Genomic DNA, 114,777 nt, shown 5'->3' on the forward strand with positions numbered 1-114,777 from the left:
GATGCCACCAGCACGGCAGGAAGAAACAGCAGATGCATGGGCCACCACCATGCAGGCTGGCTTAATGCACGAGACGCCAGCGCGGCGGCGATGCCCTGCGCGATAGCCAGCAACCAGACATCGCGGGAAAGTTGCGGCACGACCCATGCGAGCAACCCCGCCGAGACCACGCCGAGCAATTGCGCGAGCAATGCCGGCACGCCCTGTCGCTGCATAATGCCTTGCTCCATCACGGTTGTTTTTTCAATGTCCGGATGCGTTCTTCCGTGGCCGGGTGCGTGGAGAGGTAATCCATCCAGCCGGCTTGCCCATCCTCTTTTTCAGTGTGCGTTTTAACAGCGTAAGCTTCTTCCAATTTAGCCAGCATCTCGCCGAGGCGTGAAGCCGGGATACCGTTCAGCGCCAGCGTGCGTGCTGCAAAATCATCGGCGCGCCGCTCGAAATCGCGCGAATAGCGGGTTTCCAGCAGCGCGCTGGGGGCCGCCGCGAGTACCGTGCTGATATCGCCGACGTACCAAGCCATCGCCAGGCCGACCACTGAGGCTTGCAGCATCTGGCGCAGTGCGTGGCGCTCGGTGACGTGCCCCATCTCGTGCGCCAGCACGGCGAGAATTTCCTCGTCGTTTTGCGACAGCGCCACCAGTTCATCCAGCACCACCACCGTCCCGCCCGGCAATGCAAACGCGTTCGGGCCGATGTGCGGCGCGCTGCGGAACAGAATGCGCTCCGGCTTCGCCGCCCCGTCCGGCCAGCGCATGGTACGCAAGCGGCTAACCAGCGCCTGCTGACGCGCGGAGCTTAACTGGGTGGGCTGCAACAGACGGCCATCGAAGGTTTTCAGGAACTGCCCGTCCATCACCACCAGCACGCTCTCCGGTATCCGCTCCGCTGCCTTGCTGGCGGCATACGGCAATCCCCAGACATAAGCGGCGGCGATCAGGGCCAGCGTCACCAGCAGGGAGGCGACGGCGTACGTCCAGCGTGCCTCCATCCGTGCGACCAGCGAGGGCGCGCGACCGGAGGTTTGCAGCAGCGCATCGAACCCATTACGATCCGCCACCTCGCAACGCGCACCGTCGGCAAACAGGATCAGGCGCGGCGTATCGCCGAGCGGCGCGGGAATCTTGATATCCGCCAGCGCTTCACTGCGCTCGACCGCATCGCCGGCGACATGCAGCGCATCGCCCTGCAATTCCAGCGTAACCGTGTGCCGGCGCGCGCTGCGCCCATCGAAATAGAATCCGGAAACGCTCATCAGATCGCGATATCGATATCGAACATTTCAGCCATTTCCTCGCCGGTAGCGGTCGCGTTGACCTGCACGCCGGTGACGAACTCGTCCAGATCGGCGTTGACCTGCAAGGCCATGTTCTCCAGGCGATAGCGCGCCAGGCGGATATCGGCGAATGGCTTGAACAGCCCTAGCGTAAGTATGATCAACACGAAGTTGCTGGCCATGATGCCAAACATGCCGCGCGCACGGACATGGCTTTCAAAACCCAGCGGGCCGAGCGTGGTGTTGTTCCAGATAATGTTTTGCAGACGCGCGGCGAGATAGGGGGAAATCAGCAACAGCGCAGCGAGATACGCCAGCAGCACCAGTCCCATCGCTACAGCCACGGCCGATTCGCCGGGAAGACTCATTCCCCGAATCAGCAAGGCGGCGATGACGCCCGCCGCCGCCATCACGCCAATCAGGCTGCCGAATACGATCAGGTAAGGCTTGTAAAACGCCCCCGGCCCGGCATGAAAACCGAAGCGCTCGTTGCCGTACTGGCTGCTGTTGCCCAGGTAGCGGCGAATCTGCTGGTGCGCCAGCGGCCACAGCAAACCGATACTCATGTAGGACACCAGCGGCAGCAGCAGGAAATTGACATAGCCTTCGCCCGTTTTTCCGTGAAAGGAAAAACGCAAACCGCGATAGCTGGTGTTATGCAAACGGAAGCGGAAGGAGCGCACCAGCAGCCAGGGCATCACAGCCAGGATCAGCGCAAAAGCGACCAGCCCCGCGATAATGCTGAACTGCCCCGCCACGGAGTAAATCGCGAACAGCCCGACCGCGATGATGCGGCCTTTGAGGATGGCGACCGGGTCGCCGTGGTAGTCGAAATTCGCGCCGACAACCGATGTGTGGCGATAAAAATACTGCATGCGCCGCACCTTGGCCCAGGCGGAATAGATGCCCAACGTCAGCAGACTCAGGCAGAGATTGACGATCCAGATACGAAAATACTCGCCGCCACGTCCGGTGAAAACAAACGGCTCGCGCCGTAGCTCCTGATCCATGATGCCCCCTTATTGTTGTTGAATATTTTCTTGATGTTGTTTTGCAGGACTGCGCCGCCGTATATTGATTAATCGCGCACGTAATCCTCGACCAGGCGGCTCGGAATGTGCGGCGACTCAGTCAGCGGCCGCACTGGTTTTCCGGCGATATGGCGCGCACTCACACGCAGCATGTCGAATACGATCACCCACAGCACGACGATGAAAAACATCGTCAGCCAGGCGTCCAGATGCTGATTGAAGATCAATTGCGGCGCGACGGCGGCTTTTTCCGGCGGCAACACGCCGGCTGCCAGTTTGGCTGCCATGTTGTTGGCGGCCGCGAGGAAGCCGACGCGAATATCGCTGCTGAATATCTTTTCCCATGCCGCCGCAGTCGTCACCAGCACCAGCCAGGCCAACGGCACGCCGGTAATCCATGCATGTTTCAGCTTGCCGGATTTAATCAGGATGCCGGTGCCGACGCACAACGCAATCGCAGCCAACATCTGGTTGGCAATGCCGAACAACGGCCACAGCAGATTGACGCCGCCATTGGGGTCGATCACGCCGATATACAGGAAATACCCCCAGGCGCCGACCACGATACCGCTGGTCAGGATCACCGAAGGCATCCACGAGGTTTGCCCCAGCTTCGGCCAGAAATTACCCAGCATATCCTGCAGCATGAAGCGACCGACGCGCGTACCGGCATCCAGCGTGGTCAGAATGAACACCGCCTCGAACATGATCGCAAAGTGATACCACAAAGCCAGCATGCCGTTGCCGAACGCATTGCCAAAAATACTCGCCATGCCCACCGCCAGCGACGGCGCACCGCCGGTGCGTGCGAACAGCGTGGTTTCGCCCATCTGACGCGCCAGCGCGTTCATCTGCTCTACCGACACCGGAAAACCCCACGAAGATATCGTCGCCACCGCCGCGGCGGCCTCCTTGCCGACAATGCCAGCGGGGCTGTTGATGGCGAAGTAAACGCCGGGCTCCAGCACCGTGGCCGCAATCAGCGCCATGATGGCGACAAAGGATTCCAGCGCCATGCCGCCGTAGCCGATCATGCGAATGTCGCGCTCGTTGGCGAGCAGTTTGGGCGTCGTGCCGGAAGCGATCAACGCATGGAAGCCGGAAATTGCACCGCAGGCGATGGTGATGAACACAAACGGGAATAGCGTGCCGCCGAAAATCGGCCCGGTGCCGTCGATAAACTGCGTCAGCGCCGGCATTTTGATCTCGGGCTGGAGAATGGCGATGGCGATGGCGAGCAAAATCACCGTACCCAATTTCATGAACGTGGAAAGGTAATCGCGCGGCGCCAGCAGCAGCCATACCGGTAAAATCGCCGCCGCGAAGCCGTAGGCAATCACGCCCCAGGCAAGCGGGAGGCCTTCATGATCGAACAACGCGCGCAGCGTGGCGTTGTGATCCACCCAACCGCCGCTGACCACCGCCAACAGCAACAGGATAACCCCAAGCAGCGAGCCTTCCAGCACTCGCCCGGGGCGAATATTGCGCATGTACAGGCCGACAATCATTGCAATGGGAATCGTCGCCGCCACCGTGGAAGTCGCCCACGGGCTGTGTTTCATCGCATTCACCACCACCAGGCCCAGCACCGCGATCAGGATGATCATGATGGCAAATGTGCCGATCAGCGCCGCAAATCCGCCCACCGGCCCCAGCTCGTCCCGCGCCATCTGCCCCAGACTGCGCCCGTCTCGTCGCATGGAAAAAAACAGCGTCACCATGTCCTGAACACAACCGCCTAGCACTGCACCGACCAGTATCCACAAGGTGCCGGGCAGATAACCGAACTGCGCCGCCAGCGTCGGCCCGATCAGCGGCCCCGGCCCGGCAATCGCCGCAAAATGATGTCCGAAAACGATCCATTTATTGGTCGGCACGAAATCGCGCCCGTTATCGAAGCGCTCCGCAGGCGTCGCACGCGTTTCATCCAGTACCAGCACTTTCGCCGCAATCCACGCCGCATAAAAACGGTAGGCAATTGCAAAAACGCACGCCGCCGCCGTAATGAACCAGATGGCATTGATGCTCTCGCCGCGGTTAAGGGCAATCCCTCCCACCGCCGACGCCCCGAGCAACGCCACGGTCAACCAGCCAATCTTCCCCATGAGACTCTTCATTTTTTCAGGCTATCCTGTTGGTTTTATACGCAATGGTTTGCAGTATAATTCAGGCGTCACCTCTATGGGCCGGTAGCTCAGCTGGGAGAGCGTCGCGTTCGCAATGCGAAGGTCGTGAGTTCGATCCTCATCCGGTCCACCATTCATGCGGGTTCTAGCGATGCCATCCATCTGGTGGCATCTAGAGCTGATGTCATTTCTGATGTCATGCAAAATCGCCTGACACCTCACCCCTAATAATGCATAACCCGCCGAAGCGGGTTTTGTTTTATTCGATTGCCTTCAACTACAAATTCCCCCACAAAGAAAAGTTGATTGCAAAAATCGTACGTACTAGTTAGTATGATTTTTCATGCGTACTAACTAGTACGTTTTTTAGGAGAAGAAAATGAAAGCTTTACTTGTTCCCTTTGCTTTTGCAGTCGCTATGGTGCCGTATGCAGTTCATGCAGAAGGAAAATTGAAGGTTGATGAAGCTATTGAGATTAATGCTCCCGCAGATGCGGTATGGTCGAAAATAAACAATTTTGGTGATCTGGGTGCTTGGCATCCAGCAGTCAAAACAACTGAGATAGTTGCAGGTAAGAATAATGAGAAGGGGGCAGTTCGTTTACTGACTCTTCAAGATAATGGAACAATTAAAGAGGAGCTGGAAGCTTACAGCTCTAAACAGCAATCCTATAGCTATAGGATAATTGAAGGTGTGTTGCCAGTTACTGACTATCATTCAACGATTATCGTTAAACCTCTGAATGCCACTTCATCCAAGGTTACTTGGAGCGGTAAATTTGATGGCAAAGATTCAACCCAAAAAGCCAGTGATGATGCTCTAACCGCAATAACAAATGTCTATAAAGGTGGGTTGAGCAACCTTAAGAAGATTACTGAAATAAAGTAATACCTTTGTTGACCAAAGGGCCTTGCCCTGCAAGGCCCTTCATCTGTAATGAGCGCATTTAGTTTAAGAAATCATCAAACCTCGGTGACAAGCCATGAAGGTGTGACGGTAACTTTGACCGTAACCCGAAATACTGAGTAAGCTAAGGTAGCGTAAGAATTGCAATGCGAAGGTCGGGAGTTCGATCCTCCTTGCCTCCACACTCCAAAGCAGTCTAACAACAACAAAGTCCACATAACTCGCATAAAACCTAGTATTAGCTTGAATTTGTGTTATTTGCTGAATGGGCAGGCACAGGAAAAACCACAATCGTCATGAGCATAGCCTCTACGATTACTAGAGGTATATTGATGAGCAAGTTATCGGTAGTGGATGGAGCAGTTCGCAGCTTTTTCACGCTCAAGACTTTATTAGACACTTCATGTGTCTACCTTGAATCCAGCTTCAATCCAAGCATCGATTCCACCGTGCAAAGGTCTAACGTTCGTGTAACCACGCTTGATCAATGCCTGAGCGACTTGTGCGGCGGTAACTTCATTCGGGCAAGAGCAATAGAGTATTACCGGTGTTTCCGGGCTTATCTCCTCGAGTTCGTCCACCTTGTCTAAGGAAACGAAGCGCGCTCCAGGAATCCAACCGCTTTCAATCAGATGGGGCGCTCGCGTATCGATGATTACAGGCGATTGGCCACTCTCCTGCAATTGTTTAAGCTCCTCTACACTGATACGAGACATGCGCAGCTCCCGCAGGAATCTATGACGCTCCCACCACTTGCTTGCGATAAACGCCACGAGTCCCGTCAGGATCAGCAAACCGCCCCACTTGCCCATAGCGGCAAGCGTTTCGAGCAATTGATCTATGGCATTGCTGAATAGCATGCCCAAAGCAACGGCAGACCCGGCCCATAGCGCGGCCCCTAGTCCGTCCAAGATGAGAAATTGGAGAAGAGGTGTGCCGGTTGAGCCGGCGAGGGCACTCGAAATCGAGGCGAAACCAGGCACGAACTTACAGAACAGCAGTGAAGAAGGCCCGATGCGTAAGTAGAGCGCTTCTGTCTGCTTAATACACGAGTCAGGTGATAGTGAAATGCGGCATAGTTTTCCCATGATACGTCGACCATAATGTCGGCCCGCGAAGTACCAGCAGGTGTCAGCTATTAGCGCCGCTAGAGTTGCAATGACTACTAGGCTAACTGCTGAGAAATGGCCTTGACTGACGAGTGCTCCGGTCACAAGCAGCATAGGATATGCCGGGAATGGCAAGCCGCCTTGCTCGAATAGCACGTTGGCAAAAATGACAAGCAAGCCGTATTGTGTAATGAGCTCTAAGAAGGTTCGCATAATGCAAAGAAATTTGTTAGCAACGTTAGGTCTTAGGCTTGACTGCAAATGCAGGAACATAACAGCACATCCGCTGCTAAACGTGCACGTCAAGCCACTATCAGCATTATCCCCGCTCTAACGTAGGACAGAAATTTTTCTGCCATGAGCTCAGACACTGCACAGATATCCGTCTTCATTGATACCGAATTCATGCATTTGTATGATGTCCTGAATTCCCGAAGCTGCGGTCCTGACCTCGATTGAGTGGTTAGCCCAAGACTAAACGGTTATACGTTCGACGATTCGCCGCACCCAAGGCGCCACTAGAGCCACCGTCGGAAAAGCAATCGGCCAGGTCGTTAAACAGCTTTTCAACCATTGCTCGAGTATCCCGGGGTGTACTCCTTGCGACGTAACAAGCACGAAAGCTGAAACAATGCAGACCATAATGGCCGAGAGTAAGGCGCTGAAAATGATAGGTGCGAAACGAGCAGGAATATGCATGGATTCTCCTAGTATGTTTGCAATTGAAATGAACTCATCTGATGTAGATCGCGTTCATGCCCAGTACATGAGTTTTGTCAGCCAGCCGGCTATATAAAGGCCAAGGCCGAACATCCCGTGCGTGATGAGGCTCTGAATTCGGGCAGCGTTGGGGCGTGGGGTGCGAGAGGCAGCAATGCCCGCTCCCATGCCTGGCTGCATTAGCAAGAAGGGAGCAGCAACGGTGCCAATACCTACGGCGAATGCGGGACCAAGCGTTGGTTGTTTAGCCCATGCGAGCCCCCACGTTCCTATCAGCACGGCAGCAAATCCAATTCCGATCAGATAATGTGCAATCCATCCGATCTGCCCTTCTCGCGTGACAGGGGGCGAAGCCGTGATGGACTCGTGACGAAAACGCCCGTGCGCCATATACCCAATCCAGCGGCCCACTAGCCTGTAGTCTGGGGCTGCAATGCCCAGCACCTGTTTGCGGATGAATCCCCACAAATCCATTACTGCTGTAGCTCCCAGCCCGATAATTAATATGCTTGCAAGGTAATCCATAGTCCCTTCCCGTTTGTCTTCATTTGATCTTGGTGGTAGCGTACAACTTGAAGTCAACTTTAAGTCAAGAGGTAGTATGGACATTGTCGAAGTAGCAAGGCTGTCGGGCGTCCCAGCTTCGACGCTACGTTTTTACGAGAGCAAGGGCTTAATACAATCTGTTGGCAGACGGGGTCTGCGTCGTCTGTTCGCGCCCCAAGTGTTGGAACAGCTTGCCCTTATTGCACTGGGACGTGCTGCAGGCTTTTCGCTGGATGAGATCGCGGGCATGTTGGTGTCCGAGGGGCGGCCGCAAATCGACCGAAAGCTGCTTACCAGCAAGGCGGATGAACTGGATAGTACAATCCGTAAGTTGAGTGCCGTTCGTGATGGATTAAGGCATGCCGCTGATTGCCCGGCGCCACATCACATGGAGTGCCCTAAGTTTCGCCGCCTGATGGCAGTGGCAGCATCTGGATCGCTTGGGGATCATAGCAAGAAGGCGCCTTCTGGAAAGCGGCGATCGTACAATTTGCTCTAACGGAGATACAGGTCTGTAAGTGGCTCACAAACTACCCAGAGATGTTCATATTACAAATGCAATCGTCATGGGCTCGCTTCCTCGGGCATCATGAATCAGATAAATTTCAACGCTTCCTTCTGCCTCAACATTAAGCCTGCCTTTCATTTTGAATGAAGACAGCGCACCATCCTGCCAGGTTGCGATTGTGGAGTGCAGTTTCTGGTTTGTTGCCTCATCGAATAGCCTTTCAATCGGCTGCCCTACCAGCAAATCCGGCATGCGCTCCACCAGCGACCCAAGACGCTGATTGACACGCACTATTTTATTTTCCGCATCAAAATAGACCACTCCGAAGAGAGGTTGCTCAAACAACAATTCCAATTGTTCGAGGCTTTGCTGGAGCGATCTCTCGGTTTGCTTGAGGGAGGTGATGTCCTGATTCACTTCGATCGCTCCGATAATACGATTCTGAGCATCCATCAGCGGAGTGGCATACATGATGATGGTGCGCCGTTCGCCATCAAACGCTTCAATATTGACTACTTCCGCCTGGCTCGTCTCGCCTTCCTGAACCGCGCGGGCCAACGTCCAACCATCGTGCCCGACCTCTTTGCCGGATTCTTCCCACCATCCTTTATATTCATCGTAATGCTCAAGCCCGACGAATTTCGCTCCGCCCCAGATACGCTCGACCTCGGGGTTGGCAAGGCAAATGCGCCCTTGCTCATCGGAAGCCCACAGCCCTACCGGTATGGTCTCGATTATTTTGCGCAGCATGTATTCGCTGCGTTCCAGCGCCTGCTCCGCTTGTTTGCGCGCGGTGATATCCGTGCTGACTGCAACCACCTTGAGTGGTCGCTGCAAGGAATCGAACACCAATTTTCCTCGTGAGGCAAACCAGCGCTCAGCCCCGCCTCCTGGAGTTTGTAGACTGAAATCCCAGTTATATGGCTGATCTCCACCGAACTGCTTGATCAAGTCTTCCAACTTCAGCGTTTCGAAGGGAACCAACTGTCTTCGCAATTCCTCTGGAGGCTGCCCGAACACATCCTCTGCATTCGGCGTGAAGTTAAGCCCTCCAGTCAGAACATTCCATTCCCAGTTAACGATTCGCGCCATTTCCAGCGCGGCCTTCATGCGAGCCTCGCTTTCCATGATCTGACCGAGATATTCGCGCCGCAAATCAGACATCGCGCCGTTATCAGGCAATGCCTCCTGCGCGCTGGCAAGGGCATCATCGCCATAACGCAACCAGATCCAGTTCACCTCAAGAAAATCGGCCAGCGCACGCAGATTTTCGTATTCGATCTCCCCACCGTTGGACCAGCGATGGACGGAAGGGACCGAAGTGCCCACACCTTTGGCCACTTGCGCCAGCGTCAGCTGCTTCTGCTTCAACAGCGCCTTGAGGCGATCGGCAAAACCATTCTTCTTCATAAATTTTGACCCAGATGATTGCGCCTCACCCCATCAAGCAGGGCCATGGGGGCATTCCCCCAATCTCTCGTTTGCGCCCGAGGATATTACACCCGCCTCCTATAACATAAAAATATTACTCTATGAGTAACATTTTACTTGACACGGAATTTACGCAGGAATATAAATCCAACTGTGTTCAATATATTCAAATGAGTTGCATACAGGGAATCATTGACAGGCTATAAATTTCATTTATGCCATTGAATACAAATATATTTATCAATATTTAAGGAGTTTCGTAATGAAAACATCTCGTTTGATTGGAGTTTTATTGGCCACGGCGATTGCCGTTCCCGCCTCGGTCATGGCGCATGGAGTGCAGGTTCCAGCAGGCAGCAAGAAACTACAGATATTCAAGAACGTTCAGCGCATGCCTATTGCCTCGATGAATGAACCCGGAGTGAACGCTTATTTTGAAGATGTCGTCGCCTCTTCCGACTCCAAGGCGCCGATTGCCTGCGGCATGTTCAGGATAGAAAAGGGCAAACCGCTCGTTTACACCTACGACTATGACGACACCAAGATGATCCTCGACGGCCACATCTTTTTCTCCGATGGTACCCAGAAGGTCAAGGGTGTACCAGGCGATGTCATGTTCTTTCCCAAGGGATCGACGATCACTTTCTCCACCGATCAATCGGGCCTGGCCTGGGCTTGCGGTCAGCGCAAGCTGTTCTGAAAACAGAAGCGGGAACTTGAAGGCATCAATTCAAGGACCTGCTTGAATGCATAGATTCTTGAGGGAGAAGGGGAATGAAGAAATTCTCATTGGCTCATGTTTTTCCGTTTTGTGTTGCGCTGGCACTTCCAGCTGCGGAAGCCCACGCGGGTGATCGCATGGATCTAACTGATCTGACCCAAGGCGATCCGTTTTTTTATACCAGCGACCAGAACATCAAGGCCGACGACAAACAGAAGGAACTGCTGGGGATCGGCCGCCCCAACAAGACGCACTCGCAGATTCCGCATCTGCCGTTCTACATCGGCTACATGAACACCAACTCGACCTACCGCTTCGTCACGGTGGCCGAGCAGGTGTTCACCATGATAGGCGAAGGAAAACATGGCTTATGGCGTGTGCAGGAAAATGGCACGGTGCGCGAGTACCTGAAAAAAGGTGCTACCGGCCTGTCGGAAAATGCCGATCTGCTGGCCAAGGAAAACCAGGACCTCATTACGCAGAACTACAGCTCCTTCCTTCCGCAGGAAAGCTGGTCCGGCTATAAATATCCGGACGAAAAACTATCCAAGGACGGCAAGCTCAACTATATCGATCTGCCAATCAACCACCCCAAATACCAGCAGAAATATGCCGGCCACGCACCCATCGACCTGGCCAACTGGTACTGCACGATGTCCGAGAATGATTACCCCTATGCCCAGCAGGCGATGAATTTCGCTTTCAACCAGCCCGGGGCGAATCAGATCGGGCCGCTGGGCAAGCGCGCAGGCCTGGATGTTAAGGAAAACTACACCAAGGTACTCCGGCTGAATCCTCTGCCGGACGCTCGCTCGTGGGTCAATGTCGGCCAGAAAGGCAAAGACAACCTCCATGTCAAATGGGAAGCCGTGGATGCCAGCAAAACCAACGTCGAGTACTACCTTGTCGAGCGGCCATTCTTCAATAAACCCTATCTTTTCGTCACCGCGGTTTACGACAACAAGGACAACACAGACCACCGCTACGTCCGTCCGGAAGGCGCCTATTACGATTCCATAAAGAACAAAAAGCTGAAGACCAAGGTCACCAGCCAACCGCGCTTCCATCTGGAGAATGGAAAACTGGGTAAAGCGGTCGGCTTGCCTATCTATGGCGTCCATCATCCCAACCGCGCGGTATTTGGCGGCGGTGGCGCATGCCCGCTGAAGGGCGGGGACTGGGGGCGCTATCCACAGACTACCGGCGGCTCCGGATGGCCCACTCAATATGAAGAAGTCACTCCCTTGTGCGATTCGGTGCTTGTGGATATCAAGTTCTTCAGCAATCTGGACGGCCGCGACTGGAATGACGCCACCAAGTATCTTGCGAACGCAGGCGTCGGCACCAAGACCGTGACTTACAAAATGCAACCCGGCAATTACGGGGTATTTACCGACCCCTACAACACCAAGCGCGGCGTCAAAAACGCCGACAGCCAGGAGGTTCCGGGCGAGCTAACGGTGACATATCCATCCGTGAACCCGCCGGCTTCCTATGTAAAACCGCCCAAGCTGGAGCTGACCGACAGGATGGTCCCTTCGGAAGCGACCACCTGCCGCCCTGTACATCAAGCCTCATTTGAGAAGGAGTTAGTAAAATGATCCGGCATTCGCAAATTATTAAAATGCTGCCAGCATTGTCTCTAGCCGTACTGGCAGCCCCAAACAGCTGGGCGAATGAGGCTCAACCGGACACTGCCGAATCCGGCTACGCCGAAGTTGGTCCTGCAAAAGCAGCCAAGGAATCCAATAGTTTCATCGAATATCTGGACCGGGAAACCGTACTAGGCGGCAAATTCAGCACCTGGGTCGAACTGGCTTCGGATTATGTATTCCGTGGCGAATCCGAAACCAATGACGGCAAAATCCCATCCATCAAGGTAGCCATCACCTGGACACATCCCAATGGCGTCTATCTTGGCTATTACGGCGCCAACAACCTTTTCCCGGGGGATGATGCGGATGGAAACAACCCCCAGATCAATGCGCTGTGGGGCCCGTATGCAGGCTATTCCGTCAAGGACATCGGGGGCACCGGCATCAACTACAACGGAATGCTGTTCCAATACATTTATCCGGGGAGCCGCGATTCCAATTATTTGGAGATGTTCAATTACATAGACAAACAGTTCGGTCCGCTCAACCTCAAGCTGGAGTACTCACCCACCATCACCGACTGGTTCGGCGTGAAAGACCTGCAATCTCACAACATTGCCGTCCACCCCAGTTGGTCACTGCCGCATGGTTTCACTGTCTCCGGCGGCGTGGGTTATCAATTTTTTGACAACAACGGGCCGCGGCTCGACCTGGATGGTAATGGCAAGGAAGAATTGAACTGGTGGCACTGGAACGCCGGTGTCAGTCGCAAGATATTCGGCTTCAATGTAGACCTGCGGTACCACGACACCGACATCAAAAAGGGAGAGCATGACTTTTATGGCTTCAGCTCCAACCATCAGATCGTCGACAGCCGCGTAGTCATTGGCGTCTCCAAATCCTTTTAGTTTCCGGTAGCAGTCAGAGCTTGATCCAAGCTCTGACTCGCTCACTGACATCTCCATGAGAATCTCTCCATCAGGAGGTTCTTCCTTTAGCCCTCCAACTTGGAGGGCTTTTTTTTTGCTTTCAGCGAACGGTGTCGCATTCTCCGAACAGTCATTCCGGAAATAGCGATGACCAGGTAGTTTTGCGCATAGCAATATGAATAACAAAGCGGAAAATGCATTCGCTACAAACGCTTTTGAACCTTTTGAACATTAATCAGCTATCCAAGACCGGAGGGAATGAATGATGGACGTAGTTTGGGATGAGAAAGCATGCTGCCATAGTGGTAACTGCGTTAAGTCGCTACCCGATGTATTCAAAGTGCAGGATGGGAAATTTGTAATCCAACCTCAAAATGCTAGCGAGGAAAAAGTGCTTCAAGTTGTTGCCGCCTGTCCTGGCCGGGCATTGACAGTTTTATGATCCAATAAAACCGAAGGCCGAATATATTTCAGCCTCATTTAAATAGCGGGCCTCATTTGAGGTCCGCTATTTTTCAAGACACAACCATATCTCTCATTAAGCGTGCAATGCATCAAAAAGTATCTTGTCAATCTGCTCCTTTTCACTAGGAGACATACAAAACATTCCAAAATGTGCCCATAAGCTATTGACGATTCGCAACTCACTATCAGGAATCATTTTCTGTTCTGCTTCACAATCCGCCATGGGGAAAAACATGTCGTGAGTGAATGCAACAACATATGTTTTTGCCTTGATGCCTCCCAGAGCGGCACGCAAATCACCACAGGTATGACGACTTACATCGCCGTGCTTCCATTTCCACCCCATGCAGATGAGATTGTTGGGGTCCATGGGTAGAAAGTACGCATCCCAAAAGCCATGCTGAAAATCCTCCAGGGAGGAAAAGCCCACATCACGCCAGGTTTCTTTTTTATAAAATTCCTGACATAGCCCCATTACACCCCATAGTTGCGAATGTCGGCGCAAGCCAACATGACATAAGCGAGCATCCTCAAAGAAACCATCATTGAAATTTGGATCAGACTTCAAGGCGTCCTCAAAAGCCGTGACCCAAAGATAGTTATGTGGCGTCGTTCTAGCCGTACCTGCAAATGGAACTGCGCATTTCACCATATCTGGAAAACGGACTGCCCATTCATATGTTTGTTGAGCCCCCATTGACCAACCCAGGATGAGTTGCAATTCCTCAATACCGAATTGCTCGGTAATCAGGCGATGTTGAGCAACAACATCATCGCCTATCGTTACCTTTGGAAAGGCTCCGCGGTCATGGGGTGTTGGAGTATTCGAAGGCGAAGAGGAGAACCCATTCCCAAATTGCCCGGGAAGAATGATGAAATACTTCTCTGGATCGAGCGGCCTACCTTTCCCAATAAAACCTTCCATGGCCTTCGGGGTGCCTGACCACATATGAGGAAAGAGGATTGCATTGTCTTTCTTTTGATTTAGTTTTCCATGTGTTTTGTAAAGTAACTTGCAGCCGCGGATGATTTCTCCCATTTCGAGCTTGAAGTCGCCAAGCTCAAATGTCTGGTGAGGCCCGTGCAAATCTTCTGAGTAATACGGATTAACAACCATAATGCACACTCCTTGGTGAGTTTGGTTCTTATAGTCAACTGATCGCAGAATTCCTAAGCCCGCGCCCCTTGCATATTCGAAGCGTCAAAGAATTTGTCGAAGAATATGTTTTCCTGGGACATGCCTCCACGAGCGAGTGCATCAATTGCGCTGTCGATCATGCCGGGAGGGCCACACAAGTAAGCATGGCTGTTGGGTATATCGAAGCCATCGTAAGAAAGGATGTCAGTACAATTGCCGCGCAAACCATTCCAGTCACTGCTTTCTGGTTCACGAGACAAGACTGGTATGAAGTCGAATTGCCCTTTTCCCCGCTCCTTGATCCGCCTCATATCATCCAGGCAATAAAGGTCATCGCGAGTACGCGCTCCAAACACAAAGACAACCCGACGTTGAAAACCACGTTCCGATACCTGCTCAAGAAGAGCCTTGATCGGTGCGAGGCCACTACCGCCTGCAATACATAACATTGGAGCGTTGGAATCCCGCAGCCAGAAAGAGCCATACGGGCCTGTCACACTTACTCGATGCCCCGCTCTATTCTCAGCATGCAGCCATGTTGTCATCTCACCATTCGGAACATGCCGGATGTAAAAGCTGACGTGCCCAGGCAATTCTTTTTCAGGAGCACTCGCAAAGGAATAGGAACGCGGCTTATCGATAACCCCCGGGACGGACAACTCAGCATATTGACCGGCCAGATAAGGTGGGATTGATTCATCGAGCTTGATATGCACTGCAAGAATATCGTGAGTCAATTGACGGGCATTGGCGATCACGCCACCAATACTTTTGGGTGGTGATAATTTCGCTGCTGTCTGATCTAGTGCAACCTCAATTTCGACTTCGCTACGCAGCCTGGTCTGACAGGCCAAAATCATGCCGGCCTCCAGCTCTTCGCCAGACAGAACATAGCTAAAATCATTAAGCGGTTTAATCTTACCGCTGACTAGTCTGCACTTGCATTGCCCACAGCTACCCACCCGACAGTTATGCGGCCAAGCCAAACCCTTATCAAGGGCGGCTTTTAATAGATTGTCCTCAGGCCCCACTTCGATGGAAGTTCCGCTTGGAGAAATATGCGCAACCTGCGGTCCCTTGCGAGAGAAAAAACCAAACACGGCAAAACTCCTTGTGTTAAGCAACGAAGGGCGCCTAATGGCGCCCTTCGTGCATTTACAGGTGAACGACTTCGTTTTTCAGGGAATACAGAATGCAGAGAATCTCGTCTTTTTCACGCTTCCCTACATTGTGCATATCGAGTGCGGCCAGAACATCGTCGCAAACGGCAACAAACTCGACCGCGTTGATGTTCATTCCCTTGTGTGCCGAAATCATATCCTTGCCGGAATAGGTTTCCGGGCCACCAAAACCCGCGCAGCACATCTCAGTAACCAGGCGAATGACATTAGCGGGGTCACTATTGGCATAGCGAGTATTGATGAGCGGATTCTTCATGTGATTGTTGAAGATGTCGGTGGCAATTGCCTCGATGCCTGGCCGCTTCCCCAAGCGTTCATATAATGTGGCGTTTGGGCAGATAGCTTCTGTGTTCATGATGGGTCTCTCCTAAAAGTGGTAATGGATCTATGGCCTGAAGGTGCGAACCACGCCGACTGGGATCGGCGTGAGTAATCACATTGCGTAACTCACCTGAAGCTTGTGCCCCTGGATTGCTTCGGGAGCAACCTCATAGCCAACTTTGCGATTGATTTCTTTCGCAATCTTTCGCTCCTCAGGGCTCGCAAAATCTCGATCCCAGATTGCAAGCTTCTTTTTGTAGACCGCATGCCACAGCGGAGGAATCAGAGCCAATGTGAACTCCGTGTAATAACCGATCATTGCATTCGGAGCGCCTGCGGATGAAGAAGGCTGACCAACACTGGTCAACTCCCAGAAGTGAGTCTCTCCGCGATCGTGGTGATCTGCCTGGCGGCCAATTTCGATGAATGCCCAGCTCGTGAAGGCATTATCGTTGTCCCAGGAATGGCGATACTCGATCGGCTGACCTTTTACGCGGATCAAACCGTAGTGCTCCATGTAATTCAGGGCCTCCAGCTCGAAAGACGAAATCGCCCAAATAGCTGCAATACAGCCCAAGCCAAGCAGGGCACCATTCTGACCGCCCCCCAGATAACCGACCCCGATAAAAAGAGCCAATGTGGGAATACTCATCAGATAACCGCGAATCCAACGATTGGAAAAAGAGAGGAAGGATTTCCCCATCCGCTTCAAACGACGCTGCTCAGTTCTATAGCCGAAGTAGGATTGGCCAATAGTGGAAATGACCCAGTGCTTGTAGAGGCTGCGGCCACGCGGGGCAGTAGCGGGGTCTGTGTCATCCATCATCTTGTTGTTTTCCGGGCCCAGCCATGCACGCCCCAGTTCCAGGTGATGGTTGTAGACATGGGCATAGCAAAATGCAGCGACACCGGACAGACTCATCATCATGCGAGAAATCATGAATCCGAATCCCTTGGTGTGCGAGAGCTCATGACCAAACATGATCCCCAGCCCTTGGTGCATACCTGCACCTACGACGACGGCATAAAGCTCCCATCCCGTGATACCGTTTTGGTAGGCATAACCATTCCACATCATTGTTTCGATGGGAACGCCTGCAACATACTGATAAACCCGCCATGCCACAGCCAGTTGCAGCACGATAAAACTTACCAGCTGGAAGTACATCATTAGATTAAGAATGGTGGCCGAACCAGCTGGCTGCCCATCCTTGTTTACAGCAGCACCCTTGGTATGCAACCCCGAGGTGAGTGTATCCATGGCAATATTGAAGCCGAAAATACCAATACCTATCCATACCCAGGGCCCACCGAACAATACCCCGGCAATAGTGGCAAGTATGCCTAGTGGCGTATACAGATATACAAGATGTCCGAAGACGAGACTGCGCATGATATGGCTCCTTAAATTCCTCAAATATGTTTTATCAGGGAGACGGCAAATCTTGCGAAGCGGCCCGCGAAGGAGGGAGAGGCCATTACAAAACTCACCGTCTACGACCGATACTACAAATGAGGAAGCGTAAGGAAAATCCGGAAAACTACGGGGCGGCAGGTGAAATTACGTGTCGGGAATACTTGTATGAAGCTTTTGGCAGTTAAATCAATATCCTGGAATGAAATCTATTTTCAAGTCATTCAATTATCCAGGTTTTCGGGGTCTGACTTGAGCATCATTTCGATGAGTTGCCCCAACGATTTGACACCCATCTTTTCGGTAATATTGGCACGATGACCCTCTACAGTACGAACGGACAAGCCCAACTCGGAAGCAATGACTTTGTTGGGCTTTCCTTTGCGTAGCAAATCCAGCACCTCACGCTCGCGCGGAGTCAGCGCTGCCAAGCTCTTGCAAGCTTGATTTCTTCGCTCTTCCTGTTGCCAGAGAGCGGAATATTTATCCAGAGCCGCATGTATTGCATCAAGCAGCGTTTGATCATTGAACGGTTTTTGCAAAAACTCAAATGCGCCAGCTTTCATCGCTCGGACAGTAATTGGCACATCACCGTGTCCGGTTACGATGATGACCGGCAACTGGATGTTGCCATGGAACAGCTTCTCCTGAAGCTCAATTCCACTCATGCCTGGCATGCGGATATCCAATACTATGCAGCCTCGCATATCAGGATGAAAAGACGAGAGAAACTCTTGTGCTGAAGCATAAGTTTTAGCTTTCAGGCCAACTTGCTCCACTAGCCAGCGGATGGCGTCTCGAACTGCAGAGTTATCGTCAATAATAAAAACCGTTGACAGGCTCTTTGGATCGCTTTTCATGACGCATGCTCCCTTGTGCTAGGCAATGTGAAACAGAACATTGCACCCGAGTCGGAATTCGACTCCAACCAAAGCCTTCCTCCGTGCGCATCAATAATGCCCTGGCTGATACCTAGTCCAATGCCCAGTCCGTTTTGCTTTGTAGTGAAGAATGGCTCAAAGAGGCGATCGACTATTTCCAGGGAACAGCCTCGACCATTGTCAATGATGCACACGCGAACCCAGTTTCGCTTGTAACGGCCGGCTTTGATAGCGATCCGCCGCTGTCCGGCCTCAATATTGGACAGCGCATCCATGCTATTGCGTACAAGATTCAGCATCACCTGCTCGATCTGGATCGGATCTGCAATCACCATGGGCAATTGTCGCGCAATTTCCGTCTTCAGTTGCACCTGGCTTTGCACTGCTTCAGCGCGTATGAACCCTGCCACCTCATGGATTACATCCTGCAAGTTCACACGTTGTTGGCGGATTTCACCCTTTCTGGCGAAATTTCGAAGACGACGAAATATTGCACCGCCAAGCTCGGCTTGACGTACGACCTGCTCCAGGCCGTAACGGATTTCATCCGGGCTGTACTCATTGTTTTGAATGATGCGCAAACATGTTTGAGCGTAGGTGGTAATCGCACATAGCGGCTGATTCAACTCGTGCGCCAAGCCAGAGGTCATTTCTCCCAGTACGCTCAAGCGCCCGACATGGGCCAGTTCCGCTTTATGAAGCCGATCTTGCTCTTCGGCCCTTACCAGATCAGTGATGTCATGTCCCGTGGAGATGAAATGAGTGATCGCGCCCCAATCATCCTTGAGTGGCGCAATAGTCTTCTGCTCGTGGAAGATGCTGCCGTCTTTCTTGCGGTTTACCAGAACGCCCCGGTAAACACCGCCATTATCAATAACCTGCAACAGCGTTTGATAAAACTCTTCGTCGTGCACCCCCGATCGAAGGAAGTACGTTTTCTGCCCGATGACTTCATCGCGGTCATACCCAGTCAATTGCTCGAATGCTGGATTGACATATTCAATGCGACGCTCGCGATCGGTAATCATGACGGAGTCAGCGGCCTGCTCCAAGGCACCCGATAATTTCCGCATGTGAGCCTCGGTTCGCTCCCGTTGAAGCTCATTGCCTACCCACTGGGACATCAGCTTAAGAATTTCAAAATCGGCGGAACTGAAAGGCGACTGACGGGGCACTGGGCTGGCGAAACACAGGGTGCCGTAGAGGCCGCTTGCAACTGAGACGCGCACGCCAATATAGGCTTCCAGCTTATGCTCCCTGTAACTTGGATGCCTGCACCAATCGCTATCCCCTGCATGCTCGAAAGCTACCGGATCATTTGAATCGACTGTAGCGCTACAGTATGTTTGATCAATATCCTTCGTGACTCCAACCATAAACGCCGGATGATCACTGATGGAATCTTGTATACAAAAAAGATGGTCATCTATACGGGAGAGTATGGCGATAGGCATCCGGAATTGTTCACAGCCCAGCTTCAAGAGGCGATGCAACTTATCCCCAAGGCTGAGCTCATGGTTTGAACTTATTTCATGGAAGGTACGCAGGACCGTTGCATAAAAGCGCAACTCATCTTCAGCCCTCTGTCGTTGCTGATCTGCTGCCACCCGATCCGTGACATCCTGCAGAATCAGCATTGCACCGCGTTGCCCGGTACGATATGCAAGTGGTGCTGGAGTAATTTCCAAAAAACGGATGGACCCGGAAATGCTCTCGATAAGTTCAAAAATCTCCGGCCTTTGCCGATTCATTTCATCCAACGCTTGTTGGAGAAGCGATCTCATGTGCAATCGCTCGTGATCCGGGAACTGCTCCTCAAGTGGGCGCCCGAGAGCACTTCGTTCGCTGACCCTCAAAAGACTCATGGCTTGACGATTCAGGGTCAGAATAGAACCGTTCAGATCGACAGTGAGAACGCCGATCGGTGCATGGTCTAATAGCTGATCAAGATAATGCGTAGCCTCCGGCTGCAGTAAAGGCAAAGTCTCCAACCGGATCTGGGCGCTCGAGATGGTATTTAAATAACGGGTACGCTGCTGACGGCGGCTGACTGAATGTCGAATCGCACTAGAAAGCTCGTCTATTTCAGAGGTTGCCCAAGGTATTACGTCATTGCCCAGGAATGGGCTGAACATGAGGGTGCGTTTGAGTTGTGCGCAACGTGCGGGAAGACTCAATATTAGAATCGGGATATATTTATCGTAGGTATGGATGCGCTGAGCAATCCGCACCGGCTCCTCGATTTCCATACCAAGCAGTACCGTATCTGCCGGGCGTCGACCTTCCTGAAATCGAGAATACAGCGTATCGAGACTTTCCATCGTTTCAATACGCAGCACCACATCCAACTCTTCATGCAATCTTGCTGTGACATCGGGCGCCACACCCACGAGATGCAGTATTCCGTTGTCTGGTTGAGATTCCATAGCTGAGTTGGCCACGTTAGATGACCATTAATCCGAAAGAAGCGGCTGACCCAGCAAAGCCCGACCAATCCAGACGCGCAGAATATCAGTAGTAGGCGACATCAAGTGGGCAGCCCGTGCATCGCGCAGAAGACGATGGAGCTTTGATCCATTGCGATAACCTATGCCGCCGCATAAGGTCATGGCCTCGTTAACTATGCTGACAACGCAGTCAGCCACTTCAACTTTGGCTGCCATGACGGCAGTAAGAGCATCGGGCTCGCCGGCATCAAAACTACTGCCGGCATGATAAGTCAATCGACGCGTTCGTTCCAATACAGCCCAAAGTGAACCCAGGCGATGTTGCAACACGGAGGTTTGGGCCAGACTTGAACCAGTGTGAGTATGATAACGCCGGATCAAATGCCTCCTCGCTTCATCCAGAGCACTGGTTGCCACTCCTAAAAAGGTTCCGGCCATGGCCATCAAAAAGTACGGGGTGACAACGTTGAAGATGTACCAGATTTGATCCCCCTCCTTGCCTAGCAAGTTACTTCGCGGCACACGCACACCTCTCAACTCCATCGTACGTGAAGAGTTGCCACGCATGCCTAATCCATCCCAGTTCGCTCCCCAGTGAATACCCTCGGCTCCAGCCGGTAGCACGACGCATGAAAACTGGCCTATTGGCGCCTCAGGAGAGGCATCCACGGCAGAAATAACGTAAGAGTCGGCATGCCCTCCATTGGTAACAAAGGTTTTGCTGCCAGTAATACTGAATTCTTCTGCAGAAATGGCTTCCAACGCGGTTTGGGGCAAATAAAAGTGCGCACCGGTACCTGCCTCGCTCAGGGAAAGAGTGGTTATATGGCGTCCTTCAGATATTGGTGTCAAAAAGCGCTCCTGCTGATCTGAAGTAGCATTTACAGCGATTACTGACGATCCAACGCAGTGCATGCCAAAGCATATTGCTGTGGAGGCGCACTCTTGCCCCAATGTTTCGCAAACCTTGGCCAGCGTCAGTAATCCATGCCCCTGACCACCATAGGCAGTTGGTATCACTAACCCACCAAAGCCCTCCTGCTGCAGTGCCCGCATTCCCGGCTCAGGCCATAAGGCACCTTTATCCGTTTGTTCTACATTCGGTGCCACAACGTCCTTCGCAATTTCTTGAGCCTTCAGTAACAACCAGGACATTTCTTGGCGGTGCATAGCAATTCACCTCATCGATGACGATAAAATATTTCCGCTCTCATCTTAGCCCTCTTTGTTTTCGAAGATCAGAGAACTACCGGCAACCTATCCATTTATGGAGTTGAAAAAGATTGCCGGTAATTTACTCAGTGGTGATCAATCAATGAGAACGCAAGAACCTTCTCCACACTTTCAATTCTATTGGCGTTGGTACCGACCAAACACTCGCCATGCCTATCGCAACCCCAAAGATGATAAGCCTTGAAATTAAGCAGATCGGCATGCAGCTGCTCGCGATGAGGGATGGATCGGGAATCTAATGAGTCCGAAGCATTTTCTTGAGCAAGCATTTGCTTGATGCGTGCTATTTCGGCCATTAAGTCGCGAGCATGCTCACCGTTCCAACTTCCCACAACGCGACCGCTGGTTGTTTTGATTTCATCCATTTTCACTCTCCACCGTCAGAAACGTTCACGAACCATATTGGTCACGACTTTTGGAATAATCCAATTGCTGCCATTTTTTTGCTCCTGTACAACAATCCGCAACTCGTCAGGAGTGAAATGAATACCCATTGCTGCTGCTAGGTGACAATAGGTTGAAATAAAACTTTCGGCATCACTGGTTGCCTCAAGCTTCTCTAAAAGTTTTGGGTCATGCATGACGATCTCACCAAACTGTCTCATGCTTTTCTCAAAAGGGCGGTTAAGCGCGTCCCTTTCTAATGCCGCTTTTAACATGTATTTCCTCCTCGGTTAAACGTAGTCCAGGCATGGTAGGCCCGCTTATATACCCGGACGCCGCAGCGCCCCTTCGCTAAAAGTTATCCTCCGGATATTTAATAACTATACGAAATATGGATACGATAATTAACCCGTAACCTCACTGATTAATATACGTAGAAATACCTGACAAACAGGTGCAAGACTGGATTGAGAGAGAAGTTAAAGGACTGCGGATGAATTCATGGATACGAGGGGAAAGAAATGAATTCATTAAACAATCACCCTCTCTAATTGCCTGGTTAATTCAGTGGATATTGAATATCCCTTAAACCTTGCGCATTGCGCGCATTGATTAAAAATACTGGCCAGTTTATTAATCGGATTTCGATGGATTATCCAGGCTGCACTTTCAGGAGCTCAGACACATCCTTGTCTATTGCTGCCGGATTGATTCTTCCGAAATATGTTCTGACGATCCGCCCATTTCTATCAAAAATAACGGTGTAGGGAACAACACCTTTATTATTGCCCAACACCCCGGAAAGATTCATGGCCTCCATTTCCCCTGCGAGTAATGGATAACTGACTGGCTTCTTCTTGGCATACGCATCGATTTGTTCGGCGTCGTCAGTGGCGATCCCCAACACCATCACTCCCTTATTGAGATATTTGCTATGTATTTGGGACAGCTCTGGCATTTCTTCGCGGCAAGGCGCGCACCATGTTGCCCAAAAATTGGCAATAATGATTTTGCCTTGCCACTGCTCCAGTGCCTGTATTTTTCCCTGAGCATTGGGAAAGTTTGCCGCAAAGAAATATCGGGCCTCGGGCGACTCACCAGCCCCACTCTTGGCAGTGGAGAGCTTATTTTGCAATAGCGATGCGCCCACCAACAAAATAACGATAACTGGCAATATCCAATGAGATTTTTTCTTCATGTCACTTAGCCGCAGATGTTTCTAAATGCCATTCAAAGGAATTTTCAAATAGCTCAGCCCATTGGATTCTGGCGTCGGCAATTCTCCCGCCCGAATATTGATTTGTATGGACGGTAAAATTAATGTCGGCATCGCGAGGCTGTCGTCCCGCTGTTTACGCATCACGATGAATTCTTCCTCTGTAATACCCTCGTGAATATGGATATTTTTCTCGCGCTCTTCTTTCACCGTAGTTTCCCATTTCGGCTCTCGACTCTCTGGCGGATAGTCGTGACACATATATAAGCGGGTTTCTTGCGGCAAGTTCAGTAATCTTTGCACGGACTGATACAGCGTATGGGCATCGCCACCGGGGAAATCGCAGCGGGCCGTGCCGATATCCGGCATAAAAAGCGTGTCGCCAACAAATGCGATTTGATCCTCTACCAGATACGCCATATCTGCAGGAGTATGACCAGGAACGTGAAGCGCTTTAACCTTAAGCTTGCCGATATTGAATTCTTCGCTGTCTGAAAACAGGTGATCGAACTGGTCGCCATTCATGCTGAAATCCGGCTCCAGGTTAAACACTTTCTTGAAGACACCCTGGACCTCTTGAATATGCTCACCGATTCCGATCAAGCCACCCAGTTTTTTCCGCAAATAGGGAGCCGCGGTTATATGATCCGCATGAGCGTGAGTCTCGAGTAGCCATTGCACTTTCAAGGCATTTTCGTTGACAAATGCTATGACAGCGTCGGCAGAACTCGTCGAAGTCCGGCCGGAGCGCGGATCGTAGTCGAGAACCGAGTCTATGACTGCACAATGACCACCCACATCGTCGTAAGCGATATAGGTAACAGTAAAGGTAGCCTCATCGAAAAACGCTTTGACTTTGGGTATCATCATGACTTTATGGTATTAATGTTGTGGAAATTTCATAATACTAATAAATATATTGTCTGTAAATATTTTATATAGAAAAATAGTGAGAGAGTTTATGAACGGACAATTGACGGATGCCGAGATCGCGATACTCCGGAATTCCGCATCTTCGGCGTGCAATCTTCTGAAGGTTCTGGCTAATGAAGATCGGTTACTGATTCTTTGCCAACTTATCCTGGGAGAGAGAAATGTAGGCGAACTGGAAGAATTACTGGGCATACATCAGCCTACACTTTCACAGCAGCTCACCGTCCTGCGCGAAGAAGGCCTGGTGGAAACCAGAAGAGAAGGTAAATATATTTACTACAAAGCCACCAGCACCGAAGCCATTCAAGTGATGCAAACCCTGTCCAGTCTTTATTGCGGAAAGCTCTTGGCGACCATCCAATAAGAACTAGCACCCTGCTTTCATCTCACGAGCTTCAAGCGCCTGATAGGCTTCATGCGTACTCAGGAAACACTTGCCGGTTAGCTTTTTGAGAAAATCGGTATCCCTGAGCCTATCCATCACCGGCCCCTTTACTTCGGTCAGATGAAGCCTTTTCCCGGAGTTCATCAGGTTGAGATTGATATCGTTCAGGATCTTCAAGGCGGTCGCATCGATTCTGTTGACGGCAGAGAACATCAGAATAATGTCCGTAAGCTCTTCATGATTGTCGGTTCTGGCATAGATCATATCCTCGATCATCTGGACGTTACCGAAAAACAGGTTTTCGTCGATGCGGATCACCAGGATGCCTGGAGCGCCCTCCACCTTGTGCCTGTCGACATTCCGAAAATGCTCAGTACCGGGAATTCTGCCGACAATCGCAATATGCGGATGACCCGAGCGCCAGAAATAGGCCAATAGAGAAAACAGCACTCCTATCATGACCCCCTCCTCGACACCGAGCACCAGAACCCCCACCGCAGTGCTTAACAAGGCAATCGCATCGGACTTGTCATATTTCCACGCTTCTTTCAGCGTAGAGAAATCAACCAGCCCCAAAACAGCCACGATAATTGTTGCTGAAAGCGTGGCCTGAGGAAGATTCGCGAAATAATCGGTGAATCCGATCAGCACGACCGTCATCATGCCCGCTGCGATAACACCAGCCAATGGTGTATGAGCGCCGGCACTGAAATTGACGACGGACCGAGAAAACCCTCCTGTGACCGCATACCCGCCAGACAAGGCACTGGCGACATTTGCAGCGCCCAAACCCAACAGCTCCTTGTCGGGATTGATTCTTTGGTTGCGTTTCATCGCCAGCGATTGGGCCATCGAAACGCTCTCGACAAAACCGATGATCGTGATCAACAGTGCCGGCAGCCATAACTGTTTCAGCACTCCATAATCCGGCAGCGCAAAATTGAAACTCGGGATACCTTTTGGCACGCTTCCGACCACATTAACCCCGTGATGCGTGTACAACCCCATCTTGGCGACCGCCACCGTAGACACAATCACAACAAACATGGGAGCCAACTTGCCCATCAAATCTGCAGTACGTTCCTGAAAGCCTGCACGACGCAGCAACGCCGGAATCTGTTCGCGCGACAAGAACAACACTGCCAGCCCGGATAATCCGATGATCAACGTGGTGGTGTTGGTACTGGGCAACATCCTCCATAACTCGACGACGGTATCGAAGACATCCTGCGCCTCCACCCTCACTCCGAGCAGATGCTTTACCTGGCCAACAGCTATTAAAATTGCCGAGCCAATGATGAATCCGTTAATAATGGGATGGCTCAGCAAATGGGAAATAAAGCCGAAGCGCATGACGCCAAACAGGATTAGAAAAATTCCGGACAACATTGCCAACTGTGTCGCCAGGGCAACATATAAGGGAGAACCTGCCGGCGCGAGCGGCGCCAATGCGCTGGCCGTCATGAGTGAAGCAACAGCAACGGGACCAACCGCAAGTGTCATGCTGGTACCAAACAGGGCATAAGCAACCATCGGCAAAATACTTGCATACAAACCGATCTCTGGCGGAAGCCCGGCAATAAGTGCATACGCCAGACTTTGCGGGATAAGCATGATGGTAACGATCACGCCCGCGGTGAAATCCCCTTGCAACCATCCGCGCCGATATCCACGAAGCCATTCCGGTGCCAGCGTTTGCAAATAATTTTTAGTTTCCATTGGCACTATTCCGTTGGTGCAGGCAATCTGACCCTATTTAAAAGAAATCGAAGCAGACGATGACTTAGTGTTTATGGGTAGCTTTTCTTGCTTTTGCGCAATACAGGCTTGATAACGTTTTCATGACCTCGATTACTTCAAAACTCGCCAGACTGTAGTAGATATACTTGCCTTCCCGTCGGGTTTTAACGAAGCCTTCGTCACGCAATACTCCAAGCTGTTGGGACAGGGTGGGCTGCAAAATTCCCAGCATCTCCTCGATCTCGCCAACGTTCAATTCGCCTTCGGTCAATTGGCATAAAATCAGAAAGCGATCCTCGTTTGCCAGCACCTTCAACAAGAGGCACGCTTTGCTTGCAGAAGCTCGCAGCAAAGAGAAGTTGCTTAACTCCAGGCCTTGCTCCATAAACTTGATCCCTTATCAAAACTTCCGATCATTATATTTTTTTACATCTTATATGTAAATATTTATTACTTTTATATATTGTATGGCAATCATCTTCATTCCCGCATCAAACGACTTGTGCCACCTTTGGCACAAACGCCATGGACGTTTAAAAATAAGTGCCATTCTCAACCGCCCGCAACCTTGTCATTAATGGTAAAAATATGGGCCAATACTCATTACTCCATAAATATCAATAAGATGCCCCTTGTGGCATCACACTTGCTATCAATCTATATGTAAGTTCAGCGCTATATCCTTCGATTATTCCGATATATGTGACGCAGGATCATCAATCGGCTTGAATTAATGGAAAAGCAATGGCGTTTTGTTTCTCCGAAAAGTGGAAAAATTATGAGAGTGAGGGGAATAAATAATGGGTCAAACAAAGACAAACCAGAATGCTTCATCAAATCAGAAGATCAGTGTTTATGACATCGCCATTATTGGAGGCGGCACAGCAGGGATCAGCGTAGCTGCCAGCATTTTGAAACGAAGGCCCGACCTGTCGGTGGCCATTATCGAACCTGGCAGCAAGCACTTTTACCAGCCCGCCTGGACCTTGGTCGGCCGCGGGGTATTTGACGTTAATAAAACCTGCCGGCCTATGGAATCGGTCATCCCTCCCGGCGCGACCTGGATACAGAGCACGGCTGATTTCCTTAATCCGGACATGAATCAGGTCATCATCAGCGGCGGCAGGGTGATTCAGTATGACCAGCTGATCGTTTGCCCCGGCCTGCGTTTAGCTTGGGAAAAAATAGAAGGATTGCCCGAGGCCCTGGGGAAAAATGGTGTCACATCCAACTATCGCTTTGATCTTGCCCCCTATACCTGGGCTCTGGTATCTCAACTGAAGAACGGCAATGCCATCTACTCGCAACCTCCGATGCCAATCAAATGCGCGGGCGCACCTCAAAAGGCAATGTATCTGTCATGCGACCACTGGCTAAAGAAAGATGTATTGAAGAACATCAACGTGGAATTCCACAATGCAGGAGGCGTACTATTCGGAGTGGCGGCCTTCGTGCCTCCATTAATGAAGTATGTCGAAAAATATAATGCCAAGCTGGTGTTCAATTCCAACCTGGTCAAAGTCGATGGCGACAAAAAACTGGCGTGGTTCGATTACAAGGACTTTGACGGCAATATCATTCGCAAGGAAAAGTCCTTCGATCTTCTCCATGTCGTCCCTCCGCAGGTTCCACCGGATCTTGTCAAAAACAGCCCCTTGGCAGATGCCGCCGGATGGTGCGAAGTCGACCATGCCACACTGCGACACCCTCGCTATCTCAATGTCTTTTCCTTGGGAGATGTGTGCTCGGCCCCGAATGCCAAAACAGCCGCGGCCGCCAGAAAACAAGTGGTTATCGTTGCTGAAAACCTGATCGCTGCCAGACAGGGCCAACCACTCACACATGCTTACGACGGTTACGGCTCTTGCCCATTGACGGTGGAAAAAGGAAAAATCATCCTGGCCGAATTTGGATACGGTGGAAAACTGCTGCCCACATTCCCACTTAATCCCATCGTTCCCAGATACATGGCATGGTTTCTCAAGGCAACCCTACTGCCCTGGTTTTACTGGAACTGCATGCTCAAGGGGCATGAATGGCTGACAAAGTGCACAGGATCTTCTCCTAGCCAGAAAAACCAAACACCGTAGCAAAAGCATCCCCACTGGGTAAGGCATGATGCCTTACCCTTTTTCATTCTTCCGAACATTTGCTAGCCCTCAAGTCCTGACAATGGATTGCAGAGCGTTGTGTACTACTTAGCCAAAGAGCCATAATTGCGCGCGATCTGCAGAACAGTCCTGTCGCCGGATTGCCCAGGTGAGCGTGCAGTCAGCCACGCCGGTACACCATACGTCTGTTCCCGCAATAGCCACCAGCCATAGAGCGTTCTTCATGCAATGCGGTATTTCATAGTCCGGGATCAACATGATTGTAGACAGAGACCTGTCTGGGTTACTCGATGCGCAAACACACAGGGCAGTTCAAAACTGCCCTGTGTGTTCTTTCTCCGCAATGTCAGCCGAGCATGCTCGCTGGCTTGAATAGATGGGCCTAACCAAAGGCGATCAGGGCACCGGAGCCTCGAAATAGGCCTCGCGCGCTTCTTTCTCAAGCCGCTTTACATTGGAACCGGTCAGCGCGTTCATGAACGCGACCAAATCGGCTTTTTCTTCTTGAGTGAGTCCAAGAGGCACCATGCGCTGATCTTTGTAGGGGTTATCCTCGCCCCCCACATTATAGAAATCCACAACGCTTTCCAATGTACGCAGAGAGCCGTCGTGCATATAGGGAGCAGTCAGCTCTATATTTCTTAAACTTGGTGTTTTGTATAACCAGCTATCGTCCGGATTACTGGTGACTTCAAAGCGCCCGACATCATTTTTTGGAGTCTCGCTTGCTTTGTCGAAGTGATCATTGGCCACTTCCACGGTAATACCCGGAGCCAGTGAAACAGGGAAGGTGTGCTTTGAGGCTTCTTTTTTAACCAGGTTGCTCAATACCTTGTTATTGCGGCTCCAGCCAGCACCGGTATTGTGGAATGACTGATCGGTAAAAAGTGCCGAATCCTTATTTATCGTATGGCAGCTTATACAGTTCGCCTTCCCGGAAAACAGCCGGAACCCATTGATTTCCCTTTCATTGAGCGCCTTCTCGTTTTTGCCGAAATACCACTGATCAAATCTGGAATTCCCGGACACCATTGTTCGTTCATACGATGCAATAGCCAGATTCACTCGTTCCAAATTGGCCTTCTGGCCATCGAATGCTTGTTCGAACAAACCCTGATAGTCAGGAAATGAATTAATTTTTTCAATGACAAATCCGATAGAAGGATTTCCCATTTCATTTTCTGCGAGTAATGGACCAATAATCTGGTTTTCCAGCGAGAACTCGCGGCCATCATGAAACAGGTGCTTGTAATAGCCCACGTTAAAGATCGTGGGAGCGTTCCGCTTATGCGTCCGCCCTTCCAGGCCAACTGCAGTGGCGATTTCATTCACGACGAACCCTTGCTCCGGTACATGACACATTGCACAGGAAATTGTGTTGTTCTGCGAAAGTCTACGATCCATGAATAACTTCCTGCCGAGGGCAACCTTCTCGGCAGTCAGAGGGTTATCCTCCGGTATCGTCATTGCGGGCAGACCAAGAGCATCTTCTTTTGAGTAAGGCTCGTAAGTATTCCCGGATTTATTGAGCAACGCGACAGCCATATAAAGAACTGCGACGATCATGAAAAGAATGAAGAGATAAAAGATGACTCGCATTGCAACCCCGCTAATTCAATATATCTTTTTGTTCAAGAAGCAATGTCTTGATGTCGTTCAACAATATCTCGGCATCGAGATAGGATGTTGAGTAGATCTCGCGTACAGAGCCCTTTTCATCGATCAAAAAAACCTTGAGCACATGTTGATAAGTCAATGTCTGATCGCCTGTTTTAGGGTCCAGTTCAATGTCCACATTCTGGCCAAAAGCATCAATCAAAGGCAGCAGATGGTTTACCGAAGGAGTGGTAACAAAATTCCATTCCACCCTGTTTTCCGGCTGACTTGTGCCTTTCATCTGTTTCTCGAGCCCAGCCATCATCACTGGAGTATCCCGCTCGGGGTCGAAGCTGATATTTACCAGCCTGACGGCCTGTGACATTTTGTGTTTTTCCAATTTATCTTTCACTGAGTGAAATACGCCGATGGCATAAGGACATCCATTCACATCAGAGCATCTTTGGTAGAAAAACGTCAGCAAAGTCAATTTGCCTTGCGTGTAGTTGCTTAATGGCTGTACTTCCCCTTTGCTATCCAGGACTTGATAAGCCGGCACCTGGAATATTCTCTCGAGCTTGTAGGTACCTGGCTTGGGCAAGCTTGATCCAGGTTTGGCATTTGTTGTTTCATGAAAGAAAGACTCTGTCTGGCCGTTAGGAGAAAAAATTTCCCCACACCCTGCTAGGAACCAGACAGAGGAGAATGTCGCTAATCCGAGCAGTGATACTGCAAGGATAAAAACAAATCGTGACGGCAACCACATACTTCTTCTTAACCTTCTGCTGAACTCGCGACTGGAGATGATCTATAAACTATGGAGTGTCAATAACTCTAATTGCTTGCAAACTTGGTTTTTGACTCCACAGTCGCTTGCAGCGGTTGTAGCGTTTTCAGGTCGCGGACCTGGAATTTCATATGGTGAGCCCGACCCAGCTTTTCCTTATAGAAGTCGATCTCGAAGCCAGGCTTCAATTCCTTGCCGTCCCAGTGATACATCTTCAGGAACTGCTCGTCCGCCTTGCCTTTCATATCCCAGTTACCCAGCAGGGACGTCGTGTAATAAACACGCGTTCCGTCAAAGCTGGGGGAGACCATGTTCACCTGGGAACCGATCTTCTTGGTGTAGGTTTCTTTCGGATTCAACGGGTCGGTCATGTCCCAGAATCGGGTAGTCCCATCCATGAAAGTATTCACCCACATGCCCTTGCCGTCAGGAATCAGCGCAATATCCACAGGCAACGGAATCTTGGCCGGATCGCCGATAGTTCCAACCTTGTGTTGCTGCCACTCGCCCTTGTCATCCTGCTTGTAAACAAAGATGTTGGAAGTGAGCGCGGTGGTCGTCACGGCCCAGTTATCGCCAGGCTTGAAGGACCAGCGGGCTTCAAGTGCCGCGCCGGGCGTGTTGAATATCTTGAGGGGCTTCATGGACTTGTAGTCCCACATCACCGTGGTGTTACCAAACTGCTTCATGGCCTCCGGATCTTTCACCAACTTGCCGAGATCGGCCATGTAGTTGTTCCACCCGGTAAATGCTGTCGTCAGCATCGCATTCTTGTTCGGGTTGATTGCCACATCGTAGCCGAAACCATCACCACCATTGGTCGTCGGCATCGGATAGGTCGCAACATGTTCGCCAGCGTTGGTATATACCGCCAGACCCGTCTGACCACCGTGATCCTTTGCGTTGGACAGGGCTGCAACTACCATACGGCCCGGAGTCGCATAGAACGTATGCGGACCTACGAGACCGGTCTTGGGTACAAAGTTGTTAATGGTTTTGACAAGCTTGGGCTTGGCAGGATTTGTTGCCACATCAAAGATAAAAATCTTGTTGCTATCCAGCGCACCCGCCCACATGAACTTGCGGTCATCCGTGAAGCCCATATGGTGAGCTTCACCACGGCCGCCTACGGAGGTTTTGGCGATGACTTTACCGTAAGCCTTGGACTTGGGATTAACATCCACGGTTACAAGCTTGTCGGATTCGTCACCAATACCCTTGACGCCCAGCGTCCAAACATAGACAAAGTCTTCCTGCCCTTTGACCAAAGGCGTGAAGGGTGAGCAACTCGATTCGTCTGCATTGGCAAGCGGCAGCGTCATCATGCCCATCCCCAGAAGGGCGACTTGAGAGATCTTACGAATTGCCACTACGCTTTCTTTTAGTTTCACTTTAATTTCTCCTTACCTTGTTTTAGTCAATCAAAATAAGCCCGAGCTTATTGGACCCGACTCCCAAAACTCTTTATTTTGTTCATTGGGACTTCCCCGGCAAACTTATATAAGCAACGCGCATGCCAATAAATTAAGTTATTGTTTTAATTGCATTTAAACTAATATCTGTATCGGTAAAATGCCATTAATGGCACAACCCACCAAGGCTGGCTGTTTTCACATGTAATTAATGGCATTGCTTTCGAATCAAGATCGGCTATGGCCTTTTCCGAATATACAAATCTGTAATCGTCTCTTCCTTGATTTCGGCAGCAAAACATACCGTTTCAGACAGGGTAGGGTGTGCATGAATAGTGATACCCAGGCTTCTCGCATCTGCACCCATTTCGATGGCAAGTGCCGTCTCTGCCAGAATTTCCCCTGCGTTTGTTCCCACAATACCCGCCCCAATCAATCGATCGGTCTCGCTATCAAAAATTAATTTTGTCAGCCCTTCAGTACGGGCAATACTGATTGCCCTGCCACTTGCCGCCCACGGAAAAGTGGCTTTTTCTATAGCGATCCCCTTGGCTCTGGCCTCAGTTTCAGTCACGCCGACCCAAGCCACTTCGGGGTCGGTGTAGGCTACTGCAGGAATGACTGAAGCCTGAAACTCGACCTCTTTGCCGGCAATGACTTCCGCAGCCACTTTGCCTTCATGCGTCGCTTTGTGCGCCAGCATGGGCTGCCCGACAATGTCACCGATTGCAAAAATGTGGGGAACATTGGTACGTAGCTGTTTATCGACGGGAATGAATCCCCGCTCATCCACGAACACCCCCGCATTTTCCGCGCCGATGAATTTACCATTGGGCCTTCTGCCTACGGCGATCAGCACCTTGTCATATAACTGTTTATCGATCACATTGTCTTTTTCGAACGTCACATGTATCCCGTCATACCGCGGTTCGATGGTGCTGACTTTTGTATCTAGGTGGATCTTCTCAAATCTTTTTTCCATCCGCTTTTGAAGAGGGCGCACCAGATCGCGGTCACACCCCTGCATCAGGCCATCGCTCAACTCAACCACACTTACCCTGGATCCAAATGCATCGTAGACCGTCCCCAACTCCAGGCCGATAATTCCCCCACCGACGACGAGCATGCGTTTCGGTATATCTTCCAGTAGCAATGCACCCGTGGAATCCATGATCCTCGAGTCGTCCGGCAGTCCAGGGAAACGGATAGGCTGCGATCCAGCCGCAATAATGGCGCTTTCGAAAGCAACCATGGTGACGTCGCCATTTTGCGCGCACACTTCCAGCTCATGGGGTGAAACGAACTTGCCGACGCCGGATAATGTTGTGATCTGGCGCTGCTTTGCCATATGACTCAACCCATTGGTTAACTGCCCGATAACTCCATGATCCTTCCATTCGCGAAGCTCCTGAAGATTTATTTCGGGCTTAACGTAACGGATGCCATGGGAGAACATCTGTTCAGCTTCAGTGATCACCTTTGCCGCATGCAACAGAGCCTTCGATGGGATGCATCCCATATTCAGGCAAACGCCTCCCAAGGCCGGCCCACGTTCGACAAGAAGTACTTTCTTGCCCAAATCGGCTGCCCGGAAAGCTGCGGTATATCCCCCTGGTCCAGCGCCAAGTACCAGTACTTCAGTATCCAGATAAGTGACTGCAGGAGTACTGCTATCGTAGGAATCCATTTGATTTATCCTTTGATTCTCAAAACTTTTATTAAAAATCTGATTCAGAAAACGATTTGCTGCTCAGTCGCAACGGTCAACCATCAAAACGGTTAAATGAAAAATCACAGCACTTTCCGGGCTTGCTGATCCGCATGATAGGAAGAGCGCACCATCGGGCCGCACGTTGCCTGACTGAAACCGAGCTCATATGCAAGCCCTTCAAATAACCTGAATTGTTCCGGCTCTACGTATCTCGCTACAGGCAGATGATGTTCTGTAGGCTGTAAATACTGGCCTAAAGTCAGCATTTCCACTCCGGCCGTACGCATGTCACGCATGACTTGAATGATTTCCTCATTGGTCTCGCCCACCCCCAACATCAACCCCGATTTCGTAGGAATGCCGGGATTCCTCGATTTGAATTCTTTCAACAAGCTGAGCGAATGAAGGTAATCGGCCCCGGGACGTACTTGTTTATAGAGTCGCGGCACGGTTTCCAGGTTGTGGTTGAATACATCCGGCCGTTCGCACGCCAGGGCTGCAAGCGCTTTTTCAAGGCGGCCACGAAAATCGGGAACCAGGATTTCGATCAATGTGCCGGGGGAAGTCATACGTATTGCCTGGATGCATTTTGCAAAATGCTCCGCGCCGCCATCACGCATATCGTCACGATCAACGCTGGTAATGACGACATAGTTAAGCTGCATGAGGCCAATCGTTCGCGCGAGATTCTCGGGCTCGTCATTGTCAGGAGGCAACGGCCGGCCATGCCCGACATCGCAGAACGGGCAACGACGCGTGCATATATCTCCCAGAATCATGAAGGTTGCCGTCCCGCTGCTGAAACACTCGCCAATATTTGGGCAGGAAGCCTCCTCGCATACGGTATGTAAATTATTTTCTCGAAGAATATTTTTTATTTCCCGAAACCTTGATCCGATCGGGGGCTTCATGCGTATCCACTCAGGCTTATTCAAGGCAATGGCAGGCACGACTTTGATGGGGATACGGGCGGTTTTTGCAGCCCCTTTTTCTTTAATTCCTATAACGGAAGTCATAGAAAACCTTTCAATTGAGCGAAGCTAATCTGTCGCTCACATAAATGGGCTAACTGAGTCGTAACTTCGTCAGTGGCTGCTGATACACCCAGATTGCGAAGCTGGGTCACCTCAAGGCCTTTAAAGCCGCAAGGATCGATGGAGGAAAACGGAGACAGATCCATGTCGACGTTCAGACTGAACCCGTGATAGCTGCATCCCCTTTTGACACGGAGACCTAATGAAGCAATTTTTCGCTTACCGACGTACACCCCGGGGGCATCCTCGATCAACTCAGCTTCCACTTGATAGATTCTCAGGGCTTCAACCACAATATTTTCGATGCATTGAACCAGCGGCTTCACCGCCAGATTCAGCCGGTTCAGATCAAGCAGAAGATAAACAACTACCTGACCTGGCCCGTGATAAGTGATCTTTCCGCCCCGATCCGTCTCAACCAGAGGAATATCGGAGCGTAGCGGCAAACTGACTCCCCGCCTGTTCAACCCCAGGGTATAAACAGGCGGGTGCTCAGTGAGCCATATTTCGTCAGATGTATCTGTATCGCGTGAGGAGGTAAATTCCTGCATCGCTTGCCAGGTACTGAGATAGTCAGTTACCCCAAGATTCCGCAGGACAGGGCGTGATATAGAATTTTTAAGCATTTTGAAAATGCATGGCTATTGCTTGTCACTCGCCGATGTTCTTTCGATACTCTTCAGCGCTCATCAGCATTTCAATTTCACCCAGATTCGAAAGCTTGATACGGACAATCCATCCTTTTCCGTAAGGGTCGTCATTGAGCATAAAAGGCTCGGATCGCAAGTTTTCATTCACTTCCAGCACGACCCCGGTAGCGGGAGAAATAAGGTCGGAAACGGTTTTTCTCGATTCCACGGTCCCGCACGAAACCCCGCAACTGACCATGCTGCCTTTGGGCGGCCCGCCAAGCTCGACGATATCTCCCAGGGTGTCTTGCGCAAAAAACGTGATTCCAATCAGGGCTTCATCATTAGGCTGCAGAATCAGCCATGTATGCTCCTTGTGGTAGTGGCACTCATTTGGATAGCTCATATCATTACCTCGATAGTATTGGTTTGTTTTTACTGTGTTCTTCGGATTGGGTGGGTCTGCATGATTTATTTCCAGCAACATGACAGCCCACCCCAACCATGGCAGATGCCTCAGCCTATGACGACATCCAGGCCCGCCACTTTCCAGGCCTCAAAACCACCTCCCATGGAGATGACGGATTGATACCCGAGCGTCCTCAGCGTCTGTGCAGCCAAAGCGCTGCGTGCACCTGATTTACAGTAAACAACCATTTGCGCCGACTTATCGAACAAGGCAGGGATGCCTGCCGGATAAGTCGGATCCACTCTGAACTCGAGCACGCCGCGCGGGACATTGATTGCACCTGCGAGATGACCTTGTGCAAATTCTTCCGGCTCGCGCACGTCAACCACGATGGGCGATTCTGCTTTGATAAGCTGAGCCACCGTGCTGACATCCTTTTCAACGATTTCAACTTTCGCGATCCCGACCAGTTGCTGTGTTGTTAGAATTTCCATCGTTTTGTCCTCGCCTCTTATTTGAAACTCCAGGTGAGTCCGGCACCGACCTGCCATGTGCTCGCCTCAACCTCGGTATTTCCAATGTCATCCTTATTCTTCAGCGCGAATGCCACGTGTGAATCCAAGGAGATTTTGTCTGTCAGCTGATAACCGAAGCCTGCGGAAATCTGATCTTCCCAGATCGCTTCGGTATTAGTTGCCTGGAAGTATTGGACCAACGATGGTGTAAGCGTCAACGTTCCACCACCTGGCAACCCCATGGAGGGAACGCCGCCGATACTGGATCCGACGCTACGCTTGATGGGGTCTCTTGCGTAGCTGTAGCCGATGCGCCATTTGGCTGCGCCGGTAGTTAGTTGCGCGCCAACGGCAAACACTGTCTGATCGCGATAAAAATCCTTGTAAAGATCTGCACTCGACCAGTCCTTATAAATAATATCCGCAGATATTAAAAGGTTGCCGCCCATTAATGAGTTGTTAGCCACCCCCACGGCAAATTCCTGAGGTTGCTCAACATCAACAGACCAGAAGTTACCTTGGCCGGGGCCGATCGGGCCGCCATTGTCCACGAAATCATCGTATTCAATTTTCAACGGACTCCGGTAATAAGCGCCCACACTGGTAGCGCCCATATCGTATTTTGCCCCGAACGTGCCTCTAATCCCGAAGCCGTGCGTAGAAGCAGTATTAGCTGATAAACCCATCTGCAGGAACCCATTCGCGATCGTTGCCATCGCACCCAAAGACAAGTTGTCAGTGACCTTGTACCCTACCCCTGCATTTGCCATAAATACAAGCAACTCTGAATCAGGATCCAGGCTTCCTGGGGTATCTCGGAAATCTGAACCAATACCCGATTGCGCCGTTAATCCGAGGCCAACCACTAACTGGGGATTAAATGCATGAGTTATAGCTATAGTAGGCACCAGATACTCATCTGCTTTTGACTCTGCAGACCAAGGTACACCGGTATCCCCTCCGTTATGGCTTGCCTCAACATCCACGTTGTAATAAGTTGCACCAAAAGAAAAACTGGTCCCTTGGTTGTATTCCGTTAGCGTTGCCGGATTTCCAAATACTGCGGCTGCGCCTTCTATTGTCCGTGCTACGCTCGCCCCGCCCATACCTCCCGTGGCCGGCAACATCGAATTGTTCAGGTCGGTACCATAGTTCGCCGCATGTGCGACAGGCGCTGCCAGCAACGTGGCAGCCAAGGTGTATACGATTCTTTTCATTTAAGTCCCCTTCTGAGTATTTTCGTTGGCAACGATCAGGCTTCTGCAACTTCCATGGTCGAATATGTGTTCAGCTCTTTTCCGTTAACCAAAGCACGTCCGGAAACTTTTTGTGCACGAACGAGAATGTCCATGACAGGACAATGGCTCTCCACCGTTTCAATCAGCTTCAGCAGTGAAGCATCGTCAGCGGAGCTGGTGATTCTTGTCTCATAGGAAATATGCTGATAACCGGGCGGCACGGTCGGTTCAAGACCAAGCAGGCCTCGCACATCCAGATATCCTTTAACGTCAACCTTGCATTCATCCAGCTTGATACCCATGAAAGCGGCATAAGCAGAGAACATGATTTCCTGACAGGTGCCAAGCGCCACCAGCACAAGTTCAACCGGATTCATGCCTGCATCGCCACCGCCTAGCTCCGGCGGTTCATCGATGATGACGGGTGGAAAATCGCGGACATGTGCGACACATTGCACATCGTTTTGCAAACTGGTCGAAGCTCTGAATACAACCTTTGCAGCACCCGGATTGCTACCAATTGCGCCTATCATTTCTGAGAGCGCTTTCTTTACAGACTCTTGTGACATGATTTCTCCTCATTTATGCCATTATTTATGAATCAATAGCACGCATCGCGTATCAAATGGCTCAGCCAACTAATGCCAAAAATTGCCGGAAATATATCGACTACCCAGCGGTAAATAATGGATTGGCAATAACTCCACAGCCTACAAACAGCAAGGAGCAGGCCATGTTTATCAAGCTATTGTTTTATATAATTTATATTAAATTTTTCAGTGCAATTAATGCTGCCAATGCGTCATTGGCGTCACTGAATGAAATGGCGATTATTTAGCTGCGACATTTTTGTCATACGCCAAATAAACAAGTCCGCTTGAATCGAAGCTAGTCGATGGCAGGAGTACTACAGATGGGTGACAGAGAAGACAGTCAAAGAAAATCAGATAAATAATTAAGTATTGACTTTTCTACATGGAGAAAGCAACGTGTGGGAAACAAGGCTAATTAATGTGATGGTTACAGTTAAAAACCCGAAATCATCACAAAATATTCAAACATTGCTCTAATGGAATATTTTCAGTACCTGCCAATTATTGCCCGCATTTTATTTCCTTGAGTTTTCGATAAAACGTTCTCGATGTAAGCCCGAGCTTGGTTGCCAGAGTCTTTTTGTTTTCACTGCTTTCGCTGATCACCCACTGCAGGTATCGAGACTCCAGGTCATGCAATGGGATCACCTCGCCATTGAACAATGACTGCTTCGATGTCACCTGCGTTTGCGAGGCGGTTAATTGCGCATCGTCCATCAGATGATATCGTTGAATTTTTTCGGTATCCGCTAACAGAATGGCTCGCTCCAGCATGTTGCGAAGTTCCCTGATATTGCCGGGGAAAGAGTATTCCGTGAGAAATTCCCTGGCTTCATCGGTGAGCAAAAAATTCCTGTGCGGCGAGAGCCGATGCAAAAGTGACTCGGCCAGAACGCAAATATCTTCTTTACGCTCGCGCAGCGCTGGCATGTGGATCGGGAATGCATTGATACGAAAATACAAGTCTTGCCGGAAGGTGCCCTCTTCTACCATGCGCTTCAAATCACGGTGCGTGGCGCAAATGAGCCGGAAGTTTGTCCGCAGGACATCCAGGCCACCCACTTTTCTATAGGTGCTGGTCTCGATTAAACGCAATAGTTTGACTTGCTGGCTGAGCGGAATCTCGCCGACTTCATCCAGAAAAAGCGTCCCGCCATGCGCCATTTCAACCAAACCCTTTTTCTCGCTGTAGGCCCCGGTAAAAGACCCTTTTTCATGGCCGAATAACTCGCTTTCAAAGAGAGTTTCGGTGAGGCCCGAGCAATCGACGATTACAAATCCGGAGTTGCTGCGTTTGCTTTTTTTATGCAGAACGTGCGCAATCACCTCTTTCCCTGTTCCGGATTCGCCCAGTAGCAGTGCCGGTGTATCGCTTGGGGCCACGCGCTCGATTAGCCCGAGCATATGAACAAACGCCGGACTTTTACCAACCGCACTTTCCGGGCTGGGCAAGGCAGAAATATGGTTCTGCTTTCTCAGGGTTTCAATATAGAAAGCCGGCTCACCGAAATCATCAAGGATGGGGGTAAGCTCCACATCCACATGCTCTCGCCCCCGTGGAGTGTGGTGCAGGTGAAATACGCGGTGAGTCGATTTGGTTTCCCTGGCTTCTTTTAATGGGCAGGCCTCACCTTGCTGATCACATGGCTTCAGGTAGTGATGGGATACCTCATAGCAATGCTTTCCTTGCATCGGCTTGCCGTCACCAAAAATTTTCTGATATGCGAGGTTGGAATAAATGATTCTGTAATCCGTGCCCAACACCAAGCGCGGCTCAGGCAAGGAATCCAGAAAATCCATCAAATCTTTGCTTACCATGATCGATTCAAGCATGATATTTCCTTCCATAACTCAGTAGTTCATGCCTATTTAATTCCTAAGATCACACCCACCAATGCAAAAACAACTTTCATTATCTGCTTTGATATTCAATTGACTATCCGTAAAACTACTGGGAAGCACGATTTCTTCACAATTGATTTAAGGGAGTAATAAGTAAGAAGTATTTACAACTCGAGATCCTCCACGATTGCATCGATGGCGGCCTTCGAGCATTTGTCATCCGCTTCGCCACTTGGAGCTCCCGATACGCCGACAGCTCCGTACAGGCTTCCACCTGCTTCAATAATCATTCCGCCGCCGATAGCCAGTACCTTCGGTACATGTCGGATGCCGCTCGATTCCTTTCCGCTCTGGGTATTCTCGGCAAACTGGCTGGTGTTGGTTTTAAAGCTAGCCGCTGTCCATGCCTTGTTGATTGCAGAATCGATGGTATGGGCGCCCGCAAACCGATCCCGTAACATCACCTGGCTTTGCCCGGCCCGGTCAACGATGGCTACCGTTACCTGGTAACCCAGATCCCGGCATGTCTTCATCCCTGCCAAAGCGGCTTTCAACGCGGTTTCCGGGGTCATCAACTTGACGGTATAGCTCGCCTCGGCCGAATGAGCCGCAAAGGGCATGGCAAATAAAAATACTGCAAGCGTCCAGGTTGTCTTGTTCAAGTCTTCTCTCCTTTTATCCTTCTATTCAGCGCGAAATGATGGGCTATAGCGCCATACCCGGATTCGTGTCCATGCCGATGATGCGTGGGGTATTCAATGGCAAGGGCGGCACACTCTTCTTGCTGCGCAGCCAGGTAGCCACCACGTCCCACACCGGTTCTCCACTTGCCCCTTCGGCGACCGGCGCCCAACCAGCCACCTTGTATTTTTTGGTGGCTTCAATGGGCACACCGTTTAAGCGCATGTCCTGAACCCTTGACCCCATGGCTGCATTCGGGTCAATCGCATACGTCATTCCGCCGACCCTGACCATGTCGCCGCCTTGCTGATAATAGGGGTCGGGGTTGAAGAGGTTGTCAGCTACATCTTCCATCACGGTCTTGATCATGCTTCCGGTCATTTCGGTCAGCGTGCTGTGGGAATACGTTGTCGCGGTCTGGTCCATCAGGTTTTCCATCAGGATCTCGGTGTTCGGGAGCAGGGAAGTTCCCCAGCGGAACCCCGGGGAGAAGGCAATCTCCGCACCCTTTACCTCCATCAGGGCATTCACGATCAGCTGATCGAAGGTTCCGTTGAAATTGCCACGGCGATAGAGCGTGCCCTGGGTTACTGCCAGCTTTTCGTTAAGCCTGTTTTCGAAAGGTGCGCGTAACTTGCCAATCAGCTGCTCCATTTCCGGATCGGCGGGCAGATAGTTGGAGAAAACCGGCAACAACCGGTATTTGAATCCCTGGACGGCGCCAGCGCGCACATCGAAATCGAGAACCCCAAGGAACTTGCTGTTGCTTCCTGCGTTGGTGACCAAGGTCTTGCCGCCGGCGTTATCCACGATCACCGGAACCGGCATGCCATCATGGGTATGTCCGCCCAGGATGGCATCCATGCCGCGTACGCGGGAAGCCAGTTTGATATCGACGTCCATGCCGTTGTGGGACAGTAGTACAACGACTTTTGCCCCTTTCGCTCTGGCTTCGTCCACCATGGCTTGCAGATTCTCCTCCTGGATGCCGAACGTCCAATCGGGAACAAAATGTCGTGGGTTTGCAATGGGTGTATAGGGGAAAGCCTGTCCGATAATGGCAACCGGCACACCATTCATTTCCTTGATGACATAGGGTGCGAATACCTGGTCGCCGAAGTCGGTTGTCTTGATGTTCTGGGCGATGAAATCAACCCGGTTCTTGAAATCCTTCTCGACGATTTCCTTCACCCGCTTATCACCCAGGGTCATTTCCCAATGGGCCGTCATGACATCGACGCCGAGCTGCAGACAGGCATCGACCATATCCTGGCCATTGGTCCACAGCGCCGTCGCGGACCCTTGCCAGGTATCTCCGCCATCCAGAAGCAAGGCATTCGGGCGACTGTCCTTCATGTGCTTTACCAGGGTGGCGAGGTGAGAAAATCCACCGACCTTTCCAAAGGCATTCGATGCTTGTTCGAAATTCAGGTAGGAGAATGCATAAGCCTCTGAAGAGCCCGGCTTGATATCCATGTGATGAAGCAGCTTCTCACCAACCAGATGTGGTGGCCTTCCAATGGCCTGCCCCACGCCCAGATTCACATTGGGTTCCCGGAAGTAAATCGGACGCAGTTGTGCATGACAATCGGTAAAGTGCAGCAAATGCACATTGCCAAACCGGGGTATGTCATAAAGCTTGTCCATCGATGGGGCAGCCAATACCCCCTTGGCATTAAGCAGCATGCCGCTGGCAGCGGCGGCACCGATGAGTTGTATGAACTGGCGACGACTAATAGACATTTGGTACCTTGATCGCTGTTGGCAGTATCGGAACAAATTGAAGTCGAACCATAATTCCGGTAATGCCTGAATTAATTATCCTATTGATTAACAGGTGAATTTTTATCAAATAGCAGGGCCATGACATCCTTGATCTGCTTCTCGGTTAATATTTCCGAATGCCCGAAGCGAGGCATGTTTGAACAGGCGGTGAAGGCCTGGGAGTTGTAAATCTTGGCCCAGGTATATTTGACGACAGCCTCACCATCCCCTTTCAACTTGCCGTATCGGTACAGCGAGGGGCCGATATTGCCGAAGGAAATCTCCTCTTTCGCCAATTGATGGCATGCATAGCAGTTCCCCCCATTGGTGCCTTTGACTTGATCCGAGGACTGCATGCCACGACCGTTTTGAGCGATCTTCTCGCCCTCTTTCCACACGCCCAGATAATTTCCGTCCGCTGGATATTTAACTGTCTTTAGTTGACTGGCCTGCAGGGCTTCCATCTGCTCATCCGGCATGTCGAGCGGGTAAGCGCTACATGCTTTCTGCACTTCGTCCTGATTGAGCATGCGCTCCATAGTTGCAGGCCCTTTGGAAGAAAAGTCTTCCTCCAGCCTGGCCACCAGCATCTTGCCTGTATCCGTTTGCATCGCGGCTGTCGCACAACCGGTGACAAAGAGGGAAATCGCGATTGCAGATAAAATAATTTTCATTGCTCTTCCTTTACCGCTTAAGCGCCGGGGCATCATAAACACCGCCTTCGGCATTTTTTGCCATGAACATAATCAAGGCGGTGATGGTGTCAGAGGCATAGCGTGGTTCCGGAAAACGCTGCTGACGCATGCAATCGCTCAGCCGATGCTGCATGCTTCTTACCTCACCCTGAGAAACCCTGTATGCAGGCCAGGTACTGTATGTATTCTGAGCATCCGTCCGGTTAAGCAGGTTCGGTAATTCCTGCAAACGGATACGCTGCTTATCCTTCGAGTGGCATGTCGCACAGGCAAAGTCATGCGCGCCCGCCCGGTAAAAGAAAAACCGTTTACCGAGTTCATAGGCGGCCTGCTCTTTTGGATGCGTGGTCGAAACAGCGATCTTCATTCCGCGGGAAGCTGCGGTGATATATGCGACCAGCGCTTCGATATCCGACGGATTGCCCGTCGAGCCAAACGGCACGGCGGCCGCCTGTTCTGGCGTGAGTTTCTGCAGCGTGATACGGCAATGGATCAGACGCTGTTCCAGATCCATGACCTTGTTGACGTCCTTGAAATATCGGGGCAATTCCACGTAGGCGCCCTTGACGACCCCAGGCCCTTTACCGAGATCGCATTGCTCAAGGGAAACGCTTTGTGGTCCAATCTTCTTTTTCCACAGTTCTTCCCCGCGCATCTCCCACAGCTCAGCAGGATTGCCATCTGCCAGCAGTTGCCTGTACTTGGCTATTTCATCTGTTGACGAGTTGCCCGCGAAGCCTTGCAAAGGGATCATCGTGATCAGTGCGGCAAAAATCGAAGCGATAAGTCTCATAATCATCCTTGCGTAAACCATCCAGAAAGTTGATGCATAAACTCTCTACGAAATCGTCGCTTCGTCTGTACGGGTATCGTCGGTGTTATCCACCCAGGCCACGGTCACTTTGTCCCCCAAGGCCCCTCCCTTGAATTTGAACGACAGGAACGGATCCTTGGAAACGGAAATACCCATGACCGTATCCAATACGGTTTTTTCCTTGCACTTGGCTATCAGGGTTTTGATGAAATGCGGAGGGATAACCTTTCCTGAAGGATCCTTGCGCTTTCCTGTTTCCATGTCGTGGCGAATGAGCACCTTCACCTCTACCGTGTCACCGTTCAACTTTGCTCGAATCCGCATTGGCTCAGCCATAATCAATTCCTCTGTTTATTACGTGTCTGTTTTGCTTTTAATCGTTGCTTGGCGTTTATCAGCCGCCGCAACCGCCCAGAGTTACCTTGACTTCCTTGCTCGCTGCAAACCATTTCCCGTTTGCTTTCACCAACGCAAGAATGTTGGAGGTTTCCCCCATCTTGACTCGCGTTGTGAACGCGGCCTCCGTGCCCTCGGGGATATTGAAGGCCACAGACAGCGGATTAGGGTTCTTTTCGATCAAGATGGCCATGTATTCCGTATTCGGAATGGCGCTATTGACCGACACCGGCACTACCGCACCATTCTCGGCAATCTCCGCGCTGATCACGGACACCTCGCCGCTCATCGTGTAGCTGTCGACGCCCAGTTCCTTCAAAGCATTCGCCAATCCCTTGGCCTCGAAACTGTTTGCTTTCCATTCCCCGGCAAATGCCCGCATGGGGCCAAGCAAACTTCCAGCGCACACCAGTCCTAGTGCAGACGCCATACGCAACGCATTTCTTCTTCCCTGATCCATCACCTGAACTCCCTTTTCATCTGAATCGAACATGGTATAAACCTGCATGGCTGAAACCTATTTGGCTCCCGCCAAAATCCATTTAATCAGCGACTTGATTTCCTCTTCCCCGACATGGCGCTGTGCCGGCATTGCACTGCTTCCCCAGCTTCCGCTGCCGCCGTTTTTAACTTTCTCGACGAGCTTCGCCACAGCCGCAGGCTCAGCTTTATATCTGTTGGCAATTTCATTGAATCCCGGCCCTACAATCCGGTTTTGCAGACCATGGCAAGCGAGGCAATTGTTCTGCTTTGCCAAACCGCGCATATCCGGATCCGTCATTGCATTGCTGGGCGTCCCTTGTCCCGATTTATTGCCATGCGTTGAGTTTTCGGCTGTTGTCGAAGTGTCTACGCCACGGACGGGGCCAACCGCACGATTTTGCTGCCGGATGTTCCCGTGAGCATTTCTGGCGGCATCCGGCAACGATGAGCGGATATGGGGCTGGACATTGCATCCCTGCATGCAGGCAACGCTCCGTACGTCGGGCTTGCCCTTCACATCCCACAACCCATGCTCCTGGGTCATGCCATTTCGGTTGGGCATACGCTTTTGTATTTCCGCGATGTTCTGATCCGTCAGCGTAAAGTTTTCGGGAACAATTTCTGCCAGACTCAGCAGGTACGCCACGACTGCAAACACATCGTCATTGGAGAGCGATTTAGGTGCCGTCCAGGGCATGGCGCGATGAATGTAGTCCCACAAGGTCGACAAGGTCGCGACCTTCATGATGGTGGTCTTCTGCGGCTGCTTGTTGCTCGCCAATGCCGCAACATGACCCGACTGTATGTCTTCGCTAGTCGTCCCGCCTATCAGCGGCGTAAAGACCTCGTTGGACTCACCAAAGGTGCCATGACAGGATGCGCACCGCCCCTCCCAGATTTCCTGCCCGCGCGCCACACTGCCGGAACCGGCAGGCAACCCTTTGAAATCAGGGCGCACATCGATATCCCAAGCGGCGATTTCCTGCGCGGTGGCAGCCCGGCCTACATTCGAATAGGCATCTGCGTGGGCCACCGTGCCCGACATGACGATCACGAACCCGGCAAGCGCTGAATTAATACACTTGAACATTGGAGAGCTCTCCGGATTCGGCTACCTTCCATGACTGGATGGCGTTGTTGTGATAGATAGATCTTGTTCCACGGACCTCTCGCAGCTCATTGATTCTGGGTTGCACGTAGTCCGTTTCATCAATCGCGCGTGACTGCAATATTGCTGGCGATCCGTCCCATACCCAATCGATGTTGAACCGCGTCAGGCACTTGCTCAGCACGGGCGTTTCAAGCCGTGCTGTCCGCCAGTTTTTCCCGCCGTCCGCCGAAACATCGACGCGCTTGATTTTTCCGCGGCCCGACCAGGCCAGGCCGGTAATGTTGTAAAACCCCTTGTCCAGCAGCATTTGCCCCGCGGATGGAGAAGTGATGACCGATTTGCATTCCTGAATGGAGGTGTATTGGCGGTACTGACCGTTAGGCATCACATCGATGTAGTGAATGGCCTCGTCCTTTGTTCCATAGGGTTTATCCCCCACCTCGATACGGCGTAGCCACTTGACCCACGACACCCCCTGGACTCCCGGCACGACCAGCCGCAGCGGGTAACCGTTTTCCGGCCTCAGCATTTCGCCATTCATTCCCCATGCAACAATCACGTCATCCAAGGCGCGATCAATGGAGATTGTTCTCGTCATGCTCGAACCATCCCCGCCTTCCGCCAGGAGATATTTCCCGTTTTTCTTGTCATAGCCGCAGTCTTCCAGCAACACGGAGAGCGGCACTCCGGTGAACTCGCTGCAACTCAACATGCCATGCGAGTACTGAACAGTTGGCACGGCGACATTTCCCCACTCCATTGCCGTATTCGCGCCGCACTCGATAAAGTGCATACGCGAGACAGAAGGCAGTCTCATCAGATCGTCCATCGTGTAAACCTTGGGGTTCTTCACGAGACCATTGATCATGAACCGGTGTTGGGCGGGGTCGATGTCGTGCCAACCCTGATGATGTCTTTCGAAGTGCAAACCACTTGGCGTAATGATTCCGAAGAGGCCCTGCAATGGAGCAAACGAAACCGATGCCGCTGAAACCCTGGTCAGCCCCGGCGATTCCCTGCGCTGCAAGTTGGCTTCAAACCTGGATGGCATTCCATACGGATTTGTGACCACAGGTTTTCCCAGGGTGGTCGAATGCTCCGGTAGCGTCAGAATATTTGGATCGCCTCCCAACACCTTCTTTCCGATGGTTTCAGCCGCCGCCGCACTCGATGCCAGCGCTGCACTTGCCGCGGCGAAGCTTTTCAGCAGAAACCCGCGCCGCGACTCATTGAGCCCTTGAGTTGTAATTTCATGGGCCAACTCGCTATCAACGAAATTTTCCGGGGCAGGCAGAATACGCCCCACTGTTTTCACTTCACTCGCCATTGCCTCGTTCCCCTCATACCTTTTGGGTATAACTTTTTTCTTAGCTTTGATTTGTCATTTCTGCCCATCACCCCAGGCGTTGAATTGCTTCATCAATGACTGGATTGAATGTCATCGATCGAAACAACCCCCACCCTCAATAGCAACTCTTAGGCCACACGAGCTATGCCATTGATTTAAAGTAATTTATAAAACATCCATCCAAATCCATGAGCTTCGAAAATGCCACAAATGGCATGCGGCCCTATGGATTTTCCGAAGATATGCCAACTACGTCACGGCCAGAAAATCCAAATGTGGCTGACTTCAAGTCAGGGAACCCGTACTTACCAGCCCGAACATACCAATCGGTATGGATACCAATTGGTATGGTATGCCCTTCAGTGCATTTGTCAAGAAAATGTATGTTGTAGAATTTGGGCGCTTATTTTGCTCGTTAAGGCTTTCTGTCCCTGCGAGCTTTTGCAATTGCGCTAAGAGAAGTTTCGACTGAAGAAAACCCAGGATCATTACTGTCCAGCAGGGGAGCCGAGCCAGTGAAAAGCATGCCAGGAATTGAAGTATTAGCCGGGCTCAGACATTCATTCTAAAAGCCGGAGCTCGAACGGAAACGTACACAAATAGGGGAATGTATTAATGGGGATTGAAGGGACGCTGCTGCACGGCGCCCCTATTGAGGTTACTGCTGATATGGGAATAAGAGCTTCAGTTGATCTCGAAAGAGGTTCAAGACGCGGGCAATCACCTGGGGATTATTTTCAGCTTTCGCAAGGATTAAAACTCCCTCAACGGCTGAAATATAGAGTTCTGCCCAAATCGTTGCATCGAATGGCCCGCGCGGCTGGCGGAACTTTGCAGCATTGCCCAGGAGATCTTCTACTTCGGCTTTCCACTCCACGAAATAGGGCACGGATTTGGCATATAACGCGGGGTGCGTTTCCTTGAGTTCGGAAGTAAAAACCGCCAGAAGGCAGCCTCTGAATTCTGGATCCTGATAGGTTTCGATGGCATGGTCGATATAGCCATACAGCACGTTCAACGGATTGTCCGCTTGCAGGTAACCTGCTTGGGCATGCCTCTCCTGCACATCTTTCCAGAACTTCTCCAGAACTATTTCGCCGAGTTCATCCTTGCTGCTGAAGTGGTGGAAAAAGCTTCCTTTTGTGACATTTGCTGCCGCACAGACGGTAGATACCGACATTGCCGAGAATCCTCGGTCAATAATCAAATCTCGGGCGATCGCTATAAGATTGTCACGTGAGGACAAGGCCGTATTCATGGGAAAGGGAAATTTCTACAGTATGTGGATCAATGCTAAAGACATCGAATATGCAGAGCAAGTTTATTTGATTTCTTTCTAATGAAATTTGGCCTTTAGAAGAGGCTATTCAAACATCACCGAATGCGCCCTGGCTTTAATGGCGCTTTTTCCAATTCGGAAAAGTACCATTTAGTGGTGCATATGTTCGTGTTTCTCACGGGCACCTGCTTGCACGGGAAAAGATACTTCAAACAAATGCTCCTTGTTCGAATTATCAGCAAACAATAATTTAAGAGGGATCTTGTCTCCTTCGACCAACTGCTTTTTCAGGCCGATCAGCATGATGTGATAGCCGCCCGGCTTGAACTCGATAACTTTTCCTGCGGGGATTTCCAGCTGTTCCAGATAACGCATTTTCATCACGCCATTTTCCATGGTCGATGCATGAAGCTCGACAGAGCTTGCCACGGGTGAAGTCAGTTTCAGAAGCGTTGCATTCGTGGTTGACGATATCTGCATATAACCTCCCGCTACTTTCTGCGCGGGAGCCGTTGCACGAACCCAAGGAGCCTTGATGCTCACGTCGGCGTAGCCATACATCGATGCAAGCCCTAACACTACAGCAGCAAAAACTTTTTTCATGAAGTCTCATCCCTGATTAACATCAACAATAAAATACATCTTATTAATATATTTGTTCATATATTATTTATTATCTAAACTTATGTAAACCTTTTGAACTCATCCGCTCGATATTTTGCTGAACATTGTGCGGCAGCCCGAAAGACCATCCATTTTGGCGACTTCTACTCATGACAACATTCCAGGCTTGCGGGAAAACTGGAGACAGTTCTCCCTCCTGGTTCTGGTAAATGCTTTCGTCGGTGCGACGGTAGGAATGGAGCGCTCCATACTGCCGGCCATGGCAGAACACGAATTCCAATTGGCAACCCATACCGCGATTCTCAGTTTCATCGTTGTATTTGGGCTATCCAAGGCGCTCACAAATTATTATGCGGGGCGTTTTTCGGATAGTTATGGCCGCAAGCGAATACTTGTGGCCGGATGGGTGCTTGCTGCTCCCGTTCCATTCTTGCTGATGTGGGCACCATCGTGGAACTGGGTGTTGATGGCTAACCTGTTACTCGGGATCAGCCAGGGCCTTACCTGGTCCATGACTGTCATCATGAAGATCGATCTTGCCGGCCCCAGGCAACGTGGGCTCGCCATGGGGATCAACGAATTCGCGGGTTATGTTGCGGTTGGTCTTGCCGCGCTCGCCACCGGCTGGATCGCCGGTCATTACGGGCTTTCGCCGGCGCCGTTCTATCTGGGCGTGGCGTTTGTACTCGCCGGCCTGTTTCTGTCCATCTTCAGCGTTCGTGAAACGCATCACCATGCAAAACATGAAGCATCACGACAGCATCCAGACCAGAAAAACTCTCGGGCACCCTCACCACGAACCATTTTCTGGAATACAACACTGCATGACCGCAACCTTTTTTCGGTGAGTCAGGTAGGACTCGTTAATAATCTCAATGACGGTATGGCCTGGGGACTCTTTCCATTGGTATTCGCCACCGCCGGATTAGGGCTGGATCAAATCGGCTGGATAGCAGCCATTTACCCTGGCACGTGGGGAATATGCCAGCTCTTTACCGGAGCGCTTTCTGATCGCATAGGCCGCAAGTGGCTAATTGTTTCAGGGATGTGGGTACAAGCGGCCGGGATTGGCCTCATTGCAACAACTTCGGCATTCGATTCATTTATTGCGGGCGCAATTTTCATGGGAATCGGCACCGCGATGGTCTATCCGACCTTGCTGGCAACCATTGGCGATGTCGTCAACCCTGCCTGGAGGGCATCGGCAGTCGGCGTTTATCGACTATGGCGGGATCTTGGTTATGCGGTTGGCGCACTGCTTTCCGGCCTGGTTGCCGACCTCTTCGGGATGGCCAGTGCGCTGTGGGTAGTTGCAGGCCTGACCATGCTGTCCGGAACCCTGGCTGCGTTCAGAATGCAGGAAACCCGGATATGGAAAATCGAGGACTACAATCCCCTTGGACGAAGCTCAAGCGAGTGATCATGCACCAAGTGCCGCATGCGGCATGATGCCCAAGTCCGGGCAAATACATATTGAGGCTTGTATCTAGAGAGCATTTCAATGCTTTTCCGGACTCTCGGACTCAGGCTGTTCTTCCTCTGTAAAAAACTCAAGCCAATCCTCTCCAAACAATTCCATTGGATGCTGGGTACGGTCCGAACCATTCCCGCATCGGAGCGAATTGACGGAGCAATACTTATCGCACCCCCAGCAAATTCTCTCGGGGTGCTTCGGATTAACGGGAAATTTTTTCGCCATTCGGTTCGCCTGCCATCGTCAGGCATTAAAGATATATTATTCTTGCATCTTACTCCAGCACCGAAGGCTGCCTGCCATAACTCTCACTTCGGAATCCGCATGGCGGGTGTCACTCCGACAGATTAATCCGTCGATTTCCAGCACACCGGAGAGGTACAGAATTTTCCATGTTGCGGGATAGGCAGGTGAACCAGAAGCTGCTTGAGTTCCTGCTGGTGAAGCACGATCAAGTGACTTATCAATTTGTAGCCTTTTGCCGAGAGACGCAGGCTCTGCTTTGCCTGGTTTTCTTTCGCAACCCGGCTTTCGATCAGGCTCAAGGATACGCAACGATTCAATACCCTGGCAGCAGTCGCGAGCCTGCATTGAAGTTTTTCGGCGATTGCCGCTAGCGAATACGCATCTTCGCTAAAAATGTGCAGCAACGCCTGGTATTGCAGCGAGGTCAGCCCATTCGCGCGGCAAATTTTCTCACTCATGCCAAGGTAATGCCGGAGCCTGTATCGGAATTCCGAAAGCGCTTGAATTTCAGCGACCGCAGGCGAGGCATCGATCGATGGGCTCATGCAACTCATGGCTATAACTCCCTTCAACGCATAATGGGGGATGTGCTGAATTCACTTAGGCGTAATTACCATTGCCATATCTGATCGACTTGCTCATACAGGTCTATCAGGTCGGTACGGCGAATGACGCTCACCCCCGGATGTATCGCAAGATCAGCCAGGCCACGTTCTTCCAGCTCCTCCCTGATCACATAAATCGGAATTCCCTTTTGCAGCATGCTGTCGAGATCGCGAATCAAATCTGCCGGCTCGCTTTGCTGCCAGTTGCCAAGCGCGAGCGCGGGCTGTCTTTGTTTTTGCACTGCATAATAGGCACAATGGCCCGCGAGCAATACGCGTAATTCAGCCCCCGCGCCATGCATCGATTGAGTCAGCCAGAGTATGGTGTCGTCCTGTTCTTCCACCAGCGTTCGAAAAGCCTGTTCCACGACCTGTAGTACTTTCATGCTTACCTCGTGCCGATAATAAGGGTATTAAACGATTCGCTCGCATAGCGCCAAAGATCGGCGGGCGAGCCTCGCCGGCATCCTTTGATGCTGTCATTGACACCGCGCTCATCCGCACAAAGACCACAGTTCACCCAATCAAACTGCAAGCTTTTTTCATGCGCTTTTTCCTGCAATGCGGCGATCCAATCCTTGGTGAGCGGGTGCGACTCGTGTTTTGCATCACGGCCGTGAACAGAATTCCCGTGAGCTTGCTGTTGAGCAAAGGCCAGGGCCGCAGCGCCTTCGTAAGCGAATACGCGCACATGGGCACCCCGATCCAGGGCAGCATCGAGAATCCGGAAAAAAGTCACCGTCCTTTCATTTTCGAAAGGAGGATCCATGAATGCAAAAGTAAGGGTTTTGATATCTTTCACGATATTCCTTTAATTCCAGATGACCTTGTCGCCATCGAGCAAAGCATCGACGACCATACCGACCTCTGCCGTCCTGACGGCAGGTTTGAGATGGCCGGGAGAAATTTCACGTTGCAACAATGAGAAGGAGTCGGCGCAGACATTGACGCCAGCGGCTGCCAGAGCATCGAATTGCGGGCAATGCGCCCCTTGCCTGGCCGCAGTCACGCCATTTTGTACGAGCAAGAGAGTGACGGACCGGCCCGACTCGGCCAGCCGTCTGGCCAGGTCGAATTGGGCGCCGGTACGGACCTCTGTAAATGGGTCTTGATTCTGAACGAACAAATATCGTGACATGCTGCAGCCTTCACTATTGAGAGAAAGAGATAATGTTTTGCTCTGCCGATGTTTTATCCAGCAAATGGGCATTTACCAGAAAATCGCCAAATTTTTCACCGGGCCTCCGCTCGTTCGCATACTGCTCGAACAACGGATCCAGCAATTCGAGGATGCGTTCTTCATTGACGTTACTGGCATAAGGTCTGTTCAAACGGTCGCCGTGGTAACTTCCACCCAGATAAAGGTTGTATAAACCGGGCGCCCGGCCTGTCAGGGCAATTTCAGCCAGGTAAGGACGCGCGCAGCCATTCGGGCAACCCGTGATGCGCAATGTCATCGGCTGCTCTTGCAAACCATGGATCGCCTTGAGCCGATTGAAAAGGCCAAGGAATCTGGGCAGATAACGCTCCGCCTCTGCCATGGCCAGCCCGCAGGTTGGCAATGCCACGCAGCTCAGCGTGTGCGCGGCTTGACTATCCGGCAGCAGGCGGTCGCCGAGACTGAGGTCGTCCAGCCGCCATTGCACCTGCTCAAGGTGATAGGGTTCGATGTTGGTGAGTTGAAGGTTCTGGTTGGGTGTAAGCCGGATATCTCCGGAATAATGTTGCAAGAACCCCATGAGTTGATCCTGCAAGGCGCCCTGGATGCGTCCGCTCTCGATGTATAGCGTCCCATGCCACAGTCCGTTGTCGCCCCGCTGCCAGCCCGGCATGTCGTTGTTATGCGTGAACCTGGCTGTTGCTCGCGCCGGCTCGAGCGGCTTGCCCCAGCGTTCGGCAAGGGTCTGGAGAAACCATGCATTACCGAGGCGATCCAGTGTGTATTTGAATCGGGCGCGATGCCGGTCCTTGCGGTCACCGAAGTCGCGCTGGATACCCATGACAATTTCCGCCAACATCGGGGCCTCATCGGCCTCAACGAAGCCGACCTCTTCCGCCAGCCTCGGATAGCTGTCCTCGCGGGTATCCAGCTGCCCCATTCCTCCGCCTACGCAGACGTTGAAGCCGACTAACTCCCGTCCTTTCAGGACAGCGATAAGCCCAAGATCCTGACCATAAACATCAATATCGTTATTCGGGGGGATGGCATAACCGACCTTGAATTTGCGCGGCAAATACAAAGGCCCGTACGCAGGATCTTCGTTTTCTCTACTATTGCCAGCATCCTCGCCATACCAGATTTCAGGATAGGCGCGGGTCTTCGGGATCAAGCGCTGACTGGTCTCCTTTGCCAAGGCAGCCACCTTACGATGCACCTCGGACAAGGCGGGATTGGCCCCGCATACCACGCCACGGCTGTCATCCCCGCACGCGGCTATCGTGTCCAGGCCTATTTCACGAATGGCCCGCATACAGCTTTGAAGCTGTCTTTTGCGTATTCCGTGAAGCTGTATGGTCTGCCGGGTGGTTATTCGCAAACCTCGTTCGGAAAATTCCGCGGCGATTTTGTCCAGCCCTTGCCATTGAGTTTTGGTAAGGATGCCCCCCGGGATTCTTAGCCGAACCATGAACTGAAAGGCAGGCTCAAGTTTGCGCTGGGCACGTTCGAAACGGGTATCCCGGTTATCCTGCTGATAGATGCCGTGAAACTTCATCAATAGCGGGTCGTCGCCTGGAACTGCACCGGTGAGCGAGTTCTTCAATCCAATGGCAATTGTGCCGCGCAGGTAATTGCTGCCGTGTTTCAGTTGCTCGTTTGAATGTAATGTCGCGACCGGTTGCGATAAGTCCGAACTGCGGTCTGTCTGGAGAGTTTTCATAGCCATTGCCAATCAATAAAGATTACGGTGTATGCGTTTGCTGTTATTGATTTGTTCCCAGAGTTCGGCCCTTCGGGTCTCTCCCAGCCAAAACTTGAGGGAATGTTCGCACTGGGTAAGCCGGGTTCTGTCTCCGCATAAATAAAGGTGCGCGCCTTTTTCCATCCATTCCGTGAATCGTTTCGCCTGTTCCAGCAGTGGGTCCGCCAAAGACCGCCAGGGTTGATCGACATAGAAGACGGTATCCACATGGCTGAGCACGCCATCGGCATGTGCCTGTTGCCAATCCAGCTGGTAAAGGAAATCTTCCTCGAACTCCTGCTCGGCAAATACCAGCCAGCATCGGCGTGCGATTTGAGCTGCGCGCAACTCCTGAAGAAAAGACCGGTATGGGGCTATACCGGTACCATCGGCGATCAGAATGAGGGGAACATCCTGCGCCTCCGGTAAGCGAAACCGGGGATTGGCATGCGGATAAATACGCATGCTTTCTCCCGGCTGTATATTGAGCAGATAGTCGGACGCGATGCCAAGCTCTACCCTGTTATGGAAAGAGTAGCGGTATTGCTGCACCGTCAAATGCAACTCGTCGTCAATATAACGTTGGCTATTCGCCAAATCATATAGCCTGGGTTGTAGTGGACGCAGGCTATCAACAAAAACTTGCGCATCCGGGGTTGCCGGATACTTGCTGATCAAATCGATTAATTGATGTGTCCGCAAAAAATCGCGCTGGATTTTATGGTCGGCAGCCAGGACCGCTTTCAATTGGTCATCGTTTGCCAATTGCGCCCACGATTCGAGCAAACGCTGACCCGGTACGGTCAGATCCCGCGTTTCTCTCAAGGCTTGTACCAACGGCATCGCCTGGCTATCCACCAGCACAGCTTGCTCTCCCGGCAAATTCGCCGCATCAAGAATGGCAGCAACCAAGGCGGGCGGATTTTCGACCAGAACACCCACCGCATCTCCCGGGGTCATGCTGAAGTCGCTCGCATCGACGGCTACGGAAATATGGTGAATGGCATTGGTGCGGTGATTTGCGCTTAATCGAAGATTTTCCAGAACTTCGACGACAAAAGGATGTTGTCTGGAATAAACCTTTCTTGCCGCTTGCTGCGATACGGAATGATGCGATAGCGGCCGATGCCCAATGGCACTCTTGTCACGGGGCACCACTTTCAGAATCGCATCCATCCACGCCTGTGCCGCTACGGCATAATCGACATCGCAATCGACTCGCGCCAGAAGTCGCGCCGCATGCAACGCGGAAAGCCGCTCATCCAGCTGCTTTCCCGTGGCACAAAAATGTTCGTAAGTACTGTCGCCCAAAGCCAATACAGCGTAATTCAATTGCTGCAGATCAATGGCTTCCTCCTCCATTAAGGCGTTATAAAAAGCGGAGACAGGCTGTGGAGGGTCACCGTCTCCGTGCGTGCTGCAGATGACAAACAGATACTGATACTTGAGTAATTGGCGTACCCTTACATCCGCCAATGTTGCAACTTGCGCTTGTATTCCTTCCTTTTCGGCCTGATTCCCCAACTGCCTTGCCAGTCTTTCGGAGTTGCCCGTTTCGCTGCCATATGCAATCAGTACATTTGTTTTTTGGTCAGGCGATGGAATGACTTCCCTACCGTTGGACTTTGCCGCCAAATAATCGATTAGCCATAACGACTGGGCTTCATCCAGACGATCAAGCACATCTTGAAGGTCTTTCCAGAGACGATCAGCGAATAAATGGGTCGCTGGATTGTTCAGCATAAAATCGTTTACCACACATGCGTTTTAATCAGAACACAGTATGCTTCCAAATATTTTTGATGAATAATGAAATAAAATGCCATTTAATATTAATAATTTTGATATTAACTAAAAGCAGAATTTGATGGATATCGATCTGGCACGTACCTTTTTGGAAATTGTTCGCTCGGGAAGCTTTATCGCCGCCGCTGAGCGGCTGCATATCACTCAGACGGCTGTTACCGCACGGGTTCGGAATCTGGAGAGCCAGCTTGGTTGCCGTCTATTCATACGGAATCGGCAAGGCGCCCGGATGACGGAACACGGCGAGCGGTTCGTACTCCACGCCAGCCAGCTGGTTCATACGTGGGATGCCGCTCGCCGGGAATTACCCTTGCCGGAAGGCACGGGCAATATCGTGACCATAGGCGGCGAGTTGAGCTTGTGGAATCCATTGCTCCTGGATTGGGTTGGCCGGATTCGTGAAGAGCTTCCGACGCTTGCAATCCGAGTTGCCGTTGGGGATATGCGCAAATTGCAACAAGAAATGGAAAATGGCGTCATGGATGCAGCCATCGTCCATCAGCCCGTTTACTGGCCGGATATACAGGTCGAACAGTTGCTTGAGGAAAAGCTGGTTCTGGTCCGCTCCACGAGCAATCCGCTTCCTTATATTTATGTTGACTGGGGTGAAGGATTTCGGCGGCAACATGATGCCGCATTGCCGCAATATGCGAGGTCGAGTCTTGTTTCCGACCTCGGCCCATTGGCACTGAATTACATCCTGACAAAAGGAGGCAGCGGGTATTTTCGTACGCGAGTGATACAACGCTATCTGGATGAGAGAGCTCTTGAATTGGTCCCTCAATTTCCCGAATTCTCTTACCCGGTATATCTCATGTCACCGCGGAACAACGAAAACGCGCTGCTGGAAAATGTTCTGCAGATATTGAGGAACGTGTCGAAAAAAGACAGCAACTGGTCACAGACAACGCGATTGGGCTTCATTTGATATAGAAGTCCTATCTCGCTGGATGCTCAAAAACCTCCTTAAGAAGTTGAAGCTCCTTCTGGTGCAACTCCGCGATACGCTCAAGCAATCGCAATCCTTCAGGCAATAAATGAATTGCGACTTTGCGGCGATCCTCCTGCATCGGCCGACGCTCGATCAATCCCAGCTTCTCGCAACGATCAACCAGCGCCACTACCCCGTGATGCTTGGCCTGCAGCCTTTCTGCCAGTTCTGCCACGCTGAGCCAATCCCGCCCGGGCGCGCCCATCAAATGTAACAACAATTGATATTGCAAAGGGGTCACTCCATTCGCCCTGCAAATATCCTCGCTGCTCCTCAGGAATTTCCTTAACTGAAAACGGAAACTGGAGAGTTGCTCATAGTCGTTTTTGTTCAAGCTTGCTCTTTCGGGCCGGGAAGATGACATCTGCATTATTCACTTTAGTGATAATATAAAATATATCACGACGTGATATATTTTATATTATCATTGGTTCTCCATAGCGCCCGAGAGGAGTCTTTCATGAACACGATTACCCTCCTGAAAGTGTTGCTCACCCCTGCGGCGGGCTGGCCGGATATAGTCAAAGCCAGAAGCTCGACAGTAAAAATACTGCTCATGCTGGTTATCCCCAGCATGTTGTTTCCTCCGGCAATGTTGCAGCATGCTGGAGAATATTATCAGTCGCTCATTTCGATCCCCGCTCCGCTTTTCTTTATTCTCGAAGCCATCACCTTTGTTGTCGTCATCTATCAAATCAAAAACATTTCGAATACATATGGCGTAAACATTGGCTATTACGAAGCCTTTCTTCTGGCATCCGTAAGCATCGTTCCTTTTTGCATGTCATTTCTGATGCTCGGTTTTCCCGGTATTGGCTTCGGCCTCATCCCGCTATTGATTGTCGGAGCGCTTTGTTATTCGGGCTTTATTTTCTACAAGGGATTCCGCACCTTCAGCGCTACTCAGGAAGCCATCTACTCCGTGCATATTGTTTATACGGTAGTCAGCGCAGCGGGAAGCTGGCTGGTACTGTTAGCGATTTTAATTGCCTTGAAATAAGACTGAAATTGCAAACACTTCGCCCAGCAGGCAAGAAATGCTGATTTCCAAAACCAGCCAATACGCAATCCAGGCCATGATTTATTTAGCCACGCGCGAGCCTGAGATTAAAGTCACCGCCCACGACATCGCGGAACAGCTCGACTTACCGACAACTTATCTATCGAAAATCATGCAAACACTTTCCAGACACACGTTGGTACGGTCTACCCGTGGTCCGACGGGAGGTTTCAGTTTGGGGAGAACGGCAGCCAGCATAAACCTGATGCAAATATTGATCATTACGGAAGGCATCAATTTCACAAAAGAATGCCTGCTTGGATTGAAAGAGTGCGACGAAGCAACCAAATGCCCCGTCCACGACCAATGGCAGCCGGTAAAACTGAAGATCACCAGGCTGCTAAAGCATCAAACCCTGCATGCCCTGAGCAATGACGTGAAGTCGGGAAAATATCGAATCAATGAGATTCCGTACCTGGCCAAAGAGATTCTGATGTGAAGTGACTTCGACGTCTCAACTCACTGAAATGCAGAAGGAACTCCATGCCTCTTCTATAAGGAATAAAGCGAGGAATGTCGCTTTCGGATGCTGCGATGCATCGCGCAATAAACAAAAAAACTCATCCGAAGGGCCTCCTTCGGATGACTCGGCATTTCTTGTTCTTGGCTGATTGATATTGTTTGTGGGCGATTCTAGGGGGCGGCTGGCGGTTTTACACCCATCAGAACTGATAGGTGCGGGAACTCGATAAATGCATTAGTTGGACTTCTTCTTTGCGTTGCGGGGAATTTGCTTTCGTATGCGGTGGTCGAATTGGGTAGAATACCCCGAGCGCCGTTCTTGACGGCATCGCATCATCTCACTCACTCGCTAGCGGGAGGTCATCATGGATGTAAACACTATCGCCAGCCAAGCGATGGCCATGTCTATCCAGCAGACCAGGGACGCCATCGGCATAGCTGTGCTGAAGAAAACGCTGGAGGTGCAGGCCAACAATGCGATGGCGTTGATCGATGCGTTGCAGCAACCAGCTTCCGCCAATAATCCACCCAATCTCGGAAACACCATCGACACCACGGCCTGAGTGGCCGCAAGGAATACGATGGCGGACAACACCTCCACCAGCAGGGAACTGAGCCCGACCTTCCGGGTATTCGACAGCATCGCCGAGATTGCTCCGCAGGACTGGAATTGTCTCGCCGGAACCCAGCCCTTTCTGCAACACGCCTTCCTTCGCGCGCTGGAAGATACCGGCTGCGCCAGCCTTGAAACCGGCTGGATGCCGCAGCACATGACCTTGTGGCTGGGATCGTATCTCGTCGGCGCAATGCCGATGTATGTAAAGCATCACTCCTATGGCGAGTATGTATTTGACTGGGCGTGGGCGGATGCGTACGAGCGCAATGGTCTCGATTATTATCCCAAGCTGCTTTCGGCGGTGCCTTTCACACCGGTGGCAGGGCCGCGCCTGCTGGCGGAGAACGACGATTGCAGGCGGCTGCTGGTAATCGCGGCGGTAAATTTCGCCAAAAATGCCGGCCTGTCGTCGTTTCACTGCCTGTTTCCGGCCGAAGCCGAACGCAGCATTTTCGAGGATGCCGGACTGATGATCCGCGAAGGCGTGCAGTTTCACTGGACTAATCCGGGTTTCCGCACTTTCGAGGATTATCTGAACGCGATGAACCACGACAAGCGCAAGAAAATCCGGCAGGAACGCCGCAAAATGTTCGACCAGGGCGTCGACTTCCGTCATCTGAGCGGCGCGGAAATCAGCGAGAAAGACTGGGAGTTTTTTACCGACTGCTACGTCAATACCTACCGCCAGCACCGCTCCATGCCCTATTTGACGCTGGAATTCTTCTTGCGGCTCGGGCGTGTCATGCCGGATAACATCCTGCTGATCGTGGCGCAGCAAGACGGTGAAGACATCGCCGCATCGCTTAATATCTTCGATAACGAAACGCTCTACGGCCGTTATTGGGGTACGCAGCAATATTTGCCCGGGCTGCATTTCGAGACCTGTTATTACCAGGCCATCGAATTCTGCATCGCGCGCGGCATCGGCGTTTTCGAGGGCGGCGCCCAAGGCGAGCACAAGCTGGCGCGGGGGTTGCTGCCAACGCCTACCTGCTCCGCGCATTGGCTGGCGCATCCGGGCTTTTCAGGAGCGATCGAAGAATTCCTCGCGCGCGAATCGCTGCACATGCGCGATTACATCGATGAGCTCAACGAGCACAATCCTTTCAAATCCACCAATACGAAATAACCGGTAAACAGCGTCACCCGTCCCTTCCCCCATAATCCCCGCAGAAATTTTAACGGGGCCTTGCTAAACATATACAGATCTGTATAGTCTCAGTTGAAAATAATTCTGGGACAGCGCTTAGGCCTCGTCCTTTCGTACGCGCGAAAAGAAAAACAATCATGACTACCATCGGCATCAATTACGACGTGACTGCAGGCAAGAAACAAAACTTCGAAAGCATTGTTGAGCATGCGCCCAACACGGCAAACGGCCACAGCCCCTCGCAGTCAGGCTGCTGACCACCTATACCTTTCTGTCTCCCAAGCACTAGCCAACAAGGAACCCTCATGTCTCAAGTTCTGGATCATCAGCTCGCGGATTGGCGCAGCCACGCCCTGAAACTGGAAAACGAAGTCAGGAAAGTCATCGTCGGGCAGGATAAAGCCATCCACCTGATGAACATCGCCATCTTCGCCCGCGGCCACGTTTTGCTGGAAGGCGGCGTCGGCGTAGGCAAGACGACATTGCTGCAATCCATTACCCGCGGCATCGGCGGCGCTTACGAGCGGATCGAGGGCACAGTCGACCTGATGCCCAACGATCTCATCTATCACACCTTTCTCGGCGCGGATGGCCGTCCGCAGATCGACGAAGGCCCGCTGCTGCGTGCCGGCGAAAACCTGTCGGTGTTCTTCTTCAATGAAATCAATCGCGCCCGTCCACAAGTGCATGCACTCATGTTGCGCGTGATGGCCGAACGCCACCTGCATGCCTTCAAGCGCGAATACCGCTTGCCTCACATGCTGGTCTTTGCCGACCGCAACCAGGTGGAAAAAAACGAGACCTTCGAAATCCCTTCCGCCGCGCGCGACCGCTTCATGATGGAAATTCCCATCGAGATTCCGTCCGACCGCGAGCTGCGCAAATCGCTGATGTTCGATACCCGTTATCAGCATGCCGAGGATCTGACGCAGCAGGTCGAGCCGGAGATCCTGCATTTCGACCAGCTCAACGACTTCTCGCGCACGATCCAAAGCCATGTCCGCGCCAGCGATGCGATCAAGGAATACGCGCTGGATTTATGGGAGGCCACGCAGCATCCCGAAAAGTTTGGCGTCAAGATGGACAGCGTGGACGCGCATCGCCTGATACACACCGGCGCCAGTCCGCGCGGCATGGGCATGCTGCTGAAGGCAGCGCGCGTACATGCCTGGCTGAAGGAGCGCGACAGCCTGTATCCGGAAGATCTCCATGCGGTGTTCCACGAAATCGTCGCGCACCGCCTGGTGTTTCATTCGATGTATGAAATGCGCCGCACCGCGCTATCGCGAGAGCTGACCAGCCGCATCATCGACGCCGTTGCCGTACCGGCCAAGGCCTAGGGCGCGTTCACACCAACATGATTCCAGCCTACGCCAAGCCATTCACCTACACCATCCCGTGGCGCTCCAGCAGCGTCCATTTCGGCGGGCACCGCGGCACGCAGCGCGGACTGGGTTTCGAGTATCGCGGCAATGTGCCGCTAGTCGATTATCCGGACGCGCGCCGCATGGATTTGCGTCAGTCGCTGCGCGACCCTTTCGAACAGGTGCAGGTAAAGCTGTATAACCAGGACAACACGACCCCCATATTCGCGGTGTGCGACCTCTCCGGTTCGATGCAGTTTGGCGGCCCGAATCGCAAGCTGGACATCGCCAAGGCTATCGCGGCATCGGTGGCTTACTCGGCGCACGAGGCGGGCGATCTCTTCGGCCTGATCGGCTATCACCGCCATGTGGTGGAAGAATTGACGCTGCCCTTGAGCCATCACGTTCACCAGTCTTTCGAGACCATCGAATTGCTGGGCGATTTCCGCCATCTGCGCGTCGGGCCGGAAGGCATCCTCGAAGTGCCGCAATATCTCAGCCAGCATCGCGGGTTGGTGTTCTGGATTTCCGATTTCCATATGCCGCTGGAGCTCATTGCCGAGGCGTTCAATATGATGTCGATGCATCAGGTGATCCCGGTGGTGTTGTGGGACGCACGCGAATACCGCGCGCTGCCGCGTTTCGGCTTCGGCAACCTGATCGACCCGGAAACCGGGAGGAGCCGCACCATTTTCTTCCGTGAAGCGATACGTGCGCAGTTCGAAGCCGCCTTCGCAGCACGGCGCGAAGCGCTGGAAGATGTGTTCGAACGCTACGATAGTCCGGGGCATTTCATTGAGGGTGCTTTCGATGCCGATGCCATGTCCCACTACTTTGAGCAATACATGAGCTTATGAACAATTTCATCCGTAAATTCATCGCCCTCGCCAGTCTGGTGCTGCTCGCCCATGCTGCCCTAGCGGAACCATCGGCAGCGCGCATCGTGAAACTGGTCAATCCGGTCCAGAGCACGGGAATCCGCATCGGCGACCTCATGGAACGCACTGTCGTGCTCGAGGCTCCCGCGCCCTATCAGCTTTCACGCAGCGCCCTGCCGATGAAAGGCTCCAACCGCGATGGGATCGAGCTGGCCGACTTGCAAATCGAGAAAAAGGACACCAGCCAGGCTACCCGCTATGTCGTCACGTTGCGCTATCAGGTCTTCGGGCATGCCAGTGCACCGGCCGTGATGACGCTGCCGGAGGAAGCCTTTGCGCTGACAGGCGGCCCGCAAGGCCTATCGCTGGAGATTCCGGCCTGGCGTTTCTGGTATTCACCGCTGGCGGTGGCGGATATCACCACGGCCAAGGGGAATCTGCAGCCGCAACTCCGTCCGCCCGTCATCAATGCGGAAACCCACCGGACGCGGCTGTTCGGCTTTCTTGCCCTGCTGGCCGTGAGTGCGCTGGCGCTGGCCTACTATAACGCTGACAGCCGCTGGCTGCCTTTCATGAACGGCCCGTTCGCCGAGGCGCATCGCCGCATCAGGCGCTTGCCGGTCAAGGACGACTCGTCCTGGAAGATCGCGCTGACTGCGCTGCACGAAGCCTTCAACCGCGCACATGGCCGCAACCTGTTTGCAGCGGACATTGGCGCATTCGTGGAAAAACATCCGCAGTTTGCACGCGCCCGTGCCGATATCGCGGCGTTCTTCGCGCAGTCCGGCCGCGCGCTGTTCTCCGACCCGCCGCAAGACGCGGATGTCTTCATGAAGGAGATGGCGGCATTCAGCAAGCAATTGCGCGACTGCGAGCGAGGTGCGGCATGACACTGCTGCATCCCTGGGCGCTGTTGCTGCTGCCTCTCGTCTTCACGCCATTCTGGCTCAAAAGTCGCCAGGGTCAGCTTTATTCCTGGCTGGAAATGGTGCCGCGCGACCGCGTTTCGGAAATCGCCGACAAAACTGTACGCGCGCTGATTGCGCTGCTGCTGGCCTGCGTTGTGCTGGCGCTGGCCGGGCCGCAGGGGCCGGACAAGAAAGTTCCGAAAGTCGGCAAAGGGGCGCAGACCGTGGTGGTAATCGACCGCAGCGTCAGTATGGAGCATCCTTTCGCCGGAGACTCCACCAGCGGCCGCACGACGGAGGTCAAGGCGATGGCGGCGCGACGGCTGATCACGCGCTTCATCGATGCACGGCCGGACGACATGATAGGCGTGGTGGCGTTTACCAACTCAGCGCTACATGGCGTCAAGATCACCAGCAATCGTAAGGCGGTATTCGCGGCAATTAACGCGGCGACCAGCGCGGGCATCAACCAGACCAATATCGGCGCCGGTATCACGGAAGGGGTCTCGCTGTTCGACGATATTCCCAGTTCGGGCTCGCGGGCGGTCATCCTGCTGTCGGACGGCGCGGGCAAGATCAGTCCGCGCGTGAAGCAAAAAATTCAGGAGCGCCTCACCAGCAAGAAACTGAATCTCTACTGGATTGTGCTGCGTGAGCCGGACGACATCAGCATCTTCGCCAAGGACCGCACATACAGCGCGGAGACCTTGCCGCCAGTCATCGAGCTGGATCAATACTTCAAGTCGCTCAAGATCAAGTACCGCGCCTATGAAGCGGACAACCCCACCGCGCTGCAATCGGCGCTGCAGGATATCGACGCGCGCGAGAAAAACGTGATCCAGTACTCCATCAACATACCGGGCCACGACTATGCGCGCGACCTGATCATGCTTGCCTTGGGGTTGAGTCTGCTTTTATTCATGGTCAAGAATTTGAGGGTCCATTCATGGAAAACCGCCTGAAAAGAAAAAATATCGTGCTGGGCCTGCTGCTGGCGGCCGGGCTGGCGGGCACAGCCACCGAGGCATACCAGACCTGGAGCATAGAGCGGGTCAACCGGGCCTTGGCGGCAGGCCAGCCGATAACGGATGACGCCTATCCCTTCCACAAGAAATTCGCCGCCGCGTATGCCCAGGGCCGTCAGCAGGATTACAAGCATGCCGTACAGACTTACGGCCAGTTGCTGGAAATGTCGCCCGAAAACGGCGATCGCGCGCGCATTCAGTTCAACATCGCCAACAATCTTTTCCTTTCGGGGCTGGAACGCCGGCTGAATGACGACGGCACGCTGAAGGATGAAGCCCGCTACGCATTCACGCAGGCGCGCATGGCCTATGAGCAGGCGCTACGCACCGACCCCGGCCTGCGCGCGGCCAAGTTCAATCTGAGCCTGCTGCATGGCGCGATGCCGGACGGCACGAAAGGCGCGCCGAAAGAGCAATCCGGGATGGAACTGAGCAATCTGCCGATTGGATTGCCATGAAAAAGCTTCTGGATTTTCTACGCGCAAACCATGAATCCGCGCTCTTTGCGGGCGCGGCGCTGCTGCTCGTGCTGGCATTGATCAAGCCGCAGATTCCGTTGAAGCAGGAAGTCCACAACTACCTGCTGGTCGCAGATGTGTCGCAGAGCATGAATGCCGAGGACGTGCAGCTTAACGGCCACAACGTCAACCGCATGGCTTATACCCGGCATCTGATGAAACGCGTGGTTGAAACCTCGCCTTGCGGAACCTACATCAGCGTGGGGGTGTTCGCCGCCGAGAATGTCGCGCTGCTGTTCATGCCGCTGGAGGTGTGCGCCAATTACGATGAGATCACCGAAGCCATCGAGCATCTGGAATGGCGCATGGCCTGGTCCGGCAACAGCCGCCTGAGTTTCGGGGTCAAGGCAGCGGCCAGTGTGTTCGATTCGCTGAACGCGCCGGCGAAGATGCTGTTTTTCACCGACGGCGACGAAGCGCCCAAGGTCAACGCTATCAACAAGCTCGACCTCTCCGGCGTGCAGATTGGCCAGAACGTGGTGTTCGTCGGCGTGGGCGGCCATCAGCCGGTAGCGATCCCACGCTACAACTCAGCCAACAAATGGGTGGGTTACTGGTCTTCGGATGCCAAGGAGCATGGTGCAGTCGGCGCGTCGTATTCCGACACCAGCCAGGACGAGCCCGATCCCGAGGTGGCCTATGCGGAATACGACCGCTATCTTTCGCAACTGGACACTGAATATCTCAAGTCGCTCGCGCAGGAAATCAAGGGAAGCTACATCGAAGGCCGGGACACGGAAGAATTCTACGATTTCGTCCAGTCGCAAAAACCGGCAGCGAGTTTCGTCACGGACTATTCGCTGCGCTGGGTATATCTAAGCCTCGCCGGGCTGCTGATCCTGCTGACCTTCCTGCCTGATTTTCTGGATTTCCGCCGCAACCGGCGGGAGCCGGAAGGGAAATCTGCAGAATCTCAATAAAAACGGAGTTTTCTCAACTTCCGGGGATCAGTGATTTACAGATTACTGCCTTGCTGGTCGGCGAGATCCTTCAGGAGCTGTGCAATATCCCACTCGCAGCCGCCACAGCCCGAGAGAGCCCCCGTCTTTCTGGAAATGGCATCCATATCCAGGCCTTGCTCGAACAGCCGCTGAATATTGCCCCGCGTGGTGCCGCTGCATGGGCACATGATTTCGTCCGCCGAGTCGGTTTGCTTCATGTTCATGGATGAGGTTTACTCCCGGATTGTTGGCAGCCCTTATTGTAACGTTCCCAGGCATCCGAACAGGCGTCGGTGCCCTCGTTGCCTGGGAACATGCCAATACATCAACGTGAAGAGCTATATTGATGACAAAGGCTGGAAAATTTACGAATTGAGGGAGCGAACTCCAGGTATTCAGCCCAAGCGTCTTCCCAAAGCTTAGCGATATTCCCTCTACCTCATGTTATGACATGGCTGGTTTATGATCGCGTGTCGCCGCGTAGGCTATCCCTAGCGTCAACCCAAAGAGCAAGTGCGCAACTAAGCTAATCCAGTTCTGGGCTTCTGTGAACCAGGGAAACAGCACAGGTGAAATCAGGTAAAAGTTAATAAAGTAAATTGCCAGGCCGAATACCGACCCGCCGAGAATGGCGTTTAGACCTGAAACCTGGTGCGCTATCCAGCTAAAAATGAGTCCGTAAATTACGGCCAGCCCAAAGTGAATTAACATTGCAATCGTCACGATGCCCATGTCGAAGCTGGCGGGCGGCGGCAATACACCTTTACCCATGACCATTGCAGCGATCATGCGCGGCGGGCCCCATGGGCTTTGTCCCATGAAAGTCATGACCATCAGCATTTCTGCCACCAAGAAAACAGCCCCGGCAATCAGGCCCGCCCATATCGCCGCTTGCCAGTCCGTTTTGTCACCAGCATATGATTCGACATAGTGCTGATGGGAGTGATAAATGTGTGCCATGATGTTCTCCTCTGTATCGATGAGTGCCGTAAATCGTGAACCGATTCATAATCGGCGAGTGCGTTCCCGATGATGCGTCATGAATGAGTCCGTCCATCTTTCTTCGTTTGGCAATGCTTTCCCAATCCCTCATGCGTAACTTTCTCTTCACCACAAGCAATTGGATAAGGGGGTGGAAGATGAAGTTCTGGCAGTATTTTTTCTAACTTGTGTAAGTTTTTGCGCCCTTGCCGCCCGTGAATAATCATATTAATCATTGGGTAGTGGCATATTGCCGCTCAGGGCCAGTTGAAGCTGGATTGCCTCGCCTGTGACGGCGGGCCGGATTGCGCTTGCAGCCAGCGCTCCAAAGTCGCCAGCACGTGCTTTTCCTCTTCCGGCGTCAGCGCCCTCCCTTGCGGGATGCGATGCCATTTTTCCAGGCAACCGCGACAACAGCAGGCCGTCGCATGCTGCGCCACAAAGACGGGATGGCCGCGAAAAGGGGTTTGCTTGCCGTCATTGGGGATAACGGCCGGGGACAGGCGCTTTGCGATGAAATCTTGTGCATGCGAAAGCACGACCGGCAAACCCTTTTCGCGCAAGTAATCGCGATCTTTTCCGCGCAGTTGAAAGCCACGGCGGAAGCTGGATGTTTCCAGCGCGGCAAAAAGATCGTCCAGATCGCGCATGTTCAGGGAATAAGGATGCCCGCGCCGGTGGTCTTGCGCGCTTCCATGTCGCGATGAGCGTGTGCGGCGTCGGCCAGGGCGTAGCGGTAGCCGATGTCGATGCGCACCTTGCCGCTCTGCACCATCTCGAACAATTCCTGCGACGTGGCTTCCAGGTCTTTACGGCTGGCGGTGTAGCTGAAAAGTGATGGCCGGGTGAGGAACAACGACCCTTTCTGCGTCAGCAGGCCGAGGTCGAACGGCGGCACCGGGCCGGAAGCGTTGCCGAAACTGACCATCATCCCCAGGGGTTGCAGGCAATCGAGCGACCCCAAGAACGTGTCCTTGCCCACCGAGTCGTAGACTACGCGCACGCCGATATCGTTGGTAATTTCGCGCACGCGCTGGACAAAGTTTTCGGTGCGGTAGTTGATGCAATGATCCGCACCATGCGCATGGGCAAGCGCACACTTCTCATCCGATCCGGCTGTGCCGATGACCGTCGCACCGAGCGCTTTCAGCCATTGGCAGGCAAGCAGCCCGACCCCGCCGGAAGCGGCATGGAACAACACCACCTCGCCGGGCCGGACCGCATAGGTGCGGCGAATCAGGTATTGCACCGTCATGCCCTTCAGCATCATGGCGGCGGCCTGCTCGAATGAAATGTCATCGGGCAGCACGCATAGCCGGTTGGCGGGCATGTTGCGCACTTCGCAGTAGGATCCCATCGGCCCGCCGGCATAGGCGACGCGGTCGCCCGGCTTGAGCCAGCTCACGCCTTCGCCCACGGCTTCGACCACGCCCGCGCCTTCGTTGCCCGCACATGCCGGCAACGGCACGGGGTAAAGCCCGCTTCGCTGGTAGATATCAATAAAGTTGAGCCCGATGGCGCGGTGCCTGACTTTCGCCTCGCCCGGCCCGGGCGCGTCTATCCCCATCTCTTCAAGCCGCAGCACATCGGGGCCGCCTGTTTCATGAAAACGCATCGCTACAGACATTAGGGAATCCTTTCACATGAGGTGAATGCCGTAAATTCTAGCGCTGCTTGTCAGACAGCGCCTATACGCCTTTACTCTTCCAGACGATGCCGTGATGGCCTTTCCATTTCTATTATTAATCATGCGGATTGTCCGAACGGAGGTCGAATGAATATGAACAAATGCCGGCTGCTTGAAGCTTTGACCCTCGCCCCGGCTTTTGTTTTCATCGTCTGCAGATCGGCATCCAGTCAGTAACCCGCACAGATCGTCGCCGATCCCCGACAAGACAGCAATCACGCAAGCAAGCCACTGTTTTCAATTAACTTTTCATGTCTCGATAAAGAGACAATTCTTGAAAAATGACCTTTTACATGCCTTGTTCAGATCGACTGAGCGTGAAACCCCGGTTATCACATGCTGATTGAGGCATTAATAATCAATAGCTTATAAATAATTTACTCGCATTAACGCTTTCTCAGTTGGCACTCTTCTTGCCTATCAAGAGAAGTCATATTCGGAGACTATGTTGTGCAGCACAATTACATATTAATAACTCATGAAAACAAGGCATTAGCTTCGATGCTCGTGTTTTTTTACAATCGCTGGGTGGGGTACACGGCGATGATGGGCTTTTTTCTGCTATGGAGCCAGACGGCGTTTTCCTTCGATTTCAATGATGTCGCCAAACGGGCCGAGCAATTGGCTGCATCGCCGTACAAGAAGCCGAATGCCAGCCTGCCCAAGGAACTGGAAACTCTCGATTATGACAAATTCCGGGATATCCGATTCAAGCCGGATAAGTCGCATTGGCGCAGCGCCAACCTGCCATTCGAGTTGACATTCTTCCATCAGGGCTGGCATTACAACCTGCCGGTCAAGATCAACGAGATCAACAGCCAGGGTGTGCAGGAAATCAAGCTGGACCCGGCCGATTTCGATTACGGCGCCAACAAGTTCAACCCCAAGGAATGGAAAGATGTGGGATTCTCGGGCTTCCGCGTGCACTTTCCGATCAACACGCCGCAATACAAGGATGAAGTCCTGGTGTTTCTCGGCGCCAGCTATTTCCGCGCACTCGGCAAAGGCCAGATCTATGGGCTATCGGCACGCGGTCTGGCCATCGACACCGCGATGAGCTCCGGCGAGGAGTTTCCGCGTTTCGTCGAATTCTGGCTGGAAAGGCCGAGCATGTTTTCCAAGCAGCTCGTGATTTACGGCCTGCTGGATTCGCCACGGGCTACAGGCGCTTACCGTTTTGTCCTCAATCCGGGGGCAAATACCACCATGGATGTGACCGCGCGCCTTGTGCTGCGCGACAGCGTCGGCAAGCTGGGTATCGCCCCGCTTACCAGCATGTATTTCTTCGGCGAAAACCACCGGCCGCCCAATGAAGACTTCCGGCCGGAAGTGCATGATTCCGATGGTTTGCTGGTGCATACCGGCAGCGATGAATGGCTATGGCGGCCATTGATCAACCCCAAGCGCCTGCTCACCACTTCGTTTACGACCACCAATCCACGCGGTTTCGGGCTGATGCAGCGCGACCGTGACTTCGGCCATTACGAAGATCTGGAAACGCGCTACGACAAACGCCCCAGCACCTGGATAGAACCCAAGGGCAACTGGGGGCCGGGCCGCGTCGAACTGGTGCAGATTCCCACGCCGGACGAAACCAACGACAACATTGTCGCCTACTGGCTGCCGGATGCACTCCCCAAGCCGCGCGTGCCCTATCAGCTCGAATATCGCGTCTCATGGCAGAAAGAGGCCGAAGCGCGCCCGCCTTCCGCCTGGGTCGTGCAGACTCGACGCGGCTACAGTTATTCCAGGCATCAGGACGGCAGCATCGGGCTGATACTGGATTTCGACGGCCCGGCACTGCGCAAGATGAGCACTGAAGCCAAGATGGAAGCGGTCGTGTCCATCGACGATAACGGGCAATTGCTGGAAAACACGCTTTATCCGAACGTTGTCACCGGCACGTGGCGGCAGTCCATCCGCGTGCGACGCATCGACAACGACAAACCCATCGAGCTGCGCAGTTATCTGCGCAGCAACAACACGGCGATCTCAGAGACATGGAGCTACATACTTCCCCCCGAATGAGCGGACCTGCGTTAGTGGTCTGCGAACGCTATCTCGACCAGCTTTCGGTTGCGCCGGAGGTGCGCCAGTCATTGCTGCGCAAGGTTGCAGCGTCCGAAGACGCCACCGATCCGTCTGCCGCACTGCTCTGCCTGCATGAAGCGCTGGCCGGAGAGGGCTTCGATTTCGACAACCCTGCCCGGGCTTCTGCCCGGCAGCGCCTGCAACTCTCGTACGGCAAGCCGTTGGCGGACGCCCATGCGGGTTTGACCTGCGCGCCAGGAATCAATCGCGCACCGATGGCGCCATCCTCCTGGCCGCCGAATCCGGTTCTGGCCGTGCTGGGCAAACTGGGTCGCTGGCTGCGACTCAAAGCGTGCACATCCAACCCGATACCTTCGGATTCTCCCGATCCGCGCGGACACTGGCACCGTGCTGGCAGCATCCGCCGCACGGTTTTGCTGCTGCTGGTATTGTCACAGTCCGCGATGGCGACCTACTCAATGACGGCAGTCCTGCCCTACCACGGCGAGAAACCACTGGAAATTGCGGTTCTGTCACTCTTCGCCGTGCTGTGCGCCTGGGTTTCCGCCGGCTTCTGGACGGCCCTGATGGGCTATCTTGTGTTGCAGTTCGGCGGCGACCGGCATGCGATTTCGCGCAGCGCAGCCGACGATGCGCCCATTCCGGCCGACGCCCGCACCGCGATCATCATGCCCATCTGCAACGAGAACGTGGCGCGCGTATTCGCAGGATTGCGCGCCACATATGAATCGCTGGCGAAATCGGGCAATCTCCGGCACTTCGATTTCTTCGTGCTGAGCGACAGCAGCGACCCCGACATCCGCGTTGCGGAGTCGGAAGCCTGGATGGAGCTGTGCCGCAGCGTCCATGGCTTCGAGCGCATCTTCTACCGCTGGCGACAACATCGCATCAAGCGCAAGAGCGGCAATGTCGCGGATTTCTGCCGCCGCTGGGGCAACAATTACCGCTATATGGTGGTGATGGACGCCGACAGCGTCATGACCGGCGATTGCCTGTCGCGGCTGGTGCAATTGATGGAAGCCAATCCCAACGCCGGCATTATCCAGACCGGACCGCATGCCGCCGGGCGCGATACCTTCTACGCGCGATTGCAGCAGTTTGCCAGCCGCGTGTATGGCCCGCTCTACCTCGCCGGCCTGCATTACTGGCAATTGGGTGAATCGCATTACTGGGGCCATAACGCGATCATCCGAGTCGCGCCGTTCATCAAGCATTGCGCACTCGGCCGCTTGCCCGGCCGTGGCTCGCTGTCGGGCGAAATACTGTCGCACGACTTTGTCGAAGCCGCCTTGATGCGCCGCGCCGGCTGGGCGGTATGGATCGCCTATGACCTGCCCGGCAGCTATGAAGAAATGCCGCCCAACCTGCTGGATGAGCTCAACCGCGACCGTCGCTGGTGTCATGGCAACCTGATGAACTTCCGCCTGTTCTGGGCACCGGGCTTTCATGTCGCCCACCGGGCGGTATTCATGACCGGAGTGATCGCTTACGTCTCGGCACTGCTGTGGCTGAGTTTTTTGATACTTTCCACCTGGCTGCTGGCGGAACATACGCTGATCGAGCCGGAGTACTTCGTGCAACCGAAGCAGCTTTTTCCGCTCTGGCCGGAATGGCATCCCGAGCGCGCGATGGCCTTGTTCGGCGTCACGGCAGCCTGGCTTTTTCTGCCTAAACTGCTGAGCGCGGCACTCATTATCATGCAAGACGCACGCGCCTATGGCGGCACAATACGCCTGGTAATCAGCATGCTGCTCGAATGGGTGTTCTCGATGCTGATGGCGCCGATACGCATGCTGTTCCACACCCAATTTGTCCTCGCCGCACTGACCGGCTGGCGTATTCAATGGAAATCGCCGCCGCGCGAAGACGCCGCAACACCGTGGAGTACGGCTATCCGCCGCCATGGCTGGCATACGCTGCTGGGCGTGGCATGGGGCGCGGCAGTCTACTGGCTCAACCCGTCCTACCTGCTCTGGATGACGCCCATTCTCGGCGCCCTGGTCTTGTCGATCCCGATCTCGGTCATCACCAGCAGCCCGGAGCTGGGCCGCAAATTCCGCAAACTGGGGCTCTTCCTTATTCCCGAAGAGTCGCGCCAGCCAGAAGAACTGCAAAGCGTACAAACGGAAATGGAGTATGTCGTCAAACAACATGACTTCGCCGAAGCCGTCACCGACCCTGGCGTAAATGCACTGGTATGCTCGCTTGGCGTCTCACGGCAACATCCGTCTGAAATGCTGACCCGCCACCGGCGCCAGCTGGTGGATATGGCCCTGAAAAACGGCCCGCATGCGCTGACCGGGCAGCACAAGATGATCCTGCTAAACGACGCGAAAGCCATGTCGCACCTGCATTTCCAGGTCTGGGCATCACCGGCTGCCCACGCAAGCTGGTTCCGGGTTGAAGTACAAACGCCTAAGGTGAGGACTTTCGGCATGGAGTTCGTGAAACCGGCGTATGCGTGACGGATTTCATAATTAAAAAGCCGTGCGCTAGTTTTGATCGCACGGCTTTTTTGAGTCTGCCACCCTCAGCCTGGCCCTTTTTCCGCAAGAGAAGGGGCTAACGGATTCCAGCCTGCGCGAATAACAAACTCGGAATGGCGACATACCCGCTTTTCATCCCCCTTCTGTCGCGCTGAGCAGCGCAGTCGAGACGGGGGATTTCGGTGGGCGTCTGTTTGAGCGCAGCGAGTTCAGCCCGCCGCCCGGCTCGACGAGCAGCGCAAGGGAGTGCGAAGCACCGCAGCGGCAGGGTGTCTTTTTCTTTGGGTTCTTTCTTTTGGACAAGAAAAAGAAAGAACCTCGCCTGTCGGGGCGAGTCCCGACCCTCCAAGCATCAACGACCACGCGGCTAGCAGGCTCCCCGCCCTATTGAAACTCCAAACGAAAAAAGCCGGCATTCGCCGGCTTTATACCCCCCTCCCGCAAGGAGAGAGGGAAGAGATTTCAGAGATTCCTTGGAGCTTAAAAGAGAAACTGCGCGTTGATACTCGCCGAAGTCGCCTTGTAATCGAAATCCTCGAAGTTCGACGTGCGCTTGTCGTGTTGCAGCGCGCCGGTGACGATGATGTTGCGCGTGGCTTTCCAGTCGGCAGCCAGCAGAAACATCTGCAACTGATCGTCGCGTAGTTCGGGAATCGAGACGATGGCGCCGCGATATTCCCGGTCGCTGTAGTCGTAACGCGCGCGGAATGTGGTCTTGGGGCTGTACTCCCACACCGGCGAAATCGAGAAGGTTTCCGCGATGTAATAGCTGTTCTCGTCCTCCTGATAGCTATAGAGATTACGGGATACCGACACGTTCAACTGCGTCTTGTCCGTGATATCCCAGCGATACAGCAGGCGGCCCACCATGCCCGAATAATCGCGGTCGTCAAAATGGTCGTGCTCGCGCTTCACATAGCCCAGCTTGGCATCGAAAGACGACTTGCCGGTCAGGCGCCAGAACATGTTGGCTTCGGTCTCGCTTTGATCGAAGCCGCTGTCCAGCTGCGCCACCGGGTCCAACTCGCGACCGCGATATTCGCCGTCAGTTTCGCGCTGTATGAGCGAAATCCAGTTTTGCGAAGAAGCAATGTATTTGCCGCCGAATTCGAAACCATCCTGTTGATAGTCGCCGACCGCTTCGAAGGTTTTGCTGTTGCGTGCCCGCACGTCGAGCAGGCCGCCGATGGCGTGGAACCCGCCGCCCAGATCGCCATCCACGGTGAATAACCGGACGTTGCTGGTCTGGACGTTTTTCTCGGTTTCGCGGAACTCGGCGAAGCTGTTCATTTCCTGCTTCTGCTCAGCAAGTAGAACGCCCGTGATGCGCGGCGTCAAGTGCCAGTGCCAGGCAGCGCTGTAGTTGAACGCGGTGTAATCGAGAAAATCATAGGTCTTGAAGCGATTATCGACCACCATCGCTTCGACCACGAAACGCTGCAGCGAATACGATTTGTCGATGCGTATCCCGGCGTTTGTCGTATAGATGATGTCGGACTTTTGCGAACGGCCGAGTTCCGGTTCCGGATCTTCGGAGCCGGACAGGCGGAACAGGTTGCTGTCGTAGCGCACCTGCCCGCCCAGAATGAAGTTCAGCGTGTCGGTATTTTCGATCTTGTCCAGCGGGTCGCCAGTGTAAGCGGTACCGCCGCCAGCCATGGAGACCAGCGGAGATACTGCCAGACAGCTGGCGACAACGAGTTGAGATGCATTGATGCTATAGGTCCGGTGCGCTGATTTCTTCGATTTGACGGCGCTGGAAGAAATGGTCATTCGTTATGCCCCTTTTATTGCAATCCCTTTATTCTTTTTGACCTTAGCATAGCAAAAATCAAACATCAACTTTTACCGCCAACCACCAGCAATTCCCTCGTTTTTTCAGACGTTTGTGTGGTTTTTTTTGCAGATTGTCCGAACATTCCTTCCAGCATCGCACGAAACTCCTTGCCGACCTCTGGATGCCGCAGGCCGAGCTTGACCGTCGCTTCGAGATATCCGCTCTTGGAACCACAGTCGTAGCGTACGCCCTGGTAGCGATAAGCGAGCACTTGCTCTTCGTTGAGCAGCGCCGAAATGCCATCCGTCAGCTGGATTTCGCCGCCGGAACCGGCCTGGATGTTTTCAAGAAAATGAAAAATGCGCGGCGTCAGCACATAGCGGCCGACTACGCCCAGCGTGGAAGGCGCATCTTCGGGCTTAGGCTTTTCGACGATTGCAGAAACCTGCTCCACCGTTTCGTCCAATGGACGCGAGGCGACGATGCCGTAGCTGCGGGTCTGTTCGCGCGGGACATTTTCCACGCCCAGCAGCGAGCAATTGTAGTAATCGAAGGCTTGCGTCATCTGCTTCATCACGGGCGTTTCTCCATCCAGCAGGTCATCGGCCAGCAGTACCGCGAAAGGCTCGTCCTGCACCACCGGCTTCGCCATCAGCACGGCGTGCCCCAGACCCAATGCGCGATTCTGGCGAATATAGATGCAGTTGATATTGCGCGGCACGATGCTGCGCAGTGCTTTCAGCAGGCTTTCCTTGCCGTTGCGTTCGAGCTCGTTTTCAAGCTCGTAGGCCACATCGAAATGGTCAGAGATGGAGCGCTTGTTGCGCCCGGTAATAAAAATCATGTCCGTGATGCCGGCCGCGACAGCTTCCTCGACGGCATACTGGATCAGGGGTTTGTCCACAATGGGCAGCATCTCTTTCGGGCTGGCCTTGGTGGCGGGGAGAAAACGGGTGCCGAGACCGGCAACGGGAAATACGGCTTTGGTAATCTTTTTCATGATATCGATTCTTGCTAGTTGATAAAAAGGTTTAAATCAGGCGACGCAGCGTTTGCGCTCGCTCTGCAGGTGGATCATTTCCCACTGCCAGGCATGAGCGATGATGGTGTCGAGATCGGAATAGACCGGCAGCCATCCCAGTTCCTCGCGGGCCAGCGTGGCATCCGCGACCAGCATCGCCGGGTCGCCAGCGCGGCGCGAGCCTTCCGCGACACGCACGATGCAGCCAGTCACGCGCTCGGCGGCGTCTATCACTTCCTGCACGGTATAGCCGGATTCATTGCCCAGGTTGTAGCGGCGGCTCAAACCCGTCGCCATCAGGCGTTGCAGCCCCAGCAAATGGGCGGTGCAAAGATCGACCACATGAATGTAGTCGCGCACGCAGGTGCCGTCCGGCGTGTCGTAATCGCGGCCGAACACGGTGATCGCCTCGCGGCGGCCGGAAAGCGCCTGCAGCACCAGCGGAATCAAATGGGTTTCGGGTTCGTGACGTTCGCCCAGCAGGCCGGAAGGATCGGCGCCGGCAGCATTGAAATAGCGCAGGCAAACCGACTTGAGGCCATAGGCGTCGTCGTAGTCGTTCAGAATCTGCTCGACCATCCATTTCGTACGGCCGTAAGGGTTCACCGGATTTTTCGGGTGCGAAGGATCGATGGGCACATACTCCGGCTCACCGAAAATGGCGGCGGTCGAGGAGAAAATGAAATATTCCACATCATGCTTCACCATCGCATCCAGCAGGTTGAGCGTATTGGTGACGTTGTTCTGGTAATACTTGCCTGGCTGGCGGACCGACTCGCCCACCTGAATGCAGGACGCGAAATGCATGACCGCATCCGGCCTGTGCGTCGCAAACACTTCATCCAGCCTGGCCTTGTCCGCGAGATCGCCCTTGACGAATTCCCCACCCAGCACCGCATCGCGGAAACCGGAAGAAAGATTATCAAATGTAACTACCGCATGCCCTTGTTCCAGCAGCATTTTTACCATGTGCGAACCAATGTATCCTGCGCCGCCAACGACTAGTATTTTCATAATGGATCCTTATACGTTTTTAAAAGCCGGCTTGAGACCGGCTGCCCGAAACCCTGCTGTTGCTGTCCTTGCGGTATTTGAGGCAGTGCGCGAAAAACACCAGCATGTCCACCGTATAGCGCCGCATCAGGCGGCGCGGCTCGTGATATAAGCGGAACAGCCATTCCATGCGGATTTTCTGAATGAATTCAGGGGCGCGCGGTTTGCTGCCGGCCCAGAAATCGAACAGAGCCCCCACCCCGGTGACAACGCCGGCATTCAGCGCATCGCGATGGTTGAGGATCCATTCCTCCTGCAAGGGATTGCCCAGCGCCACCAGCAGCACTTCGGCCTCGGAGCGATTGATGCGCTCGACGATATGCGGATCGCGCAAGCCGCTATAACCGTCGCAATAGCCGACCACCACCTGTCCCAACTCGCGCTCGACGTATGCCGCGGCTTTTTCCACGATTTCCGGATGCGCGCCCAGCATGTACACGCGCAGCGGGCGCGAGGATTCGCGGAACAGATAGGGAGTGAAGTCGGTACCGTTCAAATTGGCCTTGAACGCGCGCCCATGCAGGCACTTGGCAACGATATCGATACCGATACCGTCGTTGACGATGAGCACGCTGTCGTTAGCCATGCGGTTCAATAGCTTCTTGCACTTGACGACGAAATTGCTGTTGGCAAACAGCAGCGAAATTTTTTCGTGCTCACGCAGTACGGATAACAGATGCATCGCCAGATCCTGTGGCGTTGCCTCGTGGACGGGAAAGCCGGCAATGGGCACAACCTTACCCAGACTCATTCGAATTTTTCCTTATCAGGCGGTAACGCCTAAAGAAATAGCAATCCGCGTGCCATCAATTCAAGTTATTGATTTTTAATAGAATATATTGATACTGACAGCTATTGGGAAAGGGGTTGACGTCGCCGTCCAACGACATCAACCCCAAACCATATGCTAAGTTCATGATTTATATGAACTAGGATTGTCTCCGTAAGTAGACAATCTACTTGCGTTGCGACTTGCCCGGTTTTGTAGCCGGGGCCGTCGTCGTAGTGGTGGTCGTAGTACTCGTACCCGAGGTCAGGTCCTTGCCGTAATCCATCGGCAGGAATTGGAGCTTGTCCCAGGGAAAGCCATTGAGGACAGCATAGTTGGGATGCCCACCGAAGAGCGTTGGGTACGGGTCAGGCTTCCCCAATGCCGTGTACGAAACGGCATTCTGCGCACGCAAGGCCAAGGCACCGGAACGATCCCACACCACGAAACCGTATTTTTGCGCGGCCTTGGCGATGATCTTGCCCGCCTTGCTCATCGGCAGCGCATCGACATTGACTGCAGGGTCGAGCCGGAAGCGCAACCCTTCCGGAATGCGATTGGGCGCAGACGTGGGGTTGGACCCGTCCGAGCGGTTGGCCGGCCATGAGAACAGGCTTTTATCCTCGGCGTCCACCACCGAGAACCCGATCGCATGCCTGATTTCGCCGCGCTGCAATTCCTCCGCGGTAATTTGCCCGCCGAGAAAGGAAAGACTGGTGGCCGTGACGCCGTAATACTTGTAAAACACGCCGTTGCTGGCAGAGGCATTCTGGATGCGCCCACCCCAGCATGCCTGCCACTTTCCATCCACTTTTTTAGCCTGCCAGAACTCCCACACGGTATCGGTCGAAGGCTGGTAAACCGTCATTTCGGAATCCGTTCCCCTGGAAGGAAGGGCGTAATCCGGGACAGGAACCGCGGACCACTGTTCCGTCAGGCTGGTATCCGAATAGCCTTTCTTCTGGCAATCCCACTGGGTGACTTTCATCGTCGGCGCGCCGGCGGCGGCGATATAGACGGGGCTGGTGTATTCCTTCGTATTGATGGTCACGGTGCCGTAATAAGCCGCTTTCTGGCGCAGGATTTCCTTCACGAAATTGGCCGAATTGGAGTGCAAGGGCACTGCCGCGGGGATAGGTGTGTACCAGAAGCTGGTCGGGGCGTATACGGCGTCGGTTATCACGGCCTCTGCCGATGCGCCAAGCGGCATCGCAAGCAGCGCGAATAAAAGAAGTTTTTTATTTGAGTTCATAAGTTGCTCCTACGCGTAGTTTTGAAGATATCCGTTTACCGAGAGCGATCCACCGCTGCTCGTAGTAAAAGGTCGAGATATGCGCGCTGATGAACAGGACGGCCAACAGCAATGGTCTTTTCGCATATTTTTCAAGATCACCGCCCGAGCCTAGCCACGTCGTCGCGAGAAATGGATGAATCACGTACAGCGCGAATGAAATGGTGGCGATATAAACCAGTAGTCTGTTTCGCAGCAAGCCATCGATGGCGGTGTTGTGGTTGAACAAGGTGGCGCCGACCAGTATCGCGGCAAAATAAGGCCGCAGATAACACATGAATCCGGCGCTCGGATGGCACGAAATCAGCAGCAGAACAAACGTCACCGACAAACTCGCGCGGCTCACAAGCATCCGCAGGATGTCGGGCAGCTTGCCGTTGTAAATCAGCGCCAGCATCGCGCCGGCGAGGATCTCGTCGATGCGCAGATGCGTCATGATCGAATAGTGCACACCCTGGGTCGCGCGCAGCAGTGTCACGGCGATCAGCAGAACAGGAATCAGCAACAGGCCGCGTTTGTGGAAAAAAGCGACCAGCATCGCGATACCCAGGTAGAAATGTATTTCGACGCACAAGGACCAAAGATGCGGCGTCGTGGCAACGAGTTTATCCGGCGGATAATTGACGTAAAACAGGAAATGCGCGAACCAGATTTCGCGCGTAACCGGTGAAATCAGAAACATCAACGTCATGTAGAGCCATGCCAGCGGCAGGATGCGGAAAAACCGCCGGATCAGGAAATCCGCCAGCCCGTAGCGCGTCAGCAGAAAATGCGTAACAAGAAACCCCGACAATATGAAAAAGATCACCATGCCCAGAATGCCGGCCGTGACATTCAGCTGCCACGCATGCGGCCCCAAAGGCAACAAATGCGTCGCCAGCACCAGCAATATGCTGATGCCGCGCCAGCCATCCAGCACGGCAAATCTACCGTTTTCCAAAACGGACTCCTTATAAAGTATTTCGGGCGCCCCGCTTATGTGCTGGGCGCCCCTCCCTTAAAGCGGCGACTTAAGTGCCGAATTTCTTCTGATACCAGTATTGCCCCGATATTGTTCGCGGCGCCTCCAGCAGAAACATCATGTCCCAGCGCCGACACAGTTTCACGACCCCCAGCGGGATCAACACCGCCGCCGAAAACCCCAGCGCGAGGTGCGCATAGAGGTTTTCGACATGCAGTATCTTTTGCAAAAACACCCGAACCCCGCTGCCCACCATCACATGCATGAGGTAGATCGCCATCGACGAATAGCCGAGCTGCAGCATGAACCGTCCGGGGTAATGCGACAGCACGTGAGCCAGCAACACGACAAACATGATCGCGATCAACGCCAGCACCAGCAGGCCGGCGCCTCCGTCTTCATAGGTCAGCCCGAAATAGCCGTGGAATATCCACTGGCTGAATACGAACAGCACAAAGAAGAATCCCAGCAACGCACGCGAACGGCTCAGCACGGCATCCCGGATTTCGTTGAACCAGACGCCGAACGCGAAAAATACGAACCAGGCGTAGAGGTAATCGGAATGGAAGAACTCCGGCAGCGCATTGCTGAAGACGAACACGGCGGAGAACGCCAGTGCCACCGCCAGAAAATAGCGCTGCTTCAATGCCGCATAGATCGGAATCGCCAGCACCGTGATCATGAACAGCGCAAACAGGAACCAGAACTGCGCGCGCGGCTCCAGCAGATTGACGACCTCCTCGGCGGAGATCACGTCGTTGGTGTAGCGCGAGAACATCAGCTCGACGGTGCCCTGCAGCAACGACCAGACGATGTAAGGATATAAAATCGTGTCGGCTTTCGCCGCGACCAGCGCACCCCCGCCGCGCTTTTGCAGCGAGCTGTAGAAAAAAAGGCCGGAAAGAAAGAAAAACAATGGCATATGAAAGGTGTAGATCACGCTGTCCACCAGCGTGTACCAATCTTCATCGGATGCGATGCCGGCGGAGAATACGCCGCGCGCGGTATGCGCATAGACCACCAGCAGGATGCCGATGCCCTTGGCGTAGTCTACCCAGTCGTAGCGCTTGCTCACGGCTCGGTCACCTTGCGGCGGGGGCGGAGCCGGGAGAAATCGGCGTTGGCAAAAAGCTTGCGCGCCGGGTTTTCGATGCAGCGATAGCACCCCTCGGCAACGAATAAATTGAGCAGCGCAAAAGCGGCGAGTGCAGCCACGCCGTAGCCATCGTTCAGCAGGGGCACGCGATCCTGCAACCGGACGAACAGCGCCAGCGTGAAAAAATGCGAAAGATAGAGCGAATACGAAATATCGCCCAGGTGCGCGAAAGGCCGCGTCGCCGCAGATAGCGCGATTTCGCGCCGATTGAGCGAGGCCGACATGATGAGCGCGAACGACGCCAGCCCCCAGATGGCGGTGCGCTCGAACACCGTGCCGTGCAGTTGATTGATCAGCACACCCACAGCAATCAGCGCGAGCGGCAAGGCGACCCACGCGCTCAGGCGCAGGCCCTTGAGATAAAGCACCGCCACCGCGCAGCCGAGCAGGAAATCGAACAGCAAGGGGCTCGTGACTACCTGCAGAATCGGCGCTTGCGGCTGGGCCAGCACACCGGCCGCCACCAGCGCGACGAAGACCACGGCGATGAAGTGAAGACGGGCATAGGCATGCAAACCGAAGGCCAGCGCAGAGGCGAACACCAGATAGAAAAACCATTCGAAAGTGAGCGTCCACGCCATCGGGATCACGTAGGCCGTGTGCGCGGCATCGCTCATGGAAACAGGGCCGTCGCTATAAGGCAGGAACAGCATGGACATCAGGAATTTTTCGACGGGAATCTGCGTATTGACCGCCGCACCGGCCAGGGATGCCAGTCCGAAGGCCAATGCCGTCAGCACCCAGTACAGCGGCACGACGCGCATCAGACGGCGCACGAGAAACTGCCGGGCGGAATATTCGCGCTTTTTGCCGCCCATGTCGGATTGCGTGATCATCATGATGAAACCGCTGATCACAAAGAAAATATCGACCCCGGAGCCGCCGAACTCATGCAGCCAGCGTCCGACTTCCACACCCTGCTCGGCTTGCGACGCCACGTAGTGGTGGACTACCACCATCGCAGCCGCCAATCCTCGCAGTATCTGGATGCCGATGAACATAATGTCCCCTCAGTCGCGGCGCGACCGCACCCACTCCGCCTGGCGACGCACCAGGAATTTGAGATACAAGGGGATCTTGCCGAGCGCGTAAAACGGCGCGTACGCCAGGCTAGGCAAGGAAATGATCTTGCGGCCGACACGCAGCCAGGCAAGCAGCACCGCGCCGACGACCAACCCCATATCCAGCAGGGCCAGCGCCCAGGGCCAGATGTTGCCCGTCACCAGCCACGCGATTGCGCCGAGACCGCACAGTGCGACCACCAGCAGGGTCAGCAAGGCCAGCGGCGGCACGCAGAGATCGAGCGCCAGTGCCAGCAACCCGCCGTTGCGGGTGTGCAGGGCTTGTTTCAGGCGCGGCATGCCTTCCTGCACCAGCATGCCGAGCGAGCCGTGTTCCCAACGCGTGCGCTGCGATTGCACGCCTTCGACATGAGTGGGAAACACGCTGGTCACGCGTGCGCCGGGGCAGAAATGCGGGGCATAGCCTTTGGCGGCGAAGTCGAGGCCGAGCTTGAGGTCTTCGACGATGTGCCCGCTGGCGAGATCAGCATAGCGGATATGTAGCCACGGAAAAGCCATGCCGGTGCCCATCAGCTGGCATGGCAGGCCGAGATGGTGGTAGCCCAGCGGCCGCGCCCAGTTCTTGACCGCCCAGGCGAACTCGGCGACCTTGGTCTTGAGGCTGGCGCCCTCCGGCGAATGCATCAGGTAGAGCGCCTGCACCGGGCGCCTCACGGCCAGCGCATGCCGCGCCAGCATATCAAGCGCGTAGCCGTGCACCAGGCAATCGGCGTCGATCACGATCACCACTTCCGGCGGCTGGGCTTCCAGATGACGCACGCCGAAATCGAGCGCATAACCCTTGCCACGCCGATCTTCATCATTTCGAACAATCACCTCCGCGCCGTTGGCGAGCGCGATCTCGGCGGTATCGTCGGTGCAATTGTCAGCCACGACCAGCAGGCGGTCGCCAGGCTGCAATTGCATGCGGATCGCATTGAGTGGGCGCGCGATACCGGACGACTCGTTGTGCGCGGGCATCAGCACGGCAATATGGGGCCGCGCGCCGAATAGTATGCTCTTGCGCTTGAAGATGGGCAGCGACAGCACGACTTGCGCGGCGAACACGAAGGCCGGGACGAACAGCACCAGGCCGACCGCGATAAACAGGATTTCAGGCAGCAGCATCATACGAACTCTTCTTTTCTTGCAGGACTTGCGCGGAGACGGGCGCCGCAGCGGCAACGAACAACCGCGCCAGCTTGCCGGCCTCGGTGTCTATGGAATGCCGTTCCAGCGCCTGGAAGTGAGCGGCTTCGCCCATCGTCTCCACCGCCGCGAGCGGCAAGGCAAGGAAAGCCTGCATCGCAGCGGCGAGCGCATCCACGTCGCCCGCCGGGAACAGCCAGCCGTGCTTGCCGGATTCGATCAGTTCGGGAATGCCCGCGACATAGGTCGTGAGCACCGGCCGGCGCAGCGCCATCGCCTCCATGACCACCACCGGCAGCCCTTCGGCGAAGCTCGGCAGCACCAGCGCGCGCGCCGCGAGAATTTCGTCGCGCACCTGTTCGCTGCTGATCCAGCCGGTGATGCGCACTTGCTTTTGCAGTTTGCGCTGTGCAATAAGGGCTTCGATCTCGGAGCGCATTTCGCCGTCGCCGGCCAGCACCACTTCGATCTCAATGCCCTTGCGCACCAGTTGGGCGACCGCTTCCACCAGCAGCAGCTGGCCTTTCTGCTCGCACAGACGGCCGACGCACACTAGGCGCGGCGCCGAAGGCACGGGCACGGCCGCGACCTTGTGGAAAGCCGGCTCCAGCCCGCAATGCACGACCTTGATCTTGTCCCAGTCAGCGTAATCCACCCAGCGGCAAAGCTGGCTGCGGCCGTAGGAACTGATCGCCACCACAAAGGCGGCGCGCCTTACCTTCTCGCGCAGCTTGAGGAACTCCGGTTTGTCGAACTCCTCCGGGCCGTGCACGGTAAAGCTATACGGCGGACCGCCAAGGATATGCGCCAGCATCACCACCTCGGCGGAATTGGTGCCGAAGTGCGCGTGTATATGCTGCGCGCCGGACGCCTCCAGCCACGGCAGGATGCGGCAGGCTTCGGCGAGATAAATAAGATGGAACGGAATCGGCCGGTCGGCACGCAACCCTAAGCGCAACGTCGTCCACAACGCCGCCGCAAAGCGCAGCGGATGGGCGGCCATGACGCGCAGCGCGGCGACCAGCAATCCGCTCATGCCTTCTTCCAGCACATATTTTGTCTGGCCGCGCTCGCGCAAATCTTCGACATCCACCAGATTGCCGTCCCAACCGCGCAACGCGATGCGCTCGACGGCGTAGCCTTGCCGTTCCAGCGCAAGGATTTCGCGCCGGATGAAACTATGGCTCACCTTGGGATATTGATTGATGAAATAGGCAATATTATTCATCTGAGATTCCTATCGATGCCTCGAAGGCCGGGACGGGCACGCTGTGCAATGCGGGGCGGATAATGCGCGCCGGCGCGCCGACCGCGGTGCAGCCGTCCGGCACGTCGGTGAGCACCACCGACATCGCGCCTATCCTGCAGTCGTTGCCGATGCGGATGCCGCCGAGCACTTGCGCGTAAGCGCCGAATTCGACGTTGTTGCCGATGACAGGTACCGGGCCGCCTTCGATGCGGTTGCCGATGGTGACGCCCTGCCGCAGCGTGCAATTGGCGCCGATGCGCGCATCGGAATGAATGAAAATGCCGCCGAAATGCCAGATGCGCAGCCCGGGGCCGATGATGGCGGTTTTCGGCAGGCTGGTTGCGAGCAGCGTTTCAACGATGCGGAACAGCAGCCAGTAGAGGACCGTCGACAGCTTTTTGCGCAGGCCCTCGGGCAGCCGGTCCACGCGCCGCCCGAAGCGGTACACCCACACCACCCACAGCGATTGTTCTTTCAGAAATGGCCGGGGCGCGGGGTAACGGCGCAGGTCGGCCTGCCAATCAGTATCGTGGCTCATGACGTCGGTTGCTCTTGAGGAAATTGTGATCCGGCTCGTGCACGCTCCAGCCCTGCTCGTATTGCCGGGTGAGCGCCTGCGCGGCGCGTGAACGCATGGCCATCGCGCAGGCCGCGCCGATGAAGAACCAGTAGTACCAGTTGAATGCCAGGTAATCGAGCATGTTGTCCGAGAAGGCGAAGAACAGGTATTCGATCAGTAGCGTGATGACGATGATGGTGCTGAGCCGGTTTTCCTTGATGCCCAATTTCAGCGTGAAGAACAGGCGCACGTACATCCACGCCGAGGCCAGCACGCCGACCACGCCAGTCTCGAAAAACCATTGCACGTAGGTACTATGCGCGCCCCAATGCGTGCCGCCGGCCAGCGGGAAGAAGATCGGCGAATAATGCTTGAACGAGTTGAGACCGTAGCCGAACACCGATTTCGAGATCGCCATCCAGTCCATGGCCGTTTTCCACAGCAGTTGACGCCAGGCGAAGGAATTCAGTTCGGAATAACGCCCGACCTCGTTGCCCTGCCCCAGATCGAGCAGCCGGTCGCGCACGCTGGGCACCAGCAGCGCCAGCAACGGCGCCAGCACCAGGTAGAGCAGATAACGCTGCTGGAAAAACACACCATATACCGCAAAGATCACGAACATCGCCGCCCACGCGCTACGCGTCTGGGTCAGCAGCAGCAGGCCCAGCATCAGCGCCATCCAGAACCACAGCGCCGCGCATTTGTAGAAAGGAGCGTCGACAAAGCTTGTTTTCAGCCGGTAGAAGATCAGCGACACGTTGATCACCAGGTAAAACGCCAGGATATTGGGATGGCTGAACGTGCCGCGCAGCCGGAAGGTATCGGAAAAAATGGAGCCGCCGCTGTAAGTAGCCACCACGAACAGCGCGTAAATCACCGGGATCAGCGAGGACAGCAGGATGATGGTGATGGCGAACTCGAAATCCTCCTTGCTGCGCACCACGTAGAACGCGATGACGAACACCGCCATATAGGACACCAGCGCCAGGAACACGCGTATCGCATCCTTGAACTCGGGTGAATAGAACATCGCGGCAAACGCCACCGCCAGCACCGGCCCCCAGATCGACATCGCGCGCTTCGACAGGCCGGAAGGCCGCTCGAAGATGAACATCAGCGCCAGCAGAATTACCAGCGCATTGATGAGGCCACCGACGCCCATGCCGCCGCCGAAGCGGGTAGTTTCCAGCACCAGATCGCCCGAGGCGCGGAACAGCAGGATCAGGAAAAACAGCTTGCGCTTGTCCAGCACCAGCAGCATGCCGAGCGCCAGCACAAAAGGCAGCGCCGTGATCAGCGCCAGCTTGCCGTCCACCACATCGACGAAGCCGACGGCGCCCAGCCCGGCCAAGAGGCCGGTCATCACGACCGCCAATCCGGCGAGCAGGGCTTTTGCGTTCATCGAATTCATCGTCGCTTCCCGATGGCGCAGCCTCTCAAGCCACCAGCCCTGAAGGCGTCAATGTCAGGATGGGCTGCTTTTTCACGTCCTGGATCATCCACGAACGTACCGTGCGCCACTCGACATGGCGTACGCCGTGCCGTGCCGCATGGGTGGCGTAGCGCGCGGCCATCACCGGCTTGAGACGGTTGGAAATCGCCTTGCGGTAGGAGAGCTCATGCTGCAATTCCAGCGACTCCGGCATGATCTTGGTCATGAAACGGCGCATCTGCTCGTACTCTTCACTGAAATCGGTGCGGCCGTGGAAATTGATCAGGTTGACGCCGTGGTTGCAGAACGGCGCCGGGTCGAAACCCTTGGTGTTGTTGATGATAGCGAGCGACTCGGTCAGGTAGCGTGAAATGCGCAGCGCCAGGTCAGTCTGGTCTACATATTTCGTAGCGCCGACGTTGGCGCCGTGCCAGCGGTACTTGATCAGGCTCTGGTTGATGTTCATGCAGCGGCTGACCAGCGCCAGCTGGCCGAACAGGAAATAATCCTCCGCCAGCCCCGGCACATCCATGCGACGATCGGCCGGCATCGCGCCGATAAAGTCCACGCCGTACTTGGCATCCATGCAGCGCAGCGCATCCAGCCGCATCGCCACCGTGGGGTGGGCCACCGGGGTGCGGAAAGGCGTCGCGGTCAGCACGCCGTGGATGCCGGTGGGCATGTCGAGCAGGCCGATCTTGCGGCCCGAGGCGTCGATCACGTCGCCCAGCGACCCCACCAGCACCAGCTCCGGATCCGCGCCCATCGCCGCGGCCAGTACCTCCATGCGCCCCGGCAGCGAGACGTCGTCGGCATCCTGGCGCAGCACGTATTTGCAATCGCACATGTCCAGCCCCATGTTGAGCAAGCCGGCCAGGCCGTTGGCATGGGGCAGCGAGCGCACGACGATGCGCTGGTCCAGCTCGGCATAGGCTTGCGCCATTTCCAGGCTGCCGTCGGTGGAGCCGTGATCGAGCACGAACACGCGCCAGTCGCGGAAGGTTTGCAGGCAGATGCTGTCCAGCGCTTCCGCCAGGTAGTCGACCCCGTTCTTGACGGGGAGCAGCACATCGAAAGTAGCCATGATTGTTCTCCTTATCCTTTCCGCAGGGCGACCAGTTCGCTGTTGGCCGTCCAGGCACTGACATAACTCGAATTCTTGCCGTAGCTGTTATCCAGCACGGTGCTGGATTTGTTCATGAGACAGGCCAGGATGTGGCCGTGCAGGCGGTCGGTGGCAATGTGGTTGTGCAGCGAGAACAACTTCACCGCATCGTCGATCAGGCGGCCGGAGTATTTCGCCCAGCGGCGGCTCAGGAATTTGTTGGAGTTCCAGCCGATGCCGAGGCGATAGGTGCTGCGCATCGCGCGGCGGAAGAAATCGATGTTGCGCTCGCGCTCGCCTACCACCACCGGCCAATCGGTCATCGCGGCGTATTCGATATCGTCGCGGCTGTCGGAAGCGCGTTTTTCGTCGTCCATGCGGCTGATCAGCAGCGCGCCGGTCGTCGCCGTGTGTTTGGGCACAATCGGGTATAGCTGGTGCGCCATGTCCGGCAGCAGGTGCACGTGGTCGGTGAATTCCTGCGCGATTTCATACGAGGCGTAATCGCGCACGCACAGATGCACGTCCGGATGCTGGCGGAACAGCCGCGCGGAACGTCTGCGCGCTTCCATCGAGGCAAAATGAATGGTCTGCGGCAGCACCACGATCCGGTTATCCGTGCGAGTGCTTACTACCATCTCGCGCAGTGCCTGCATGCCGAATTCGGAATATAGATCGCCGAAATTTCCGCCGCCGTGGAAGAGGATCACATCGCCCTTCTCGATCCAGCCGGGGTTGTACGAAAACGCCGGCGCGCTGATGCGCGGCTTGAGGTGATACCGCTCGAAAAACGCCAGCGTGCCGTGCATGATCAACAGGTCGCCGATGTTGCCGTGCACCGGGTAATCGATGTAATGGAACGGCTTGCCGCCGACCAGGTCGGCAATCACCTGATGCTTGTCGGACAGCGCCGTCATCATCACGGTGTGGTTGAATTCGGGAGAAGAATCACTTTCCCGCACGGCATCACTACTCATTTTTTTATCCATAACTACGCCTCGTAAATAATCGCAATGCAGCCGTGCAATCCGCCATCGTCGGCAGTATTTCCGGCATGCGTTCCTTCAGCACGAAGGGGTAAAGCCCCAGGGTGACAGTGAGCCTGAGCACTGCGCCGAACAGCATCAGCATGCTCAAGTAGATGTGGATGTCCTGCCTGGGCAGGAAGGGCAACGCGATAAACACCGGCACCACCGAGATGAACTGCCGCACGAACACCAGCCCCGGCCGGCCGCCGGCGTTGAAACGCTGCGCCAGCGTCCAGCTCGCGCCGGTGATCACGCATTCGAACAGCAAAATCGCGAACGGGATCGTCATCGACGCAAAGGATTCGCCGTATACCCACCGGATCAGCCACGGCGACAGCGCCGCGCCCAGTGCCGCCAGCAGCAGCATCGGCATGAAAGTCACGCGGAAGGCGACCCGCACGTGGTGCGACAAGGCATTCACGTCCTTGCCCGCGAAGCGCGAATAGAGCGCCGTCGATACCGCCTCCTGCACCGCGCCGATCAGGCGAGAGGTGGTGAAGGCCAGTGCGTAGAAGCCGTATTCCACAATCGTGCCGATATTGAGCAGCGCGATCTTGTCGAAATTGACGAGAAACAGGCTCAACAGCACCGTGCCGTGATGACTGGCGCCGTAGCCCAGCATGCCTTTCCATGTGGCTGGCGGACTGTCGCTTTCGGCCATCTGCCACACCCGGTTGCGCTTCGCCCAGCCGAGGCCCAGCAGCATGAGCGCCGCCGCGACGATCAGCTGCGTGATGAGGATGGCGCGGAAATCCACCGTATCCATGAATGCCACCAGCCCCAGCAGCAGCACCAGGTTGCCGACCACCAGCAGGAAGCGCATCAGGTTGAAGAAATGCAGCCCGTCGTGCAGTTGGCTCAACGCGTAGAAATATCCCTGCCCCGCCGTCGCGGCGGTCAACAGCAAAATCAGCGGCAACTGCGCATGCAGCTGCGCCTCGCTGGTGATATTCATGCCCAGCCAGGCCAGCATTACCGACAGGCCGGCGACGAACACCAGCGAGAACACCATCCACTGGCCGTAGTTGAACGGCCGCCCGGCGCCCTTGTGGTAGATGAAACTGTTCGCCAGCCCGAACAGCGAGGCATTGCCGGCCAGCGTCGCAATCAGCAACGCGCCGGACAGCAGGCCCCGGCCCTCCGGGCCGAGGATACGGGCGGTGATGACCGAGGTGAAGAACCCGATCGCCGTCACGGCGACCGTGGTCATCAGAGTCCTGCTCGACGATTTCAACAGGGCGGCAAATGCCATACAAAATCTCTTCTTGTGTATAGCCGGAAGCAAGCGGCGCAGCGGCCGCCCGACCGGCAAGGGAGCTACAGAACGATGGCGGCCACCAGCTGCACATCGCTGACAACCAGTTGATCGCCGACGTTGGCGATATCGGACATGGGCGTTTCGTTAAGGCGGGATACCAGCAGCGCACCGCGGCAGCGCGCGGCAACCATTTGCGCATCCGCCGCGGCAATGGCCGGCGCGGTATCGACGATGACCACGTCGTAGATGTCCTGCACGATATTGATCAGCTCGGTGAAACTCTTGCGGTTGAGCAACTCCTGCGGGTTGGGCGGAATGGTCCCCGCGCCCAGCACGGAGAGGTTGGCAATGGCGTCAATCTCGCGAATCACCTCGATGCTCGCCCGGCCGATCAGCACGTCCGACAGTCCGCGCGCTTCCCTGAGATTGAACAGCGCATGCTGGGTCGGCCGCCGCAAGTTGGCGTCGATCAGCAAGGTATGCTCGCCCAACTGGGAAAACACGATGGCGAGATTGGCGGCGAGATTGCTGCACCCCTCGCCGGCATTGGCCGAGATCACCGACAGCGCCTTGTTGCCGTGATTGAACCAGCGCAGCTGCAACTGGCTGCGCAAGGCGCGCAGGGCTTCAACCTCCGGCGAAAATGGCTCGTAGGCGGCCACTAGTTCCTTGCTGAGCTCGCCCTTGTCCGGCGCGAGATAAGGGTAATCAAACTGGATCGCCAGCGCCTGCAGGATATCGGCTTCCGTCACAAGTCGGAGCTTGCGTGCCGCATCGCCGAAGCGCAGCCCTTCCTTCTTTTGCAGCTGCAGGATGCGTTCGGTTTCCTCCGCGCTGATCTTGCCCAGATCCTGCAGGATCCGGCCTATCATCGTGTCGCGGTAATTACCGGTCGAAATCGGCAATGCGTTGGGATTAAGCGGGCTGATATTCATGATTTGTCCTCAGGACGAAGGCAGGTATCTGCCGGTAGCAGGACCCGGCAGTAGACGCATGCCCGTCACGGTGGGTTTTTGTTGTTTCAAGGCAATCACCGGCACGCGCAGCAGGTTGGCGACATCGTTGCTGCTGCGCACGCGGCGATCCAGCAGTTCGATGACCAGCCCCAGACCGATGCCCAGCAGGGCGCCCAGCACCACAGAAAGCGCGATATTCAACCCGACCTTGGGAGATGAGGGCGAACCCGGCGGCAAAGCCGGGCTCAGCAGCGACACATCGCTGTGGTTGGCCTGGCCTTCCATGCTGGTTTCGGTGAAGCGCTGCGCGGTGGTGTCCATGGCCTTCTGCGCCATTTCCACGTCTTTCTTCAGCACCGACAGCTCGTCGCGCATGCGGTTGGTTTCCAGCACCTTGGTTTTCTGCATCGCCACCTGGGCGCGCAGGTCGGCCTCGCGCTGCTCGTGAATCTGCGCGGTGCCGCTGATGCTGTTGGATGTGCTCTGGATTTCCTTTTGCAATTGGCCCTGAATCTTGGCGAGCTCGGCCTTGGCCGCGATGTATTGCGGATGGTTGTCACCCAGCCGCTCGGACAGCTCGGCCAGCTTGGAAGCCGCCTTGCCGGCATCGATGCGCAGGCTCTGGATCACCGGGCTCTGCGCGACATCGGGCGAATCGCTGGCGTTGCTGCGCGCATTCGCCTGCCGGGAGCGGGCCTCGATCGCCATCGATTGCGCGGTCACCAGCTGCTGCGAGAGGTCGTTCAGGCGCGCGACCTCGACATCCAGCTTTTCATCCGCGCTGGTGATGCCTTTTTCCTGCTGGTATTGCGACAGCTTGTTCTGTGCGCGTTCCAGGTTGTCGCGCAAGCCCTTGGCCTGCTGGCTGAAATAATTCGCCGCATCCTGCGCCGGCTCCACCTTGAGCTTGGTGCTGAGATCCTTGTACGACTGCGCAAACGCATTAACGATATTGGCCGCCGTCTGCGCTTCCTTGTCACTGTAGGTGATGCTGAGCACGCTGCTGTCGCTGGAAGGGTCGACGTCGAGACGGCTCATCAGTCGGCCGGCGATCCAGTCGCGGATGTTGCCCCGGCCTTCGGTAGCGTCCGTGAACGCCTCGCGCATCGTTTCGTTCGCTGTCAGGTGCAGATCATCCACCACCTTGAGCGCCACGCTGCGGTTCTTGATGATGTCTATCTGCGTCTGCACGTAGCCCGGCAATTGCGCCGCCAGCAAAGGCGAACCGGTCACGGTATCGACGCCGGTGTAGCTCAGCACCAGTTGCGTGGTCGCCCGGTAGTATTTGGGCATCAGCAGGCTGACCACGGTCGCGGTCAGCACGGTGATGAGGAAAGTCGCGAGCACGATCTTGATTCGTGCCCGCAGCATCAGGAATACCGAGGTCAGGTTCATGATTTCACCCTTAGAAGAGGCTTTCCCGCACGTAGATCACATCATCCGGACGGACAAGATCGGTCATCTTGGGGCGGAGTTCCTCGCTGCCGCCGTTGGGCGTACGGCGCAACAGCTTGATGTTGCGCTCGGTGCCGCGCGCGGTCGGCCCGCCGCCTTGCGCCAGCGCCTGGATCACGGTCATGTTGCGCTCAATGCGGTAAGCACCCGGTTTCTGTGCTTCGCCGTAGATGTAGAACACCGGCGCGCGATGCACGTAGACTTCGTCGCCCGCGGCAATCACCACGTTATTCTCGGGCTTGGCGTTGAGATAGATCGCGGCGAGGTCGACTTCCTTGCGGAACGGCTGGCCGTCGCGCGTGCCGGAGACAATCGCGATATCCGAGGCGCCGGAAGAAAGGCCGCCAGCAAGTGTCAGCACATCGGTGAGATACATCTTGGAGTTTTCGATCGGGAATCGTCCGGGCTTGTTGACCAGCCCCAGCACCGAAACCTGATTGCCCGGCGTCACGTAGATCACGTCGCCGTTTTTGAGCGTCAGGTTCTGCTTGCCGGATTCATCGCTGAACAGCGTGGCGATATCGACTTCCTGCCGGATCTGCTTGCCGTCGCGGCTACCGGTCAGCACCGCCGTACCGCCGCCCGCCTCGGGAACGACGCCACCCGCGAGCGCCAGCATGTCTGACAAGCGCGTGCTGGAAACCTCAAGCGGGAATCGTCCGGGCTTGTTGACCAGCCCCAGCACTGCCACCTGGCTGCCGCGCACTTCGGTCAGCGCGATATTGACCTGCGGCTGCTTGACGAATTTGCCGTTCTTCAGCTTGTCGGCAATCAGCTTCTCGGCTGCCGCTGGCGACAAGCCGCCGACTTTCACCGTGCCGATCAGTGGAAAGGAAATGGTGCCGTCTTCGGCGACACGGGTTTCCAGGGTCAGGTCGGGGTTCTGGAAAACGGTGATGCGCAATGCATCGCCCGGCCCGAGCTGATATTCGCCAGGGGCTTTTTCCGCCGCCAGGGAAGCCGTCGCAAACGACAGCATCGCCAGCGTAGTTATCAGAGCAAATATTTTCTTGATCACGGTATCACCTCTTTACGATATGCCCCGCCTGACGGCGCGGGCTGGCCGGACTAGACAACAGCGGTCTGGACCGGGTTATAGGCCTCGCGAAGGCGGGCCGATAAAAGTTGAAGCAGGGTTAGCAACAGCTTGTTGCCCAGGCGCGGCGCCTGCATCAGTATCTGGTTGAGCGAGTCGCGCGACAACACGGCAAAGTCGGTGGGCGCCGTGGCGATGCAGGTAATGAAACGCGGTTCGCCGTCAATCATCGAGGTCTCTCCCACGGTGGAGCCCGGCAGCAGTTCGGCGATCTTCTCGTTGCCCAGGCCCGGGATATTCACTCGCACCTCGGCCGAACCGGTGAGTATCAGCACCATGAAATCGCCGCGGTCGCCCTCTTTCAGCAACGGGTAATGACGCGGCGCGGCATAACAGCGCAGGTAGTGGCAAAGTACCTTGATCTCGTCCATGCCGAAGTCGTCGAAAAGCCGTATCTGATGGATGATTTCGTAAATCTCATCCATATAGTTCTCGGCCGGACCCAGTTTATTCAGGTCGCCATATATCGTGCTTGCTGCATCGTTCATCCGAATTACGCCTGTATCCAGGTTGAATTTGAAAAGCTGACTGTAGGACATATCTCAAGCTCCAAAACGGCATCCGTTTCGTTTTCCGCCCAAGCGCCGCATACAGGTTGAAAACTACCGAAACAGGCACACATCCCTACCTCCGAAAGTTTGACTCATCGTAAAAATCCGACGTCTTTTCAACAATAGGCCGAAGGGACTAGGGGTTTATCGCCCCACTGCGGGAATAAATAGTCGATTGAATCGAAAGGATTTTTAAATCCTATGCGAGAGTACAGCGCCGGAAAATGGCCTGGATGGACTGCACGGCGACTCTGGCAGGACGGTTGTCTTCAAGCTGAGACAAACCAACTCCATAAAAATCATCAGGTTACAAACAGGCAGGGGCTTGCTGTCGTTTTTTGGAGACGAAGATTGAGTGCAAAGCTTCGCTTGGTATTAATTTTTTCTTTTATTTTCAATTGCTTGAGACGATGGCATGCGAATTGCCTAGTAGTCATCAGAGATTAAGTCGTTTTGGCTATCGACAGGGTGCGAAGACTGAAACCGTTGGTATTCGCGCAGCCGGACCGGAAAGTACCACCTACCTCGTCCATGCCCGGCCAGACCCTGCCATTTCAATCAACTTGCGAAGAAATAATTATGTCACTCCATACCAAACTGGATACCGGTGAAATGGTGCAATTTGTCGAACTGTTGCACGAATCACTCAAGGTACGTTCCCACTTCGAATTCCTGCTGTGGTCGCAAGGCAACCTGCAGCAATTTCTGCCGCACGACATCATGATCGCGGCCTGGGGCGACTTTTCCTTAGGCCTGGTGTATTTCGATATCGTGTCGGCGATCCCCGGAATTCGCACGGGACAGGTTCACAACACCAACCTCACGCCGTTGCTGAAGCGTTTGTTCAGCTCGTGGAATACACATTCCCGCGCCCCGTTCACCCTGACGATGAATCAGGGCATCTTCGAGGACAGGGAATTCGAGCATGACAAGCTGGACGGCAATTTCAAGCACATGCGTTCGGCGATGGTGCATGCCATCAAGGATGTGCGCGGCCGCCACGATTGCCTGTATGTGCTGATGAGCTCCTCCACAACGCTGCCTCCGACTTCCCGTTCCATGCTGGAAGCGCTGCTGCCGTATATCGACAGCTCGCTCAGGCAGCTCGACCACCTGCCCGAGCAGATGCCGCCGCAGCCGGTGGAAGAACCCGTCTTTGCAGACGAAGACCTGGGATCGCTGTCAACGCGCGAGTTGGAAATCATGGAGTGGGTGCGCAACGGCAAGACCAATTTCGAGATCGGCATGATTCTCGACATCAGCGCCTTTACGGTCAAAAACCATCTGCAGCGCATTTTCAGGAAGCTGGATGTCGTCAACCGCGCCCAGGCCGTCGCCAAACTCAGCAAACTGGAACTCAATGAATCGCTTTAGATCCGCGCCGCGCTTTCGCAAATCCTTCGGCATTGCGATTGCACGTGACAACATTCTTTACATCACCGAGGCCCTGCTCGACCCGTTGGTCGTCGTGTTCGCGGTGTGGATGGTCGCATCCATGTACGAAGGCGGTCTCAAACCGCCTTACCTGATCCTGTCCGTCATCCTGTTTTCGCTGACATTTCCCAGCAGTTCGAAAATCACCCTGACGCCAAGCGAGGTTGTCAGCAATACCTTCGTCAACTGGGTATTCATCTCCGGTCTGCTGGTCGCGTTCGGACTGGCGACGGGTTATCTCTCGTATTTTCCGGCCGCCGCCATCCTCGCCTGGCTATGGATGACGCCAGTCCTGATGCTGATGGCGATCTTCGCCTTGCGCATCGTCGCGCCGGTGCTGATCAAGCTGCAAGGGCCGACCAAGCGCACCATCATTGTCGGTATCAACGAACAGGGCCTGGCACTGGCCGAGCGGCTGGCGGAGAACAACTACATCGCCGCCGAATTGCTCGGCTTTTTCGAGGACCGCAGCGAAGAACGCATCCCGGTCAAGGACATGAAATACCCGACACTGGGAACCATCGACGACATCTCGGCCTATGTGAAGGAACATCGCGTCAACATCATCTATCTGTCGCTGCACATGGCCAGCCAGCCGCGCATCGTGCGGCTGCTGGACGAACTGAAGGACACGACCGCATCGATCTATTTCGTGCCGGATATCTTCCTTTCCGACCTGATCCAGGGGCGCATCGGGCAGATTGACGATATCCCGGTAGTGGCGGTGTGCGAAACGCCTTTCGTCGGCTTCAATGGTGTATTGAAGCGCCTGGCGGATATTGTGATCTCGTCTCTCATCCTGATCATGATCAGCCCCATCCTGCTGGCCATCGCCATCGGCGTCAAATTGGGCTCGCCCGGCCCCATCATCTTCAAGCAGCGCCGTTACGGCTTGTATGGCGAAGAAATCTACGTTTACAAGTTCCGCTCGATGACCGTATGCGAGGACGGCGACAAGGTCACGCAGGCCACCAAGGAAGACCAGCGCATCACGCCTTTTGGCGCTTTTCTGCGCAAGACTTCGCTCGATGAACTGCCGCAATTCATCAATGTGCTGCAAGGCCGCATGAGCATCGTCGGCCCGCGCCCGCATGCTGTGGCGCACAATGAGATGTACCGCAAGCTGATCACCGGCTACATGGTGCGGCACAAGGTCAAACCCGGCATCACCGGCTGGGCGCAGGTCAACGGCCTGCGCGGCGAAACCGAAACCCTGAACAAGATGAAAGCGCGGATCGACTACGATATCGACTACCTGCGCAACTGGAGCCTCAAGCTGGATATGTACATCATCCTCAAAACCGTACTCGTGGTATTCAAAGGGCAGGATGGTGCCTACTAGCCGGATCGCCTCTTGCCGTCGTAAACTTTGCTTCGCTCTCGACGATCTCGCCCTTCGCAACGCAGGCATCTCCGCCTATAACAAACCGAGCACTCGAGGCAACGCTGTTGCCTGAAGTGACGTCCCGCAACCTTTTGCATGGAGCCAGAATTTTGCTGAAAAAACCCCTTCCTCTTGAGACCTTGCGCCAGTTTTCCCTCGCATTCCTGCTCATCCTGCTCGCGATGATTTTCATCGGCGGAGAACAACCCGGCGCCGGTTCGCTCTTTCCCCCGCCGTGGGACAAAGTAGTGCATGTCATGGTGTATGGCAGCATCGGCGTACTGGTCGGCCTGACATTTCCCCGGCTTTCGCTAACCGCCGTGCTGCTGGTCGTGCTGGCCATAGGCGCCTGCGACGAATTGCACCAGGCCTTCCTGCCCGGCCGTCAGGCGGGCTTCGACGACCTCCTGGCCGATGTGATCGGCGCAGCGATTTTTCTGCCGGTATTGGTCATGTTCCGCAGAATCATTTTCGCATCCTATACTTACGTATCGAGACGTTAAAAACAAAAAAGGCCCGCAAGGGCCTTTTTGTTTGACTATTGTCCTGTTTCAGATATTGCGCCGACGATGCACGATGACGGCCATCAATCCCAGACTGGCCAGGACCATGCCGAATGAATTGGGCCCGTCATCCGCCGACACCATGAGTGAATATGGTCCGTGGAACGTCTCCCCCGCCGGCGTGGCAAGAGCAGCCCGCTTCCGCGCATGCTGATCTTCGAAATAATCGAAGAACGATTCCGTTGCCGTAGAGAAATAAGAAATAATCCCCTTCTCGGATTGCGTCGGCAACCCCGGCAATTCCGGCAGCAATGTCGCTGCGCCCAATGAAGTGTAAACCGCTATTCCAAGCGCTGCTGCCGCCACCGATGCCAACAGTTTCTTGCGAAGCATAATGGCACTCCTTTTCCATGATTGAATTCGATGGAACCATTAAAACTCGCAAGCACTTCATCATCCAATAGCCCATATGGGCTAATAACAAATAACAGCATCTCAAGCTATTGAATAGTTGATATTTTATTTTAATTAATTATTAATAACACAGATCACCTCCAGCACATCGAAAGGGCTCGCTCTTGACGCAATCGAAATCGGGAGTTGGGGATTTAAAGTCAGATTGAACTGGTCAGTTCCGTCAGCCAGTCCGGGGACAGGCTCAGAGCGTAGGTTTCAAACGTCTTGTCGGCACCGGTCAGAATGAGGATGCCCATCACCAGCAGGACAACGCCCAGCACGCTTTTGCCGGTCTTGCCCGCCATCAGCAGCTTGTCGCGGAACCGCATCATTGCCTGACGCGATAACATACCCAGCAACACCAGCGGTATGCCCGCTCCCAGCCCGAACAAGGCCATCATCAACGCTACATGCCCCAGATCCTGCCCCTGGCTGGCAAGGGTGATGGTGGCGCCCAGCGTCGGGCCTACGCAGGGTGTCCAGACCACTCCCAGCAACAGGCCCAATGCAAACTGCCCGCCCAGGCTTTCGCCGGAAACCCGGTTGATCAGCGATTGTCCGGGGCCGCCCAACCGCGATGCCGCCACCGCAAATTTCGCCTGCAACGCGGGTGACAGCAGCACGACCCCGAACCCGATCAACAGCACGGCTGCGATATTGCGGAATATTTCCTGATCCAGCCCGGCGGCAGCGCCGAGGCCGACAATAAAAACGCCCACCAGCGTGAACGACAGCGCCAGACCGGCCGCCAGCGCATGCGGCCCCAGACGATGCGTCATCAATGCCGATCCCACGAGGATGGGAACCAGCGGCAGCACGCAAGGCGACAGCGTGGAAAGCGTACCGGCCGCCAGACTCAGGCCATAGGTGCCGATTTCGGTAAACATGCCAATCTCAGATCGCGCGTTTCAGCAGATTTTCGATACCCGTGCGCGAGGTGTCGCCGAGAGTGCGCCCCACCTCCTTGCCGTTCTTGTACACAATCAGCGCGCTTTGCCTGGGGACACGCAAGCTTTTCACGATGTCCTTCTGTGTGTCGAAATCCACTTTAAGCAGCGTAATCGCACTATACGGAGGCTGTTTCAACAGCGCATCGATAATAGGCGCCTGCCGCTTGCAGGTCGGGCACCAGTCGGCATGCACCGCGACCAGCGTGGGCTTGCCTTCGCTTTGCAGCCTGTCGAACGCTTCCTGGGTGTAAGGTTCGGCTTGCGCCACAGTCGCGGCCAGCAGGGCTAATGCAGACAACAGGAGTTTGATGGTTTTCATGACGGATTCGCCTCCATAGGGGTTGTGACAATTGGTCGTCGTTGCGGTGTTTTCCTTACATCTAGAATGCATGCAGTTGGACCAGCATCGCTGACAGATGCTCCCGCGTCGGCACCCTCATTTATCGATTCCGCCATTCGCCATGCAAGGTCTCACCATGGCGGAGCGGCAATCGTAAATTCAGCCGAGAGCGGCCCCCAGACCCATCGCTGAGCCAGACGTTGTTTTCATGAGGCCGAATAAAGCCGACCCCCTAGGCAAGCTACGGATTTTTATGGGTTTTATAATTTCCAGGTTAATGCTACTCTGCCCGCCTTCAGCAATTTGGTCATGTACGATGTCGCGCTTTCTCACTGCCGCCCTTTATAAATTCGTTTCGCTGCCGGATTACGCCGATTTGCAGCAGCCGCTGCTCGATGTGTGCAACGCACACGGCATCAAGGGCACGCTGCTGCTGGCGCAGGAAGGCATCAACGGCACCATCGCCGGCCTGCCCGAAAACATCCATGCCGTGCTCGGCTATCTGCGTGACGACCCGCGCATGGCCGACCTCACGCACAAGGAATCCTGGGCCGCCGAAATGCCTTTCTACCGCATGAAGGTGCGCCTCAAGAAGGAAATCGTCAAACTGGGCGTGCCGGGCGTCGATCCCAACAAAATGGCCGGAAAATATGTAAAGCCGGAAGACTGGAACGCGCTGATCAGCGACCCGAACGTCGTCGTCATCGACACGCGCAACGACTACGAAGTCGGCATCGGCACCTTCAAGGGAGCGGTCAATCCGCATACCCAGACCTTCACCGAGTTGCCGAAGTGGGTGGAAGAGCACAAGGATCTGCTGGATAAACCCAGGATCGCGATGTTCTGCACCGGCGGCATCCGCTGCGAAAAATCCACCGCCTACATGCGCAGCCAAGGCTACGACGAGGTCTACCACCTTGAAGGCGGCATCCTCAAATACCTCGAAACCGTGCCCGAGGAACAAAGCCTGTGGGAAGGTGAATGCTTTGTGTTCGATGAGCGCGTATCAGTCAAACACGGCCTGGAACAAGGCGACTACGAACTCTGCCGCGCCTGCCGCCAGCCCATAGGCGAAGCCGAGAAAGCCTCGCCCTTGTACAAACACGGTGTCAGCTGCCCGCACTGCCATGGCACCAAAACCGAAGAACAGCTCAAGAGCGCCGCCGAGCGCCAACACCAGATCGATCTGGCAACGCAGCGTGGCGAAAAACACATCGGCGTGGCGTTCAACAAGGGCAAAAGGACGCACAAGGAATAACCGCCGCACGCATGATGCAGCACCCCATCCTCTATTCCTTCCGCCGCTGCCCCTATGCCATGCGCGCCCGCATGGCCCTGCTTGCGAGCGGCACGATATGCGAACTCCGCGAGATCATCCTGCGCGCCAAACCGCAGGAATTATTCGCCGCCTCGCCCAAAGGCACCGTCCCGGTGCTGGTACTGCCCGACGGCACGGTCATCGAAGAAAGCCTGGATATCATGCTATGGGCACTGGAGTGCAATGATCCGCAACACTGGCTGGCGCCGGAGCACGGCTCGCTAGACGACATGCTGCACCTCATCGCGCAATGCGACGGCGATTTCAAGCTGCACCTCGACCGCTACAAATACCCGAACCGTTACAATAACGTCGATCCGCTGGAACACCGCGCGGCCGGAGCCGATTACCTGCTCGCGCTGGAAAGCCGTCTCGCCCATCGGCCCTATCTTTTCGGCAGCCGCCCCGCGCTCGCCGATATCGCGACCTTTCCCTTCATCCGCCAATTCGCGCAGACCGACCAGGCATGGTTCGATGCACAACCCTGGCCGCAGCTGCTGCGCTGGCTCTCGACGCTGCTCGATTCCGCGCTTTTTTCCAGCGTCATGCACAAATTCGACCCGTGGGAACCGGCAAGTACCGGGCCCGTTTTCCCCGCGCAATAGCCCATACGACTCATTTAACCGGAACCCTTTCAGGCGACAATGTTCAAAACAGAGTTCCAACAACAGCTCAAAAAGGGGTATTAAATGCGTAACAAATCCATCGTCGCTACTACCATCGTCGCCCTCGCTCTCACCGGCTGCGCCAACATGACCGAAACCCAGAAAGACACCGCCAAAGGCGCCGGTATCGGTGCCGCAGGCGGAGCCGTGCTGGGCGGCATTGCAGGCAAAGGCAGAGGCGCGGCTATTGGCGCCGCTGTCGGCGCAGGCGTAGGCGCTCTCGCCGGCAATGTCTGGTCCAAGAAAATGCAGGCACAAAAAGAACAAATGGAGGAGGCCACTGAAGGCACCGGCGTCGAAGTCACCAAAACCGAAGACAACCGCCTGAAACTCGAAATCCCGAGCGATATTTCCTTCGATACCAACCGCGCCGACATCAAGCCGAATTTCCGCCCGATTCTCGACAAATTCGCCGCCGGCCTGGTCAGCAATCCGGCCGCCACCGTCCAGATCATCGGTCACACTGACAGCACCGGCAGCGACGCCATCAACAACCCCTTGTCCGTCAATCGCGCCGCCAGCGCCCGCGACTACCTCGTCACCCGCGGAGTCGCCTCCAGCCGCATCGCCATCGACGGCCGCGGCTCGCGCGAACCGATCGCCTCAAACGACACCGCCGCCAATCGCGCCAAAAACCGCCGCGTAGAAATCTTTGTGGCAGAACCGCAACCGGCAGCGCAACAGCAGCAGTAATTCTTAAGCGCAACGGAAACGCTCGCGCCGTCACCAACGCCTTCGGTGCCATCGTTATTTACGATGATATCGAAGGCGTTTTTCATTGGCCGCGAGAGGGCCGAGGTTTCGATCAAATGCCCAAACCCAACTGCAGTATGCATAACGCGATGTATTAATTAAATTATTAGGAATAAATCTTACATTCAGATACTGTAGTGCTTGGCACGCAGCCACCGCGCTCTTGATCCAACAGTTTGGGAGAAGGGGTGTTGAGAAGGGGAGTCAGAGCGGTGCATAATCCAGATATTCTTGAGAATAGTTATTGTTGAACAACAAGATATAAAAATAATGAATCTACTTATCCACCTTGTTTTTTCAAGTTATACACCTCTCGCGGTGTCTATTTCACGTTAGAGCTCTACCGTACGCAATCATGTCCACAGACTCGCCAAACCTTATCGATCTTGCGGAATCAATGAATGAGCAGAGTCAGAGACTCAAAGCCGCAAGCGCAATCGCTGCTACGGGGGCCACAGACATACGCGATGATCTTGTCCGCCAGCACATGCTTCACTCAGCCGAGCTAGTCAGAGGCGCCGCTGCTTTAGGTCGGGAACACAACGCAGCTTGCCTTGGAATCCTCGCCAGATCATTGTTAGAAACACTAATTTCAGAACTTTGGGTCGTCATCTCTACTGATAATGCAGAAGAGCAAAGAAAGGTGGAGATTGCAGAGCTCGCTCGCGTACTCAAGATAAATTTACAGTCGGACAAAGCCAAAATTTGGAATCGCCACAGCGGAGAAGATGCTACGGCTGAGTTTCTTGAAACTGATCGCATGAAGAGCATCCCAAAAAGAAAAAGTGTGTTCGACCAAGCCGCGGAAGCGGGAGTCACGGACCTATACAACATCTTCTACCGTTTCCTATCAATGGAGACCCACGGGCACAACAAAATGAAGCACCCGGAAGAAGACGATCCTCACATGCTTTCGACCATGCACATTCAAGGCATTGGTGCCGTCAACCGCGCCATAGGTCACGTGGGGGTCCGTTGGCTCTTACATAGAGAACGTACTGATAACGAGTCACTCAGGGATGTATTGGGTCTCAATGGCACACAGCCCTAACAATTCCCTCCGCCGCTTCGCGGCTCCGGTCGCCTCTCACGTCAAACGTTAACCACTATGAAATACGACGACGCATCTTGGCACTATGGCGGTGATTTCCCCAACGACCTCCCCGACGAAGCTGGCGCAACCCATAGCGGAATGTTTCTCGCATGGGCACTGCTATCTGATCTGGGTGGAGAGATGCAAACAGAGGAAATGCCAGAAAGCTTCGCTACGCTTGAAGAGCGTTCCCTCACTCCTGGAGCATTTTTCTTGAAGTTCTGCGACGGAAAACTCACCGACGAAGACCTCAACGATGAGGGAAACAAGTTTGCCGCCGCCTATTTCAATTTCGAGAATGGCAACTACCTGGCCGACTACGAAACCTTGCTTCTTGGCAGCCTGCCGAGCCTTTACCACGTACCAGACGCATGGAGTACATACGAGACTCTAAAGCCAGTACTCGATCAACGTCTCAAAGAGTGGCGAAGCAATGGTGGCTAATAATTCCGTCGAGAGGGGAGTGCTAAAGCACGCCCTTTATGTCGAACGTTAGATGCCATGGGCCTGGATACCGTTGAATTGGTTTTGGAAGCCGAACGAACATTTGGCGTCGCAGTGCCGGACGACCTTGCTCAGAAAACCGAGACAGTCGAGGAGTTTGCACATCTGCTGTATGAGTTGAAAGCCAAGACTTCAGCGCCAATGCCGTATGAAGATGTCCTCATCCAACTCCAACGAATAACTTCAGAGATGTTTCACCTCCCCATCGAGCGAGTTGTTCCAAAGGCCCGCTTTGTAAAAGACTTGGGGCTGGACCAATGATGTTAATCGCTTCGAGAGGGCATTTCGGCAAGCTGGCTCCGAGCCCCACAAGCTAAACATTAAGCTATAAAAGAACACGGCATGAAAATCGACAGCCTCGACCACTTGGTACTGACCGTCCCGGACATCGATGCATCGGTGTCTTTCTATTCGAAGGTACTGGGCATGCATACCGTCACTTTTGGCGAAGGGCGTAAGGCATTGTCTTTTGGCGTGCAAAAAAATCAACCTGCATCAGCACGGAAAAGAGTTTGAACCCAAGGCCAATCACCCCTCCCCAGGCTCGGCTGATTTATGCTTTCTCACTTCGGTTCCGCTGGCCGAGGTAATGGACCATCTTGCGCTATGTGCGCGTTCCAGTAATTGAGGGGCCTGTTCAACGGACCGGGGCCACAGGCCCAATTCTTTCTGTTTATTTCCGCGATCCGGACATGAATCTGATTGAGGTCTCAAATCGGGTGCATGCCTAACAGACCGTTCGAGTCGTTCGCTTCGCTCAACGGGACTAAACGAGCATAATCTTGACCGGTTGTCAGCAGGGGTGCTGCGCCCGCATGGCAGCTGACAAGGTACTCCAGCCTCCGTTTTTGCTACGGAACGGAGGCTGAGTTTTGGCGTTAAGTAGCTTTTTAATAAAAAAATAAAAGGGAGTAATGCATGTTAAGAAAAACAATGATCGGGGTAGCTTGTGCTTCTATCGTTTTGATGTCCGGCTGTGCTTCGGTGCCGATGGCACCCAAGGAGGCGGACGCAGCGCTCAAGACTTTCTCAGCCCCCACCCAGGACAAAGCGGCCTTGTATATCTACCGCAATTCGTTTGTCGGACAGGCGCTCAAGAAAACGGTGACGCTGGATGGCGCCGTGATCGGGGAAACGGCGAACAAGGTTTACTTTTATAAGGAAATCGCTCCTGGCGAGCACACGCTTGCAACGGAATCGGAGTTCAGCGACAACACGCTCACCTTCAATGCCGCTGCAGGTAAAACCTACTTTGCCGAGCAGTACATCAAAATGGGTGTTTTTGTCGGCGGTGCGGGATTACGCATGGTCGATGACGAAGCAGGTAAAAAAGCCGTCAGCGAGTGCAGCCTGGCTCAGCAATAGATAGCACTCGCATCCCATCCGCGCCCTCGCGCCTCGCTGCCAGCGATGGTCCGGGGGCGTTATCTTTATCTGCGCCTGACATTCGTTGGCGCAAAACCAAAACAAGGAATTACTTTAATCGCCATCGGTCGGTCTCACGAGACCGATCTTGAAAAATTCGATACCAATTTGAAAGACGCTGTGTAATCCCATCGATATCGTTAATCGTTACTCTGCAATAACTTAGCGATGGGATGAAAGTATCGAACACGCAGAATTCTCCCTGAGTCAGACCTCGCTGCTACTGCACAAGGACGTCTCGCTGCTGAAGTCGAGCGAGGGTTTGGGCTGGCGTGACATTTGCGCCGCGCTCACCGATGAGCGCCCGCACGAAGCGATACATCAACCGATTCCGGATATATGGCTTGCCACGACATTTGGAAGGGTCACGCGGCGACGCAAAGTTGCTAGCCGGATGAATCGGGATACGCTACCCGCCAACCTTGTCTCGATTACCGCGCCTGGTGAAACCGTTCAATACTTCATTGGTTCATCCACCATCGCACTGCATGTCTACCTCAAGGTGGGGGTGCTGCGAGAGGTCGCGGAGGAGATGTTTCCGGGGCATGGAGCCGACAGAAGCGTCATCTCGGTATTTGCCGCAAACGATCACATACTCGTTTCTTTCCTTCACACCATCAGGGAAATGCTGTCAGAAGACTCTGCAAGTAACCCACTCAAAATAGAATATCTATCGCGAGCGCTGGCCGCACATCTGCTGCAAAGGCATTCGTCCTCCGGCACGCACGGCGAAGTGCGAGCATGGCAGCACGGATTGGGCAATGGTCAGTTGCGTCTAATACTGGGCTATATCGAAGACAATTTGGAGCTGGATATTTCCATCGGCGATCTGGCAGCGCTTGTTGGGCTGGGCCGCGTCCAGTTCATGCGGCGATTCAAATGCTCCATGCGGATGAGCGCTTATCAATACGTGATGCACGCCCGCATTCGCCGGGCAAAATCCCTGCTGAAGCAGCGCCAGCTTGCACTGGCCGATATCGCACTCATTTGCGGATTTGCCAGCCAGAGCCACTTCAGTTCGGTATTCAAGCGTCTCGTGAACATGCCACCCGCTCAATACAGGCGCACTGTCGCCTGATCCTGCGCCATCGCAGGCAAATCGTCCAGGCATCCCTATTCCATTTTGCATTTTGGATAATCGCGATACCAATCTGAAAGACGCCTCGGCAAAGCCAAAGCTATCGTGAAGTCATCTCTTGGTTAGGAAACAAGTATGACAACGCGCCCAGGCAAGCAAACAGATGAAGAAATCCTTCAGGATGAAAAAGCTTACGAGCAAGAGATCCAGCATCTGTTCTTTACCGATCCGCTCACCGGATTAAACAATCGTCAGGCGCTGTGCAGGGATTTTGCACGACATCTCCCTTGCCCCGGTTTTCTGGAACTGGCGCTGATCAACATAGACCGCTTCAAGGACATCAACGATGGCCTGGGCCATCACACCGGCGATCTGGTGTTGATGGAAATCGGCCGCTATCTGGACGAGATCGCCGACAGCCGTCAATGCCGGGCTTATCGCCTGGCCGGCGACGAGTTTGTCTTTCTCGCCGCCGAATGCGAAATCGATGCCGCTTGCAGGGAGCTGCTCGCCGCAGCCAGCATGCCCGTATCGATAAAAAATCATTTCATCAAGCTCAACCTGTCGATAGGCGTGGCGCGAGCGCCGGACCATGGCGATACTTTCGAGGCGCTCATTCAATGCGCAAATACAGCCATGCAGCAGGCCAAACAGAAAGACAGCGGGCGTATTCATTATTTCAAAGCGGAGCTGCTGCCTTACCTTGAAGCCCAGGCTTTGCTTACCGGCCTGGAGGAATCACTGGCGCAGCATGAGCTTTCTTATGTATTCCAGCCGATCTTCGATCTTAAGCAGGGTGAAATTATCGGCTACGAGGCGCTCGCACGCTGGCAGCATGAGGGGCACTCGATTTCTCCCGAGGTCTTTATTTCACTGGCAGATAAAACCGGCCAGATTCATCGCATCCAGGACTATCTGTTCGACCATCTTGCAAAACGGCTGGATGCGCTTGGGGATACGGCTTATCTGACGCTCAACATTTCCGCTTCGCAATTGGCATCCGACCAGTTGTTTATCGCGGTAAAGCGTTTCCTGAGCGAGACCGGTTTTTCTCCGGCCCGCCTGGAGCTGGAACTGACCGAACATTCGCTGCTGCCAGCCAACGACGAGACCGTCAACCGAATGAAACAGCTGAAAGCATTGGGCATCAAGTTCGTTCTCGATAATTTCGGGGCGGGGTTTTCAGGCTTGTCGTATTTGAGGGACTTTCCCATCGACAAAGTGAAAATAGACGGCGCGTTCATTACCGACATTCATCAGGATCAGAAAAGCCTGGGCGTGATTCTGTCCATCATGAATCTGGCCAGGCATTTGGATATCGGCGTGGTCGCCAAGGGGATCGAGAACTTGTCCCAGGCCGACCTCATGCAGAAATTGGGATGCCAGTCAGGGCAAGGCTATCTCTATTCAAAATGGGCGGGCGCCTCGTCCTGCGCGGGTAACTAAATACACTAATCCGGAAATCTCCACACTAATCTGGCAGACCCCATCAGCCACCAAAGATATCGTGCTTATTCCTTTGTTTTATGAATTAGCGATGGGTGTACAACTTCAATCCAAGCTGTCATTCTCACAGCATTCTCCTTGCCTGCGCTTGCTGCGGATGGTCTCTTTGATCTGGGCACGCTTAACGGCGGATCATATGCCATGCCTTGGGATATTAATGCGGCAGGGGATGTGGTGGTCGGGGAAGGGGATGATGGGGCTATAAGTAGTGCCCGTGCCTTCCGCTGGACCGAAGCTACCGGCATCGTCAGCTTGGGTGCGCTCAACGGCGGCATGGCTTCCGTTGCCTACAGCGTTAATGCCGCGGGTAACGTGGTAGTCGGAGCAGCGTTCGATGGCGCCGCAAGCAATGCCTCACGAGCGTACCGTTGGACGCAAGCCACCGGAATGATCAGCCTCGGCACGCTCAACGGTGGTCTCCAATCGAGTGCCTATGACGTTAACGATGCTGGCGACGTAGTCGTCGGAGCAGCGGACGATGGCGCCGCAAGCAATGCCCTGCGTGCTTTCCGTTGGACACAAGCCACCGGAATGATCAGCCTCGGCATGCTCAATGGCGGCCAGTACTCTGCTGCTACAGGCATCAACGCTACCGGGGATGTAGTGGTAGGCGAGGCCGAGGATGGTACGGCAGGTAATGCCATCCGGGCATTTCGTTGGACACAGGCCACCGGAATGATCAACCTCGGTACGCTCAATGGCGGAGCCGGATCCAGAGCTCGTCGAACCAACGCAACTGGCGACGTAGTGATAGGCGCAGCCTATGATGGCGCTGCAGGTAATGCCATCCGGGCATTCCGTTGGACGCAATCCACCGGAATGATCAGCCTCGGTACGCTTCTTAATAGCGACACGGACTCCGCCGCTCTCGCCATCAACGCCGTCGGTGATGTCGTGGTGGGATGGTCAGGAGATGGTTCAAATATGGCTGCTTACCGATGGACCCAAACGACTGGCATGCAAAGCCTGGAGCAATGGTTGGCTTCCAATGGCGTCGATACTTCGTCCAGCCCGGCGGCTCTCGCAGCCACAGCAGTCAATGCGGACGGTAATGTGATAACCGGCCAGTTACAGAACAATCACCCCTTCATTGCCCGCGTAACGCCGGCAGGCAATGGTCTGATAGATATTGATGAATATTATCGCAGCCTCGCCGGCCAAGCGGGTCTCACCACCTACGCCATTCAGGATGCCGACCTCGTACTGAACGGCGCTCACGGTAGCCCGATGCGCGGCCTGCTAGCGTCGGGCCAGCAGGCGTTCTGGGTGACAGGCGATTGGGCGCGCAGCGACCACGGCGAATTGAACGGACGCCTGGGCGCTGGCGAAATTGGCTATGGCCGTGGCCTTGGCGACCGTTTAATGCTCAAGTTCTCGCTGGGACGTAGCGATGGCCGGCAAGATACTTCATTCAACGGCGATACTCGCCTGGATGGCACCTATGTCGTGCCGGAATTGATTATGGCAGTTGCCGATACATCACTTCGCGCATCTATCAGCGGTTATTACAACAACGGCTCAGCCCGTATCGATCGCGGCTACTTTAATGCAGGGTCACCTACCACCTCTCGCGGCAATACGGATGTACGAACTGCTGCGTTGCGATTGCGTCTCGATTGGCTTGATGCCGCCATACTGGGCAAAACTGCATTGACACCCTACGCCAGCGTGATTGGTTACCGCACGCAAATCGATGGCTATACAGAGTCCAGTGGCGGCTTTCCTGTGCGTTGGGATAGTAGGAGTGAGCGTTCGACACAAATGCGTCTGGGGTTGGATGTCGTAACACCGGTGAATGATCGCGTGACACTGCTCGGACGTATCGAAGCCGTACATCGTTTCGAAAATCGGGGCGAAAATGCACGTGGAGAAATTCTCGACCTGAATGCATTCAGCATCGATGGCCTCGCATATCGACAAGATTGGCTACGTGCCGCCGTGGGTGCAGAAAGCCGGCTTGGTCCGGGAATTGGCTCCATGATGCTGAATGCCACGACTGAAGGGGAAACACCAAGCTGGTGGTTGTTCGCCAGCTATCGTTGGGTATATTGAAAGTGGGGTATTTTCATAACCACTTTGCCGCGAACCTATTGGCTAACGCGTACGGTAAACCCGGTAATCGGCGCTGCCATTTTCATCAATGTATTCCTGGCGCAGATCCCGGGTGCTATCGATGCGGTAATCCCTTCTGGAGTCAGGAGCGCTGAGTCGGTCCTTGAGGGAGGGCGTGCCATACATGCGCTCGGCAGGGCTACGCAAGCGTCCCCGGCTTTGATCGATACGGCGGCGTTCGCGCAGCGGGCTCGATAGATCATCCAGGCTGCGGCTGCGATTGCCTTCCAGATTCAGCCGGTCGCGGGATAATTGATTGAGTGTGCGGGCGTCGCCTTCTCGCGCGGTCTCGGGGTCGTACATTCCGCGGGTGGGGTCGCGCGGTTCCGGGGTCTTTCTTTGCGCTCTGGGTTCATCCGTTTCACGCTGGGAATCGGGCTCCTGCACTGCTCCCGCAGCACCGGGAATCACCGGAATGATGATGATTTCTTTCGAAGAGCCAGCCGCCGAACCAGCACCCGCCGTTTCCGCCGAGAGAGCCGGCATGCTTAAAAGGGCTGTCAGCGATAACAGCAATGTCGTCAAACGTATTCGTATCGTCATGGGAATCTCCCGCAACAGGGCATCTACTACAAAGGTAAATGGAATAAACGGTAGGACAATGGCACGATAAAACCGTTGCCGAAAAGTTCATGTTCCCCTGCGGATGGCTTCCCCTCACCTCCCCGGCGCAGCCTGCTCTTTCGATTCCCGTTTTTTCTCCGGTGCGCGGTACATGCGGTTAGCCGGGTTTCCGGGCAAGTCGGGACGATCGGCCTGGCGTTCTTGCCGTACTTCTCCACCGGCGCGGCCGTTTTCCCGTTCGCTCCGTGCCGGCGCTGGAGAGAGCTCGCGACGTTCCGGCATCATTTCTCTTTGCGGCGACGGCGCTGTTTCGCGTTGGATTTCGCGCTCTCTGCCAGGCACGGCGGAACGTTCTATTTGACGTTCTTGCCGCACTTCTCCGCCAGTTCGTCCGCTTTCCCGTTCAATCCGCGATGGCGCAGGGGAGAGTTCGCGACGCTCGGGCATCGCCTCTCTCGGCGGCGGTGCCATTTCGCGCTGGGATTCGCGTTCCCTGCCGGGCGCGGTACGTTGTTGTGGCATGGGTTGTTCCCGTTCCGGTGCTGCCCGCGAGCGGTCCATGCTTTCCGGACGGCTCCGCTCAGGCTCTCGTTGCATGGGCTGCTCACGTTCCGGCGCGGCGCGCCGCTCGATGCTTTCCGGGCGATCCCGCTCGGGTTCGCGCATCATGCGTTGCGGGGCTTCTTCGCGATCATGGCGCGGCATGGCTTCCGGCACGGCGACGCGGGGTTCTCTTGGTTCAGTTGCTCCGCGTTGCTGGCCGGGCGGCTGCCGGTTTTGCTCCGAGGCTGAAGGTTCCCGCGGCTCTTTCAAGGGCTTCATTTCGCGAGGAGCTTCTTCTCTCGGCGAACGGCTATCGAAAGCAGGCGGCGATTCGCGTCTTTCATTGAAGCGCGACGGGTCCGGCGGACGGGGACGCTCTTCGCCGGCACGTTCGCCGAACTGCGGACGGCCGGGTTCCTTGACGGAACGCTTAGGCACGGTGATATAGCGCTCCTCTGGCCTTGCTTTCTGGGTTGGCTTCGCGCCGGCAACATCCGGTTTTACGATCCGGGTTTCCGCCTTGGGCGAGCTAGCCCCCCATGGCACCTTGTGTTCGCGCGGCTGACGGGTGGCGACGACGGGTTTGGTGAGTACGTTTTCCGGCGGGCGCACCTTGCCCGGCGAGCCAACCATTACGCTGGCCGACTCGGGCTTGATGGGCAGCGAGCCGCGCATCGGCGTGCGTTTCTCCGTTTGCACGATGGGCGATGGCGCGGTTTGCACGTAGCCTTTGCCGAATTTTTCGCGCGGGACGGCGACGAGGGCATTATTGACGCGCGTGTTGACGTAAGTGATGTTGGTGACGTTAACGACGGTGGTGTTTTTGATGACCACGTTGTTGACCACGCGCGGCCCGCCCCAACCACCCCAGTACGGACGACCGACAAAGCGCGAGCGGCCCCACCAGGGCACGACCGGCTCGCCCCAACTCAGCGCGACCCAGCCTATCGACCCGCCGATGGAGATCGAAACGCCACTGCCGACGCCATAGAACGCGACCAGCGCCGGGCAGTACACTGCACGCCGCACGACCGGCCCCGGCGCCCAGGCCCAGTAACCATCGATGTAAACCCACCGGCCGTAGTGATACGGCGCCCAGCCCCACGGCGCATCGTCCACCCACGTCCATTGATAATAAGGATCCCACACCCAGCGGCCGGTCGTGTAGGGCGCCCAGCCGTATCCCACGCCATCCGGCACCCATACCGTGCCGTAGGTTCCTACGACGCGCCAGCGGCCGTGACGGTCGAGGTCCGCGGCCCCGGCGATCTCGGATGAGAGGTAGCGCTCACTCGCCACATCGATCAGGTCTTCGGTGCGATCGTAATTCCAGCGATCCCAGCCGTCCAGCTCCGGTGCGACATAGGTTTCGGCGCGCGCGACCGTCGTGCCTTCAACGACGATTTCTTCCGAAGGATAGATGCTCATCGGCTGTCCGCCGGCAGGCACCATGGTGGCTTGCCCGCCGCGCCGGGTAATGAAGTGCACGTCGCCATTGACCTCCACGCGATAATAACCGGCGCGTTCGATCGTGAATACGGAGTTAGGGGTGTTCAACTCGATGGAATAACCTGATGGCAGCGAGCGCAAATCGAGCGACACGCGGCCGGACGTCACCTTGATTTGCAGAAAATCGGCGGTCTGGTTGACGACACTGAGCTCGGTATCGTCGCTGGCGCGAATGAATGCCCGGCTGCTGAGCTGCAATTCCAGGCTGCCTTCGCCATCGACATACAACGCATCCCCGGCAGCGAGCGGCGTATTGAGCCGTGCGTCCGTCCAGTCTTCGGCACCGTAGCGCCAGAAGCCGATGTCGCCCTCGATATAGCTGAGCCGCAACGGGCTGATCGCGGCGGGGTCGTCGTCTTGCGCAAAAGCGGGCACTGCCGCCATCGCGAAGAACATGAAAAGGAAAGTGATAAATGAACGGGCATGGGAGAACATGAGCATGCTCCTGCAGCAGGATTAGGTATGAATCTAAAACGCTGCGGATGAGTATTAGGTTTACGTAGGACACCAAAAAGCCCATTTAAGTTGTGCGGATACGTCGCGCCTCCTCTCTTTGAGCTCCGGATAAATGAGCGCCCCAAAAGCATCGCAGGAACTTTTCGAGTAAGCTTCAGGTTCTATGCATGAACTCCCGCACAATTTCACACATGGCTTCTGATCTCGTCATCGAGGTTTCCAACCTCACCAAGATTTTCGGCACTCTGACAGCCGTCGACGGTATCGATTTCGCCGTGCACCACGGCGTGACAACCGCGCTGCTGGGCGGCAATGGCGCGGGCAAGACAACGACCATCGCCATGCTGCTCGGGTTGCTTTTACCCACTTCCGGCAGCATTCGCATTTTCGGCAAGGACATGCTGCACCATCGCTACAAGCTGCTGCACCGCATGAATTTCTCGTCGCCTTATGTCGATCTGCCGCATCGACTCACCGTGCGGCAGAATCTCTCGGTCTATGCGCACCTTTACCGGTTGCGCGACGTCACCCGGCGCCTCCGCGAACTGGCCACGGAGCTCGACCTGACCGAGGTGATCGACCGCCCTTATGGCAAACTCTCCGCCGGCCAGAAAACCCGCGTCGCGCTGGCGAAATCCTTGCTCAATGCTCCGGAAATCCTGTTGCTGGACGAACCGACCGCATCGCTCGACCCCGACACTGCCGACTACGTGCGCGGCTATCTCGAAAACTATCAACGCACCAGCGGCGCGACCATCCTGCTGGCATCGCACAACATGGCCGAAGTGGAGAGGCTGTGCTCGGATGTCGTCATGCTGAAGCGCGGCAAAGTCGTCGATAGCGGCGCGCCGAATGAATTGATCGCGCGCTACGGCCGTACCACACTGGAAGAGGTCTTCATCGACATCGCCCGCCGCCCATACCAGGAGGCCGTCGTATGAGCGATATCACGCAACGGGATATCCCCCTCTCGCCGCGCCGCATCGGCGCGATGGTGCTGCGCCATGTTTACCTGCTCAGCGCCTCATGGCCGCGCGTACTGGAACTGATCTACTGGCCCACGGTGCAGATGGTGCTGTGGGGGTTCATTACCGTTTTTCTCGCACAAAACAGCAGTTACATCGCACAGGCGACCGGCGTGCTGCTTTCCGCCGTGCTGCTGTGGGATGTGCTGTTTCGCGGCCAGCTCGGCATCGCGCTGGTGTTCATGGAAGAAATGTATTCGCGCAATCTCGGCCATCTGTTCGTCAGCCCGCTGCGGCCATATGAAATGGTCTGCTCGCTGCTGCTGATGAGCCTGCTGCGCACGCTGATCGGCGTCGGCGGCGCGGCGCTGGTGGCGATCCCTTTCTTCGATTACAACGTGTTCGACCTCGGTCTGCCCTTGATCGCCTTTTT

General features: G+C 54.5%; 117 protein-coding genes and 1 tRNA gene (2 of these 118 running past the window's edge). 40 read left to right on the forward strand and 78 right to left on the reverse strand.

Annotated features, from left to right (window positions below; translation table 11 throughout):
- The 4 genes from A7976_RS12470 to A7976_RS12485 all read right to left on the reverse strand — a co-directional run.
- On the reverse strand, positions 1 to 215 hold the 5' portion of the coding sequence (locus tag A7976_RS12470; RefSeq protein WP_067112826.1) for a hypothetical protein. Its footprint begins 541 nt before the window's first position; 215 of the gene's 756 nt are visible here — the first part of the coding sequence; its start codon is at positions 213 to 215; its stop codon lies beyond the left edge, outside the window.
- A 14-nt stretch (positions 216 to 229) separates the two neighbouring features.
- On the reverse strand, positions 230 to 1,255 hold the full coding sequence (locus A7976_RS12475; RefSeq protein ID WP_082878125.1) for a M48 family metallopeptidase: 1,026 nt from the start codon (positions 1,253 to 1,255) through the stop codon (positions 230 to 232).
- Positions 1,255 to 2,286: a YjgN family protein gene (locus A7976_RS12480; protein ID WP_067112410.1), complete on the reverse strand. Its 1,032-nt coding sequence runs from the start codon at positions 2,284 to 2,286 to the stop codon at positions 1,255 to 1,257. The genes A7976_RS12475 and A7976_RS12480 overlap by 1 nt, the downstream gene beginning before the upstream one ends.
- Positions 2,287 to 2,354: 68 nt before the next feature.
- Entirely contained in the window at positions 2,355 to 4,424 is a 2,070-nt protein-coding gene (locus A7976_RS12485; protein WP_067112413.1) for a carbon starvation CstA family protein, read from the reverse strand.
- A 66-nt stretch (positions 4,425 to 4,490) separates the two neighbouring features.
- Between A7976_RS12485 and A7976_RS12490 the strand changes: the two genes are divergently transcribed.
- Both A7976_RS12490 and A7976_RS12495 read left to right on the forward strand, forming a co-directional pair.
- A tRNA-Ala gene (locus tag A7976_RS12490) sits at positions 4,491 to 4,566 on the forward strand.
- A 246-nt stretch (positions 4,567 to 4,812) separates the two neighbouring features.
- A complete protein-coding gene (locus tag A7976_RS12495; RefSeq protein ID WP_067112416.1) occupies positions 4,813 to 5,322 on the forward strand; it encodes an SRPBCC family protein in 510 nt (169 codons plus the stop codon).
- 419 nt (positions 5,323 to 5,741) lie between these two features.
- On the opposite strand, the gene A7976_RS12500 is transcribed toward A7976_RS12495, so the two are convergent.
- From A7976_RS12500 to A7976_RS12505, 3 genes are all read right to left on the reverse strand, one after another.
- Complete coding sequence (locus A7976_RS12500; RefSeq protein ID WP_371440620.1) at positions 5,742 to 6,722, reverse strand: rhodanese-like domain-containing protein; 981 nt, start codon at positions 6,720 to 6,722, stop codon at positions 5,742 to 5,744.
- Between the two features lie 201 nt (positions 6,723 to 6,923).
- On the reverse strand, positions 6,924 to 7,148 hold the full coding sequence (locus A7976_RS15485) for a DUF2798 domain-containing protein (protein WP_205633518.1): 225 nt from the start codon (positions 7,146 to 7,148) through the stop codon (positions 6,924 to 6,926).
- Positions 7,149 to 7,202: 54 nt separating this feature from the next.
- A complete protein-coding gene (locus A7976_RS12505; protein ID WP_067112419.1) occupies positions 7,203 to 7,694 on the reverse strand; it encodes a DUF2938 domain-containing protein in 492 nt (163 codons plus the stop codon).
- A gap of 76 nt (positions 7,695 to 7,770) precedes the next feature.
- Between A7976_RS12505 and A7976_RS12510 the strand changes: the two genes are divergently transcribed.
- Entirely contained in the window at positions 7,771 to 8,214 is a 444-nt protein-coding gene (locus A7976_RS12510) for a helix-turn-helix domain-containing protein (RefSeq protein ID WP_067112422.1), read from the forward strand.
- 45 nt (positions 8,215 to 8,259) lie between these two features.
- On the opposite strand, the gene A7976_RS12515 is transcribed toward A7976_RS12510, so the two are convergent.
- Positions 8,260 to 9,633, reverse strand: a complete 1,374-nt coding sequence (locus A7976_RS12515) for a PAS domain S-box protein (RefSeq protein ID WP_067112427.1) — start codon at positions 9,631 to 9,633, stop codon at positions 8,260 to 8,262.
- A gap of 283 nt (positions 9,634 to 9,916) precedes the next feature.
- Between A7976_RS12515 and A7976_RS12520 the strand changes: the two genes are divergently transcribed.
- The 4 genes from A7976_RS12520 to A7976_RS14895 all read left to right on the forward strand — a co-directional run bounded on the left by A7976_RS12520 (position 9,917) and on the right by A7976_RS14895 (position 13,341).
- Positions 9,917 to 10,354 carry an ethanolamine utilization protein gene (locus A7976_RS12520; protein ID WP_088178434.1) on the forward strand — a complete coding sequence of 146 codons (438 nt, stop codon included), beginning with the start codon at positions 9,917 to 9,919 and terminating at the stop codon, positions 10,352 to 10,354.
- Between the two features lie 158 nt (positions 10,355 to 10,512).
- Positions 10,513 to 11,976, forward strand: coding sequence for a hypothetical protein (locus tag A7976_RS12525; protein ID WP_205633519.1), 1,464 nt, complete (start codon positions 10,513 to 10,515; stop codon positions 11,974 to 11,976).
- Positions 11,973 to 12,878 (forward strand): TorF family putative porin, encoded by a 906-nt coding sequence (locus tag A7976_RS12530; protein ID WP_082878126.1) that lies wholly within the window; start codon positions 11,973 to 11,975, stop codon positions 12,876 to 12,878. The genes A7976_RS12525 and A7976_RS12530 overlap by 4 nt, the downstream gene beginning before the upstream one ends.
- Positions 12,879 to 13,161: 283 nt before the next feature.
- A complete protein-coding gene (locus A7976_RS14895; protein ID WP_240483875.1) occupies positions 13,162 to 13,341 on the forward strand; it encodes a (4Fe-4S)-binding protein in 180 nt (59 codons plus the stop codon).
- 96 nt (positions 13,342 to 13,437) lie between these two features.
- Here A7976_RS14895 and A7976_RS12535 read toward each other — a convergent pair whose 3' ends face one another.
- From A7976_RS12535 to A7976_RS12585, 11 genes are all read right to left on the reverse strand, one after another.
- Complete coding sequence (locus A7976_RS12535) at positions 13,438 to 14,481, reverse strand: alpha/beta fold hydrolase (RefSeq protein WP_067112433.1); 1,044 nt, start codon at positions 14,479 to 14,481, stop codon at positions 13,438 to 13,440.
- A gap of 53 nt (positions 14,482 to 14,534) precedes the next feature.
- Positions 14,535 to 15,602 carry an NADH:ubiquinone reductase (Na(+)-transporting) subunit F gene (locus A7976_RS12540; RefSeq protein ID WP_067112437.1) on the reverse strand — a complete coding sequence of 356 codons (1,068 nt, stop codon included), beginning with the start codon at positions 15,600 to 15,602 and terminating at the stop codon, positions 14,535 to 14,537.
- A 55-nt stretch (positions 15,603 to 15,657) separates the two neighbouring features.
- Entirely contained in the window at positions 15,658 to 16,038 is a 381-nt protein-coding gene (locus A7976_RS12545; RefSeq protein ID WP_067112440.1) for a group 1 truncated hemoglobin, read from the reverse strand.
- Positions 16,039 to 16,116: 78 nt separating this feature from the next.
- Positions 16,117 to 17,397, reverse strand: a complete 1,281-nt coding sequence (locus tag A7976_RS12550; protein ID WP_205633520.1) for a fatty acid desaturase — start codon at positions 17,395 to 17,397, stop codon at positions 16,117 to 16,119.
- 245 nt (positions 17,398 to 17,642) lie between these two features.
- Positions 17,643 to 18,278: a response regulator transcription factor gene (locus tag A7976_RS12555; RefSeq protein WP_067112443.1), complete on the reverse strand. Its 636-nt coding sequence runs from the start codon at positions 18,276 to 18,278 to the stop codon at positions 17,643 to 17,645.
- A complete protein-coding gene (locus A7976_RS12560; RefSeq protein ID WP_067112446.1) occupies positions 18,275 to 20,725 on the reverse strand; it encodes a PAS domain S-box protein in 2,451 nt (816 codons plus the stop codon). The genes A7976_RS12555 and A7976_RS12560 overlap by 4 nt, the downstream gene beginning before the upstream one ends.
- A gap of 27 nt (positions 20,726 to 20,752) precedes the next feature.
- On the reverse strand, positions 20,753 to 21,916 hold the full coding sequence (locus A7976_RS12565; RefSeq protein WP_067112449.1) for an acyl-CoA dehydrogenase family protein: 1,164 nt from the start codon (positions 21,914 to 21,916) through the stop codon (positions 20,753 to 20,755).
- Positions 21,917 to 22,044: 128 nt separating this feature from the next.
- Positions 22,045 to 22,344, reverse strand: coding sequence for a hypothetical protein (locus A7976_RS12570; protein ID WP_067112452.1), 300 nt, complete (start codon positions 22,342 to 22,344; stop codon positions 22,045 to 22,047).
- Positions 22,345 to 22,359: 15 nt separating this feature from the next.
- The gene (locus A7976_RS12575) at positions 22,360 to 22,638 is read right to left on the reverse strand and encodes a Nif11-like leader peptide family natural product precursor (protein ID WP_082878127.1); all 279 of its coding nucleotides are present in this window, start codon (positions 22,636 to 22,638) and stop codon (positions 22,360 to 22,362) included.
- A 377-nt stretch (positions 22,639 to 23,015) separates the two neighbouring features.
- The gene (locus tag A7976_RS12580) at positions 23,016 to 23,561 is read right to left on the reverse strand and encodes a TlpA disulfide reductase family protein (RefSeq protein WP_067112455.1); all 546 of its coding nucleotides are present in this window, start codon (positions 23,559 to 23,561) and stop codon (positions 23,016 to 23,018) included.
- Between the two features lie 21 nt (positions 23,562 to 23,582).
- Positions 23,583 to 24,446, reverse strand: a complete 864-nt coding sequence (locus A7976_RS12585) for an MBL fold metallo-hydrolase (protein WP_067112842.1) — start codon at positions 24,444 to 24,446, stop codon at positions 23,583 to 23,585.
- 94 nt (positions 24,447 to 24,540) lie between these two features.
- On the opposite strand from A7976_RS12585, the gene A7976_RS12590 reads away from it, so the two are divergent.
- Complete coding sequence (locus tag A7976_RS12590; protein WP_067112458.1) at positions 24,541 to 24,876, forward strand: metalloregulator ArsR/SmtB family transcription factor; 336 nt, start codon at positions 24,541 to 24,543, stop codon at positions 24,874 to 24,876.
- A 3-nt stretch (positions 24,877 to 24,879) separates the two neighbouring features.
- Here the strand turns inward: A7976_RS12590 and A7976_RS12595 are convergent, their stop codons facing one another.
- Positions 24,880 to 26,616 (reverse strand): SulP family inorganic anion transporter, encoded by a 1,737-nt coding sequence (locus A7976_RS12595; protein ID WP_067112461.1) that lies wholly within the window; start codon positions 26,614 to 26,616, stop codon positions 24,880 to 24,882.
- Positions 26,617 to 26,680: 64 nt separating this feature from the next.
- Positions 26,681 to 27,022, reverse strand: a complete 342-nt coding sequence (locus tag A7976_RS12600) for a helix-turn-helix transcriptional regulator (RefSeq protein WP_067112464.1) — start codon at positions 27,020 to 27,022, stop codon at positions 26,681 to 26,683.
- A gap of 415 nt (positions 27,023 to 27,437) precedes the next feature.
- On the opposite strand from A7976_RS12600, the gene A7976_RS12605 reads away from it, so the two are divergent.
- Positions 27,438 to 28,727 carry an FAD/NAD(P)-binding oxidoreductase gene (locus A7976_RS12605; protein ID WP_067112467.1) on the forward strand — a complete coding sequence of 430 codons (1,290 nt, stop codon included), beginning with the start codon at positions 27,438 to 27,440 and terminating at the stop codon, positions 28,725 to 28,727.
- Positions 28,728 to 29,144: 417 nt separating this feature from the next.
- Here A7976_RS12605 and A7976_RS12610 read toward each other — a convergent pair whose 3' ends face one another.
- From A7976_RS12610 to A7976_RS12655, 10 genes are all read right to left on the reverse strand, one after another.
- Positions 29,145 to 30,347 (reverse strand): cytochrome-c peroxidase, encoded by a 1,203-nt coding sequence (locus tag A7976_RS12610; protein WP_067112470.1) that lies wholly within the window; start codon positions 30,345 to 30,347, stop codon positions 29,145 to 29,147.
- Positions 30,348 to 30,357: 10 nt separating this feature from the next.
- Positions 30,358 to 31,110, reverse strand: a complete 753-nt coding sequence (locus tag A7976_RS12615) for an SCO family protein (protein WP_082878128.1) — start codon at positions 31,108 to 31,110, stop codon at positions 30,358 to 30,360.
- 68 nt (positions 31,111 to 31,178) lie between these two features.
- Positions 31,179 to 32,501 carry a selenium-binding family protein gene (locus A7976_RS12620; protein ID WP_240483876.1) on the reverse strand — a complete coding sequence of 441 codons (1,323 nt, stop codon included), beginning with the start codon at positions 32,499 to 32,501 and terminating at the stop codon, positions 31,179 to 31,181.
- 280 nt (positions 32,502 to 32,781) lie between these two features.
- On the reverse strand, positions 32,782 to 34,230 hold the full coding sequence (gene lpdA, locus A7976_RS12625) for a dihydrolipoyl dehydrogenase (protein ID WP_082878130.1): 1,449 nt from the start codon (positions 34,228 to 34,230) through the stop codon (positions 32,782 to 32,784).
- Between the two features lie 104 nt (positions 34,231 to 34,334).
- On the reverse strand, positions 34,335 to 35,270 hold the full coding sequence (lipA, locus tag A7976_RS12630) for a lipoyl synthase (protein ID WP_067112479.1): 936 nt from the start codon (positions 35,268 to 35,270) through the stop codon (positions 34,335 to 34,337).
- Positions 35,267 to 35,839 (reverse strand): lipoyl(octanoyl) transferase LipB, encoded by a 573-nt coding sequence (lipB, locus tag A7976_RS12635; protein WP_240483877.1) that lies wholly within the window; start codon positions 35,837 to 35,839, stop codon positions 35,267 to 35,269. Before lipB ends, lipA begins: the two co-directional genes overlap by 4 nt.
- Positions 35,840 to 35,939: 100 nt before the next feature.
- Positions 35,940 to 36,404 (reverse strand): glycine cleavage system protein GcvH, encoded by a 465-nt coding sequence (gcvH, locus tag A7976_RS12640; RefSeq protein WP_240483878.1) that lies wholly within the window; start codon positions 36,402 to 36,404, stop codon positions 35,940 to 35,942.
- Positions 36,405 to 36,433: 29 nt separating this feature from the next.
- Complete coding sequence (locus A7976_RS12645) at positions 36,434 to 36,820, reverse strand: rhodanese-like domain-containing protein (protein WP_067112486.1); 387 nt, start codon at positions 36,818 to 36,820, stop codon at positions 36,434 to 36,436.
- A 17-nt stretch (positions 36,821 to 36,837) separates the two neighbouring features.
- Entirely contained in the window at positions 36,838 to 38,058 is a 1,221-nt protein-coding gene (locus A7976_RS12650) for an OmpP1/FadL family transporter (RefSeq protein WP_067112489.1), read from the reverse strand.
- Between the two features lie 35 nt (positions 38,059 to 38,093).
- The gene (locus A7976_RS12655; RefSeq protein WP_067112492.1) at positions 38,094 to 38,648 is read right to left on the reverse strand and encodes an OsmC family protein; all 555 of its coding nucleotides are present in this window, start codon (positions 38,646 to 38,648) and stop codon (positions 38,094 to 38,096) included.
- Between the two features lie 56 nt (positions 38,649 to 38,704).
- Between A7976_RS12655 and A7976_RS15095 the strand changes: the two genes are divergently transcribed.
- Positions 38,705 to 38,917 carry a hypothetical protein gene (locus tag A7976_RS15095; protein WP_131801028.1) on the forward strand — a complete coding sequence of 71 codons (213 nt, stop codon included), beginning with the start codon at positions 38,705 to 38,707 and terminating at the stop codon, positions 38,915 to 38,917.
- Positions 38,918 to 39,173: 256 nt separating this feature from the next.
- On the opposite strand, the gene A7976_RS12660 is transcribed toward A7976_RS15095, so the two are convergent.
- The 11 genes from A7976_RS12660 to A7976_RS12710 all read right to left on the reverse strand — a co-directional run bounded on the left by A7976_RS12660 (position 39,174) and on the right by A7976_RS12710 (position 49,688).
- Positions 39,174 to 40,505: a sigma-54-dependent Fis family transcriptional regulator gene (locus tag A7976_RS12660; protein ID WP_067112845.1), complete on the reverse strand. Its 1,332-nt coding sequence runs from the start codon at positions 40,503 to 40,505 to the stop codon at positions 39,174 to 39,176.
- Positions 40,506 to 40,678: 173 nt separating this feature from the next.
- A complete protein-coding gene (locus A7976_RS12665; RefSeq protein WP_205633521.1) occupies positions 40,679 to 41,176 on the reverse strand; it encodes a heme-binding protein in 498 nt (165 codons plus the stop codon).
- 43 nt (positions 41,177 to 41,219) lie between these two features.
- Positions 41,220 to 42,938 (reverse strand): thiosulfohydrolase SoxB, encoded by a 1,719-nt coding sequence (soxB, locus tag A7976_RS12670; RefSeq protein ID WP_205633522.1) that lies wholly within the window; start codon positions 42,936 to 42,938, stop codon positions 41,220 to 41,222.
- A gap of 80 nt (positions 42,939 to 43,018) precedes the next feature.
- Entirely contained in the window at positions 43,019 to 43,633 is a 615-nt protein-coding gene (gene soxX, locus A7976_RS12675) for a sulfur oxidation c-type cytochrome SoxX (RefSeq protein WP_067112495.1), read from the reverse strand.
- Between the two features lie 10 nt (positions 43,634 to 43,643).
- Complete coding sequence (soxA, locus tag A7976_RS12680; protein ID WP_067112498.1) at positions 43,644 to 44,447, reverse strand: sulfur oxidation c-type cytochrome SoxA; 804 nt, start codon at positions 44,445 to 44,447, stop codon at positions 43,644 to 43,646.
- 45 nt (positions 44,448 to 44,492) lie between these two features.
- Positions 44,493 to 44,804: a thiosulfate oxidation carrier complex protein SoxZ gene (gene soxZ, locus A7976_RS12685; protein WP_067112501.1), complete on the reverse strand. Its 312-nt coding sequence runs from the start codon at positions 44,802 to 44,804 to the stop codon at positions 44,493 to 44,495.
- A gap of 58 nt (positions 44,805 to 44,862) precedes the next feature.
- Entirely contained in the window at positions 44,863 to 45,357 is a 495-nt protein-coding gene (gene soxY / locus A7976_RS12690) for a thiosulfate oxidation carrier protein SoxY (protein WP_240483879.1), read from the reverse strand.
- Between the two features lie 24 nt (positions 45,358 to 45,381).
- Complete coding sequence (locus A7976_RS12695) at positions 45,382 to 46,437, reverse strand: c-type cytochrome (protein WP_067112505.1); 1,056 nt, start codon at positions 46,435 to 46,437, stop codon at positions 45,382 to 45,384.
- Entirely contained in the window at positions 46,421 to 47,785 is a 1,365-nt protein-coding gene (soxC, locus tag A7976_RS12700) for a sulfite dehydrogenase (RefSeq protein ID WP_067112508.1), read from the reverse strand. Before soxC ends, A7976_RS12695 begins: the two co-directional genes overlap by 17 nt.
- 679 nt (positions 47,786 to 48,464) lie before the next feature.
- The gene (locus A7976_RS12705; RefSeq protein WP_082878131.1) at positions 48,465 to 49,064 is read right to left on the reverse strand and encodes a TetR/AcrR family transcriptional regulator; all 600 of its coding nucleotides are present in this window, start codon (positions 49,062 to 49,064) and stop codon (positions 48,465 to 48,467) included.
- A 171-nt stretch (positions 49,065 to 49,235) separates the two neighbouring features.
- Positions 49,236 to 49,688, reverse strand: a complete 453-nt coding sequence (locus A7976_RS12710) for a copper chaperone PCu(A)C (protein ID WP_067112513.1) — start codon at positions 49,686 to 49,688, stop codon at positions 49,236 to 49,238.
- Between the two features lie 115 nt (positions 49,689 to 49,803).
- Here A7976_RS12710 and A7976_RS12715 point away from each other — a divergent pair, with 115 nt between their 5' ends.
- The gene (locus A7976_RS12715) at positions 49,804 to 51,129 is read left to right on the forward strand and encodes an MFS transporter (RefSeq protein ID WP_205633524.1); all 1,326 of its coding nucleotides are present in this window, start codon (positions 49,804 to 49,806) and stop codon (positions 51,127 to 51,129) included.
- A 78-nt stretch (positions 51,130 to 51,207) separates the two neighbouring features.
- Here A7976_RS12715 and A7976_RS14900 read toward each other — a convergent pair whose 3' ends face one another.
- From A7976_RS14900 to A7976_RS12745, 7 genes are all read right to left on the reverse strand, one after another.
- Entirely contained in the window at positions 51,208 to 51,408 is a 201-nt protein-coding gene (locus A7976_RS14900) for a DUF3079 domain-containing protein (RefSeq protein WP_082878132.1), read from the reverse strand.
- Between the two features lie 122 nt (positions 51,409 to 51,530).
- Positions 51,531 to 51,974, reverse strand: coding sequence for a MarR family winged helix-turn-helix transcriptional regulator (locus A7976_RS12720; RefSeq protein WP_067112516.1), 444 nt, complete (start codon positions 51,972 to 51,974; stop codon positions 51,531 to 51,533).
- 65 nt (positions 51,975 to 52,039) lie between these two features.
- Positions 52,040 to 52,420 (reverse strand): DsrE family protein, encoded by a 381-nt coding sequence (locus A7976_RS12725; RefSeq protein WP_067112519.1) that lies wholly within the window; start codon positions 52,418 to 52,420, stop codon positions 52,040 to 52,042.
- Positions 52,421 to 52,422: 2 nt separating this feature from the next.
- Positions 52,423 to 52,836 carry a DsrE family protein gene (locus tag A7976_RS12730; protein WP_082878133.1) on the reverse strand — a complete coding sequence of 138 codons (414 nt, stop codon included), beginning with the start codon at positions 52,834 to 52,836 and terminating at the stop codon, positions 52,423 to 52,425.
- Between the two features lie 9 nt (positions 52,837 to 52,845).
- The gene (locus A7976_RS12735; RefSeq protein ID WP_067112523.1) at positions 52,846 to 53,172 is read right to left on the reverse strand and encodes a DsrE family protein; all 327 of its coding nucleotides are present in this window, start codon (positions 53,170 to 53,172) and stop codon (positions 52,846 to 52,848) included.
- Between the two features lie 13 nt (positions 53,173 to 53,185).
- Positions 53,186 to 54,913 (reverse strand): NADPH-dependent assimilatory sulfite reductase hemoprotein subunit, encoded by a 1,728-nt coding sequence (locus tag A7976_RS12740; RefSeq protein WP_240483880.1) that lies wholly within the window; start codon positions 54,911 to 54,913, stop codon positions 53,186 to 53,188.
- 12 nt (positions 54,914 to 54,925) lie between these two features.
- Positions 54,926 to 56,677 (reverse strand): sulfite reductase flavoprotein subunit alpha, encoded by a 1,752-nt coding sequence (locus tag A7976_RS12745; protein WP_067112859.1) that lies wholly within the window; start codon positions 56,675 to 56,677, stop codon positions 54,926 to 54,928.
- A gap of 124 nt (positions 56,678 to 56,801) precedes the next feature.
- Here A7976_RS12745 and A7976_RS12750 point away from each other — a divergent pair, with 124 nt between their 5' ends.
- Positions 56,802 to 57,668 carry a LysR family transcriptional regulator gene (locus A7976_RS12750; protein WP_067112528.1) on the forward strand — a complete coding sequence of 289 codons (867 nt, stop codon included), beginning with the start codon at positions 56,802 to 56,804 and terminating at the stop codon, positions 57,666 to 57,668.
- Between the two features lie 10 nt (positions 57,669 to 57,678).
- Here A7976_RS12750 and A7976_RS12755 read toward each other — a convergent pair whose 3' ends face one another.
- Positions 57,679 to 58,065: a MarR family winged helix-turn-helix transcriptional regulator gene (locus A7976_RS12755; RefSeq protein WP_240483881.1), complete on the reverse strand. Its 387-nt coding sequence runs from the start codon at positions 58,063 to 58,065 to the stop codon at positions 57,679 to 57,681.
- 126 nt (positions 58,066 to 58,191) lie between these two features.
- On the opposite strand from A7976_RS12755, the gene A7976_RS12760 reads away from it, so the two are divergent.
- The 10 genes from A7976_RS12760 to A7976_RS12805 all read left to right on the forward strand — a co-directional run bounded on the left by A7976_RS12760 (position 58,192) and on the right by A7976_RS12805 (position 66,632).
- Positions 58,192 to 58,731, forward strand: a complete 540-nt coding sequence (locus A7976_RS12760; RefSeq protein WP_067112535.1) for a hypothetical protein — start codon at positions 58,192 to 58,194, stop codon at positions 58,729 to 58,731.
- Positions 58,732 to 58,768: 37 nt separating this feature from the next.
- Positions 58,769 to 59,230 carry an Rrf2 family transcriptional regulator gene (locus tag A7976_RS12765; protein ID WP_067112538.1) on the forward strand — a complete coding sequence of 154 codons (462 nt, stop codon included), beginning with the start codon at positions 58,769 to 58,771 and terminating at the stop codon, positions 59,228 to 59,230.
- A gap of 388 nt (positions 59,231 to 59,618) precedes the next feature.
- The gene (locus tag A7976_RS12770) at positions 59,619 to 59,816 is read left to right on the forward strand and encodes a YjfB family protein (RefSeq protein WP_067112541.1); all 198 of its coding nucleotides are present in this window, start codon (positions 59,619 to 59,621) and stop codon (positions 59,814 to 59,816) included.
- An 18-nt stretch (positions 59,817 to 59,834) separates the two neighbouring features.
- Positions 59,835 to 60,998: a GNAT family N-acetyltransferase gene (locus A7976_RS12775; protein WP_067112543.1), complete on the forward strand. Its 1,164-nt coding sequence runs from the start codon at positions 59,835 to 59,837 to the stop codon at positions 60,996 to 60,998.
- A 326-nt stretch (positions 60,999 to 61,324) separates the two neighbouring features.
- Complete coding sequence (locus A7976_RS12780; protein WP_067112545.1) at positions 61,325 to 62,359, forward strand: MoxR family ATPase; 1,035 nt, start codon at positions 61,325 to 61,327, stop codon at positions 62,357 to 62,359.
- A gap of 17 nt (positions 62,360 to 62,376) precedes the next feature.
- Complete coding sequence (locus tag A7976_RS12785) at positions 62,377 to 63,240, forward strand: DUF58 domain-containing protein (protein WP_067112548.1); 864 nt, start codon at positions 62,377 to 62,379, stop codon at positions 63,238 to 63,240.
- The gene (locus A7976_RS12790) at positions 63,237 to 64,151 is read left to right on the forward strand and encodes a hypothetical protein (RefSeq protein WP_067112552.1); all 915 of its coding nucleotides are present in this window, start codon (positions 63,237 to 63,239) and stop codon (positions 64,149 to 64,151) included. Before A7976_RS12785 ends, A7976_RS12790 begins: the two co-directional genes overlap by 4 nt.
- A complete protein-coding gene (locus tag A7976_RS12795) occupies positions 64,148 to 65,131 on the forward strand; it encodes a VWA domain-containing protein (RefSeq protein ID WP_067112555.1) in 984 nt (327 codons plus the stop codon). Before A7976_RS12790 ends, A7976_RS12795 begins: the two co-directional genes overlap by 4 nt.
- A complete protein-coding gene (locus A7976_RS12800; protein WP_067112558.1) occupies positions 65,116 to 65,652 on the forward strand; it encodes a hypothetical protein in 537 nt (178 codons plus the stop codon). Before A7976_RS12795 ends, A7976_RS12800 begins: the two co-directional genes overlap by 16 nt.
- Positions 65,649 to 66,632 (forward strand): vWA domain-containing protein, encoded by a 984-nt coding sequence (locus tag A7976_RS12805; RefSeq protein WP_067112561.1) that lies wholly within the window; start codon positions 65,649 to 65,651, stop codon positions 66,630 to 66,632. Before A7976_RS12800 ends, A7976_RS12805 begins: the two co-directional genes overlap by 4 nt.
- A 35-nt stretch (positions 66,633 to 66,667) precedes the next feature.
- Here the strand turns inward: A7976_RS12805 and A7976_RS12810 are convergent, their stop codons facing one another.
- The 4 genes from A7976_RS12810 to A7976_RS12825 form a co-directional block, all read right to left on the reverse strand.
- A complete protein-coding gene (locus A7976_RS12810; protein WP_371440623.1) occupies positions 66,668 to 66,871 on the reverse strand; it encodes a (2Fe-2S)-binding protein in 204 nt (67 codons plus the stop codon).
- 226 nt (positions 66,872 to 67,097) lie between these two features.
- Positions 67,098 to 67,613 carry a DUF6789 family protein gene (locus tag A7976_RS12815; RefSeq protein WP_067112566.1) on the reverse strand — a complete coding sequence of 172 codons (516 nt, stop codon included), beginning with the start codon at positions 67,611 to 67,613 and terminating at the stop codon, positions 67,098 to 67,100.
- Positions 67,614 to 67,891: 278 nt separating this feature from the next.
- Complete coding sequence (locus A7976_RS12820) at positions 67,892 to 68,284, reverse strand: DUF4186 domain-containing protein (RefSeq protein WP_067112569.1); 393 nt, start codon at positions 68,282 to 68,284, stop codon at positions 67,892 to 67,894.
- Between the two features lie 2 nt (positions 68,285 to 68,286).
- A complete protein-coding gene (locus tag A7976_RS12825) occupies positions 68,287 to 69,261 on the reverse strand; it encodes a quinone oxidoreductase (protein WP_067112573.1) in 975 nt (324 codons plus the stop codon).
- Positions 69,262 to 69,822: 561 nt separating this feature from the next.
- Here A7976_RS12825 and A7976_RS12830 point away from each other — a divergent pair.
- A complete protein-coding gene (locus A7976_RS12830) occupies positions 69,823 to 71,349 on the forward strand; it encodes a glucan biosynthesis protein G (RefSeq protein WP_082878134.1) in 1,527 nt (508 codons plus the stop codon).
- The gene (gene mdoH / locus A7976_RS12835; RefSeq protein WP_240483882.1) at positions 71,346 to 73,838 is read left to right on the forward strand and encodes a glucans biosynthesis glucosyltransferase MdoH; all 2,493 of its coding nucleotides are present in this window, start codon (positions 71,346 to 71,348) and stop codon (positions 73,836 to 73,838) included. The genes A7976_RS12830 and mdoH overlap by 4 nt, the downstream gene beginning before the upstream one ends.
- A gap of 501 nt (positions 73,839 to 74,339) precedes the next feature.
- On the opposite strand, the gene epsL is transcribed toward mdoH, so the two are convergent.
- From epsL to A7976_RS12930, 19 genes are all read right to left on the reverse strand, one after another.
- Positions 74,340 to 75,632, reverse strand: a complete 1,293-nt coding sequence (gene epsL, locus A7976_RS12840) for an XrtB/PEP-CTERM-associated polysaccharide biosynthesis outer membrane protein EpsL (RefSeq protein ID WP_067112579.1) — start codon at positions 75,630 to 75,632, stop codon at positions 74,340 to 74,342.
- Between the two features lie 65 nt (positions 75,633 to 75,697).
- A complete protein-coding gene (gene galU / locus A7976_RS12845; protein ID WP_067112582.1) occupies positions 75,698 to 76,636 on the reverse strand; it encodes a UTP--glucose-1-phosphate uridylyltransferase GalU in 939 nt (312 codons plus the stop codon).
- Between the two features lie 36 nt (positions 76,637 to 76,672).
- Entirely contained in the window at positions 76,673 to 77,671 is a 999-nt protein-coding gene (gene galE, locus A7976_RS12850) for a UDP-glucose 4-epimerase GalE (RefSeq protein WP_082878135.1), read from the reverse strand.
- Between the two features lie 19 nt (positions 77,672 to 77,690).
- Complete coding sequence (locus A7976_RS12855) at positions 77,691 to 78,461, reverse strand: WecB/TagA/CpsF family glycosyltransferase (RefSeq protein ID WP_067112587.1); 771 nt, start codon at positions 78,459 to 78,461, stop codon at positions 77,691 to 77,693.
- A 205-nt stretch (positions 78,462 to 78,666) separates the two neighbouring features.
- Complete coding sequence (locus A7976_RS12860; protein ID WP_067112590.1) at positions 78,667 to 79,731, reverse strand: DUF4124 domain-containing protein; 1,065 nt, start codon at positions 79,729 to 79,731, stop codon at positions 78,667 to 78,669.
- Entirely contained in the window at positions 79,718 to 80,710 is a 993-nt protein-coding gene (locus A7976_RS12865) for an acyltransferase (RefSeq protein WP_067112593.1), read from the reverse strand. Before A7976_RS12865 ends, A7976_RS12860 begins: the two co-directional genes overlap by 14 nt.
- A gap of 70 nt (positions 80,711 to 80,780) precedes the next feature.
- On the reverse strand, positions 80,781 to 81,806 hold the full coding sequence (locus A7976_RS12870; RefSeq protein ID WP_067112596.1) for an acyltransferase family protein: 1,026 nt from the start codon (positions 81,804 to 81,806) through the stop codon (positions 80,781 to 80,783).
- Positions 81,803 to 82,888 (reverse strand): acyltransferase, encoded by a 1,086-nt coding sequence (locus tag A7976_RS12875; RefSeq protein WP_067112599.1) that lies wholly within the window; start codon positions 82,886 to 82,888, stop codon positions 81,803 to 81,805. Before A7976_RS12875 ends, A7976_RS12870 begins: the two co-directional genes overlap by 4 nt.
- A 9-nt stretch (positions 82,889 to 82,897) precedes the next feature.
- Positions 82,898 to 84,079, reverse strand: a complete 1,182-nt coding sequence (locus tag A7976_RS12880) for a glycosyltransferase family 2 protein (RefSeq protein ID WP_067112602.1) — start codon at positions 84,077 to 84,079, stop codon at positions 82,898 to 82,900.
- Complete coding sequence (locus tag A7976_RS12885; RefSeq protein WP_067112604.1) at positions 84,063 to 85,325, reverse strand: glycosyltransferase family 4 protein; 1,263 nt, start codon at positions 85,323 to 85,325, stop codon at positions 84,063 to 84,065. Before A7976_RS12885 ends, A7976_RS12880 begins: the two co-directional genes overlap by 17 nt.
- The gene (locus A7976_RS12890) at positions 85,318 to 85,884 is read right to left on the reverse strand and encodes a serine O-acetyltransferase (protein WP_067112607.1); all 567 of its coding nucleotides are present in this window, start codon (positions 85,882 to 85,884) and stop codon (positions 85,318 to 85,320) included. The genes A7976_RS12885 and A7976_RS12890 overlap by 8 nt, the downstream gene beginning before the upstream one ends.
- Positions 85,868 to 87,316: an O-antigen ligase gene (locus tag A7976_RS12895; protein WP_067112610.1), complete on the reverse strand. Its 1,449-nt coding sequence runs from the start codon at positions 87,314 to 87,316 to the stop codon at positions 85,868 to 85,870. Before A7976_RS12895 ends, A7976_RS12890 begins: the two co-directional genes overlap by 17 nt.
- Positions 87,317 to 87,341: 25 nt before the next feature.
- Positions 87,342 to 88,421 (reverse strand): glycosyltransferase family 2 protein, encoded by a 1,080-nt coding sequence (locus A7976_RS12900; RefSeq protein WP_067112614.1) that lies wholly within the window; start codon positions 88,419 to 88,421, stop codon positions 87,342 to 87,344.
- 11 nt (positions 88,422 to 88,432) lie between these two features.
- Entirely contained in the window at positions 88,433 to 89,419 is a 987-nt protein-coding gene (locus tag A7976_RS12905; protein WP_205633525.1) for a polysaccharide pyruvyl transferase family protein, read from the reverse strand.
- Between the two features lie 4 nt (positions 89,420 to 89,423).
- Positions 89,424 to 90,722 carry a lipopolysaccharide biosynthesis protein gene (locus tag A7976_RS12910; protein WP_067112617.1) on the reverse strand — a complete coding sequence of 433 codons (1,299 nt, stop codon included), beginning with the start codon at positions 90,720 to 90,722 and terminating at the stop codon, positions 89,424 to 89,426.
- Positions 90,723 to 90,787: 65 nt separating this feature from the next.
- On the reverse strand, positions 90,788 to 91,663 hold the full coding sequence (gene epsG / locus A7976_RS12915; RefSeq protein ID WP_067112620.1) for a chain length determinant protein tyrosine kinase EpsG: 876 nt from the start codon (positions 91,661 to 91,663) through the stop codon (positions 90,788 to 90,790).
- 9 nt (positions 91,664 to 91,672) lie between these two features.
- A complete protein-coding gene (gene epsF / locus A7976_RS12920; RefSeq protein ID WP_067112622.1) occupies positions 91,673 to 93,079 on the reverse strand; it encodes a chain length determinant protein EpsF in 1,407 nt (468 codons plus the stop codon).
- A gap of 10 nt (positions 93,080 to 93,089) precedes the next feature.
- Positions 93,090 to 94,157 (reverse strand): polysaccharide biosynthesis/export family protein, encoded by a 1,068-nt coding sequence (locus tag A7976_RS12925; RefSeq protein WP_067112625.1) that lies wholly within the window; start codon positions 94,155 to 94,157, stop codon positions 93,090 to 93,092.
- 50 nt (positions 94,158 to 94,207) lie between these two features.
- A complete protein-coding gene (locus tag A7976_RS12930; RefSeq protein WP_240483883.1) occupies positions 94,208 to 94,723 on the reverse strand; it encodes a cyclic nucleotide-binding domain-containing protein in 516 nt (171 codons plus the stop codon).
- A gap of 642 nt (positions 94,724 to 95,365) precedes the next feature.
- On the opposite strand from A7976_RS12930, the gene epsA reads away from it, so the two are divergent.
- From epsA to A7976_RS12945, 3 genes are all read left to right on the forward strand, one after another.
- The gene (gene epsA, locus A7976_RS12935; protein ID WP_067112628.1) at positions 95,366 to 96,160 is read left to right on the forward strand and encodes an XrtB/PEP-CTERM-associated transcriptional regulator EpsA; all 795 of its coding nucleotides are present in this window, start codon (positions 95,366 to 95,368) and stop codon (positions 96,158 to 96,160) included.
- Positions 96,147 to 97,562 (forward strand): undecaprenyl-phosphate glucose phosphotransferase, encoded by a 1,416-nt coding sequence (locus A7976_RS12940; protein WP_067112631.1) that lies wholly within the window; start codon positions 96,147 to 96,149, stop codon positions 97,560 to 97,562. The genes epsA and A7976_RS12940 overlap by 14 nt, the downstream gene beginning before the upstream one ends.
- Positions 97,563 to 97,714: 152 nt before the next feature.
- On the forward strand, positions 97,715 to 98,107 hold the full coding sequence (locus A7976_RS12945; protein WP_067112634.1) for a VanZ family protein: 393 nt from the start codon (positions 97,715 to 97,717) through the stop codon (positions 98,105 to 98,107).
- A gap of 48 nt (positions 98,108 to 98,155) precedes the next feature.
- On the opposite strand, the gene A7976_RS12950 is transcribed toward A7976_RS12945, so the two are convergent.
- The 3 genes from A7976_RS12950 to A7976_RS12960 form a co-directional block, all read right to left on the reverse strand.
- A complete protein-coding gene (locus A7976_RS12950) occupies positions 98,156 to 98,500 on the reverse strand; it encodes a hypothetical protein (RefSeq protein WP_067112636.1) in 345 nt (114 codons plus the stop codon).
- Between the two features lie 221 nt (positions 98,501 to 98,721).
- Positions 98,722 to 99,450: a cytochrome c biogenesis CcdA family protein gene (locus A7976_RS12955; protein ID WP_067112640.1), complete on the reverse strand. Its 729-nt coding sequence runs from the start codon at positions 99,448 to 99,450 to the stop codon at positions 98,722 to 98,724.
- A 7-nt stretch (positions 99,451 to 99,457) separates the two neighbouring features.
- Positions 99,458 to 99,832, reverse strand: coding sequence for a thioredoxin family protein (locus tag A7976_RS12960; RefSeq protein WP_067112643.1), 375 nt, complete (start codon positions 99,830 to 99,832; stop codon positions 99,458 to 99,460).
- A 337-nt stretch (positions 99,833 to 100,169) separates the two neighbouring features.
- Here A7976_RS12960 and A7976_RS12965 point away from each other — a divergent pair, with 337 nt between their 5' ends.
- The 11 genes from A7976_RS12965 to A7976_RS13015 all read left to right on the forward strand — a co-directional run bounded on the left by A7976_RS12965 (position 100,170) and on the right by A7976_RS13015 (position 110,247).
- Positions 100,170 to 101,111 carry a rhodanese-related sulfurtransferase gene (locus A7976_RS12965; RefSeq protein ID WP_067112646.1) on the forward strand — a complete coding sequence of 314 codons (942 nt, stop codon included), beginning with the start codon at positions 100,170 to 100,172 and terminating at the stop codon, positions 101,109 to 101,111.
- 11 nt (positions 101,112 to 101,122) lie between these two features.
- Positions 101,123 to 101,776, forward strand: a complete 654-nt coding sequence (locus A7976_RS12970) for a glutathione S-transferase (RefSeq protein ID WP_067112651.1) — start codon at positions 101,123 to 101,125, stop codon at positions 101,774 to 101,776.
- Between the two features lie 84 nt (positions 101,777 to 101,860).
- Positions 101,861 to 102,529: an OmpA family protein gene (locus A7976_RS12975; RefSeq protein ID WP_067112654.1), complete on the forward strand. Its 669-nt coding sequence runs from the start codon at positions 101,861 to 101,863 to the stop codon at positions 102,527 to 102,529.
- Positions 102,530 to 102,944: 415 nt separating this feature from the next.
- Positions 102,945 to 103,640 (forward strand): DUF5677 domain-containing protein, encoded by a 696-nt coding sequence (locus A7976_RS12980; RefSeq protein ID WP_205633526.1) that lies wholly within the window; start codon positions 102,945 to 102,947, stop codon positions 103,638 to 103,640.
- A 57-nt stretch (positions 103,641 to 103,697) separates the two neighbouring features.
- Positions 103,698 to 104,126, forward strand: coding sequence for a hypothetical protein (locus A7976_RS12985; RefSeq protein WP_067112660.1), 429 nt, complete (start codon positions 103,698 to 103,700; stop codon positions 104,124 to 104,126).
- Positions 104,127 to 104,183: 57 nt separating this feature from the next.
- Entirely contained in the window at positions 104,184 to 104,447 is a 264-nt protein-coding gene (locus A7976_RS12990; protein ID WP_067112663.1) for a hypothetical protein, read from the forward strand.
- 81 nt (positions 104,448 to 104,528) lie between these two features.
- Positions 104,529 to 104,702 carry a VOC family protein gene (locus A7976_RS15370; protein WP_240483884.1) on the forward strand — a complete coding sequence of 58 codons (174 nt, stop codon included), beginning with the start codon at positions 104,529 to 104,531 and terminating at the stop codon, positions 104,700 to 104,702.
- Positions 104,703 to 105,104: 402 nt separating this feature from the next.
- A complete protein-coding gene (locus A7976_RS13000; protein ID WP_067112665.1) occupies positions 105,105 to 105,551 on the forward strand; it encodes a DUF2846 domain-containing protein in 447 nt (148 codons plus the stop codon).
- A 454-nt stretch (positions 105,552 to 106,005) separates the two neighbouring features.
- A complete protein-coding gene (locus A7976_RS13005) occupies positions 106,006 to 106,689 on the forward strand; it encodes a helix-turn-helix domain-containing protein (protein ID WP_067112668.1) in 684 nt (227 codons plus the stop codon).
- Between the two features lie 135 nt (positions 106,690 to 106,824).
- Positions 106,825 to 108,135: a bifunctional diguanylate cyclase/phosphodiesterase gene (locus A7976_RS13010; RefSeq protein ID WP_067112671.1), complete on the forward strand. Its 1,311-nt coding sequence runs from the start codon at positions 106,825 to 106,827 to the stop codon at positions 108,133 to 108,135.
- 201 nt (positions 108,136 to 108,336) lie between these two features.
- A complete protein-coding gene (locus tag A7976_RS13015) occupies positions 108,337 to 110,247 on the forward strand; it encodes an autotransporter domain-containing protein (protein WP_131801030.1) in 1,911 nt (636 codons plus the stop codon).
- Between the two features lie 42 nt (positions 110,248 to 110,289).
- On the opposite strand, the gene A7976_RS13020 is transcribed toward A7976_RS13015, so the two are convergent.
- Together A7976_RS13020 and A7976_RS13025 are read right to left on the reverse strand one after the other, a co-directional pair.
- On the reverse strand, positions 110,290 to 110,850 hold the full coding sequence (locus tag A7976_RS13020) for a hypothetical protein (RefSeq protein WP_131801031.1): 561 nt from the start codon (positions 110,848 to 110,850) through the stop codon (positions 110,290 to 110,292).
- 114 nt (positions 110,851 to 110,964) lie between these two features.
- Positions 110,965 to 113,358 carry a DUF6600 domain-containing protein gene (locus tag A7976_RS13025; protein WP_067112680.1) on the reverse strand — a complete coding sequence of 798 codons (2,394 nt, stop codon included), beginning with the start codon at positions 113,356 to 113,358 and terminating at the stop codon, positions 110,965 to 110,967.
- A gap of 212 nt (positions 113,359 to 113,570) precedes the next feature.
- Between A7976_RS13025 and A7976_RS13030 the strand changes: the two genes are divergently transcribed.
- Entirely contained in the window at positions 113,571 to 114,320 is a 750-nt protein-coding gene (locus A7976_RS13030) for an ABC transporter ATP-binding protein (protein WP_067112683.1), read from the forward strand.
- On the forward strand, positions 114,317 to 114,777 hold the 5' portion of the coding sequence (locus A7976_RS13035; protein ID WP_240483885.1) for an ABC transporter permease. Its footprint extends 361 nt past the window's final position; the window shows 461 of its 822 coding nt (coding positions 1–461); the start codon lies at positions 114,317 to 114,319; its stop codon lies beyond the right edge, outside the window. The genes A7976_RS13030 and A7976_RS13035 overlap by 4 nt, the downstream gene beginning before the upstream one ends.

Source organism: Methylobacillus sp. MM3, from assembly GCF_001645185.1.
Lineage (GTDB): Bacteria > Pseudomonadota > Gammaproteobacteria > Burkholderiales > Methylophilaceae > MM2.

Coding starts and splice junctions, on each gene's coding strand:
- A7976_RS12770 (WP_067112541.1), top strand. CDS start 59,619: ATGGATGTAAACACTATCGCCAGCCAAGCGATGGCCATGTCTATCCAG.
- A7976_RS12695 (WP_067112505.1), bottom strand. CDS start 46,437: ATGTTCAAGTGTATTAATTCAGCGCTTGCCGGGTTCGTGATCGTCATG.
- A7976_RS12810 (WP_371440623.1), bottom strand. CDS start 66,871: ATGAAGCAAACCGACTCGGCGGACGAAATCATGTGCCCATGCAGCGGC.
- A7976_RS13000 (WP_067112665.1), top strand. CDS start 105,105: ATGTTAAGAAAAACAATGATCGGGGTAGCTTGTGCTTCTATCGTTTTG.
- A7976_RS12720 (WP_067112516.1), bottom strand. CDS start 51,974: ATGAGCCCATCGATCGATGCCTCGCCTGCGGTCGCTGAAATTCAAGCG.
- A7976_RS12905 (WP_205633525.1), bottom strand. CDS start 89,419: ATGAGTAGTGATGCCGTGCGGGAAAGTGATTCTTCTCCCGAATTCAAC.
- A7976_RS12480 (WP_067112410.1), bottom strand. CDS start 2,286: ATGGATCAGGAGCTACGGCGCGAGCCGTTTGTTTTCACCGGACGTGGC.
- A7976_RS12645 (WP_067112486.1), bottom strand. CDS start 36,820: ATGGAAATTCTAACAACACAGCAACTGGTCGGGATCGCGAAAGTTGAA.
- galU (WP_067112582.1), bottom strand. CDS start 76,636: ATGAAAAAGATTACCAAAGCCGTATTTCCCGTTGCCGGTCTCGGCACC.
- soxA (WP_067112498.1), bottom strand. CDS start 44,447: ATGAGACTTATCGCTTCGATTTTTGCCGCACTGATCACGATGATCCCT.
- epsF (WP_067112622.1), bottom strand. CDS start 93,079: ATGAACCTGACCTCGGTATTCCTGATGCTGCGGGCACGAATCAAGATC.
- A7976_RS13030 (WP_067112683.1), top strand. CDS start 113,571: ATGGCTTCTGATCTCGTCATCGAGGTTTCCAACCTCACCAAGATTTTC.
- A7976_RS12910 (WP_067112617.1), bottom strand. CDS start 90,722: ATGGCATTTGCCGCCCTGTTGAAATCGTCGAGCAGGACTCTGATGACC.
- A7976_RS12990 (WP_067112663.1), top strand. CDS start 104,184: ATGGGCCTGGATACCGTTGAATTGGTTTTGGAAGCCGAACGAACATTT.
- A7976_RS12495 (WP_067112416.1), top strand. CDS start 4,813: ATGAAAGCTTTACTTGTTCCCTTTGCTTTTGCAGTCGCTATGGTGCCG.
- A7976_RS14895 (WP_240483875.1), top strand. CDS start 13,162: ATGATGGACGTAGTTTGGGATGAGAAAGCATGCTGCCATAGTGGTAAC.
- A7976_RS12960 (WP_067112643.1), bottom strand. CDS start 99,832: ATGAAAACCATCAAACTCCTGTTGTCTGCATTAGCCCTGCTGGCCGCG.
- A7976_RS12900 (WP_067112614.1), bottom strand. CDS start 88,421: ATGGCTACTTTCGATGTGCTGCTCCCCGTCAAGAACGGGGTCGACTAC.
- A7976_RS12575 (WP_082878127.1), bottom strand. CDS start 22,638: ATGTTAAAAGCGGCATTAGAAAGGGACGCGCTTAACCGCCCTTTTGAG.
- A7976_RS12660 (WP_067112845.1), bottom strand. CDS start 40,505: ATGCTTGAATCGATCATGGTAAGCAAAGATTTGATGGATTTTCTGGAT.
- A7976_RS12740 (WP_240483880.1), bottom strand. CDS start 54,913: ATGAAAACTCTCCAGACAGACCGCAGTTCGGACTTATCGCAACCGGTC.
- A7976_RS12765 (WP_067112538.1), top strand. CDS start 58,769: ATGCTGATTTCCAAAACCAGCCAATACGCAATCCAGGCCATGATTTAT.
- A7976_RS12505 (WP_067112419.1), bottom strand. CDS start 7,694: ATGGATTACCTTGCAAGCATATTAATTATCGGGCTGGGAGCTACAGCA.
- A7976_RS15095 (WP_131801028.1), top strand. CDS start 38,705: ATGGCTCAGCCAACTAATGCCAAAAATTGCCGGAAATATATCGACTAC.
- A7976_RS12895 (WP_067112610.1), bottom strand. CDS start 87,316: ATGAATTCGATGAACGCAAAAGCCCTGCTCGCCGGATTGGCGGTCGTG.
- A7976_RS12525 (WP_205633519.1), top strand. CDS start 10,513: ATGGATCTAACTGATCTGACCCAAGGCGATCCGTTTTTTTATACCAGC.
- lipB (WP_240483877.1), bottom strand. CDS start 35,839: ATGCAGGAATTTACCTCCTCACGCGATACAGATACATCTGACGAAATA.
- A7976_RS12610 (WP_067112470.1), bottom strand. CDS start 30,347: ATGCGAGTCATCTTTTATCTCTTCATTCTTTTCATGATCGTCGCAGTT.
- A7976_RS12855 (WP_067112587.1), bottom strand. CDS start 78,461: ATGAGTCTGGGTAAGGTTGTGCCCATTGCCGGCTTTCCCGTCCACGAG.
- mdoH (WP_240483882.1), top strand. CDS start 71,346: ATGAGCGGACCTGCGTTAGTGGTCTGCGAACGCTATCTCGACCAGCTT.
- A7976_RS12950 (WP_067112636.1), bottom strand. CDS start 98,500: ATGCTTCGCAAGAAACTGTTGGCATCGGTGGCGGCAGCAGCGCTTGGA.
- soxY (WP_240483879.1), bottom strand. CDS start 45,357: ATGTTCGATTCAGATGAAAAGGGAGTTCAGGTGATGGATCAGGGAAGA.
- soxX (WP_067112495.1), bottom strand. CDS start 43,633: ATGAAAATTATTTTATCTGCAATCGCGATTTCCCTCTTTGTCACCGGT.
- soxZ (WP_067112501.1), bottom strand. CDS start 44,804: ATGGCTGAGCCAATGCGGATTCGAGCAAAGTTGAACGGTGACACGGTA.
- A7976_RS13020 (WP_131801031.1), bottom strand. CDS start 110,850: ATGACGATACGAATACGTTTGACGACATTGCTGTTATCGCTGACAGCC.
- soxB (WP_205633522.1), bottom strand. CDS start 42,938: ATGTCTATTAGTCGTCGCCAGTTCATACAACTCATCGGTGCCGCCGCT.
- A7976_RS12580 (WP_067112455.1), bottom strand. CDS start 23,561: ATGAAGAAAAAATCTCATTGGATATTGCCAGTTATCGTTATTTTGTTG.
- A7976_RS12545 (WP_067112440.1), bottom strand. CDS start 16,038: ATGAACACAGAAGCTATCTGCCCAAACGCCACATTATATGAACGCTTG.
- A7976_RS12830 (WP_082878134.1), top strand. CDS start 69,823: ATGCTCGTGTTTTTTTACAATCGCTGGGTGGGGTACACGGCGATGATG.
- A7976_RS12790 (WP_067112552.1), top strand. CDS start 63,237: ATGAACAATTTCATCCGTAAATTCATCGCCCTCGCCAGTCTGGTGCTG.
- A7976_RS12785 (WP_067112548.1), top strand. CDS start 62,377: ATGATTCCAGCCTACGCCAAGCCATTCACCTACACCATCCCGTGGCGC.
- A7976_RS12930 (WP_240483883.1), bottom strand. CDS start 94,723: ATGAACGATGCAGCAAGCACGATATATGGCGACCTGAATAAACTGGGT.
- A7976_RS12760 (WP_067112535.1), top strand. CDS start 58,192: ATGAACACGATTACCCTCCTGAAAGTGTTGCTCACCCCTGCGGCGGGC.
- soxC (WP_067112508.1), bottom strand. CDS start 47,785: ATGGCGAGTGAAGTGAAAACAGTGGGGCGTATTCTGCCTGCCCCGGAA.
- A7976_RS13015 (WP_131801030.1), top strand. CDS start 108,337: ATGCCTTGGGATATTAATGCGGCAGGGGATGTGGTGGTCGGGGAAGGG.
- A7976_RS12775 (WP_067112543.1), top strand. CDS start 59,835: ATGGCGGACAACACCTCCACCAGCAGGGAACTGAGCCCGACCTTCCGG.
- A7976_RS12705 (WP_082878131.1), bottom strand. CDS start 49,064: ATGAATACGGCCTTGTCCTCACGTGACAATCTTATAGCGATCGCCCGA.
- A7976_RS12860 (WP_067112590.1), bottom strand. CDS start 79,731: ATGAACTCAAATAAAAAACTTCTTTTATTCGCGCTGCTTGCGATGCCG.
- A7976_RS12725 (WP_067112519.1), bottom strand. CDS start 52,420: ATGAAAGTACTACAGGTCGTGGAACAGGCTTTTCGAACGCTGGTGGAA.
- A7976_RS12535 (WP_067112433.1), bottom strand. CDS start 14,481: ATGGTTGTTAATCCGTATTACTCAGAAGATTTGCACGGGCCTCACCAG.
- A7976_RS12940 (WP_067112631.1), top strand. CDS start 96,147: ATGAATCGCTTTAGATCCGCGCCGCGCTTTCGCAAATCCTTCGGCATT.
- A7976_RS12655 (WP_067112492.1), bottom strand. CDS start 38,648: ATGTCACAAGAGTCTGTAAAGAAAGCGCTCTCAGAAATGATAGGCGCA.
- A7976_RS12875 (WP_067112599.1), bottom strand. CDS start 82,888: ATGTTCATCGGCATCCAGATACTGCGAGGATTGGCGGCTGCGATGGTG.
- A7976_RS12605 (WP_067112467.1), top strand. CDS start 27,438: ATGGGTCAAACAAAGACAAACCAGAATGCTTCATCAAATCAGAAGATC.
- gcvH (WP_240483878.1), bottom strand. CDS start 36,404: ATGTTGCTGGAAATAAATCATGCAGACCCACCCAATCCGAAGAACACA.
- A7976_RS12530 (WP_082878126.1), top strand. CDS start 11,973: ATGATCCGGCATTCGCAAATTATTAAAATGCTGCCAGCATTGTCTCTA.
- A7976_RS12975 (WP_067112654.1), top strand. CDS start 101,861: ATGCGTAACAAATCCATCGTCGCTACTACCATCGTCGCCCTCGCTCTC.
- A7976_RS12560 (WP_067112446.1), bottom strand. CDS start 20,725: ATGGAATCTCAACCAGACAACGGAATACTGCATCTCGTGGGTGTGGCG.
- A7976_RS12965 (WP_067112646.1), top strand. CDS start 100,170: ATGTCGCGCTTTCTCACTGCCGCCCTTTATAAATTCGTTTCGCTGCCG.
- A7976_RS12795 (WP_067112555.1), top strand. CDS start 64,148: ATGACACTGCTGCATCCCTGGGCGCTGTTGCTGCTGCCTCTCGTCTTC.
- A7976_RS14900 (WP_082878132.1), bottom strand. CDS start 51,408: ATGGCGAAAAAATTTCCCGTTAATCCGAAGCACCCCGAGAGAATTTGC.
- A7976_RS12815 (WP_067112566.1), bottom strand. CDS start 67,613: ATGGCACACATTTATCACTCCCATCAGCACTATGTCGAATCATATGCT.
- A7976_RS15370 (WP_240483884.1), top strand. CDS start 104,529: ATGAAAATCGACAGCCTCGACCACTTGGTACTGACCGTCCCGGACATC.
- A7976_RS12820 (WP_067112569.1), bottom strand. CDS start 68,284: ATGCGCGATCTGGACGATCTTTTTGCCGCGCTGGAAACATCCAGCTTC.
- A7976_RS12890 (WP_067112607.1), bottom strand. CDS start 85,884: ATGAGCCACGATACTGATTGGCAGGCCGACCTGCGCCGTTACCCCGCG.
- A7976_RS12585 (WP_067112842.1), bottom strand. CDS start 24,446: ATGATACCCAAAGTCAAAGCGTTTTTCGATGAGGCTACCTTTACTGTT.
- A7976_RS13025 (WP_067112680.1), bottom strand. CDS start 113,358: ATGTTCTCCCATGCCCGTTCATTTATCACTTTCCTTTTCATGTTCTTC.
- A7976_RS12475 (WP_082878125.1), bottom strand. CDS start 1,255: ATGAGCGTTTCCGGATTCTATTTCGATGGGCGCAGCGCGCGCCGGCAC.
- A7976_RS12515 (WP_067112427.1), bottom strand. CDS start 9,633: ATGAAGAAGAATGGTTTTGCCGATCGCCTCAAGGCGCTGTTGAAGCAG.
- A7976_RS12615 (WP_082878128.1), bottom strand. CDS start 31,110: ATGTGGTTGCCGTCACGATTTGTTTTTATCCTTGCAGTATCACTGCTC.
- A7976_RS12800 (WP_067112558.1), top strand. CDS start 65,116: ATGGAAAACCGCCTGAAAAGAAAAAATATCGTGCTGGGCCTGCTGCTG.
- lipA (WP_067112479.1), bottom strand. CDS start 35,270: ATGACTTCCGTTATAGGAATTAAAGAAAAAGGGGCTGCAAAAACCGCC.
- A7976_RS12825 (WP_067112573.1), bottom strand. CDS start 69,261: ATGTCTGTAGCGATGCGTTTTCATGAAACAGGCGGCCCCGATGTGCTG.
- lpdA (WP_082878130.1), bottom strand. CDS start 34,230: ATGGATTCCTACGATAGCAGTACTCCTGCAGTCACTTATCTGGATACT.
- A7976_RS12500 (WP_371440620.1), bottom strand. CDS start 6,722: ATGTTCCTGCATTTGCAGTCAAGCCTAAGACCTAACGTTGCTAACAAA.
- A7976_RS12565 (WP_067112449.1), bottom strand. CDS start 21,916: ATGCACCGCCAAGAAATGTCCTGGTTGTTACTGAAGGCTCAAGAAATT.
- epsL (WP_067112579.1), bottom strand. CDS start 75,632: ATGACCATTTCTTCCAGCGCCGTCAAATCGAAGAAATCAGCGCACCGG.
- A7976_RS13005 (WP_067112668.1), top strand. CDS start 106,006: ATGAATCGGGATACGCTACCCGCCAACCTTGTCTCGATTACCGCGCCT.
- A7976_RS12805 (WP_067112561.1), top strand. CDS start 65,649: ATGAAAAAGCTTCTGGATTTTCTACGCGCAAACCATGAATCCGCGCTC.
- A7976_RS12520 (WP_088178434.1), top strand. CDS start 9,917: ATGAAAACATCTCGTTTGATTGGAGTTTTATTGGCCACGGCGATTGCC.
- A7976_RS12510 (WP_067112422.1), top strand. CDS start 7,771: ATGGACATTGTCGAAGTAGCAAGGCTGTCGGGCGTCCCAGCTTCGACG.
- A7976_RS12590 (WP_067112458.1), top strand. CDS start 24,541: ATGAACGGACAATTGACGGATGCCGAGATCGCGATACTCCGGAATTCC.
- A7976_RS12650 (WP_067112489.1), bottom strand. CDS start 38,058: ATGAAAAGAATCGTATACACCTTGGCTGCCACGTTGCTGGCAGCGCCT.
- galE (WP_082878135.1), bottom strand. CDS start 77,671: ATGAAAATACTAGTCGTTGGCGGCGCAGGATACATTGGTTCGCACATG.
- A7976_RS12745 (WP_067112859.1), bottom strand. CDS start 56,677: ATGCTGAACAATCCAGCGACCCATTTATTCGCTGATCGTCTCTGGAAA.
- A7976_RS12570 (WP_067112452.1), bottom strand. CDS start 22,344: ATGGATGAAATCAAAACAACCAGCGGTCGCGTTGTGGGAAGTTGGAAC.
- A7976_RS12885 (WP_067112604.1), bottom strand. CDS start 85,325: ATGAATAATATTGCCTATTTCATCAATCAATATCCCAAGGTGAGCCAT.
- A7976_RS12710 (WP_067112513.1), bottom strand. CDS start 49,688: ATGAAAAAAGTTTTTGCTGCTGTAGTGTTAGGGCTTGCATCGATGTAT.
- A7976_RS12600 (WP_067112464.1), bottom strand. CDS start 27,022: ATGGAGCAAGGCCTGGAGTTAAGCAACTTCTCTTTGCTGCGAGCTTCT.
- A7976_RS12550 (WP_205633520.1), bottom strand. CDS start 17,397: ATGCGCAGTCTCGTCTTCGGACATCTTGTATATCTGTATACGCCACTA.
- A7976_RS12735 (WP_067112523.1), bottom strand. CDS start 53,172: ATGTCACGATATTTGTTCGTTCAGAATCAAGACCCATTTACAGAGGTC.
- epsG (WP_067112620.1), bottom strand. CDS start 91,663: ATGAATATCAGCCCGCTTAATCCCAACGCATTGCCGATTTCGACCGGT.
- A7976_RS13010 (WP_067112671.1), top strand. CDS start 106,825: ATGACAACGCGCCCAGGCAAGCAAACAGATGAAGAAATCCTTCAGGAT.
- A7976_RS12985 (WP_067112660.1), top strand. CDS start 103,698: ATGAAATACGACGACGCATCTTGGCACTATGGCGGTGATTTCCCCAAC.
- A7976_RS12595 (WP_067112461.1), bottom strand. CDS start 26,616: ATGGAAACTAAAAATTATTTGCAAACGCTGGCACCGGAATGGCTTCGT.
- epsA (WP_067112628.1), top strand. CDS start 95,366: ATGTCACTCCATACCAAACTGGATACCGGTGAAATGGTGCAATTTGTC.
- A7976_RS12880 (WP_067112602.1), bottom strand. CDS start 84,079: ATGATGCTGCTGCCTGAAATCCTGTTTATCGCGGTCGGCCTGGTGCTG.
- A7976_RS15485 (WP_205633518.1), bottom strand. CDS start 7,148: ATGCATATTCCTGCTCGTTTCGCACCTATCATTTTCAGCGCCTTACTC.
- A7976_RS12980 (WP_205633526.1), top strand. CDS start 102,945: ATGTCCACAGACTCGCCAAACCTTATCGATCTTGCGGAATCAATGAAT.
- A7976_RS12955 (WP_067112640.1), bottom strand. CDS start 99,450: ATGTTTACCGAAATCGGCACCTATGGCCTGAGTCTGGCGGCCGGTACG.
- A7976_RS12970 (WP_067112651.1), top strand. CDS start 101,123: ATGATGCAGCACCCCATCCTCTATTCCTTCCGCCGCTGCCCCTATGCC.
- A7976_RS12555 (WP_067112443.1), bottom strand. CDS start 18,278: ATGAAAAGCGATCCAAAGAGCCTGTCAACGGTTTTTATTATTGACGAT.
- A7976_RS12750 (WP_067112528.1), top strand. CDS start 56,802: ATGGATATCGATCTGGCACGTACCTTTTTGGAAATTGTTCGCTCGGGA.
- A7976_RS12485 (WP_067112413.1), bottom strand. CDS start 4,424: ATGAAGAGTCTCATGGGGAAGATTGGCTGGTTGACCGTGGCGTTGCTC.
- A7976_RS12780 (WP_067112545.1), top strand. CDS start 61,325: ATGTCTCAAGTTCTGGATCATCAGCTCGCGGATTGGCGCAGCCACGCC.